The organism is Streptomyces nigra (assembly GCF_003074055.1).
Lineage (GTDB): Bacteria > Actinomycetota > Actinomycetes > Streptomycetales > Streptomycetaceae > Streptomyces > Streptomyces nigra.
In genome coordinates this window covers 2,856,861-2,972,203 of the sequence record NZ_CP029043.1, presented here as the reverse complement: position 1 = coordinate 2,972,203, position 115,343 = coordinate 2,856,861, and the positions used below count along the sequence as shown (strand labels likewise).

Sequence of the window (115,343 nt, the reverse complement as noted above, 5' to 3'; positions counted from 1 at the left end):
CCGCCACTCCCTCATCGACGGCATCAACCGCGCCACCGACGTCCTCATCGGCGGCAAGACCGCCGTCGTCTGCGGCTACGGCGACGTCGGCAAGGGCTGCGCGGAGTCCCTGCGCGGCCAGGGCGCCCGGGTGATCGTCACCGAGATCGACCCGATCTGCGCCCTGCAGGCGGCGATGGACGGCTACCAGGTCACGACCCTCGACGAGGTCATCGACAAGGCCGACATCTTCATCACCACGACCGGCAACAAGGACATCATCATGGCCTCGGACATGGCCAAGATGAAGCACCAGGCGATCGTCGGCAACATCGGCCACTTCGACAACGAGATCGACATGGCCGGCCTCGCCAAGGTCCCCGGCATCGTCAAGGACGAGGTCAAGCCGCAGGTCCACACCTGGACCTTCCCGGACGGCAAGGTGATCATCGTGCTGTCCGAGGGCCGCCTGCTGAACCTGGGCAACGCCACCGGTCACCCGTCCTTCGTGATGTCCAACTCGTTCGCGGACCAGACCCTGGCCCAGATCGAGCTGTTCACCAAGCCCGACGAGTACCCGACCGGCGTCTACACGCTGCCCAAGCACCTGGACGAGAAGGTCGCCCGTCTCCACCTGGACGCGCTCGGCGTGAAGCTCACCAAGCTCCGCCCCGAGCAGGCCGCCTACATCGGCGTCGAGGTCGAGGGCCCCTTCAAGCCGGACCACTACCGCTACTGAGCCGAGCGCCCCGCGCTCCCTCGGCAGCAGCAGCCGCGTTCCATCGAGGCAGGCCCCCGCACCCCCGTGCCGGGGGCCTGCCCCTTTGGCCCGTACGTCCCCTCGCGCGTACGGGCCTCGGCCCGCGCGGCCGGACCAGCCCGTCACGACCGGACCGCTCGCGAGACCGGACCGCCCGTCAAGCCCCAGGACCCCGATGCCCCGCGGCCGCTATTCGCTCCTCGATCCGCACGATCACACCCCCTTCGCCCACGAACACTTCCAGTGCGCCCCCGGCCCCTCCGGCTGGCGCTACGTCGCCCGGCGCACCACCCCCGCCGGCGACGACACCGGCTCCGTCGACCTCACCCTCGACGCCCTCGGCCGCCCCCTCCGCCTGGAACTCCACGCCGGGGGCTGGCAGGTGCGCGGCGCCGCCCTCGACGGCGTCACCTGGGTCCGCACCGACCCCACGGGGGCCGAGGCCACCGAAGGCAATGTGCCGACCCACGCCTTCACCGGGACGTCCCCCGCGTTCCTCGTCGCCACCACCCGTCTGCTGCGCCTCACCCCTTCCGCCTCCGCGACCCGCGTACGCCTGGTGGCCCTCACGGACCCGGTCCTCGCCCCCCGCACCGTGGACCAGTCCTGGGCACTGGTGAACAGCGAAACACACGCCACTGACAACGGGCCCCTGACCGTGGACGAGTACCAGGTCACCGCCCTGGACACGGGCGAGCAGCACACGGTGCACATCGCCGGAGACGTGGTCCTCGCGGCCCCCGGCATCGAGCTCGAGGACCTGGACTCACCCCCGTCGACGTTCAGTTGACCGAGTGGGACCAGCCGGACCGGGCGGACTAGGCGGGCGGCACGAAGCCGGTGGACGGCCGCGAGCCGGACCGATCCTCGACGGGCGGCGGGTCCTGCGGCTCCGGGTGATAGGCCTCCGGGCGGTACGGCTCCGAGGGCTCGGGGCGATAGGGCGCGGCCCCCTGGGGCATGGGCGCGGGCATCGCGCCGGGAGCGGTGCTCGGACGGTCGCCGGCCGGAGGCGCCGCGGCGAAGGCACGGCGAGCCTCCCGCGTCTGCCGCTCGTGCAGGACCGCCGCGAGATACGGCGCGGGCGGGACCCCCGGCGGCACCGGCGCACCCGTCCGGGCCGCCAGCTCCGCCGCGAGCCGCTGCGCCATGCCCCAGCCCACCTGCGGATCCAACGACCGCATCCGCGTGAGGTACTGCCGGATTTCCAGCCACAGCCCGTCCGGCACCGCCGACAGATCCAGCGCCGAGAACCGCCCCGCCAGCCACGGCGGCGGAGGCGGCACGAACCCCGTCCGCCCCTCCGGCACCCGCTCCCGTACGACGAGCGTCCCGGCGAACACATCACCGAGCCGTCGCCCGCGCGCGGAGACGAGCGAGGCGATGACGGCGACCACGCCCAGCGTCAGCAGGATCTCGATCACCCCGATGAGCCCCCGCACCAGGGCGTGCCGGAACCGGATCGGCCCCCCGTCGTCCCGCACCACCCGCAACCCGCAGGCCAGCTTCCCCAGCGAACGCCCATGACTGAGCGTCTCGACCGCGATCGGCCCGCCGACCAGCAGCAACACGAACAATGCCACCGACAGAGCGGCCTGCGCCGCCTCGTCCAGAGACGCCGTCGCCGCCACCACGGCGATCGTCACGACGATGTACGCCACCACCGCCACCGCCAGATCGAGCAGCACGGCCAGGGCCCTGCTGGGCAGCTTCGCGGGACGCAGCTCCAGCGCCACCGCCTCGCCCGTCACGAGCTCACTCACGCCGACCGTCCTTCCCTGACCTGCCCCTTGAGTGGCCAGTCTGCCAAGCTGAGGGCGCGTCGCGCCGCAGTACGACAAGCTGACGTCCACCAGGAACCGCCGACGAACAGCCGGGGAGCAGAAAAGCAGATGGACCTCGACGTCTTCGTCACCGCCCACCGCGCGGAGTGGGACCGCCTCGACACCCTGCTCGGCCGGCAACGCCGCCTCACGGGTGCCGAAGCCGACGAACTCGTCGTCCTCTACCAGCGCGCGGCCACCCATCTGTCCCTGATCCAGTCCAGCGCCCCCGACCCCCAGCTCACCGGACGCCTCAGCCAGCTCGTGGCCCGCGCGCGCAGCGCGGTGACCGGCACCCGGCGCGCGTCATGGCGCGACGTGACCCGCTTCTTCGCCCACAGCTTCCCCGCCGCGGTCTACCGCTCCCGCCACTGGTGGATGCCGACCGCGCTCCTGTCCACGCTGGTGGCGGCCCTCCTGGGCTGGTGGATCGGCACCCACCCGGAAGTGCAGGCCACCATCGCGGCGCCCAGCGAACTGCGCGAGCTCACCCGCCCCGGCGGCCAGTACGAGACGTACTACTCCAGCCACCCGGCGGCGTCGTTCGCGGCCCAGGTATGGACGAACAACGCGTGGGCGGCCGCGCTCTGCCTGATCCTCGGTGTCTTCCTCGGCCTGCCCGTCCTTTGGATCCTCTTCCAGAACATGCTCAACCTCGGCGTCGGCATCGGCCTGATGTCATCGGCGGGACGCCTGGACACCTTCCTCGGCCTGGTCCTGCCGCACGGCCTGCTCGAACTGACGGCGGTCTTCGTGGCCGCCGGCACCGGCCTCCGCCTCGGCTGGACCCTGATCGACCCGGGCCCCCGCACCCGACGCTCCGCCCTGGCGGAGGAGGGCCGCGCCGCGCTCGGCATGGCGATAGGACTGGCGCTGGTCCTTTTCGTGTCCGGCGCCATCGAAGGCTTCGTGACCCCTTCGGGCCTGCCCACCTGGGCCCGCATCATCATCGGCGTCCTCGCCGAACTGGTCTTCCTCGTCTACGTCTATGTCGTCGGCGGACGCGCCGCGCGTGAAGGCGAGACGGGTGATGTCGAGCAGGCCGAGCGCAGCGCGTCCGTGCCGACGGCCGCTTGATGTGCGTACGGGCCTGTTGAGCTGCTAGTCTCCTCTTCGCCCCGCAAGAGCCGTTGACACGGCGCGAGCGGGGAGGTAGATTCGAACAGTTGCCTGGAGGCGGACGCAGTCCGACCGGGCAGGTGAGAACCTATCTGCTTCAGTGGAACATCGATTCCCGAGAAGCCTCTCCCGATGAATCGGAAAAGAGCGGCCGGTCAGTTCGGCCCAAAACTTCTGATAAAGTCGGAACCGCCGGAAAGGGAAACGCGGAAGCGGGAACCTGGAAAGCACCGAGGAAATCGGATCGGAAAGATCTGATAGAGTCGGAAACGCAAGACCGAAGGGAAGCGCCCGGAGGAAAGCCCGAGAGGGTGAGTACAAAGGAAGCGTCCGTTCCTTGAGAACTCAACAGCGTGCCAAAAGTCAACGCCAGATATGTTGATACCCCGTCTCCAGCATCTGCTGGGGCGAGGTTCCTTTGAAAAAACACAGCGAGGACGCTGTGAACGTCGGGATTATTCCTCCCGATGTTCCGCTCTCGTGATGTGTGCACCCGATCACGGGTAAACATTCACGGAGAGTTTGATCCTGGCTCAGGACGAACGCTGGCGGCGTGCTTAACACATGCAAGTCGAACGATGAACCACTTCGGTGGGGATTAGTGGCGAACGGGTGAGTAACACGTGGGCAATCTGCCCTGCACTCTGGGACAAGCCCTGGAAACGGGGTCTAATACCGGATACTGAGCCACTTGGGCATCCAAGTGGTTCGAAAGCTCCGGCGGTGCAGGATGAGCCCGCGGCCTATCAGCTTGTTGGTGAGGTAATGGCTCACCAAGGCGACGACGGGTAGCCGGCCTGAGAGGGCGACCGGCCACACTGGGACTGAGACACGGCCCAGACTCCTACGGGAGGCAGCAGTGGGGAATATTGCACAATGGGCGAAAGCCTGATGCAGCGACGCCGCGTGAGGGATGACGGCCTTCGGGTTGTAAACCTCTTTCAGCAGGGAAGAAGCGAAAGTGACGGTACCTGCAGAAGAAGCGCCGGCTAACTACGTGCCAGCAGCCGCGGTAATACGTAGGGCGCAAGCGTTGTCCGGAATTATTGGGCGTAAAGAGCTCGTAGGCGGCTTGTCACGTCGGTTGTGAAAGCCCGGGGCTTAACCCCGGGTCTGCAGTCGATACGGGCAGGCTAGAGTTCGGTAGGGGAGATCGGAATTCCTGGTGTAGCGGTGAAATGCGCAGATATCAGGAGGAACACCGGTGGCGAAGGCGGATCTCTGGGCCGATACTGACGCTGAGGAGCGAAAGCGTGGGGAGCGAACAGGATTAGATACCCTGGTAGTCCACGCCGTAAACGGTGGGCACTAGGTGTGGGCAACATTCCACGTTGTCCGTGCCGCAGCTAACGCATTAAGTGCCCCGCCTGGGGAGTACGGCCGCAAGGCTAAAACTCAAAGGAATTGACGGGGGCCCGCACAAGCGGCGGAGCATGTGGCTTAATTCGACGCAACGCGAAGAACCTTACCAAGGCTTGACATACACCGGAAACGTCCAGAGATGGGCGCCCCCTTGTGGTCGGTGTACAGGTGGTGCATGGCTGTCGTCAGCTCGTGTCGTGAGATGTTGGGTTAAGTCCCGCAACGAGCGCAACCCTTGTCCCGTGTTGCCAGCAGGCCCTTGTGGTGCTGGGGACTCACGGGAGACCGCCGGGGTCAACTCGGAGGAAGGTGGGGACGACGTCAAGTCATCATGCCCCTTATGTCTTGGGCTGCACACGTGCTACAATGGCCGGTACAATGAGCTGCGATACCGCGAGGTGGAGCGAATCTCAAAAAGCCGGTCTCAGTTCGGATTGGGGTCTGCAACTCGACCCCATGAAGTCGGAGTCGCTAGTAATCGCAGATCAGCATTGCTGCGGTGAATACGTTCCCGGGCCTTGTACACACCGCCCGTCACGTCACGAAAGTCGGTAACACCCGAAGCCGGTGGCCCAACCCCTTGTGGGAGGGAGCTGTCGAAGGTGGGACTGGCGATTGGGACGAAGTCGTAACAAGGTAGCCGTACCGGAAGGTGCGGCTGGATCACCTCCTTTCTAAGGAGCACTTCTAAGCCAGGCTTGCCTGGTTCAGAGGCCAGTACATCAGCGAATGTCTGATGCTGGTTGCTCATGGGTGGAACGTTGACTACTCGGCACGGTCCAGGATGGACCAGGCGCTAGTACTGCTCTTCGGGGCGTGGAACGCTGATCTGGTCAACTGACTGTGTCGGGCACGCTGTTGGGTGTCTGAAGGTACGGCCGTATGGTCGCTTTCAGTGCCGGCCCCAGTGCACTCGAGCCGTAAGGCTTGGGGTGATGGGTGGTTGGTCGTTGTTTGAGAACTGCACAGTGGACGCGAGCATCTGTGGCCAAGTTTTTAAGGGCGCACGGTGGATGCCTTGGCACCAGGAACCGATGAAGGACGTGGGAGGCCACGATAGTCCCCGGGGAGTCGTCAACCAGGCTTTGATCCGGGGGTTTCCGAATGGGGAAACCCGGCAGTCGTCATGGGCTGTCACCCGCTGCTGAACACATAGGCAGTGTGGAGGGAACGCGGGGAAGTGAAACATCTCAGTACCCGCAGGAAGAGAAAACAACCGTGATTCCGGGAGTAGTGGCGAGCGAAACCGGATGAGGCCAAACCGTATGCGTGTGAGACCCGGCAGGGGTTGCGCATTCGGGGTTGTGGGATCTCTCTTTCATGGTCTGCCGGCCATGAGACGAGTCAGAAACCGTTGATGTAGGCGAAGGACATGCGAAAGGTCCGGCGTAGAGGGTAAGACCCCCGTAGTCGAAACGTCAGCGGCTCGTTTGAGAGACACCCAAGTAGCACGGGGCCCGAGAAATCCCGTGTGAATCTGGCGGGACCACCCGCTAAGCCTAAATATTCCCTGGTGACCGATAGCGGATAGTACCGTGAGGGAATGGTGAAAAGTACCGCGGGAGCGGAGTGAAATAGTACCTGAAACCGTGTGCCTACAAGCCGTGGGAGCGTCGGGCGAGCACTTGTGCTTGCCTCGTGACTGCGTGCCTTTTGAAGAATGAGCCTGCGAGTTTGCGGTGTGTTGCGAGGTTAACCCGTGTGGGGAAGCCGTAGCGAAAGCGAGTCCGAATAGGGCGATTCAGTAGCGCGCTCAAGACCCGAAGCGGAGTGATCTAGCCATGGGCAGGTTGAAGCGGAGGTAAGACTTCGTGGAGGACCGAACCCACCAGGGTTGAAAACCTGGGGGATGACCTGTGGTTAGGGGTGAAAGGCCAATCAAACTCCGTGATAGCTGGTTCTCCCCGAAATGCATTTAGGTGCAGCGTCGTGTGTTTCTTGCCGGAGGTAGAGCACTGGATAGGCGATGGGCCCTACCGGGTTACTGACCTTAGCCAAACTCCGAATGCCGGTAAGTGAGAGCGCGGCAGTGAGACTGTGGGGGATAAGCTCCATGGTCGAGAGGGAAACAGCCCAGAGCATCGACTAAGGCCCCTAAGCGTACGCTAAGTGGGAAAGGATGTGGAGTCGCAGAGACAACCAGGAGGTTGGCTTAGAAGCAGCCACCCTTGAAAGAGTGCGTAATAGCTCACTGGTCTAGTGATTCCGCGCCGACAATGTAGCGGGGCTCAAGCGTACCGCCGAAGTCGTGTCATTGCGATATGTACCCCCAACGGGGATCGTGATGGGTAGGGGAGCGTCGTGTGCCGGGTGAAGCAGCACCGGAAGGTAGTTGTGGACGGTTCACGAGTGAGAATGCAGGCATGAGTAGCGATACAAACGTGAGAAACGTTTGCGCCGATTGACTAAGGGTTCCTGGGTCAAGCTGATCTGCCCAGGGTAAGTCGGGACCTAAGGCGAGGCCGACAGGCGTAGTCGATGGATAACCGGTTGATATTCCGGTACCCGCTGTGAAGCGTCAAACATCGAATCCAGTGATGCTAAGCCCGTGAAGCCGCCGGCTGAGTCTTCGGACGAGGTCGGAGTGGTGGAGCCGGTGACCCGAGCTGGTAGTAGGTGAGTGATGGGGTGACGCAGGAAGGTAGTCCATCCCGGGCGGTGGTTGTCCCGGGGTAAGGGTGTAGGACGGTGTGTAGGCAAATCCGCACACCATTGAGTCTGAGACCTGATGCCGAGCCGATTGTGGTGAAGTGGATGATCCTATGCTGTCGAGAAAAGCCTCTAGCGAGTTTCATGGCGGCCCGTACCCTAAACCGACTCAGGTGGTCAGGTAGAGAATACCGAGGCGTTCGGGTGAACTATGGTTAAGGAACTCGGCAAAATGCCCCCGTAACTTCGGGAGAAGGGGGGCCACATCCGGTGAGAGGACTTGCTCCTCGAGCTGGGGGTGGCCGCAGAGACCAGCGAGAAGCGACTGTTTACTAAAAACACAGGTCCGTGCGAAGCCGTAAGGCGATGTATACGGACTGACGCCTGCCCGGTGCTGGAACGTTAAGGGGACCGGTTAGTCCGATTTCGGTCGGGCGAAGCTGAGAACTTAAGCGCCAGTAAACGGCGGTGGTAACTATAACCATCCTAAGGTAGCGAAATTCCTTGTCGGGTAAGTTCCGACCTGCACGAATGGCGTAACGACTTCTCGACTGTCTCAACCATAGGCCCGGTGAAATTGCACTACGAGTAAAGATGCTCGTTTCGCGCAGCAGGACGGAAAGACCCCGGGACCTTTACTACAGTTTGATATTGGTGTTCGGTTCGGCTTGTGTAGGATAGCTGGGAGACTGTGAAGCTTGGACGCCAGTTCAGGTGGAGTCGTCGTTGAAATACCAGTCTGGTCGTGCTGGATGTCTAACCTGGGTCCGTGATCCGGATCAGGGACAGTGTCTGATGGGTAGTTTAACTGGGGCGGTTGCCTCCTAAAGAGTAACGGAGGCGCCCAAAGGTTCCCTCAGCCTGGTTGGCAATCAGGTGTTGAGTGTAAGTGCACAAGGGAGCTTGACTGTGAGACCGACGGGTCGAGCAGGGACGAAAGTCGGGACTAGTGATCCGGCGGTGGCTTGTGGAAGCGCCGTCGCTCAACGGATAAAAGGTACCCCGGGGATAACAGGCTGATCTTCCCCAAGAGTCCATATCGACGGGATGGTTTGGCACCTCGATGTCGGCTCGTCGCATCCTGGGGCTGGAGTCGGTCCCAAGGGTTGGGCTGTTCGCCCATTAAAGCGGTACGCGAGCTGGGTTTAGAACGTCGTGAGACAGTTCGGTCCCTATCCGCTGTGCGCGTAGGAGTCTTGAGAAGGGCTGTCCCTAGTACGAGAGGACCGGGACGGACGAACCTCTGGTGTGCCAGTTGTCCTGCCAAGGGCATGGCTGGTTGGCTACGTTCGGGAGGGATAACCGCTGAAAGCATCTAAGCGGGAAGCCTGCTTCGAGATGAGGACTCCCACCCACTTGATGGGGTAAGGCTCCCAGTAGACGACTGGGTTGATAGGCCGGATCTGGAAGCACGGTAACGTGTGGAGGTGACCGGTACTAATAGGCCGAGGGCTTGTCCTCAGTTGCTCGCGTCCACTGTGTTGGTTCTGAAACCACGAACAACCCCATGTGCCACACATGGTGCGGTTGAACAGTTTCATAGTGTTTCGGTGGTCATAGCGTGAGGGAAACGCCCGGTTACATTCCGAACCCGGAAGCTAAGCCTTACAGCGCCGATGGTACTGCAGGGGGGACCCTGTGGGAGAGTAGGACACCGCCGAACAATTTTTGGGAAAGGGCTCACACCTTATGGTGTGGGCCCTTTCCGCATTTCCGGTTCCTTGTTTTGGTAGGCCCTTTCTGGTGACAGAAGGGGCCTTTTTTTGTTTTCCGTCGTCAGAGGCGGCCGGCTGTTTTGAGGGCCAGGTAGGCGTCGGCCAGGGCGGGGGCGAGGTCGTCCGGGGCGGCGTCCACGACCGTGACGCCGTGGCGGCGCAGTTGTTCCGCCGTACGGTGGCGTTCGGCCTGAGCCTGGGCCGCCGACGCGGCCTCGTAGACCGCGTCCGTGTGGCCGCGGGCCTTGGCCATGCTCGCGATGTGCGGGTCGGCCACGGAGGCCAGAAGGACCGTGTGGCGCCGGGTGAGTTGAGGCAGGACCGGGAGCAGGCCCTCCTCGATCGGGGCTGCGTCGAGTGCCGTGAGCAGGACGATCAGGGAGTGGCGGGGGGCCGTACGCAGGGTTGTGGAGGTGAGGCCTCGGGCGTCGGTCTCGAGGAGTTCGGGTTCCAGCGTGGCCATCGCGTCGACCAGGGAGGGGAGGACGTCTCTGGCCGTGCGGCCCTGGACCAGGGCGCGGACCCGGCGGTCGTAGGCGAGGAGGTCGACGCGGTCGCCGGCGCGGGAGGCCAGGGCTGCCAGGAGGAGGGCCGCGTCCATGGAGGCGTCCAGGCGCGGGGCGTCGCCGACGCGGCCGGCCGAGGTACGGCCGGTGTCCAGGACGAGCAGGATGTGGCGGTCGCGTTCGGGGCGCCAGGTGCGGACGGCGACCGTGGAGTGCCGGGCGGTGGCGCGCCAGTCGATGGAGCGGGTGTCGTCGCCGGGGACGTACTCGCGCAGGCTGTCGAACTCGGTGCCCTCGCCGCGGGTGATCAGGCTGGTGCGGCCGTCGAGTTCGCGCAGGCGCGCCAGCTTGGACGGCAGGTGCTTGCGGCTTGTGAACGGCGGGAGGACCCGTACGGTCCAGGGGACCTTGTGGGTGGCCTGGCGGGCGAAGAGTCCGAGGGGGCCGTAGGAGCGGATCGTGACGCGGTCGGCCTGGCGGTCGCCTCGGCGGGTGGGGCGGAGGCGGGTGGTGAGGCGTCGGCGTTCGCCCGCGGGGATGTTCACGCGGTGACGGGAGGCCTCGACCTCGGTGCCGGGCTGCCAGCTGCTCGGCGGCCAGGCGTCGCGCAGGTGGGCGCGGAGTGGGCGGCCCGACGGGTTGGTGACCGTCAGGGTGACGTCGGCCGTGTCGCCCAGGCGTACCGAGGTGTCGCCCGAGCGGGTGAGGCGCAGGCGTCGTACGGGGGCGGCCAGGGCGAAGTCGCAGGCGCAGGCGGCGGCCAGGGGCGCGTTGACGGCGAGGATGCCCGTCCAACTGGGGTCCCAGATGCCGACGGGGAGGGAGCCCAGGGCCGCGAGGAGTGCGGCGCGTCCGGTGAAGGCCATCAGCGCGGGACGGGGACGTGGGCGAGGATCGCGTTGATGACGGAGTCGGCGGTGACGCCCTCCATCTCGGCCTCGGGGCGGAGCTGGACGCGGTGGCGCAGCGTCGGCAGGGCGAGGGCCTTGACGTCGTCGGGGATGACGTAGTCGCGGCCGGTGAGCCAGGCCCAGGCGCGGGCGGTGGCCAGCAGGGCCGTGGCGCCGCGCGGGGAGACGCCGAGGGACAGGGAGGGCGATTCGCGGGTGGCGCGGCAGATGTCGACGACGTAGGCCGTGATCTCGGGGGAGATCGCCGTCTTGGCTACGGCGGCGCGTGCGGCTTCGAGGTCGGCGGGGCCCGCCACGGGGCGTACGCCGGCGGCGTGCAGGTCGCGCGGGTTGAAGCCCTCGGCGTGGCGGGTGAGGACGTCGATCTCGTCCTGGCGGGAAGGCAGCGGGATCGTCAGCTTGAGGAGGAAACGGTCCAACTGGGCTTCGGGGAGGGGGTAGGTGCCCTCGTACTCGACGGGGTTCTGTGTCGCGGCGACGAGGAAGGGCTCCGGGAGGGGGCGGGGGGTGCCGTCGACGGTGACCTGGCGTTCCTCCATGGCCTCCAGGAGGGAGGACTGGGTCTTCGGCGGGGTCCGGTTGATCTCGTCGGCGAGCAGGAGGTTGGTGAAGACCGGGCCGGGCTGGAAGGAGAACTCGGCGGTGCGGGTGTCGTAGACGAGGGAGCCGGTGACGTCGCTCGGCATGAGGTCGGGGGTGAACTGGACGCGCTTGGTGTCGAGTTCGAGGGCCGAGGCGAGGGTGCGGACGAGCAGTGTCTTGGCGACGCCGGGGACGCCTTCGAGGAGGACGTGTCCGCGGCACAGGAGGGCGACGACGAGGCCGGTGACTGCGGGGTCCTGGCCGACCACGGCTTTGGCGATCTCGGCGCGCAGGGCCTCCAGGGAGGCGCGGGCGGCGCCCTGGTCCCCGGTGTTCCCGGCGTTGTCAGTGGTCGGGTCCATCATGGACGGCGTACCTCTCTTTCGAGGGCGTCGAGTTGGTCGGTGAGGGAGACGAGTGCCGCGTCGTCGCCGGGCGGCGGGCCGAAGAGGAGGGTGTGCAGGCTCTGTCCGTCTCCGTGCCGGTGGAGGTGGGCGGAGAGCGCGGGGAGCAGGGCCTCGGGCGTGTGCGCCTGGGTGAGGGGGACACCTACGAGGGGGGCGAGGCGAATGCGTGTGGTGGAGCGAAGAGCGGTGGCCGCGCGGTCGCGGGCGTTGGCTTTGCGGTAGAGGCGGGCGCGGCCTTCGACGGTCTCGGAGGCGCGGATCGCCACGGGGAGTTTTTCGGGCACCAGGGGGCCGAGCCGGCGTGCCCGCCACAGGGCGGCGACGGCCGCGGCGATGAAGAGCTGCAGCGTGCCCCAGAGCCAGCCCGAGGGGAGCAGGTCGAAGAAGCCGCGCTGGTCGTCCTCGTCGGCGGCCGCGGTGTCGGAGAGCGTGGGGAGGTACCAGACCAGATGGGGGCGGGAGCCGAGGAGCTGGAGGGCGAGCGAGGCGTTGCCCTGCTCGTCGAGGCGGTCGTTGAAGAGGATGTCGGGTGCGCCGATGACGACGGTGTCGCCGGTGCCGTCGCCGCCGGTCTCCGGGATGCGCAGGAGGGTGGCGAGGCGGTCGCTGGGGTAGCACTCGTCGGCGTCGAGGTGAGTGGTCGTGTAGCGCATGCCGCCCGTCTCGGCGGTGCCGGCGCGGCGGGCGGCGGGCAGCGCGCAGTCGGGGGAGAGCGTCGAGTCGAGGCTGTTGGCGGGGTCGGCGGTGACGCCGGGGGCGAGGCGTTCGACGGACGGGCTGCCGGGGGCGACGAGGACCGTGCGGCCCGCGGCGCCGGTGGTCGCGGTGCGCAGGGCCCGCTGTTGTCCGGGGGTGAGCAGATCGGGGGCGGCGACCAGGAGGGTGGTGTCGGCGTCGGCCGCGGCGCGTGCCTCGTCGAGGGTGGTGACGACGGTCGTGTCCACTCCGCGCTCGGCGAGGAGTTCGGCGACGGCTCTGCTGCCCTGGCGGTCGGCGGAGCGGGGGTCGAGGGTGCCGTGCCGGGCGTCGGAGCGGATCGTGGCGATCGCGACGGCCGCCGCGAGCAGGACGACGAGGGCGAGGGCGATGCCTCGCGTGCGGGTCCAGACCTGGCGGGCGCTGGGCGAGGCCGAGGTGGACGGGGGTGTGGCCTCGGTCGTCATCCGGCGGCTCCCCGGTCGTGGGGGGTGTGGGCGGCGAGCTGCGGCTTGGTGTTCTCCAGGTCGCGGTCCAGGGCCGCGAGGTGCTGGTACGTCTGCTGGGAGGCGGTCCGCCCGCCGTATGTGACGTCGTCGAAGGCGCGGGCGGCCGCCCGGAGCCGGTCGGTGTGGCCGGGCAGGGAGCGGCCGGCGTCCGCGGCGGCCTCGTCCGCGGTGCGGCCGGGGCGGACGTCGAGGAGCGCGCGTTCCTCCAGGGCGCGGACGATGGCGCGCATGCGTTCCTGGACGGCGCGGTTCCAGTGGCCCTGGGCGGCGTGGGCCTCGGCGGCCGAGCGGTGCTCGGCGGCGCTTCGGGGGCGGTCGTCGAACAGGGCGGCGGACGAGGTGGGTTCGCGGCGCGGGGTGCCCAGGCGCCACCACAGGACGCCGATCACGGCGAGGACGACCAGGATGACGACGACCAGGCCGACTGTGCCGCCGGGCGTGGCGGTCGAGGCGCTGTCGAACAGGTCCTCGACCCAGTCCCAGAAGGCGTCCAGCGCGCGCTGGAACCAGCCGGGGTCGTCCTCGTGGTACCTGCTCTTGGACAGCTCTCGCCTGGCCGCCTCCCGCGCGGGGTCGCGCGGTGTCGTGAGCGGCGGCGCGTCGTCCGAGGCCGCCACCGACGCCCGTACGGCGGTGTCACCGGCGCCCAGGAGCGCGCGGGCAGCCGTGTGCGGCAGCCCCGGTACCGCTGAAAGAACTCCCCCCGGCAAGCTCACCTATTCAGCTCCCCGGAGTGCCGGTGCCGGAGCCCTGGACGCCGGCCGCGCGGGCCAGTTCGAGGTCGAGGGCCTCGCGGCGGATGCGCTGGTCGATGTAGAGCAGCACGGTCACGCCCGCCGTGATCGGGAGCGTGATCATGGAGCCGATCACCGAGCCCACACCGCTGACGATGAGGAACGTCCAGCCGAACTCGGTGGTGCCGTTGAGGATGTTGGAGGCGCCCTCGCCGCTGACCGCGCCGGCCAGGAACGTGAAGGGGATGATGACGATCGCCGCGACGACGTTCGCGATGATCATGGCCAGCAGCTGGATGCCGAACACCCGCCACCAGGAGCCCTTGACCAGCTTCGCGGAGCGGCTCAGCGCCTTCCGGATGCCCTGCTTCTCCAGCATCAGCGCGGGGGAGGCGAGGGAGAAGCGGAACCACAGCCATACCGCGACGACGGTGGAGGCGAGCGCGCCGAGGACGGCGAGGGCGATGCCCCCGTCACCGGCTCCCGAGGCGGCCAGGACGATGCCCGGGACGGCGCCCGCTACGGCGACGCCCATGGTGATGAGCAGCAGCAGGAACAGCAGGCCGAAGAGGCGCGGCACCTGCGGGCGGGCGTCGCGCCACGCCTCGCCGGTGCTGACCGGCTTGCCGAGCACCGCGCGGCTGGTGACGGTCGTCAGCAGAGCGGTGGCGATGACCGTGCCGATCGCCGAGATCAGGAGGATGACGCCGGAGTTGAGCAGAGAGTCGCCCATGGCGCGGGTGATCTCGTCGAGGGTGGCGCTGGGGTCGTTGAGGGCGTCGGTGTCGACGCGGTCGTCCAGGAGGAAGCCCTGGACGAGGATGACGAGGATCTCCGTGACGACGGCGACGGTGAGGGAGATGCCGAGGACCGTGCGCCAGTGGGTGCGCATGGTGGAGACGGCGCCGTCGAGGATCTCGCCGACGCCGAGGGGGCGCAGCGGGATCACGCCGGGCTTGGCGGCCGGCGGGGGTCCTCCCCAGCCACCGCCCCAGCCGCCGTATCCGCCGGGGGGTCCGTAGCCCTGGGGGGCGCCGCCCCAGCCGCCGGGTGCGCCGGGGCCGGCCGGGGGCGGGGTGCCCCAGCCCGGGCCGGGCGGTGGTGGCGGGGCCTGGCCGGGGGGCTGGGTGCCCGTGGGGGCGGACCACTGGCCGGCCGGCGGCTGCTCCTTGGACCAGTTCGGGCCGGGGGCCGGCTGGTCCGCCGGTGGCTGCTGCGCGGATTCGGGGCTGTCTGCGGGCTCGGCAGGACCGGACGCACCGGGCTCCTGCCCGTCGGACGGGGCGGATCCGGGCGAGGCCCAGCCCGGAGTGTCTTTCATCGTCGCTCCTTCACGGTGCCCGTCCGCGGTCGCGGCGGCAGTTCGGCAGCCATCGTGCCATGGGGGCACCGCGGAGGTACCCGCCGAGGTATGGCCTGCTTCCCTTCAATTGTCCGACGGAGACGGGGCAGACTGACGGCATGGCTGATCAGTACGCGCATTCCGGCGAGGACGGCAAGCCCACCGATGTACCGGCGATCCGGTGGGACGAACCACCGGAGGGCCCGGTTCTGGTCCTTCTGGACCAGACGAAACTGCCCGCGGAGGAGGTCGAGCTGGTGTGCACGGACGCCTCCGCGCTGGTCGAGGCGATCCGTTCGCTGGCCGTGCGCGGGGCGCCGCTGCTCGGTATCGCCGGGGCGTACGGGGTCGCGCTCGCCGCCGCGCGGGGCTTCGACGTGGACGCCGCGGCCGACGAGCTGGCGGGCGCCCGCCCGACGGCGGTGAACCTGGCGCTGGGGGTGCGCAGGGCGCGGGACGCCTACCGGGCCGAGCTGGCCGGGAGCGGCGACGTCGGGCGGGCCGCGTCGGCGGCGCTCGGGGCGGCGCGGGCGCTGCACGTGGAGGACGCCGAGGCGAGCGGCAGGATGGCCGAGCGGGGACTGGCCCTGCTGGACGAGCTGCTGCCCGGCGGCGGCCACCGCATCCTCACGCACTGCAACACGGGGGCGCTGGTGTCCGGCGGTGAGGGCACGGCGTTCGCGGTGGCGCTCGCCGCGCACCGGGCGGGGCGGCTCAGGCGCCTGTGGGTGGACGAGACGCGGCCCCTGCTGCAGGGGGCCCGGCTGACGGCGTACGAGGCGGCGCGGACCGGGATGGCGTACACGCTGCTCACGGACAACGCGGCGGGTTCGCTGTTCGCGGCCGGTGAGGTGGACGCGGTGCTGATCGGGGCGGACCGGATCGCGGCCGACGGGTCGGTGGCGAACAAGGTCGGGAGCTATCCGCTCGCGGTGCTGGCGCGCTACCACCATGTGCCGTTCATCGTGGTGGCGCCGCTGACGACGGTGGACCCGGCGACGCCGGACGGGGCGTCCATCGAGGTGGAGCAGCGTGCGGGGTCCGAGGTGACGGAGCTCGCCGTGCCGCAGGCGTCGGCGGTGGGCGGGGGTCCGGGCACCGGGATCCCGGTCGCGCCGCTGGGGACGCAGGCGTACAACCCGGCGTTCGACGTGACGCCGCCGGAGCTGGTCACGGCGATCGTGACGGAGGGGGGTGTCGTGTCGCCTGTGACGGCTGAGGCGCTCGCCGCCCTGTGCGTGAAGGCGGGATCTTCTGCTCGGACGGCGTGATCCGGTCACCTCGACAGGGTGAGCAAAGGGGTCGAACCCCCAGAAAGGTCACGCGCTGTGTGGTGACCGAGGGCAGACAGTGCGGATGACCTACGACTAAGGTCGCTGGTCGGTGACCTATCTCACCACTGCCTTCGCCACCGTTATGAGAATGGGATGATGTCGTTTATGAAGGGACGAGTCCTTGTCGTCGACGACGACACCGCACTGGCCGAGATGCTCGGCATTGTGCTGCGTGGTGAAGGTTTTGAGCCGTCTTTCGTAGCCGACGGCGACAAGGCGCTGGCCGCTTTTCGCGAGACCAAGCCGGATCTGGTGCTGCTCGACCTGATGCTGCCCGGAAGGGACGGCATCGAGGTGTGCCGCCTGATCCGCGCCGAGTCGGGCGTGCCGATCGTGATGCTGACGGCGAAGAGCGACACCGTCGACGTCGTCGTCGGACTGGAGTCCGGCGCCGACGACTACATCGTGAAGCCGTTCAAGCCGAAGGAGCTCGTGGCCCGTATCCGGGCGCGGCTGCGGAGGTCTGAGGAGCCGGCGCCGGAGCAGCTCGCCATCGGCGACCTGGTCATCGATGTGGCGGGGCACTCCGTGAAGCGGGACGGGCAGTCCATCGCGCTGACGCCGCTGGAGTTCGACCTGCTGGTGGCGCTGGCCCGTAAGCCGTGGCAGGTGTTCACGCGCGAGGTGCTGCTCGAGCAGGTCTGGGGCTACCGGCACGCGGCCGACACCCGGCTGGTCAACGTGCATGTCCAGCGACTGCGCTCCAAGGTCGAGAAGGACCCCGAGCGCCCCGAGATCGTGGTGACCGTCCGCGGCGTCGGATACAAGGCAGGGCCGAGCTGACATGTCCCAGGACAGTGCCGCTACGGCCCCCGGTCGGACCGGGACCCGTCGGGAGCGGCCTGTCGGCCGGAAGACGGCGGGTTCCCGCTGGGGGCGGTTTCTGGAAGGCGGGCTGCTGCAAGGAGGGGTCCAGGGAAGCCCGGTCCTCCGTCTGCTGCTGCGCTGGGTGCGCCGGCCGTTGCTGCCGGTCATGCGGCTGTGGCGGCGCAACATCCAGCTCAGGGTCGTCGTCTCGACCCTGGTGATGTCGCTGGGCGTGGTCCTGCTGCTGGGCTTCGTCGTCATCGGGCAGGTCCGCAACGGCCTGCTCGACGCGAAGGTGAAGGCGTCGCAGAGCCAGGCGACCGGCGGGTTCGCGGCGGCCAAGCAGCGGGCGGACGAGTCCGCGGCCGGCCCCGCGGACGACGGGGCCGCGGCGGACGACCGGTCCCGGCAGAACGTCATCCAGTGGATGAGCGACACCGTCTCGTCGCTGTCCAGCGGTGGTCAGGGCGCCTTCGAGGTCGTGACGCTCCCCGCGTCGTCGGGCAGTGAGACCGGTGGGCGCGGACGGCGTGCGTCCGGTGGGGTCGACCCGACCGCGAGCGTCCCCGAGGCGCTGCGGGAGCGGATCGACGACGCCACCGGCGTGTTCCAGAGCTACACCCGGATCGTCTACCAGCCCAGCGCCCACAAGGAGCCCCAGCCGGGCCTGGTGATCGGCAAGCAGGTCACCGACCCCAACGGCGACTTCTACCAGCTCTACTACCTCTTCCCGCTCACACAGGAGGAGAAGTCGCTGAGCCTGGTCAAGACGACCCTCGCGACCGCCGGGCTGTTCGTCGTCGTCCTCCTGGGCGCGATCGCGTGGCTCGTGGTGCGCCAGGTCGTCACCCCCGTACGCATGGCGGCGGGGATCGCCGAACGGCTCTCGGCCGGGCGGCTCCAGGAACGGATGAAGGTCACCGGCGAGGACGACATCGCCCGTCTGGGCGAGGCCTTCAACAAGATGGCGCAGAACCTCCAAGTGAAGATCCAGCAGCTGGAGGACCTGTCGCGGATGCAGCGGCGCTTCGTGTCCGACGTGTCGCACGAGCTGCGGACGCCGCTGACGACCGTCCGGATGGCAGCCGACGTCATCCACGAGGCGCGCGAGGACTTCGATCCGGTGACCGCGCGGTCGGCGGAGCTGCTGGCGGACCAGCTGGACCGGTTCGAGTCGCTGCTCGCCGACCTGCTGGAGATCAGCCGCTTCGACGCCGGGGCCGCCGCGCTGGAGGCCGAACCGATCGACCTGCGCGAGGTAGTGCGGCGTGTCGTCAGCGGCGCCGAGCCGCTCGCCGAGCGCAAGGGCACCCATATACGGGTCCTCGGCGACCAGCAGCCCGTCGTCGCCGAGGCGGACGCCCGCCGGGTCGAGCGCGTGCTGCGCAACCTCGTGGTCAACGCCGTCGAGCACGGCGAGGGCCGGGACGTCGTGGTCAAGCTGGCCTCGGCCGGCGGAGCGGTCGCGGTCGCGGTGCGCGACTACGGCGTCGGGCTCAAGCCCGGCGAGGCGACCCGCGTGTTCAGCCGGTTCTGGCGGGCCGACCCGGCCCGCGCCCGGACCACCGGCGGCACGGGCCTCGGCCTGTCCATCGCGCTGGAGGACGCGCGGCTGCACGGCGGCTGGCTCCAGGCGTGGGGCGAGCCGGGGGGCGGTTCGCAGTTCCGGCTGACGCTGCCGCGCACGGCCGACGAGCCGCTGCGGGGCTCGCCGATACCGCTGGAACCGAAGGACTCGCGGCGCAACCGCGGCCTCGACGACGCCGGACTGCCCTCCGGGGGCAAGTCCGCGACCGTACCGGCCCAGACCCAGGGCGAGCAGGGGGTGCGGCCCGTGCGCGACCCGATCGCGCCGCGGTCGAGTGCGGCGCCGAAGGCCGACCCGACGGCGTTGCCCGGCAACGGCGCCCGGGTGGTGCCCCGGCCCGCTTCGGGGGGACGGCGGCTGGAGGACACCGTCGTCGAGCGGTCCGGTGAGAAGGACGTGCCGGGCGAGGGGGCCGGGCGGACCGAGGAGTCGAGCAGGCAGGGGGAGACATCTCGTGGGCGCTGACCGCAAGCGGGGGACCCGGCGGCACGGACCGGGGCGCGCGGCGGCCTACGCGGCCTGCGGCGCCGTACTGCTGGCCGGGTGCGCCTCGATGCCCGACAGCGGCGATCTGCGCGGGGTGGAGTCCACACCGCGGCAGAACGCGCAGGTTCGGGTCTTCGCGGTGCCGCCGCACGAGGACGCGTCGTACTCCGAGATCGTCACGGGCTTCCTGGAGGCGCTGACCAGCGACGATCCGGACTACGAGATAGCCCGCAAGTACCTCACCCCGCAGGCGTCGGAGAAGTGGCACCCGCTGCGCTCCACGACCGTGCTCGCAGACGGACCGGGCGCCCAGCCCGACCGGGTGAGCCGCGAGGAGCGGGACAGCCTGTCGTACACGCTGACCGGCACCCGGGTCGCCACGGTCGACGCGGAGCAGTCGTACGCGCCCGCCGACGGCGACTACCGCGAGACGATGCACCTCGTCCGGGACAAGAAGACCCGCCAGTGGCGCATCGACGTACCGCCGCGCGGCGTCGTCATGGGCCGCTCGGACTTCCAGCGCAACTACCAGTCCGTCGACCGGTACTACTTCGCCACGGGCACCGGTCCCGGCACCACCCCGCACACGGCGGCCGTCGCCGACCCCGTCTATGTGCGCAGGAACGTCGACCCGGTGACCGAGGCGGTGCGCTCCCTGCTGCGGGGGCCCACGCGCTGGCTCGACCCGGTGGTCCGCTCGAGCTTCCCCACCGGTACGGCACTGCCGGACGGCCAGGTGTCGCTGACCCCGGACGACCAGAACAAGCTGACGGTGCCGCTGAACGGCAAGGCGGCGCGGGTCGGCGTGAACAAGTGCCGGGAGATGGCGGCCCAGCTGCTGTTCACCCTCCAGAACCTCACCCCCACCATGGACGAGGTCGAACTGCGCGCGGGCGGCAAGCAGCTGTGCCACCTCACCACGGAGGACGCCGAGGACGTCGCCGTGCGGGGATCGGCGAAGCGCGCCGACTATCTGTACTTCCTCGACGAGAAGCACCACCTGGTGCGGCTGGCGGCGGCGACCGACGAGACCGTGCCCGCCCCGGTGCCGGGGGCCCTCGGGGAGGACATGCAGCTGGGGTCGGCGGCCGTCTCGCGCGACGAGGACATGGCCGCCGGGATCGGACTCGACGGCAAGAACCTGTACGTCGGGGCGCTCGTGTCGGGCGGCCCGCTCGGCGAGCCCGAGCTGACCAGCTCGGGTCCGTCCGTCGGGAAGCGGCTGTCCGCGCCCAGCTGGGACGCCCAGGGCGACCTGTGGGTGGCCGACCGCGATCCCGGCAAGCCGCGGCTGCTCCTGCTGAAGAAGGGCGTCGACGACCCCATTGAGGTGAAGACCCCGCCGGGCCTCGAGGGCCGGATCGAGTCGGTACGCGTGGCCGCCGACGGGGTGCGCATCGCGCTCGTCGTGAAGTCCGGCGAGAAGTCCTCGCTGCTCATCGGCCGTATCGAGCGCGGCGAGGACGGCGGGACCGGCGACGGGTCGAGTGTCTCGGTGCACGAACTGCGCTCCGCCACTCCCGAGTTGGAGGAGGTCACGGCCATGTCGTGGGCCGGGGACAGCCGGCTCGTCGTGGTCGGCCGCGAGAAGGACGGCGTGCAGACCATGCGCTACGTGCAGGTCGATGGCTCCACTCCGGAGGTGCCGGCGCCGGCGTCCCTCAGCGGCGTCAAGGAGATCACCGCGTCCGAGGACGCGCGGCTTCCCCTGGTGGGGTACTCGGAGGACGGGATCGTCCGGCTGCCGGCCGGGGAGCAGTGGCAGAAGGTGGTCACGGACGGGACGGCGCCGGTCTATCCGGGCTGAGCCGTCCGCGTCCGCGGGTTTCCGGTGAGTTTTCGCCGTTCGCCGTTCGGAATGAGCGCTTTCGCGCCCCGAACGGTTTCCGTACGGCTGCCTTGCGGCTCCGTACGGCCTCATGGGATCGGCCGGTTTTCGCGGGTGGGTCTTCGGGGGTTTCTCTCGTCGGCATTCGGGAGGGGCGCGTCCGTTTACCGGCCAGCTGGCCTGTTCGCGGTCGCCGGGCCCTTTTGGATTCCGGTGCGAACTGAACTGAATTCAGGATTGGACCGGTTGGGAACTGGGTTTCGCGCGCGCGTGGCGGCGCGCTCCGACTTATCCACAGGCGGTTGTCCACAGGGGTGGCCGGGCCGTGCCGCTTTCGGCAGAGTGGAGGCCATGCGGGGGTGGTGGCAGGACCTCACCGATCTGGTGCTGCCGGCCGAGTGCGGAGGCTGTGGGAGGCCCCGTACGGTGCTCTGCCCGGAGTGCCGTGCGGTCCTGACCGGGACTGCGCCGAGCCGGGTGCGACCGGTGCCGGAGCCGCCCGGGCTGCCGGCGGTGAACGCGGCGGCCCGGTACACGGACGAGGTGCGGGCCGTGCTGCTGGCCCACAAGGAGCGCGGAGCGCTGGCTTTGGCGGCTCCACTGGGGGAGGCCCTGGCGGAGGCTGTGCGGGCGGGGCTCCGCGAGGGCGGCACGGCTGGCGAGCCGTGGGCGGACGACGGTACGGCCGGCGGGGACGGCTCCGTGGTGCTCGTGCCCGTCCCGTCGGCGCGGGCGGCGGTGCGGGCTCGGGGGCACGATCCCGCCCGGCGGATCGCGCTCGCGGCGGCGGGTGCGCTGCGGCGGTCCGGGACACCGGCGCGGGTGGCCGCCGTGCTGCGGCAGACGCGCTGGGTGGCCGACCAGTCGGGGCTCGGGTCCCGGCAGCGGCTGGTCAATCTTGCGGGCGCCCTGGCGGTCGTCCCCGGCGGTGGGCGGCTGCTCGCCGGGGGTGGGGCCGTGGTGCTGGTGGACGACCTGATGACGACGGGGGCGTCCTTGGCGGAGGCGGCCCGTGCGGTGCGTGAGGCGTCGGCGCGCGAGGCCTCGGCGGCGGGCCGGCGGGGCGACGGCCTCGGACGGCACCGGGCCGACGGACGGTTCGGCCGAACGCAGGAGGGCTCGTGCGCGTATGGAGGGACGAACGAGGGGAACGGGGAGTTCGGTGACACGACAACGGCCGTGTATCGCGTGGGAAGTCGGGAAGGCAGAGGGGGAGAGAGTGCTGGATCGACGGAGGACGCAGTGCGGCGAACACGAGGCACGCCGGGAATCGACGGCCGTGGATGGGCCGGTTCCACGATCCGAGCGGCCGTGGTCGCCGCAGCCCCCGATTCTTTCGAAATAAACCGGAACTGACTGGGAAGTTGCATCGTTGCAGGTGGCGAGAGGATCAATTCACCTGAACGGAGGTACACCGCAGTAGAGGGTGACGACATCCCTCCGGGCGAGATATGTTCGGTTGTGAGGGAAAGGCGCAGGCCATCCCCGCAGTATCCGAATGCCGTGCCGTGGGTTTTCAAGCATCACCCTCGGCCATGGGGTGGAGATCTTGCCCATGGGGGAGGAGGAGGTGGAAGTCGCCGAGTCCGAGGTTCCGGGGGTCACCGGAGCCTGGTGCAAAAGGGAGATGCTCCGCCGCTGGAGCGGAGCGATCCGGGAACGGAGTTCTGCGTGGACATCGTCGTCAAGGGCCGCAAGACCGAGGTGCCCGAGCGGTTCCGCAAGCACGTGGCCGAGAAGCTGAAGCTGGAGAAGATCCAGAGGCTCGATGCCAAGGTGATCAGCCTCGACGTCGAGGTGTCCAAGGAGCCCAACCCGCGACAGGCCGACCGCTGCGACCGGGTGGAGATCACCCTGCGTTCCCGCGGTCCGGTGATCCGGGCGGAAGCCGCGGCCAGCGACCCGTACGCGGCGCTCGACCTCGCGGCGGAGAAGCTGGACGCACGGCTGCGCAAGCAGCACGACAAGCGCTTCTCGCGCCGGGGCGCACGCCGCCTCACGGCGGCCGAGGTCCCGGACCACGTCCCCGGTGCCGCGACGCTGAACGGCAACGGGCAGACCTTCGAGAACGAAGAGCCGGACGCGATTCCCACCAAGAAGATCGGTTCGCTCGAGGTGAAGGGCGAAGGCCCCCTCGTCGTGCGCGAGAAGACGCACGTCGCCTCACCGATGACCCTCGACCAGGCCCTCTACGAGATGGAGCTGGTCGGGCACGACTTCTACCTGTTCGTCGACTCCGAGACGAAGGAGCCGAGCGTCGTCTACCGACGTCACGCCTACGACTACGGCGTCATCCATCTGAGCACGGACCCGATGGTCACCGAGGCGCAAGCACCAGCGGCCGGTGGCACGCTGGGCGGCTGACCCACCCGGCCGACGGCTGAGCGGTGCCCCTGGAGCGCGTGTGCGCCCCCAGGGGCACCGGTGTGCGACCACTTCGCGCCCCGCGCGTCACCGCACTGTCGGCCAGGCATGGAATCATGACCGGACGGCCCAACCGATGGGCCACTGCCTTGGGTTGGCGATGGCATGCGACCAGCCACAGCCTCAGGGGGAGGAACCATGACGGACAGCTTCGGACCGATGCGGGACGAGGATGCCGACGGTGCTGTCGTCGGCGTGGGCCCGGACGCGGGCTCTCCGCGCAAGGAGCCGATCAGAGTCCTCGTCGTGGACGACCACGCCCTGTTCCGCCGTGGACTGGAGATCGTGCTTGCCGCCGAGGAGGACATCCAGGTGGTCGGGGAGGCGGGGGACGGTGCCGAGGCCGTCGACAAGGCCGCCGACCTGTTGCCCGACATCGTGCTGATGGACGTCCGGATGCCCCGGCGGGGCGGCATCGAGGCCTGCACCTCCATCAAGGAGGTGGCCCCCAGCGCGAAGATCATCATGCTGACGATCAGCGACGAGGAGGCCGACCTCTACGACGCCATCAAGGCGGGCGCGACCGGCTATCTCCTCAAGGAGATCTCCACGGACGAGGTCGCCACCGCCATCCGTGCCGTGGCCGACGGGCAGTCGCAGATCAGCCCGTCCATGGCGTCGAAGCTGCTCACCGAGTTCAAGTCGATGATCCAGCGGACGGACGAGCGCCGGCTCGTGCCCGCGCCGCGGCTGACGGACCGGGAGCTGGAGGTCCTCAAGCTCGTCGCCACCGGGATGAACAACCGGGACATCGCCAAGGAGTTGTTCATCTCGGAGAACACCGTGAAGAACCACGTGCGCAACATCCTGGAGAAGCTGCAGCTGCACTCCCGGATGGAGGCCGTGGTGTACGCGATGCGGGAGAAGATCCTCGAGATCCGCTGAGCCCGCACCGCCGCTGAGCCCTGCTGTCCCCTACCGCCCGGGGACAGCCCCGGACTCAGGCCATCAGGCGCGCGAGCTCCACGGCCAGCGGCTCGCGCAGCTCCGGGGCGTCCACGCGCTCCACCCGCGCGTCCGTGCAGTCGACCCAGGTCGCCGCCTCGGCAAGCGCCTGCGCCACCGCCGGTACCGCCTTCGGACCGGCCAGCGACACCTGCTTGGCCACCAGCGTGCGGCCCTCCCGGGCCGGATCGACCCGGCCGACCAGTCGCCCGCCGGCCAGGACCGGCATGGCGAAGTACCCGTGGATCCGCTTCTGCCGGGGGACGTACGCCTCCAGACGGTGCGTGAAGCCGAAGATCCGCTCCGTGCGCGCCCGCTCCCAGATCAGGGAGTCGAACGGCGACAGCAGCGTCGTACGGTGGCGGCCGCGGGGCGGCGTGGCGAGCGCCTCGGGGTCGGCCCAGGCCGGCTTGGCCCAGCCCTCCACCGTGACCGGCACCAGCCCCGAGTCGGCGATCACGGCGTCGACCTGCTCGCCCTTGAGGCGGTGGTAGTCGGCGATGTCCGTGCGCGTGCCGACCCCGAGCGCCTGACCGGCGAGGCCGACGAGGCGGCGCAGGCACTCGGCGTCGTCCAGCTCGTCGTGCAGCAGGGAGGCGGGGATGGCGCGCTCGGCCAGGTCGTACAGGCGCTTCCAGCCGCGGCGCTCGACGCAGACCACCTCGCCGTACATCAGGGCGCGCTCGACGGCGACCTTCGCGCCCGACCAGTCCCACCACTCGCTGGTCCGCTTGGCGCCGCCCAGCTCGGTCGCGGTCAGCGGGCCCTCCGCGCGGAGCTGCTTGATCACCTGGTCGTAGGCGCCCTCGGGGAGGTCGTGGTGCCAGTGCGGGCGGCTGCGGTAGGCGCGGCGGCGGAACGCGAAGTGCGGCCACTCCTCCACGGGCAGGATGCACGCGGCGTGCGACCAGTACTCGAAGGCGTGGGTGTCCGTCCAGTAGGCCGCCTCGACCGTCCTGCGGCCGACCGCGCCCAGCCGGGCGTACGGGACGAGCTCATGGCTGCGGGCCAGCACGGAGATGGTGTCCAGCTGGACCGCGCCCAGGTGCCGCAGGACGCCGCGGACGCCGCCCCGGCGATCGGGGGCGCCGAGGAAGCCCTGCGCGCGGAGGACGATACGACGGGCCTCGTCGGCCGAGAGGTGGAGGGTGGGACGCGGGGTCGTCATGGTCCGCACCTTAGGGCGTGGCACTGACACTCGGGCCTGAGCTGGGACTTCGCTCTGGACAGCGCGGGCTTACGGCGACGGCGGCCGTCGCGCCGGAAGGTAGGGGGCCGTGGACGGCAGTCCCAGGTCGGAGGGGAGCAGCGAGCCGACCCAGCAGTCGCGGCGTACGCCCTGGTGGATCAGGGCGGAGCGCAGAGTGCCCTCGACGGTGAAACCGGCGCGCTCGGCCACCGCGCGGGAGGGCCCGTTGCCCGCCTCCGCGCGCCACTCGACGCGGTCGACCAGCAGATCGGCGAAGGCCCAGCGGGACACGGCGAGGACCGCCTCGGTGACATAGCCGTGGCCGCGGTGCTCCTTGGTACCCCAGTAGCCGATCTCGGCGGAGCTCATGGAACGCATCGTGAGGCCGATCATGCCCACCAGGTCGCCGTCCCGGGGGAGGAAGAGACCCCAGGTGAACATCGAGCCGTTCCGCCAGCCGTCCGGTGCCAGTTCGTGGGTGAAGCTGTGGGCGTGCTCGCGCAGATAGGGGGAGGGGATCGTGGTCCAGCGCTGGATGTCGGGGTCCTGGGCGGCCTCGTACACGACATCGGTGTCGCCGGGGCCGACGGTGCGCAGCAGGAGGCGGCCGGTGGTGAGCGTGACGGGTTCCATCGGCCGATTCTCCTCAACGGCGCCCGCCGCGCGCCATCCGGTGTCCTGCGGACGAGCGTGAAGCCCGCCGCGGGGAGTGAGCGCGTGACCGCGTTCGGCACAATTCACGGGCGGAACGCGGCACCATCAGCCACCCCCGGCCGTTGTCCCTTTGACGGCGATCCGAAGCGGCGGAGACGCGGCGCCAGCGGCAGGCTCCCGGCGCGGCGGGGTCCTCGCATACGATGGCCGTTGCTCAGTCACGTCAGAAGGAAAACCGACCGTCCCAGGCCCGACCGGCAAGGAGACCAACCCCCGTGTCCGTCCTCTCGAAGATCATGCGTGCAGGCGAAGGCAAGATCCTGCGCAAGCTGCACCGCATCGCGGACCAGGTCAACTCCATCGAAGAGGACTTCGTCGACCTCTCCGACGCCGAGCTGCGGGCCCTCACCGATGAGTACAAGCAGCGCTACGCCGACGGCGAGACCCTGGACGACCTGCTGCCCGAGGCCTTCGCCACCGTGCGCGAGGCGGCCAAGCGCGTCCTGGGCCAGCGTCACTACGACGTGCAGATGATGGGTGGCGCGGCGCTCCACCTCGGCTATGTGGCCGAGATGAAGACCGGTGAGGGCAAGACGCTCGTCGGCACGCTCCCCGCGTACCTGAACGCGCTGTCCGGCAAGGGCGTTCACCTCATCACGGTCAACGACTACCTGGCCGAGCGCGACTCCGAGATGATGGGCCGCGTCCACAAGTTCCTGGGCCTGAGCGTCGGCTGCATCCTCGCCAACATGACGCCGGCCCAGCGCCGCGAGCAGTACGCCTGCGACATCACGTACGGCACGAACAACGAGTTCGGCTTCGACTACCTCCGCGACAACATGGCGTGGTCGAAGGACGAGCTGGTGCAGCGCGGCCACAACTTCGCCATCGTGGACGAGGTCGACTCGATCCTCATCGACGAGGCCCGTACGCCGCTGATCATCTCCGGCCCGGCCGACCAGGCCACCAAGTGGTACGGCGACTTCGCCAAGCTGGTCACGCGCCTCAAGCGCGGCGAGGCCGGCCAGCCGCTCAAGGGCATCGAGGAGACCGGCGACTACGACGTCGACGAGAAGAAGCGCACCGTCGCCATCCACGAGTCCGGCGTCGCCAAGGTCGAGGACTGGCTGGGCATCGACAACCTCTACGAGTCGGTCAACACCCCTCTGGTGGGCTACCTGAACAACGCCATCAAGGCGAAGGAGCTCTTCAAGAAGGACAAGGACTACGTCATCATCGACGACGAGGTCATGATCGTCGACGAGCACACCGGACGTATCCTCGCGGGCCGCCGTTACAACGAGGGCATGCACCAGGCCATCGAGGCCAAGGAGGGCGTGCCGATCAAGGACGAGAACCAGACGCTCGCCACGATCACCCTCCAGAACTTCTTCCGCCTGTACAAGCGGCACGACCACAACGGCAAGGAGATGCCGGGCCTGTCCGGCATGACCGGTACGGCCATGACCGAGGCCGCCGAGTTCCACCAGATCTACAAGCTCGGCGTCGTCCCGATCCCGACCAACCGGCCGATGGTCCGCAAGGACCAGTCCGACCTGATCTACCGCACCGAGGTCGCCAAGTTCGAGGCGGTCGTCGACGACATCGTCGAGAAGCACGAGAAGGGCCAGCCGATCCTCGTCGGCACGACGTCGGTCGAGAAGTCCGAGTACCTGTCGCAGCAGCTCAGCAAGCGCGGTGTGCAGCACGAGGTGCTCAACGCCAAGCAGCACGACCGTGAGGCGATCATCGTCGCCCAGGCCGGCCGCAAGGGCGCCGTGACCGTGGCCACCAACATGGCCGGCCGTGGTACCGACATCAAGCTCGGCGGCAACCCCGAGGACCTCGCCGAGGCCGAGCTGCGCCAGCGCGGCCTCGACCCCGAGGAGCACATCGAGGAGTGGGCCCACTATCTGCCGGCCGCCCTGGAGCGGGCCGAGCAGGCGGTCAAGGCCGAGAAGGAAGAGGTCGAGAAGCTCGGCGGCCTCTACGTCCTGGGCACCGAGCGGCACGAGTCGCGCCGGATCGACAACCAGCTGCGCGGCCGTTCCGGCCGTCAGGGCGACCCCGGCGAGTCCCGCTTCTACCTCTCCCTCGGCGACGACCTGATGCGCCTGTTCAAGGCCCAGATGGTCGAGCGCGTGATGTCCATGGCGAACGTCCCGGACGACGTGCCGATCGAGAACAAGATGGTCACCCGCGCGATCGCCTCCGCGCAGTCGCAGGTCGAGACGCAGAACTTCGAGACGCGTAAGAACGTCCTGAAGTACGACGAGGTCCTCAACCGCCAGCGCGAGGTCATCTACGGCGAGCGCCGCCGCGTCCTGGAGGGTGAGGACCTGCACGAGCAGGTGCACCACTTCATGGACGACACCATCGACGCCTATGTCGCCGCGGAGACCGCCGAGGGCTTCGCCGAGGAGTGGGACCTCGACCGGTTGTGGGGCGCCTTCAAGCAGCTCTACCCGGTGAAGGTCACCGTCGAGGAGCTGGAGGAGGCGGCGGGCGACCGCGCCGGGCTCACCGCGGACTTCATCGCCGAGTCCGTCAAGGACGACATCCACGAGCAGTACCAGGCCCGTGAGGACCAGCTCGGCTCCGAGATCATGCGTGAGCTGGAGCGCCGGGTCGTCCTGTCGGTCCTGGACCGCAAGTGGCGCGAGCACCTCTACGAGATGGACTACCTCCAGGAGGGCATCGGCCTGCGCGCGATGGCGCAGAAGGACCCGCTGGTCGAGTACCAGCGCGAGGGCTTCGACATGTTCACCGCCATGATGGAGGGCATCAAGGAGGAGTCCGTCGGCTACCTGTTCAACCTGGAGGTCCAGGTCGAGCAGCAGGTCGAGGAGGTCCCGGTCGAGGACGCCAAGCCCGTGGCCGACCTGGAGAAGCAGGACGCGGTTCCCGCCCAGGCGGGTGCGCGCCCGGAGATCCGCGCCAAGGGCCTGGAGGCACCGCGCCGCCCGGACCGGCTGCACTTCACCGCGCCCAAGGTGGACGGCGAGGGCGACATCGTCGAGGGCGACTTCGCCAACGGCGACGAGCCGGTGCGTTCCGAGGCCGACGGCCTCACCCGCGCGGAGCGCCGCAAGCAGGCGCGCGGCGGACGCCGGCGCAAGAAGTAGCCGGGACGCGCGCGAGCGCGTCGCAGGCCACAGCGGTCGAACAGGGCCGGGCTTCCTTCGGGGGCCCGGCCCTTCGCCGTACCCCGTCAGCCGTCCTCCCCGCGAGCCCCATGAGTCGCCCGCTGCCCTCCCAGCTCCACGGCCGTGCAGCGCCAGCGCAGGTCGGTGCCCTGTTCCAGGCGGAACGCCATGGCGCGCAGCTGGTCGCCGGCGCCGATGCGGGCGAAGACCTCGACGGCGCCCGGTCGGGGCTCGAACCAGCCGAGGTCCCGGACGACCGGACGGGCGCCCCGGGTGCGCAGGGGTCCGCGTTCGGCGAGCCGGGCGAGGTCGTCGTAGGCCCGGCCCGCGACATGGCGGAGCATCGAGTGCACGGGGCGCTGACCGCTCAGCACCAGGACCAGCCGGTCGGCGAAGACGTCCGTGGGACGGGGGAGCGGCACCCGTGCAGGGGCCGCCGAGGGGGCCGGGCGGGTGTCCGCGGGGCGGGTCCGGGACAGCCGGGACGTGCTGCCCGGGGAGCCCGGAGGGCGGCCGCCCGGGGACGTCGTACGAGAGGTGCCGCCGCTCGGTGTGCGGGGCGGGGCGCCGGCCGGACGGCGGGTGTCACGGCGGGCCGGAGGGCGGCTGCCGCCGGGGCGGTGCTGGGCCCTGGTCATGACCTTGTTCATCGAGTCCCCGTTCGGCGGGCCCGGCGTATACCGGGCGGTAACTTCGCGTTCGCTGATCTTGTACGGGGTCGCGGGGACCTGCGGCAAGGAAGCCGGAGGCCGGGTCGGAGGGGGTCGGAGATTCACCTATCAGGGTGATCAGGGGGTGCGCGGGCCCGCGCCTGCGGGGCGGCACCGGGTGAATCGCCGGACCGGAGTGGACGCGGGCGGACGGGGCGACGGGGACTCGAAAGGGGACGCCCGCACGTATCCTGTAGGCCGTCCCGGGCGGGCGCCGGACGATCGGACCGGGACCCGCGGAGCCCCTGTGCACGAGCGAGTACGAGAAAGCGGTCAGTCATGCGCGTCTACGTCCCCCTGACCCTCCCGGGCCTCGCCGAGGCGTACAAGACGGGTGATCTGGGGACCGATCTCGTCGCCTACGCGGTGACCCCGGCGCTGCGCGAGTGGTATCTCTCCGACGACATCGAGGAGCTGGAGTACGCCGCGCTGAACCGCGCCGCGGCGGCCTCGCTGCGGCTGCTCGCCGCCGACCCCGGTGCGCGCCGGCGCCGGGTCGTGGTCGCCATGGACGTGCCCGACAAGACGGCCGTCGCCGACCCGGACCGGGGCCTGGACCCGTCGGCGCTGGGCGAGGTGCGGGTGACCGGGAGCGTGCGGCTGGCCAAGGCAGCCGCCGTGCATGTGGACGCCGACGACGCCGAGGCCGATGTGACGGCCGCGGCGGAGGCGCTGGAGGCGGCGGACGGCGGGGACGACGACGCCCAGTTCGTCGTGGACGGCGCGGAGGACCACGAGCTGCTCTGGTACGCCACGCAGGAGATCCCGAACCTGGTCGGGCAGCCGGACTGACCTGGCCCTCTGCTGATTGTCGGTGGGGCCGGGTACGGTTTTCGGCATGGGGAAGCAGGCAGGGGCGCACATCGTCTGGGACTGGAACGGGACGCTGTTCCACGACAACGACGCGATCATCGGGGCGACGAACGCGGCGTTCGGTGAGCTGGGGCTGGCCCCGATCACGATGGAGCAGTACCGGGCCATGTACTGCGTGCCGGTGCCGAGGTTCTACGAGCGGCTGCTCGGCCGGCTGCCCACGGACGCCGAGTGGGAGGTCATGGACGAGACCTTCCACCGCTACTACGCCGAGCACCGGGTGGCGTGCGGGCTCACCGAGGGCGTGGCGGAGCTGCTGTCGGGCTGGCGGTCGGCGGGGCGCAGCCAGTCGATCCTCAGCATGTACGTGCACGACGAGCTGGTGCCGCTGGTGCGGCGGTTCGGGATCGAGGGGCACTTCCTGCGGGTCGACGGGCGGGTCGGGCCGTCCGGGGGCAGCAAGGCCGAGCACATGGTGCGGCATGTCGAGGCGCTGGCGGGCGTGGACCCCTCGCGCACGGTGGTGATCGGGGACGCCGCCGACGACGCGGTGGCCGCGCTGCACGTGGGCGCGCGTGCCGTGCTCTACACCGGCGGCTCGCACAGCCGGGCGAGCCTGGAGACGGTCGGCGTCCCGGTCGTGGACACGCTGGCGGAAGCCGTCGCGGAGGCGGAGCGGCTGGCCGCCTGAGGCGACCCGGTGTTCGCCCCGCCCCGGAGCGGCCGGACGCTTGAGGCGGACCCGGTGCCGGCCCCGCACCCGGAGCGGACGGACGCCTGGGGCGCACCTGGTGCCGGCCCCGCTTCCGGAGCGGCCGTCCGCCTGAGGCGGACCCGGTGTTCGCCCCGACCCCGGAGCGCCGGCCGTCTGGGGCGCACCCGCTGTCCGCTCCGCCCCGGAGCGGTGACCGGCCTCAGCTCACCGGTGCCTTCGCCCGCAGCACGGTCAGGAACTCGCGCATCCAGGCCGGGTGGTCCGGCCAGGCGCGGGACGAGACCAGGGTGCCGTCGACGACGGCCTCGGTGTCCTGGAAGGTGGCGCCCGCGGCCTGCATGTCCAGTTCCAGGGCCGGATAGGCCGTGACCCGGCGCCCGCTCAGGCTGTCGACCGCGGCCGTGAGCAGCGGGCCGTGGCAGATCTGCGCGACCGGCTTGTCGGAGTCGAAGAACGACTTGAGGATCTTGCGCAGCTCCGGGTCGTTGCGCAGATACTCGGGGGCCCGGCCGCCGGGGATCACGACGGCCGCGTAGGCGCCCGGGTCGACCTCGGAGAAGGCGAGGTCGGCCGGCCAGGTGTATCCGGGTTTCTCGGTGTACGTGTCGAAGCCCGGTTCGAAGTCGTGCACGACGAACTGCAGCTTCTTGCGGGAGGGCGCCGCGATGTGCACCTCATAGCCCTCCTCGCGCAGGCGCTGATAGGGGTAGAGGACCTCCAGCGACTCCGCGGCGTCGCCGGTGACGATGAGGATCTTCGTGGTCATCTCGGGGGCTCCTCTCCTTGCCGGGCCGTCGGCTGCGTCCGGCCGGCCTGTGGGCAACGTGCCGCCGCGCGGCGGACGTGACAAGACCGTGCGGCGAGGAGGCGACCGCTGTTTTCGGACACGGGGCGCGTACGGACGGCCTGATTCCGGTGCCGTCCCCGGCTCCGGTGCCGCCGCGTCTGCTCACCAGGCTGCCCCCGGGTGTCCCGCGCCGCCAGTTACGCCCCGCCCGCCTCGTTCGCCCCTGTGCAGAACGTCAAAGTTCACCCCCCGGTTTTGTACACATACGGCTCATGACGGGCCCCCTGTGCGGGGCGATAGCCTGGGTGGCGTGATCAGCGCGATAGCTCGCGGGGGCGACGAAGCCCCTGCCCCGCGCCCGGCGACCACGGAGGACATCCGTGACCGGGCGGCGCTCGCTGGTCTTCGCGGGCGGGAGGGGGGTGTACGGACCCCCGGGACGCGATCGGTCCCCCGGGCCCGGGTGCCGCAGAGAGCGGCGTCACACCCCTTGGGCAGCTCAAGAATGGCTCATATACCCCCGCTCATCTCACCTCTCGGCATAGCGTCGAAGCAGACCGGACACCCCGCGTCGCGGCGATGTGCCGGAGGGGAAGAGACCGTACTTCCTTCAACGTCACGCAACGGCGCGCGACAGGAGCCAGAGGACAATGCAGACCAAGCTGGACGAAGCCAAGGCCGAGCTGCTCGAACGGGCCGCCCGGGTAGCTGAGAACAGCCCGGTCGGGGGGCACCTACCGACCGGGACCAAGAGCGAGGGCGGTTCCGGCACCCCGGACCACGACACGGTGCTCTCGTTCCTCCAGCGCTACTACCTGCACACCGCCCCGGAGGACCTGCTCGACCGCGACCCGGTCGACGTCTTCGGAGCCGCTTTCTCGCACTACCGGCTGGCCGAGAACCGCCCGCAGGGCACGGCCAACGTCCGGGTCCACACGCCGACGGTCGAGGAGAACGGCTGGACCTGCAGCCACTCCGTCGTCGAGGTCGTCACCGACGACATGCCGTTCCTCGTGGACTCCGTGACCAACGAGCTCACCCGGCAGGGGCGGGGGATCCATGTGGTCATCCACCCCCAGGTCACCGTCCGCCGCGACCTGACCGGCAAGCTCATCGAGGTGCTGCCCTCGGCGCCCGCCGGAGACCTGCCGCACGACACGCACATCGAGTCCTGGATCCACGTCGAGATCGACCGGGAGACGGACCGCGGCGACCTCAAGCAGATCACCGCCGACCTGCTGCGCGTCCTGTCCGACGTCCGCGAGGCCGTCGAGGACTGGAGCAAGATGCGGGACGCGGCCCTGCGCATGGCCGACGAACTGCCCGGCGAGCCTCACTCCGACCTGCGCGAGCAGGAGATCGAGGAGGCCCGCGAGCTGCTGCGCTGGCTGGCCGACGACCACTTCACCTTCCTCGGCTACCGCGAGTACGAGCTGCGCCAGGACGACTCACTGGCCGCCGTGCCGGGCACCGGGCTGGGCATACTGCGCTCGGACCCGCACCACTCCGAGAGCGACGCCCACCCCGTCAGCCCCTCCTTCGAGCGGCTGCCCGCCGACGCCCGGGCCAAGGCGCGCGAGCACAAGCTGCTGATCCTCACCAAGGCGAACAGCCGGTCCACCGTCCACCGGCCGTCGTACCTGGACTACGTCGGCGTGAAGAAGTTCGACGAGAACGGCGAGGTCGTCGGCGAGCGCCGCTTCCTCGGCCTGTTCTCCTCGGCCGCCTACACCGAGTCCGTGCGCCGCGTCCCCGTGATCCGCCGCAAGGTCGACGAGGTGCTCAGCGGCGCCGGCTTCTCCCCGCACAGCCACGACGGACGCGACCTGCTCCAGATCCTGGAGACCTACCCGCGCGACGAGCTGTTCCAGACCCCGGTCGACGAGCTGCGGACCATCGTCACCTCGGTCCTCTACCTCCAGGAGCGCCGCCGGCTGCGGCTGTACCTGCGCCAGGACGAGTACGGCCGCTACTACTCGGCCCTCGTCTACCTGCCCCGCGACCGCTACACCACCGGTGTGCGCCTGCGGATCATCGACATCCTGAAGGAGGAGCTCGGCGGCACCAGCGTCGACTTCACCGCCTGGAACACCGAGTCGATCCTCTCCCGGCTGCACTTCGTGGTCCGCGTCCCGCAGGGCACCGAGCTGCCGCAGCTGTCCGAGGCCGACAGGGAGCGCATCGAGGCCCGGCTGGTGGAGGCCGCGCGGTCCTGGGCCGACGGCTTCGCCGACGCGCTCAACGCCGAGCTCGGCGAGGAGCACGCCGCCGAGCTGCTGCGCCGCTACGGCAACGCCTTCCCCGAGGGCTACAAGGCCGACCACGGGCCGCGCTCCGCGGTCGCCGACCTCGTCCACCTGGAACAGCTCACCGAGGAGCGGAACTTCTCGCTGAGCCTGTACGAGCCGGTCGGCGCGTCCCCCGAGGAACGCCGCTTCAAGATCTACCGCAAGGGCGCGGCCGTCTCGCTGTCCGCCGTCCTGCCGGTGCTCAGCCGGCTCGGCGTCGAGGTCGTCGACGAGCGGCCCTACGAGCTGCGCTGCTCCGACCGCAGCGTCGCCTGGATCTACGACTTCGGCCTGCGGATGCCGAGCCAGGCCGCCGCCGGCGACTACGCGGGCGACGACGCGCGCGAACGGTTCTCCGAGGCGTTCGCCGCCACCTGGACCGGCAAGGCCGAGAACGACGGCTTCAACGCCCTCGTGCTGAGCGCCGGGCTGACCTGGCGGCAGGCGATGGTGCTGCGGGCGTACGCCAAGTACCTGCGGCAGGCCGGGTCGACGTTCTCGCAGGACTACATGGAGGACACCCTCCGGCACAACGTCCACACCACCCGGCTCCTCGTCTCCCTGTTCGAGGCGCGGCTGTCGCCGGACCGCCAGCGCGCGGGCCGCGAGATCGTGGACGCGCTGCTGGAGGAGCTGGACGCGGCCCTGGACCAGGTGGCCAGCCTGGACGAGGACAGGATCCTGCGGTCCTTCCTCACCGTCATCAAGGCGACGCTGCGCACCAACTTCTTCCAGCGGTCGGCCGACGGCGAGCCGCACGACTACGTCTCCATGAAGTTCGACCCGCAGGCCATCCCGGACCTTCCGGCGCCGCGCCCGGCGTTCGAGATCTGGGTGTACTCGCCGCGTGTCGAGGGCGTGCACCTGCGCTTCGGCAAGGTCGCGCGCGGCGGTCTGCGCTGGTCCGACCGGCGTGAGGACTTCCGTACGGAGATCCTCGGCCTGGTCAAGGCGCAGATGGTCAAGAACACCGTGATCGTGCCGGTCGGCGCCAAGGGCGGCTTCGTCGCCAAGCAGCTGCCCGACCCGGCCGTGGACCGGGACGCCTGGATGGCGGAGGGCATCGCCAGCTACCGGACGTTCATCTCGGCGCTGCTCGACATCACCGACAACATGGTGGCGGGCGAGGTCGTGCCCCCGGCGGACGTCGTCCGGCACGACGAGGACGACACCTATCTCGTCGTCGCCGCCGACAAGGGCACCGCGAAGTTCTCCGACATCGCCAACGAGGTCGCCGAGTCCTACAACTTCTGGCTCGGGGACGCCTTCGCCTCCGGCGGTTCGGCCGGCTACGACCACAAGGGCATGGGCATCACCGCCCGCGGCGCCTGGGAGTCCGTCAAGCGGCACTTCCGCGAGCTGGGCGTGGACACGCAGTCCGAGGACTTCACGGTCGTCGGCATCGGCGACATGTCCGGTGACGTGTTCGGCAACGGCATGCTCCTCAGCGAGCACATCCGGCTGGTCGCCGCCTTCGACCACCGGCACATCTTCATCGACCCGAACCCGGACGCGGCGACCTCCTACGCCGAGCGCCGGCGCCTGTTCGAGCTGCCGCGCTCCAGCTGGGAGGACTACGACACCTCGCTGCTGTCGGCGGGCGGTGGCGTCTTCCCGCGCAGCGCCAAGGCCATCAGCGTCAACGCGCACATCCGCGAGGCCCTCGGCATCGAGGGCAAGGTCTCCAAGATGACCCCGGCCGAGCTGATGAAGGCCATCCTCCAGGCCCCGGTGGACCTGCTGTGGAACGGCGGCATCGGCACGTACGTCAAGGCCAGCACGGAGTCGAACGCCGACGTCGGCGACAAGGCCAACGACCCCATCCGCGTCGACGGCGCCGACCTGCGCGTCAAGGTCGTCGGCGAGGGCGGCAACCTGGGCCTGACCCAGCTCGGCCGGATCGAGTTCGCGCGCCAGGGCGGCCGGATCAACACCGACGCCATCGACAACAGCGCGGGCGTGGACACCTCCGACCACGAGGTGAACATCAAGATCCTGCTGAACGGCCTGGTCGCGGACGGCGACATGACGGTCAAGCAGCGCAACAAGCTGCTCGCCGAGATGACCGACGAGGTCGGCCGGCTGGTCCTGCGCAACAACTACGCGCAGAACACGGCGATCGCCAACGCCCTCGCCCAGTCCAGTGCCATGCTCCACGCCCAGCAGCGCTTCATGAAGCACCTGGTCAGGGAAGGCCACCTGGACCGTGCGCTGGAGTTCCTGCCCACGGACCGGCAGATCCGCGAGCGCCTGAACTCCGACCACGGTCTGACCGGCCCGGAGACGGCCGTGCTGATGGCGTACACCAAGATCACGGTCGCCGACGAGCTGCTGCACACCACGCTGCCGGACGACCCGTACCTCAGCACCCTGCTGCACGCCTACTTCCCGACGGCGCTGCGCGAGCGGTTCCCCGAGCACCTGGTCAGCCACCCGCTGCGGCGTGAGATCACCACGACCGTGCTGGTCAACGACACGGTCAACACGGGCGGTACGACGTATCTGCACCGGCTGCGGGAGGAGACCGGCGCCTCGCTGGAGGAGATCGTCCGGGCGCAGACCGTGGCCCGCGCGATCTTCCGCCAGGCGGAGGTGTGGGACGCGGTCGAGGCCCTCGACAACAAGGTCGAGGCGGCCGTCCAGACCCGGATCCGGCTGCACTCGCGGCGCCTGGTCGAGCGCGGCACGCGCTGGCTGCTGAACAACCGTCCGCAGCCGCTCGCGCTCGCCGACACCATCGACTTCTTCGCCGACCGGGTGGAGCAGGTGTGGTCGCAGCTGCCGAAGCTGCTGCGCGGCGCGGACCTCGACTGGTACCAGCAGATCCACGACGAGCTGACCGACGCCGGGGTGCCCGTCGAGCTGGCCCAGCGGGTCGCCGGGTTCTCCTCGGCCTTCCCGACGCTCGACATCGTCTCGGTGGCCGATCGCATGGGCAAGGACCCGATGGACGTCGCCGAGGTGTACTACGACCTCGCGGACCGGCTGCACATCAGCCAGCTGATGGACCGGATCATCGAGCTGCCGCGGTCCGACCGCTGGCAGTCCATGGCCCGGGCCTCCATCCGCGAGGACCTGTACGCCGCCCACGCGGCGCTGACCTCGGACGTCCTGGCCGTCGGCGACGGCACCGCGACGCCCGAGCAGCGCTTCGAGGCCTGGGAGCGCAAGAACGCCGCGATCCTGAGCCGGGCGCGCACCACGCTGGAGGAGATCCGCGGCTCGGACTCCTTCGACCTGGCGAACCTCTCGGTGGCGATGCGCACCATGCGCACGCTGCTGCGGTCGCACACCTGACCCGCCCCACCGCCTGAGGCGGACGCACACCGGAGCGCCCCGGACCCCGCCGGTCCGGGGCGCTCCCGCACACGGCCTCCCGCATACCGGGCGAAACGGGAATTACAGTGCCGATGTGAGCACGATCCGGGCCACGCCGCCGAGGGCGGCGGTCGTCGCGGGGGCCGCCGGCGCGCTGGTCCTCGCCCTGCTGCTCCTGGTGATCGTCCGGCTGCCGTGGGCCGGGGACCTCGGCATGCACGCGGCCACCGTCGAACGTCTGCGCCACAGCCTGGCCGATCCCGGCAATCCGCTGGTCGACGCGGACACGCCCAGCCCCTACTACTCGCCGTGGATGCTGGTCCTCGGCTGTGTGGCCAGGCTGACCGGGTTCTCGGTCTTCGTGGTGCTGCGGATCGGCGCCCTGGTGGGGCTGGCGCTGCTGGTCACCGGCGTCTGGCGGTACGTACGCACGCTGAGCGCCGACCGGGCGGCCCCCGCGCTCGCCCTGCTGTGCCTGGTGTTCCTGTGGGGGACGTCCCTGTTCGCGTGGAGCGGCTTCCTGGGGCTGAACTCGCTGGCGCTGACGGTGTCCTATCCGAGCGTGTTCGCCCTCGGGCTGGCCTTCCATCTGTGGGCGTGGCTGGCGCGGGCGGTGCGGGCCGGGGCCGGCTGGGGGGTGTGGCTGGGGCTCGGCGTCCTGTGGGCGGTGATCCTGCTCTGCCACCAGTTCTCCGGGGTGGTCGCCTCGCTGGGCGCGCTCGCCACGGTCGCCGCCGGACGACCGGGGCGCGCCGTGTGGCCGCGGCTTGCGGGCGGGCTCGCCGTCGGCGCGGTGGTCCTGTGGGCCTGGCCGTACTACGACTTCTTCGCGCTGTTCGGGGCGGGCGCCGACCTGGAGTCGGTGCACCGGGGCCTGTACGAGGACCTGCTCGGGCGGTACTGGCTGGTGCTGCTCGGGGTCGTGGCGCTCGTGCCGCGGTGGCGGCGGGACCGGCTCGATCCGCTGGTGCTGTTCTTCGCCTTGGGCGCGCTGGTCGTCGCGGCGGGCTGGCTGAGCGGGCACTACTCCTGGGGCCGGGCGCTCCCGGCCGCGCTGATCCCGGCGCAGCTCGCCGCCGCGCTCGCGGTGGCCGGTGCCCGGCCCGGCCCGCTGCGTACGGCCGGGGCGGTCCTGCTGACCGGGGCGCTGCTGACCGGCGCGTGGACGCAGACCGGCACCCTCGGATACGTCGTGCCGCGCACCGCCCTGCCGGACGTGGTCGCCCAGCGGTACCGGGAGCCGTGGACCGGGTACCACTGGCTGACCCCCTGGGTGCGGTACGGGGACGTCGTCATGGCCCGCACCTTGCCCGCCCGCCAGATCCCGGCGTACGGCCCGTACACCGTGGCGCCCGGCTACCCCGACTTCTTCCTGCCGGACGAGGACCGGCGGGCGGCGGCCGTCCGGACGTACTTCGCGCCGGGCACCCCACCGGAGGTACGGCAGGGGATCGTGCGCGCGTACGGGGTGCGGTGGGTCGTGGACCGGGGGAGACAGGCCGCCGAGGGTCTGCGCAGGGTGGCCGACGGCCCGGACGGGCAGGTGCTGTACGAGGTGACGACACCCCCGGCCCGCTGACCTACCGCAGCACGGTCCGCACCAGCCGGGCCGCCCGGCGCACCCTCGGCCGGTCGAGGCGCCGCACCACCGGGCGCACCAGCCGGGCCGTCACGCCCACCGGCTCCCAGCGGATCTGCAGCCGCCCCGGGCCGCGGTTCTCCGGCTCGACGGTCACCCGGTGCGGGGCCGTGCCCGAGTGGTGGGCGATGCGGGCGGTGAGGACGGGGAAGGACAGGGGGGCCAGCAGGACGGCGGAGTGGGCAAGGCCCTGGTGCTCGATACGGAGCAGGGGGTGCCGTACGCCCGCGAAGCCGTGGCGGGGGACCGGCGCCGCCGTCAGGTCCAGATGGACGCGGCCCTCGAAGACGCCGGGGCGGACCGGGGTGAGCCGGAAGGGCACCTTCAGACGGCGTCGGCCGGGCGCGACGACGAGGCTCGCCCGGAGCGGGCCCACGGGCAGCCGCAGCCCCGGGTCGTAGGTCCGGACGGCCAGGTCGATCGAGGCGCCCGGGCCGCGGGTCAGTTCGGTGATCTCGTGGCGGAGCAGGGCGCTGCGGAAAGGACGGGTGTCCAGTTCCAGGTCGGTGACGTCCAGTTCGCGGCGGGCCCGCTCGTCGGTGGGGACGGCGGCGCCCCAGTAGGTGCGTCCGTCGGCGTCCGGGACGACCTGGCGCGGCGCCACCCCGTGGCCCAGGCCGCGGGCCGCCGGCCGGGCCTCGGGGAAGCGGCGCTCACGGACCAGTTGCAGCACCACGCGCTCCGGCCGGGGCAGACGGGCGTAGGCCGCCGGGGACAGGGTGTCGAGGTAGGGGTTCACGAGGTCGGCGAACGAGGCCAGCCAGGGGTCGTCGCGGTAGGGCAGATCGCCCGCGTACATACGGAAGTCGTGCTTGAGGAACTTGTAGTCCTTGTCCTCGCGCAGGCTGCCGTGCCCGCTCTCGGTGAGGAAGCCGTCGATGAGCCGCTGGACGGCGACCCGGTCGCGGACGTTCTCCAGCCGGTCGCGCTGGTTGGAGATGGACGCCGTGTCCGCCGCCGCGAAGGGCGCGATGTGCCAGCGGTACACCGGCTCCGGGATGATCCTGAACTCCTTGGCCAGGCAGTACGCCTGGGTGGAGAACAGCTGGTCCTCGTAGTGGATGCCCTCCGGGAACCGCAGGTCGTGCCGGTCCAGGAAGGCGCGCGCGTACATCTTGCTGGTCGACAGGTGCTCGAAGAGCAGCCGGGGCTCGGACTCGATGCCGAGGACCGTGCGCCGCTCGGCGACCAGGTGCGGCATCCACCGGGTGCGGCGGCCGCTGTCCTCGCGGACCCGGACGACCGCGCCCATCGCGAAGTCGATCTCCCGTTCCCGGTGGGCCGCGAGCAGCAGCTCCACGGCGTCCTCGGTGAGTTCGTCGTCGCTGTCCAGGAACATCACGTACGGGGCGGTCGCGATGTCCAGGGCGCGGTTGCGCGGGGCACTGCACCCGCCGCTGTTCTCCGGCAGCCGCAGATGCCGGACGCGGGGGTCGCGGGCCGCGAACTCCCGAGCCACGAACGGCGTACCGTCGGTCGAGTGGTCGTCGCTGATGATGATCTCGATATTGCCGTGGGTCTGCCGGCGCACCGACTCCACGGCCCGGGGGAGACGGTCGGCGTCGTTGTAGACGATGACCGTCACCGTGACGTCCGGAGTCATACGGCCTCCCGGGGGCTCGGCGCAGGAGTGCGGTCCTCCAGCGGGACCACCGGCGGCAGGGCGTCCTCGCTCTCGCCGAGGAAGACCCGGCGCACCACCCGCTCGGCGGCGTGCCCGTCGTCGTACTCGCAGAAGCGGCGGCGGAACGCGGCCCGCGCCTTCGCGGCGCCCTCGTCCTGCCAGGCCTCGGTGGTGAGGATCTCGGTGAGTTCCCGCTGGGTGCGGGCCACCTGGCCCGGCGGCTCGGCCAGCAGGTCGAAGTAGACGCCGCGGGTGGAGCGGTACGTCTCCCAGTCGTCGGCGTACACGACGATCGGGCGGTCGAGGTTGGCGTAGTCGAACATGATCGACGAGTAGTCCGTGACCAGCGCGTCCGCGGCCAGCGCCAGGTCCTCGACCGGGTCGTAGGAGGAGACGTCGATGATCCGGCCTGTGCGGCGCAGGGCGGTCAGCGGGGACGGTGTGCCGTCGTAGAAGTAGTGGCCGCGCACCAGCAGGACCGTGTCCTCGCCCAGCTGGTCGGCCAGGGTGGCGAGGTCGAGGCGGGGGGTCCACCCGGCCTCGTAGTCGCGGTGGGTGGGGGCGTACAGGATCGCCCGGCGCTCCGGCGCGATCCCCAGGCGGTCGCGGACCGCCCGGATGTCGGCCGCCGTGGCCCGGTAGTAGACGTCGTTGCGCGGATAGCCGTGGTCGAGCGAGACGAACCGGGACGGGTAGGCGCGCTCCCACATCCGGGTGGAGTGGCTGTTCGCGGAGACGCTGAGGTCCCACTTGTCGATCCGGGACAGCAGCGCCTGGAAGTCGAGCCCCTTGGCCGCCGCCGGGAACTCCATCTGGTCGACGCCCATGCGCTTGAGAGGGGTGCCGTGGTGGGTCTGCAGATGGACGGCGTCCGGGCGCTTCACGATCGCGTTCGGGAAGTTGACGTTGTTGACCAGGTACTTGGCCGTCGCCAGCACCTCGCGGTAGCGGGGGGTGCCGGGGAGAACGTGGTCGGTGTGCGGGGGCAGCAGCGCCGCGTTCTCCGGGGTGACCACCCACACCGGGTGGATCTGCGGGGCGAGTTCGGTCAGCTTGGCCGCGATCGCCGCCGGGTTGCAGGCCACGCCCCGGTACCAGTACGCGGCGAACACCGCGAGGCCCGGGTCGACCGGCCGGGACAGGGACGCCCGGTAGCGCCGGTCGCCGAGCGCGCCCGCGACCCGGCGCCGCGTGCTCCGGACGGCCGCCCGGGTGGTGCGGCGGGCCCGGTTCGCGGCCTGGAAGGCCCGGTATCTGCCGTACGCGTTCTCCTCCAGCAGGGTGCGGCGCATGCCCTCCGGGCCGGAGGGGCGGCGGTACTCGGGCGGCCGGTACCGCACGGCCGCGTCGGCGGCGCGGCGGAAGAACTCCCGGGCCACGGGGTCCGGCAGCGCGGTGCGGGCGAAGGTCCGCAGACAGGTGCGGACCATGACGTCGTACAGCACCGCGTACGGCACCTGGGCCGCCGCTTCGGGCCGGGTGGCGGCGCGCTCGCGCGCGAGGTCCAGAAGTGCCGTGTACCGCTCGACGAGGGCGTAGTGGTCCTCCGGGGTGGCCGGGGGCAGGCTCTCCGGGCGCAGTACGTGATGCCGGTACGCCACCTGGTCCCAGGCCGCGATCCGGTCGGCGAGCAGCAGCGCGGCGCAGGCCGCGAACGGTTCGTCGGAGGCGGTGAGCCGCTGCTCGTGGGCCCGCCAGAAGGAGGCGCGCAGGACACGGTTGCCCAGCAGTGGGGTGACGCGCAGCGCGCTGCGGGCGACGTCGTCCAGGAGGCGGGGGGAACGGCCCGTGCGGGCGAGCAGGCGCCCGTCGGAGGAGGGCAGACCGGTGGTCTCCCAGGTGGAGCGGATGTGGTCGAGGAGGAGGACGTCCACCTCGTCCGGCAGTTGCGCGACCCGTTCGGCGACCAGGCGGGGGGCGCCCGCGGGCAGGCCGTCCACGGAGTGCGTGAAGTGCAGCCAGCGGCCGGAGGCACGGGCCGCCCCCGCCGCGCGGGCCGCCGCGTCGCCGGTGCCCTCCGGCAGCGGCACCACCAGCAGGTCCGCGGCGTGCCGCCCGGCCGTCTCCTGCGCCCAGGGGCCGACGGCGGCGACGACCACCTCCACGTCGCCGTGGGGGTGGCCCGCGAGGGAGTCCAGGAGCCCGGTCAGCCGGTCCTGCGTGTTCGGCCCGTGGACGACGACGCTGAGCTCGGGCATGCGACGACTCCTTCACCTTCGTCAGCGCTGTGGGCGACCCTGCTCGGCCATAGTGGCACTTATAGGACGAAAGGGTGAGCCCATGCTGCGCCTCACGAGGGAACCGGGGCCGCCGTCCGGGGCTTCGGCTCCGGCCTGGGGGGCTTGGCCGCCTTCGCGGTCTTGTCGCTCTTGTCGCCGGTGAACGCCTCGTACTCCTTCAGCACCTCGCCGGTCGGCCCGTCCATGCGCAGCTCGCCCCGCTCCAGCCACAGCACGCGCTCGCAGGTGTCGCGGATCGACTTGTTGTTGTGGCTGACCAGGAACACCGTGCCGGCGTGCCGGCGCAGCTCGCGGATACGGGCCTCGGAGCGCTTCTGGAAGGAGCGGTCGCCGGTCGCCAGTGCCTCGTCGATCAGCAGCACGTCGTGGTCCTTGGCGGCGGCGATGGAGAACCGCAGCCGGGCCGCCATGCCCGAGGAGTAGGTGCGCATGGGCAGCGTGATGAAGTCGCCCTTCTCGTTGATGCCGGAGAAGTCGACGATCTCCTGGTAGCGCTCCTTGATCTGCTCGCGGGACATGCCCATCGCGAGTCCGCCGAGGTGGACGTTGCGCTCCCCGGTCAGGTCGTTCATCAGGGCCGCGTTGACGCCCAGGAGGGAGGGCTGGCCGTCGGTGTAGATACGGCCGTTCTCCACCGGGAGCAGCCCGGCGACGGCCTTGAGCAGGGTGGACTTGCCCGAGCCGTTGGTGCCGATGAGGCCGATGGCCTCGCCCCGGTACGCGGCGAAGGAAACGTTCCGCACGGCGTGCACCGTACGCACGCCCGCCGCCTTCTCGGCCCGGCCGCGGCGCAGGATGCGGTTGAGCGCGGCGGTGGCCGAACCGCGGCCCGCGCCCGTGCCGTTGACCCGGTAGACGATGTCGACGCCGTCGGCGACGACGGTGGGGATCTTCTCGCTGTGCTCAGCCACGTCCGTACGTCTCCTCGGCCTTCCAGAAGTAGATGAAACCGCCGACGCCGGCGAGCAGGGCCCAGCCGGCCGCGATCGCCCAGACGTGCGGCGGGAGCTGGCTCCCCCGGAAGCTGTCGATCAGGGCGAAGCGCATCAGGTCGATGTAGACGGCGGCCGGGTTGGCCTGCAGGACGGAGGTCAGCCAGGAGGGCGCGTCCGTGTGCTTGCTCATGATGTGGCTGATGCTGAACATCACGCCGGACGCGTACATCCACGTCCGCAGCACGAACGGCATCAACTGGGCGAGGTCCGGGGTCTTGGCGCCGAGCCGGGCGACGATCAGGGAGACACCGGCGTTGAAGGCGAACTGCAGCACCAGCGCCGGGACGGCCAGCAGCCAGGAGGCGGCGACCGGGACGCCGAAGCAGAGCAGGATCACGACCAGTGCCGCCATCGAGAACAGCAGCTGCTGGAGCTGCTGGAGGCAGAACGAGATCGGCAGCGCGGCCCGGGGGAAGTGCAGGGCGCGGACGAGGCCCAGGTTGCCGGATATCGCGCGGGTGCCCGCCATGATCGAGCTCTGGGTGAACGTCCACACGAACACCCCCGTGACCAGGAAGGGTACGAAGTCCGGCACGCCCCGGCTGGTGCCCATCAGCTTGCCGAAGATCAGGTAGTACACCGCCGCGTTCAGCAGTGGCGTCAGCACCTGCCAGACCTGTCCCAGCTTCGCCTGGCTGTACTGGGCGGTGAGCTTGGCGGTGGAGAACGCCGCGATGAAGTGCCGGCGCGCCCACAACTGGCGGACGTACCGCGGCAGCGAGGGGCGGGCGCCGCTCACGGACAGCCCGTGCCGGGCGGCCAGGGCCGCGAGGTCGGCCTCGGGCGGCGCCTCGGGCGTCCGGGGCGGTGTGTGCAGGGCTTGAGTCACATCCGCTGCTTTCACTGGGGTTCCTGGGGCGAATCGCGTGAGAGTCACGTCGGGACGAGAGCGTCGGACGAGACGTCGGGACGGGACCGTATCGTCGCAACGGGAGCGTACGGCGATTCGACGTCGGAACGCAACCGTCCCGTCGTGACGCCCTATGCTGGTCCGTATGAGCACCGACGCCGATCAGTCCTCGACGCCGCCGCGCCGCCGGGCCCCCGCGGGGGCGGCCGTGCTCCGGGAGGACGTGACCGAGGCGATCCGGGCGGCCGTCTTCGAGGAACTCGCGGCCGTCGGCTACGCCCGTATGTCGATCGAGGGCATCGCGCGCCGCGCCGGCGTCGGCAAGACGGCCGTCTACCGGCGCTGGCGTTCCAAGCTGCACCTGGTGCTCGACGTGGTGTCGGCGGTCGCGGTGATGGGCCTGCCGGTCCCGGACACCGGGAGCCTGGAGGGCGATCTGCGGCTGCTCTACGAGGTGACCGCGCGGGCGCTGCGGCATCCGCTGGCCTCGCAGATCCTCCCCGATCTGCAGGCCGAGGCGGCCCGCAGTCCGGAGATCGCCGAGGCCGTGCAGAAGGCGCTGCGCGACGGCCAGGCGAGCGTCGCCAGCACGATCGTGCGCGCCGCCGAACAGCGCGGGGAGGTCCGGGCGGGCCTCGACCAGGAGCTGGCCCTCGATCTGATCTCCGGGCCCCTGTACTGGCGCTCGGTGGTCGTGCGCAGCCCGAAGCTGCCGAAGGGCCACCTCGACGCCCTGTCACGGGCGACCGCGGCGGCCCTCAAGGCCCTCTGACCGTCCGACCGCGCGCGCTCAGTCGCGGGCGGCCCCGGGGTGCGTGCGCACCCAGCCCTCCCAGGCCGACGTGACCATGTCCCGGACGTCGTACTTCGCCTTCCAGCCCAGCTCGGTGGCGATGCGGTCGGCGGAGGCGACCACGCGGGCCGGGTCGCCGGGGCGGCGCGGGGTGACCGTCGGAGGACGGTCGTAGCCGGTGACGGCGTTGATGAGGTCGATCATCTCGCGCACCGACACACCCTCGCCCCGGCCGATGTCGAGGGTGAGGGAGTGGCCGGGCGAGGACTGGAGCGCGCGGGCGGCGGCGACATGGGCCTCCGCGAGGTCGACCACATGGATGTAGTCGCGGACGCAGGTGCCGTCCGGGGTCGGGTAGTCGTCGCCGAAGATGCGCGGGGCCTCGCCCTGCGTCAGCTTCTCGAACACCATCGGGACGATGTTGAAGACGCCGGTGTCGGCGAGTTCCGGCGCGGCCGCGCCCGCCACGTTGAAGTACCGCAGCGACGCGGTGGACAGGCCCGTGGCCCGGCCCGTCGCCCGGACCAGCCACTCGCCCGCCAGCTTGGTCTCGCCGTACGGCGAGATCGGCGCGCACGGCGTCTCCTCGGTCACCAGGTCGACGTCCGGCATGCCGTAGACGGCCGCCGAGGAGGAGAAGACGAAGGAGCGCACATGGGAGGTGGCCGTGACCGCCTCCAGGAGGACGCGCAGCCCCTCGACGTTCTCCCGGTAGTACAGCAGCGGCCGGTCGACCGACTCGCCGACCTGCTTCTTCGCCGCCAGATGGACCACGCCGGTGATCCGGTGGGCGGCGAGGGCGCGGGCGACGCGCTCGCGGTCCAGGGTGGAGCCGACGACCAGCGGGACGCCGTCGGGCACCCGGTCGGCGATGCCGGTGGACAGGTCGTCGTACACCACGGCACGCTCGCCCGCCCGGGTCATCGCCCGAACCACGTGTGCTCCGATGTAACCGGCGCCGCCGGTGATCAGCCAGGTCATGTACGGCCGTCCCCTCATCAGTGGCCAGTGCTCGTGCTCGGTCGGTGTCACTGTCAGTGAAGCAGGCGCCGGAGCCTGCCGCGTACCACGGACAGGACTCCGCGCGGTCCCGGGGCGACGCGGACGGCGAGCGCCCCGGAGTGGGTGGCGTAGGGCTGGACGAGGACCAGGCCGTGCCCGGCGCCGAGGACCGCGCGGCGGCGCAGCGCCCCGGTGCCGGTGACGGCGTGCGCGGTGACCTCGCGCTCGGCGCCCTCCCGGAAGCGGAGGCGCACCCGCAGGTCCCAGGTGCCGGTGCCGAACGCGCCCCAGCGCACCGGGATCGCGGCCCGCCAGGACTCCCCGTCCGGCTCCGGCGGTACCACCGTGGGCGCTCCCGCCGTGCGCCCCGTCTCCCGGCACCGCCACTCCACCTCCAGCGACTCGGGCCCGGCCCGCGCCAGCCGCCCGTACATCTCGTGCAGGAGCAGCCGCAGGACGGCGGTACGGGCGCGGGTGCGCAGCTCCGCGTCCACGGCGAGCGGGAGGACGTGGACGGGCCGGGTCAGCAGCGGTTCCAGGGTGACCTGGGGCAGCCCGGCCGACCAGACGGGGGTGCCGTCGGCGGCCCGGGCGTACGGCGGCAGCAACCGGGCGGGACGGGAGGCGAGGTCGCGCAGGCGGGGCAGGTCGAGCGGCTCGGGGGAGGCCAGGACGATCCGCCCGATGAGGCGTCCGGGCGCGGTCGGGTTGTGCGCCCAGTCCGAGGCGTCGTACTCCGCGAGGTACGCCCGCGTGTGCGCCCACCAGTCGCGCCGGTAGCGGGCGTCGCGCAGGACCAGTTCACGGGCGTACATCCGCAGCTCGTGGTCGAGGAACTTGGCGCGGGCTGCCCGGGCCAGCTCCTTCTGCCCGGAGCCGAGCAGGATCTCGTGGGCGAGCCGGCTCGCCTCGGTGCGGGCCCGCCAGTTGGAGACGTCCGCGCGGTCCAGGGAGATCGACAGCCGGCCCGCCGCCCGGCGCACATGCCAGACGTAGACCCGGTCGGGGACGACGGCGACACGGGGGCGGGCGGCGAGGACGCGCGCGGTGAAGACGAAGTCCTCGTAGGGGAAGCGGCCCTCGGGGAAGCGGATGCCGTGGGCGCGCAGGAAGTCGGTGCGGTAGAGCTTGTTCACGCAGAGGGTGTCGTGGACCAGACGGGGGCGCTGCGCGGGGCGCTCGAACACGGCGTGCGCGGCGTACAGCGACGGCTCCCAGGGCACCTCACGCCCCTCGGGCAGCTCCCGGCGGACGCAGAGGCCGCCCGCGACCTGGGCATCGGCGCTCGTGGCCGCCGCGAGCAGGGCGTCGGCGGCGCCGGGCGGGAGGACGTCGTCGCTGTCCAGGAACATCACATACGGCGCGGTCACCCGGTCCAGGCCGGTGTTGCGGGGGCTGCCGCAGCCGCCGCTGTTGACCCGGCGCCGCACCACCTCCAGCCGTGGCTCGGCCGCGGCGAGCGCGGCGAGCCGGGCCGGGCTGTCGTCGGTCGAGCAGTCGTCGACCGCGACGACCTCCCGCACGACGGGACCCTGGGCCAGCGCCGAGCGGACGGCGGTCGTCACATGGGCGGCGTCGTCGTAGCCGATGACGACCACGGCGACCTGCGGGTCGGGCGCGGGGGGCGGGGGCGCTGGGTGCATGGGGCCACGGTCCGGGTCGGAGGGATGGTCGGCAGATCCCGTGGGGCGGGAGGTGCGGGCCCGTGGCGGAAGACGGTGACGACCGCGGGCCGGTTCACTGCTCGTCACCGCGGATCGTAGGACGGACAAAGGGTATGCGGACGGAGATACGCCGCATACCCATGATGAATGTCAGCTAATAGTACGAATATGGCCCACTGGGGGCGGGAGGGGTCACGCCTCCCGTGCCGCCGTGTCCAGCGCGGAGGTGAGCTGGTCGAGGCGCTCCCGCAGGTCGCGGATCTCCTCCACGTCGAACCCGGTGGCCGCGGCGATCCGGCGCGGCACCTCGAGCGCCCGCTCGCGCAGGGCCTCGCCCTCCTCCGTCAGCCGCACCTCCACCGACCGCTCGTCGCGGGCGCTGCGCTCCCGGCGCACGAGACCGGCCGCCTCCAGCCGCTTGAGCAGCGGCGACAGGGTGCCGGAGTCCAGGCGCAGATGCTCGCCGAGCCGCTTCACGGGCAGTTCGCCCTGCTCCCACAGCACCAGCATCACCAGGTACTGCGGATAGGTGAGGCCCAGGTCCTTGAGCACCACGCGGTAGACGCCGCCGAAGGCGCGCGAGGCCGCGTTCAGGGAGAAGCAGATCTGCTGGTTGAGGCGGAGCCAGTCGGCCGTGGGCGTGGTCGTCATGCCTCCAGGGTAGCTCCCCTGTGCGTCATTCAGTTGCACGCAATTCAATTGCGTGCTCTACTTATGGGCATGCGGCGGCCCCGGGACGGAACGGGGCGGACCGCTCAGTCACGGACGCCCCGGCGTCCGTCACGACCTACGAGAGGGATGGTTCTCCATGGACGCGCTCTACACCGCAGTCGCCACCGCCACCCACGGCCGCGACGGTCGCGCCGTCTCCAACGACGGCCGTATCGACGTCAAGCTGGCCCCGCCGGTGGAGCTGGGCGGCAACGGCGAGGGCACCAACCCGGAGCAGCTGTTCGCCGCCGGGTACGCGGCCTGCTTCGGCAGCGCGCTCGGCCTCGTCGGCCGTCAGGCCAAGGTCGACGTCTCCGAGGCCGCCGTCACCGCCGAGGTCGGCATCGGCAAGCAGGGCGAGGGCTTCGGCCTCAAGGTCACCCTGCGCGTCGAGCTGCCCGACACCCTCGACGAGGCGACCGGCCGCAAGCTGGTCGACCAGGCCCACCAGGTCTGCCCCTACTCCAACGCCACCCGCGGCAACATCGACGTCGACCTCGTCATCGAGTAACCCCCTCCCGGGCGCCGATCCGCGCCAGCACCTCCCCCGTCTCCCGGCTCCAGGCCACCACGACCGCCTCCTCCGGGACCTTCTTCCAGCGCGTCAGCAGCAGCCAACGCGCGTGGTAGCGCCGGGCGATCGCCGTGCGCCGGGCGCCGGTCGAGTCGGGGGAGAGGTACGCGCGGACGTCGGCGAGCCGGCGCTCCCGCTCCCGCTCGTCCAGCGCGGGGTCGGGCCACACCGGCGCGGCGAGGTTCGCCCCGTACCCCGGGAGGGAGCGCGGGGCGAAGTGCCCGTCGGAGACGACCACCTCGCCCTTCGCCACATGCCGCGCCACCCAGGCGTACGACGGCCAGCGCGACGGCTGCTCCAGGCCCAGCGGATCCAGGGCCGTGGGCAGCACCGCCCCGCCCTGCACGGTGAGGAACCCGGCGCAGGCACCGGCCGCCGCGGTCAGCCCCAGCGCCCGGCGCGCCCGGCTCCACGGCCGGGGCGCCGCCAGCTCCACCGCGAGGGCGAACTGCAGCGGCACCAGGGTGAGCCCGAGGATCCTGCCGTACGTGTAGCGCCCGCCGACCCAGCCGTACGCCACCAGCAGGCAGTCCAGGGCGAACAGCAGCACCAGCGGATCCCGCCAGGACGAGCGGCGCCCGCGCAGCCACAGCGCGGGCAGGCCCAGCAGCGCCAGCCAGAACTGCCCGAAGAGGTGCTCGTACAGCTGCCGGTGCATGGCGTCCACGCTGCCGTCCCCGGCCAGCGCGAACACGTCGTAGTACGGCCAGGACCCGGCGACGAGCACCGCGACGCCCGCCGTCACGGCCCAGCGGGCGACGACGGCCCCGTGCCACGGGCGCTGCCATCCGGCGACGAACGCCACCGCCCCCAGGGCCGCCGCCACCGCCGTGATCGGATGGATCAGCAGGATCAGCCCGTACAGCGCGCCGAGCCCCGCGTACCCGGCCCAGCCGGGCAGACCGCTCGGGCCGACGTACCGGACCGCCCGCCCGCCGCGGGCGCGCGCCCCGGTCAGCGCCCAGGCCCAGAAGGTGAGCCCGATGGCGAACGCCGAGGGGTACCCCAGGTTCCCCGTCATCGACATCAGGTTCAGATAGCCGCTCCACCACGCCCGCTCCGTGCCCCACAGCAGCGTCATCGCGCCCAGCGCGAGCACCGGCGCCCACGGCCGCGGTGTCAGCACCCGGGTCAGCCGGCCGATGCCGGTCAGCAGGACCAGCAGGTTCAGCACCCCGGCCAGCCGCACCACCTCCCAGCCGCCCAGCCCGGTCAGCAACGCGAACACCGCCTCGGCGACCGCGTACGGCGAGTAGTACGGGCTGCCCGCGCCCGGCAGGTCCGCCATCGGATGGCGGGGGTGGAACAGATCCGCCCGCAGCCGTTCGACGACCGCCGCGTGCTGCCCCGCGTCGCAGCACAGCGGCACCGCCCAGTACGCCAGCAGCATCACCAGGCAGAACAGGAACCCGACGGCCTGGTACGGCGTCGGACGAGGGCCGCGACCGCCGCGCAGCGCGCTCGCGCCGCGCACGGCCCTCCGGACGAGGGTGCCCGCGGGGGCGCCCGCGGCTCCGGTCGGGGAGGGGGTGGGGGTTCGGGGCATCTGCCGAGTCTCCCCGCTCGGGTCAACGGCTTTGATGCTCGTCACCTCTTCGGGTGAGTTCCCTGCTGCGGATGCCGGTGCGGACGCCGGTGCCGATGCCGGTCAGCGCGCGACCGGCAGCGACCGGGGGTCCGCCGGAGCCGGCACCCGGCCCGTCCCCGCCGCCCGTCCCGGCATCGGCTCGCCCAGCATCAGCGTCCGTACGACCCGCTCGGCGGCCAGCCCGTCGTCGAACTCGCAGAACCGCTCCCGGAAACGCCGCCGCAGCCGCGCCGACTCCCCGTCCCGCCAGGCCCCGGACGCGAACAGCTCCGCCAACTCCCCGTAGGAGCGCGTCACATGACCCGGCGCCTCGGCCATCAGGTCGAGGTAGGCGCCCCGGCTCGCCGTGAACGCCCCCCAGTCGTCCGCGTGGACGACCAGCGGCCGGTCCAGCAGGGCGTAGTCGAACATCAGGGACGAGTAGTCCGTGACCAGGGCGTCCGCCGCGAGCAGCACGTCCTCGGCCCGCGGCACGTCCGTCGCGTCGACCAGCCCGCCCCGGCGGTGCAGCTCCGCCAGGCCCATGCCGCGCGCGACACCCTGCGCGAGCGACGGGTGCAGCCGGACGACGAGCGTGCACCCGTCGCCGAGGTCACGGGCGAACCGCGCCAGGTCGATCCGGTCGACGTGCCCGCCCTTGCGGTAGTCCCGGCGGGTCGGCGCGTACAGCACGACGGTGTTCCCGGCCGGCACCCCGAGCCGCGCCCGGGCCGCCGCGACCGTCTCCGGGCCCGCCGTCACCAGCACGTCGTTGCGCGGGCTGCCCGTCCTGACCGAGGTGAAGTGGCACGGGTAGGCCCGCTCCCAGGCGAGCTCCGCGTGCCGGCTCGCCACCAGGCTGTAGTCCCAGCGGTCCGCCCGCCACAGCATCCTCGGCACGTCGACGCCGTACCGGGCACCGGGCTTGTCCAGCAGATCGGCGCCCATGTACTTCAGCGGGGTGCCCCGGTGGGTCTGGATGTGCACACTGCCCGGCCGTTTCGCGAGCGTGCCCGGCCAGTTGACGTTGTTCACCCAGTACGTGGCCCGCGCCATGACCTCGTGGAAGCGCCGCGAACCGGGCGTCACGAAGTCCGTGCCGGGCGGCAGCCCCGGCACCGCGTCCTCCCGGACCACCCACACCCCCCGCAGCCGCGGGGCGAGCTCGCGGGCCTTGGCGTGGATCGCCGCCGGATCCCCGAGGACCCCCTGGTGCGAGAACGCCGAGTACACCGCGAGATCCGGATCCAGCGGACGCCGGGAACAGGCCACGTACCAGGCGCGGTGCGCCCGTCGCGACACCTCCCGTGTCACCTTCCGGCCGCCGCCCCCGGCCACCCGGCGCAGCTCCCGCAGCCCACGGGCCGCCGCGTACGACGCGTAGGGCGCCGCCGCCAGCAGTCGCGTCTCCGTGCCCCGCCACCCCTGCGGCGGGACGAAGCCCGCGGGGAGGTGCCGGGCGTGGAAGGCGCGGATCTCCCGGTAGAAGTCCGGCCGGTCCGCCGGGCGCACCCGGTCCACCCGGGCGAGCACGAACAGCATGTGGTCCAGCGCGCGTTCGAACAGCGGGGGCCGCGCCCACGCCAGCTCCGGGCGCCCCTCCAGGAAGGCGAACAGCCCGTCGTACTGGGGGAAGATGTCGAAGTGCCGGCGCCCCGGCGTCCGGGTGATCGCGCCCTGCCGGCGCTGCCGGTACTCGACGCCGATCCGCTCCAGGCACACGATCCGGTCGGCCAGCACCATCGAGCGGTAGGTGACCGGCGCGTCCTCGTAGGGGCCCGGCGCGTACCGCAGCCCGTGCTCCAGGAAGAAGTCCCTGCGGTACGCCTTGTTCCAGGCGACGAGGAACAGCCGCAGATACTGGGGACTCTCCCGGACGTTCACGACGTCGGTCCCGGCCGCCGCCAGCAGGTCGGCCGCCTCGCTGCGGCCCCCGCGGCCCCACCAGTGGGTGCGCACATGGTCGAAGACCAGCATGTCCGGCTCGTCGGCCGCCGTCAGCCGGGCGTCGACCGCCTCCAGCAGACCCGGGGTGTAGCGGTCGTCGCTGTCCAGGAACAGCACATAGTCGCCGCTCGCCTCCGCCAGACCCGCGTTGCGGGCCCGGCCGAGCCCCACGTTCTCCGGCAGGTGCAGCACCCGCACCCGGGCGTCGCGCTCGGCGTAGCCGTCCAGGATCGCGGGGCAGCCGTCGGGGGAGCGGTCGTCGACCGCGATGACCTCCAGATCGGTGTACGACTGCCCGAGCACCGAGTCCAGGCACTCCCGCAGGAAGCCCTGCACCTTGAAGACGGGCACGATGACGCTGAAGCGGGGCACGTCAGCTCCTTGTGAGGGTCGTCGCGGCGGGCGCGGGGGCGGGGACGCGCTCGGCGAGCGGGACCACCGGGGGCAGCGCCTCGGGCGGTTCGCCCAGCAGCACCCGGCGCACCACGCGCTCGGCGGCCCGCCCGTCGTCGAACTGGCAGAAGCGCTCCCGGAACGCGGCCCGCAGCGCCCGGGACTCCGTGTCCGCGTACGAGCCGTCCCGCAGCAGCGCCGCCAGCTCGCCGGGGGTGCGCGCCACCCGGCCCGGCGGGGACTGCATCAGGTCGAAGTAGACGCCCCGGACCTCCCGGTAGACGTCCCAGTCGTCGGCGTACACGACGATCGGCCGGTCGAGGTTGGCGTAGTCGAACATGATGGAGGAGTAGTCGGTGATCAGCGCGTCCGCGGCGAGGCAGACCTCCTCCGAGGACAGATGCCCGGTGACGTCGACGATCCGGCCGGAGCCCCGCGCGTCCCCCCGGTCGTAGAAGTAGTGGGCGCGCAGCAGCACCACGTACTCGTCGCCGATCTCCTCGCACAGTGCCGCGAGGTCGAGACCCGGCTCGAAGCCGGACGCGTGGTCGCGGTGCGTCGGCGCGTACAACAGGGCTTTCCTGCCCTCGGGGACGCCGAGTTCGCGCCGGATCCGCGCCACGTCCTCGGCGGTCGCCGTGTAGTAGGCGTCGTTGCGCGGATAGCCGTACTCCAGCGTCTCGTGGGCGGCGGGGTAGGCGCTCTCCCACATCTCCGTGGAGTGCCGGTTGGAGGTGACGTTGTAGTCCCAGCGGTCCACGCGGGCCAGCAGCCGGGCGAAGCTGCCGGTCGCGGCGGCCACCACCGGGTACATCGCCTGGTCGGCGCCCATCTTCTTCAGCGGGGTGCCGTGCTGGGTGGACAGGTGCACGCTGCCGGGGCGCTTGACGACCGCGTCCGCGAAGTTGGCGTTGTTGATCAGGTACTTGGCGCGTGCCAGCACGTCCCAGGAGAGGCGGCTGCCGATGACGGCGTACTCCACGCCCTCGGGCAGAGTGGTCTCCTGGCCGGGCTCCACCAGGAACACCGAGCGCAGATGCGGGGCCAGTTCGCGGGCCTTGGCGTGGAGGGCGGCCGGGTTGCAGAGGTAGCCGCGGCCCCAGTACGCGCAGTACACCGCGAGGTTCGGGTCCAGGGGGCGGCGGAGCTGAAGCCGGTACCGCAGCCGGGTGCGCAGCCCGCGGGGGCGGGGCAGCCGCGCGAGTACGCCGGTCAGCGCCCGGTTGGCCGCGCGCAGCGCATGGAACGCCGGGTACGCCCCGCTCGCCAGCAGCCGGTGCTGTACGCCCAGACTGCCGCCCGGCGGACGGAACCCGGCCGGGCGGTGCCGCCGGTACAGCACACCGGCCCGCCGGAAGAACGCGGCCCGGCCGTGCGGCAGCCGCCGTGGATGGGCGGCCGTCTTCAGTACGGCGGCGAACAGCTGCTCGAACAGCGGTCCGTACCGGCGGGCCGGCAACCCCTGCTGGGCGGCCCGTGTCAGCACCAGCTCCACCTGGTCCAGCAGCTCGGAGTGGTGCGTGCCCGGCCGGTTCAGCCTGCTGCCCTGCCGCCGCACCCGATGCCGTACGACGACCCGGCGCAGCACCGCCATCCGCCCGGCGGCGAGCGTCACCAGCCCGCCGAAGGCGACGTCGGTGAAGTGGCCACCGGGGAAGACCAGTTCGTGCTCGACCAGGAAATCCCGCCGGTAGGCCGCGCTCCACGCGGGCAGTCCCACCCCGGTCAGCCGGGGGGCCCGCTCGGGCGTGAACGCCCCGTCCGGGGCGCGGGCCAGCAGCGGCGCCGCCGGGGTGGCCGGCTCGCCCGTCCACCAGGGGACCCGCTCGTGCCCGGTGTACAGGACGTCCGGCTCGCCGGTCTCCCGCAGCCGCGCGTCGAGGGCGGCCAGCGCGCCCGGCGCCAGCTCGTCGTCGCCGTCCAGGAACAGCACCCAGTCACCGGTCGCGGAGCGCAGGCCCGCGTTGCGCGCCCCGGCCACCCCCTCCGTCGGGGGCGCGTGCACCGGTACCACCCTGCGGTCCCGCCCCGCGTACCGGCCGGCGACGTCCGCCGCCGGGCAGTCGGGGGCGTCACAGACCGGGATCAGCTCGACGTCGCCGAAGGACTGGGTCAGGACCGAGTCCAGCGCCCGGGACAGCCGGCCCGCGACACCATGGGACGGAACGATGACGCTGAAGTGGGGCATACTGCTCTTTCTGTCGAGGGACGGGGCGCCCGCGCCGACGGCGGGACCGGTCAGCGGGCCCGGCACCGGCCCGGCCGCCCGGCGGGGCGCCAGGCCGGCGGCCGGCTCGGCGTGGGCCGGGACGGACTGGAGGGCATGTGGACTCCTCTCGGGACAACGGCGTTCAGCGGCGCTCGGTGACGGCCCGGGGCGAGGCCGGGCGCGGCACCACACCCAGCGGGGCGCGCGGACGTGACACGGCCGGGGACGGCACCGGGCGGCGCCCGCCGAACGGCACCCCGGCCGGAGCGGCGGCCTCGCCCAGCACCACATGCCGTACGACCCGCTCGGCGGCCCGGCCGTCGTCGTGCGGGCAGAAGCGGCGGCGGAACGCGGTCCGCAGCTCCGCCGAGCGGGAACCGCGCCAGTGCCCGGAGACGAAGATGTCGATCAGGTCGTACTCGCCGCGCGCCACCGCGCCCGGCGGGAAGGCCCGCAGATCGACATAGGTGCCCCGGACCGCCTCATGGGCCTCCCAGTCGTCGGTGAGGAGCACCACCGGCCGGTCCAGGCAGACGTAGTCGACCATGATCGACGAGTAGTCGGTGACCAGCGCGTCCGAGGCCAGGCACAGTGCCTCGACGCTCGGGTGGCCGCTCACGTCGAGCACCCGGTCCGACGCGGTGACGAACGGGCCGTCGTGACCGTGCGGGGCGCGGGCCAGCACGATGTGGCGCGGGCCGAGGCGGCGCACCACGCGCTCCAGGTCGACGGGGGTACGGCGGTAGGCGCGGCGGGTCGGGGCGTAGAGGATCACGACCGCGTCCTCGGGGACGCCGAGCTCCCGGCGGATCCGGCTGGTGTCCGCCGGGGTGGCCCGCTGGAACACGTCCGCGCGCGGGCTGCCGTACTCCAGGACCGTGTACGCGCCCGGGAAAGCCCGCTCCCAGGTGAGGGTCGCGTGCCGGCTGGGGGACACCAGGTAGTCCCAGGTGTCGACGTCCGCCAGGAGTGCGTCGACGTCCGGGTCCGCCCCCGGGCGCCCGCGCAGGTCGAGACCCGTGCGCTTGAGCGGGGTGCCGCGCCGGGTCTGCACCAGCACCTGGCCGGGCCGCTTGACCAGCCGCCGGTCGAAGGCCGTGTTGTGCACCAGGTACCGGGAGCGGGCGAGGGCCGTCCAGTAGGCCGCGGTGTCCGGGCGCAGCGGGCGCACCCCGGACGGCAGCGCGTCCTGCTCCCCGGCGGCGGTGACCCAGGCGGTGCGCACCTGCGGGGCGTGGGTGCGGAACGCCCGCTCCAGGGCGCCGGGGTGGCAGCCGTGGCCGGGCACGCCGTCGGCGGCGAACACGGCACGGTCGGCGCGCACCGGCAGACAGCGCTGCACGCGGTAGTGCAGGCGGAGAGCACCCGCCCGCAGGGCCCGGCGCAGCCGCACGGCCGTCCGCGCGGTCCGGCGCAGCACGGCCGCAGTGCACCGCAGTGCGTGATAGGTGCGGTGCAGGCCCATCCGGACCAGGGCGTGGTGCAGCCGCACACGCGGCGGCAGGGGGCCGACGGGGCAGTGGTAACGCCGGTAGTAGGCGCGGGCCTTGCGCAGGAACTCGGCGCGGCTGCGGCGCGGCAGGCGGTCCCGGCGGGCGAACACCACGACGAGGTGGTCCACCATCCGCCGGAACAGCAGCGGGCGCCAGCGGGCGAGTTCGGGGTGCTTGTCGACGTAGGCGAAGACCCGGTCGTACTGCTCGAAGACGTCGAAGTGGCGGGGGCTGACCGTGCCGAGGATGCCGCCGCGGCGGCGCTGGCGGTAGTGCACGCACACCCGGTCCAGGGTCGCGATCGACCCCGCCCGCATCAGGACCGGGTACGTCCAGGGCGTGTCCTCGTAGTAGCCGGTGGGGAAGGCCAGCTCCTCGGCCTCGACGAACTCCCGGCGGTACGCCTTGTTCCAGGCGACCATCAGCAGCCGCAGCAGACCGGGCCGGTCCGTCAGCCGGAACGGCGCCCGGCCGTCCTCGCGGAGGTGGGCCGCGGCCTGGTTGCGTACCGTCTCACCGGTCCAGAAGGCGCGCGCGTAGTCGTAGACCAGCACGTCGGGGTCGCCGGTCTCCTTCAGCCGGGCGGCGACGGCCTCCAGGGCGTCAGGGGTGAGGGTGTCGTCGCTGTCGAGGAAGACCAGGTAGTCGCCGGTGGCCTCGGCCATGCCGGCGTTGCGTGCGGGGCCCAGACCGCGGTTGCGCGGCAGATGCACCGCGCGCACCCGCGGGTCGCGGGCCGCGAACTCGTCGATGATCGCGCCGCTCGCGTCCGGTGAGCAGTCGTCGACCGCGATCAGTTCGAGGTCCGGGTACGACTGGGTGAGCACCGATTCCAGGCACTCGTGCAGATACGCCTGCACCTTGTACACGGGGACGATGACACTGAACCTGGGCAAGGCACATCCACTCGGTCGGCCGGGGACGACGGGCGCTGTCGCCGTGCCGGGGAACGGCCGATGGAGTGACTTGGTTACGCGATCCGAGGCATACGAGGGACCCGTCCGGTGAACGACGGGGCGCGGGCCGGTGCCGGCCCGCCCCCGCCGAAACGCGGTGTCGCGGCGCCTACTTGACGGCGCCCGCCATCACGCCGGACACGAACTGCCGCTGGAACGCGAAGAACACGACCAGCGGGATCACCATGGAGATGAACGCGCCGGGCGCCAGGACGTCGACGTTGCTGCCGAACTGCCGTACCTGGGTCTGCAGCGCGACCGTGATCGGCTGGCTGTCGGCGTCCGTGAAGATCAGCGCGACCAGCATGTCGTTCCACACCCACAGGAACTGGAAGATGCCGAGCGCGGCGATCGCCGGACCGCCGAGCGGCATCACGACCCGGAAGAACAGGCGCAGTTCGCCCGCGCCGTCCAGCCTGGCCGCCTCCAGCAGTTCCCGGGGGATCTCCGCGAAGAAGTTCCGCAGCAGGAACACCGCGAACGGCAGCCCGAACCCGACGTGGAAGAGGATCACGCCGATCAGGGAACCGAAGATGCCGATGTTGCCGAAGAGTTCGGCGATCGGGATCAGCGCCACCTGCACGGGCACCACCAGCAGCCCGACCACGCCCAGGAACCACCAGTCGCGGCCCGGGAACTCCATCCACGCGAACGCGTAGCCGGCGAGCGCGCCGATCACGACGACCAGGACCGTCGCCGGGACCGTGATCAGCACGGTGTTGAGGATCGAGTCCGTGATGTCGCTGTTGCCGAGGAGCTTGTCGTAGCTGTCGAAGGTGAGCTGGGAGGGCTTGCTGAAGACCTCCCACCAGCCGCTCGCCGTCATCTCGTCGGGCGGCCGCAGCGACGACAGCAGCAGCCCGATCGTCGGGACCAGCCAGAACAGGCCCACGAGGATCAGGAAGACCCGCACCATCCCGCCGCTGACGAAGGAGACGAGCCGGGCGCCGAGGGAACGCCCGCCCTCGACGGCGGTGAGCGGCTCGGGCGCCGCCTCGGTCAGCCTGCCGGCGTCCGCACTCATCGCCGCACCTCCCGCCTGAGCCGACGGACGTTGAACCACATCACCGGGATCACCAGCAGCAGCAGGAACACCGAGATGGCGCTCGCGACCCCGGGCTGGTCCTCGGAGAAGCCCTTGCGGTACAGCTCCAGCGCGAGGACGTTCGCGTCGTCCTGCGAGGAGCCCGGCGCGATGATGAAGACCAGGTCGAACACCTTGAGCACGTTGATCATCAGGGTGACGGTGACGACCGCGAGGACGGGCGCCAGCAGCGGCACCGTGATCCGGCGGAACACCTGCCACTCGTTGGCGCCGTCCACCCGGGCCGCCTCCAGCAGGTCACGGGGGATGCCCGCGAGGCCCGCCGCGATCAGCACCATGGCGAAACCGGCCCACATCCAGATGTACGAGCCGATGATGGCCGGGGTGACCAGGGACGGGCCGAGCCAGTCCACGCCGTTGTACGGCTCCTTGAAGTTGTCGGCCGGGAGCCGCAGCCGGGCCCCGTCCGCCGCGGCCGGCAGGGTGAACGTGCCGTCGTCGGCGGCCGTCGTGGACGCCACGACCTCGCCGCCCTTGACCGCCTCGATCTTCATCCCGGCGTAGCCGAGTTCGGCCGGGTCGATACCGCCGAGGGTGCCGACGCCTTTGCCACGGGTGAAGTCCTGCCAGGTCGTGCCGGTGACCTGGTCCGGGTCCGCCGTCGCCTGCCCGGCCTTCGCGGCGCTGTCCGGCATCTTGTCGGGGGCCACGCCGACGAGCGGCACGGACACCGGGGTGCCGGCCCGGACGGGGTCCTTGGTGAGATAGCCGCCGCCGGGCGCCGCCCGGAGCGGCGACTCCCGGCCCGGGTGGGCCTTGGGGAACGCGGACGACTGCGCGAACGTGTCGTGGACGCCCACCCACACCGCGTTCGCCACGCCCTTGTCCGGGTCCTGGTCGTACACCAGCCGGAAGATGATGCCCGCCGCCAGCATGGAGATCGCCATCGGCATGAAGACGACCAGCTTGAACGCGGTGCCCCAGCTGACCCGCTCGGTGAGCACCGCGAAGATCAGGCCCAGCGCGGTCGCCACGGTCGGGGCGAACACCACCCACAGGACGTTGTTCTTCAGGGCGGTGCGGATGCCGTCGTCCGTGAACAGCGCCTGGTAGTTGTCGAACCCGGCGAAGGAGTCACCGGACTGGTCGTAGAAGCTGCGGAAGACCGAGTACCCGATCGGGTACACCACGAGCGCGCCGAGCAGCACCAGGGCGGGCAGCAGGAACAGCACCGCCACGGTTCTGCGCGTACCGGTCACGCTCCTGCGCGACTTGGGCGCGGCGGGGGCCGGACCGGCCCCCGCCGTCTGCGCCGACGCCATCGCGTCAGTTTCCGTACGCCGCGGCCGCGTCGGCCTCCAGCTTCCGCTGGGTGCCCGCGACGTCCGACGGGTTCTTCAGGAAGTCCTGCAGCGCCTTCCACTCGCCCTTGCCGGGTGTGCCGCCGAACGCCTGGGGCGCCTGGTCGGACATGTCGAAGCGGAAGTCGTCGCCGGCGTCGATGAGCGCCTTCGCCATCCGGCGCTGCACCTCGTTGGGGTACGCCGCGTCGTCCACGCTCTTGTTCGGCGACAGATAGCCGCCGAGCTTCGCCTGGATCGTCGCCGCGTCCGGGAGGCGAGGAAGGTGGCCAGCGCCTGCGCCGCCTTCGAGTCCTCCAGGACGACGGCCGCGTCGCCGCCGGAGACGACCGGCGCGGTGTCACCGACCGTCGGGAACGGGAACACCTTGGCGTCCGTGCCGACGTCCGCCTTCGCCTGGGTGATGTTGACCTGCGCGAAGTCGCCCTCGTAGACCATGGCGGCCTTCGGCTGGTCGCCGCCCGTGAAGGTCTGGGTGACCGAGGTCGGGAAGTCCGTCTGCAGCGCGCCCTTGGCGCCGCCCGCCACATAGTCCTTCTTGCCCCACACCTGGGCCAGCGCGGTCAGCGCCTCCTTGACGGACGGGTCCGTCCACTTGATCTCGTGCTTCGCCAGCTGGTCGTACTTCTCGGGGCCGGCCTGGGAGAGATAGATGTTCTCGAACCAGTCCGTGAGCGTCCAGCCGTCCGCGCCGCCGACCGAGAACGGGGTGACACCGGAGTCGTACACCGTCTGGGCGGTCGTCAGCAGCTCGTCCCATGTCTTGGGCTCGGCGGCCCCCGCGTTCTCGAACGCCTTCGCGTTGTACCAGATCAGGGACTTGTTGGCGGCCTTGTAGTAGACGCCGTACTGCTTGCCGTCGACCTTGCCGATGTCCTGCCAGCCCTGCGAGTAGTTCTCCTGCAGCTCCTTGAGCGCCTCGGCGCCCAGCGGCTTCGCCCACTTCTTGTCCACGGCCTGCTTGATGGCGCCGGGCTGGGGCAGCATCGCGATGTCCGGCGGCCGGCCGCCCGCGACCTTGGATCCGAGGAAGTTGATGATGGGGTCCTGGGCGGGCACGAACTTGACCGTCGCGCCGGTGCGCTTCTCGAACTCCGCCAGGACCTTCTTGAAGTTGGCCTGCTCGGTGCCCGTCCAGACGGCCGCGACCTCCAGGGTCTCGCCGTCGAGCTTCGGCAGGGTGACGGTGGAGGCGGACTCCTTGCCGGATCCGCCGTCCTCCTTGCCGCCGTCCTTGTCGTCGCCGCCGCAGGCGGTGAGGGAGAGGGCGAGGGCGCCGGCGAAGACGGCCGCCGCGGCCCTGGCGGCCCTGTGTGTCCGGTTCCTGCTGCTCGTGCTGTGCATCACTGCCCCGTTCTTCGTGCCTCGTCGAACGTTCGAGCGCTGTCCCGTGGGTCTGGTCTACGCCCTGCCCCAGGGGTCGGCAAGACCGCGTCCTCTGTCAACTCGGGGATCGTGACCGCCTCGTGACCGGGGATCAGCCATCGGCACGAATCAGCCGCGTCACAGCAGCGAGGGCACCCCGGGGGCCGAGACCTCGCGGGCCGCCCGCTCCAACGCGCTGGCCAGCAGGGCCAGGTCGGTCGGGCCGTTGCCGAGCTCGCGGACCGGGCGCCGGGCCGGGGGGTCGCCCATACGGTGCCACTCCAGGGGGACGACCGTGGGCCGCAGGGTCGCGGTGCGGGGGATGCGGCCGGTGACGCGGCCGCCCTGGAAGGGCACCGCCCGTCCGTCCGGCCTGAGCAGCCGGCCGCGGCCGGGCGCCGGGGCGTCCGGGCCGGTCGTCACGGCGTCCAGAGCCACCCGCAGGGTCGCCCGGCGGGCCGGCTCCGACTCCGCGGCCCGGCCGCCGGGCCCGGTCGCGGCGACCAGATGTACGCCGAGCCGCTCGCCGTCCCGGGCGACCGCCTCCAGTGCCCTTATCACCGACCCGGCGGCGGGCCGGCCCGGCGATCCGAGGGCGGGGTGGACCAGGGCGTCCAGGTCGTCCACGACCACCACGAGCCGGGGCAGCGGCGGCACGGCGTCCGCCTGCCGGCGGGCGGCGCCGGGCCGCAGCCGGATCGTCGCGCTGGGCGGCGACTCCAGATCGCCGTCACCGGCCACGACCGCGCGCTGCGCGACCATCCGGCCCGACAGCTCCCGTCCGGTGTGCCACTCGGTGAAGTCGGAGCGCCCGAGCAGCTCGGCGCGCCGCTTCAGCTCGGCGCTCAGCGACTGGGCGAACTCCCGCATGCGGACCGGGTCGTTGGCGGTGAGATGCGTGGTGACATGCGGGACGTCCGTGCACACGCCGAGGCCTTCGCCGTGGCCGCCGCCCGCGCCGGTGGTGTCGCGGCCGTCGATCAGCACGATGCCCAGCCGGTCCGGCCGCTCGGCCGCGGCGAGCGACGCGACGACGGCCCGCAGCAGCTCGGTGCGCCCGGCGGTGGGCGGCCCCTCCACCAGCAGATGCGGCCCCTCGGCGCCGAGGTCCACGCCGACCGGCCCGTGCGGACCGGCTCCGAGCACCGCGCACACCCGGCCGCCCAGGGCCTGGGTGTCGTCGGCCGCGTCGGCCCAACGCGCCATCAGGGACGCCGGGGTGGCCCGCGCCAGACCCAGCTCGTCCAGCAGCCGGGCCGACTGGGGCAGCGGCACGGACACCCGCACCTGGCCCTCCCCGGCCGCCCGGTCGGTGCGCAGCGGCGCCAGCGCCCGCGCGAAGCGCTCCGCCCAGGCGGCGGACACGGCGTCCACGGTGGCGACCGTGCCGTGCCCGACCGGGCCGCGTACGCCGGGCGCCGCGCCCTCGTGGCCCGCCTCGGCCCCGTCGGGCGCACCGCCGTCGGGCGCGACCCGCATCAGCCGCAGGGCCGTCGCCACATCGCCGCTGAGCAGCGCGACGGCGCCGCACGCGCGGAACGCCGGCGCCACCGCGCAGGCCGCCTCATAGGTGTCCGTGACCGGAGAGGCGGGCGAGGCCGCCGCCGTCTCGGCGAGACACACCACATGGATGCCGGCCCGCGGGCCCTCCAGGGCGAGGCGGGCCACCGCCTCGCGCAGATCCGCGCCGCCGGGGTCGCCGTCCACGACGAGCACGGAGTACGGGCCCGTGAACTCCGGTGTGCCGGCGGCCGGTTCGCCGTCCCGCGCCCAGGAGGGACGGTGCCCGGCGGCGCGCGGCGCGGAAACCCGGCCGTCCGGGGCCCGCTCGCCCTCGTCGCGCGCCGTCAGGTCCTCCAGGCGGCGCAGCAGCTCGTCCACGCGCGCGGCGGCCTGCTCACGGTCGTAGGCGAGCAGGAGCCGGCAGTCCTGGCCGTGGCCGGGGCGGACATGCGGCAGCCAGCCCAGCCACGCCCACTCGGCGGTGCGCTCCGGCACCGGGCGGGCCCGGTCCGCGCTGACGAGCACGATCTCCAGGGTGTCCGGCGAGTGCAGCGCGGCGAGCTGGGCGAGCACCGCGCGGGTCAGCCCGGTGAGGCGCTCGCGCGGACCGGCCAGCCCCAGTGCACCGGCCTCGCGCAGATCTGCGGTCACCGGCACGGCGGGCAGCAGCCCCGAGCCGTCGGGCGCCGCGCGGTCGGCGGTGCCGAGGCGCACGGTGAGAGCCTCGGGATGGCCGGGGGCGCGCTCCCAGAGCCGGGGGCCCGGGCCGAGGGCCGTCAGCAGCAGGGACGCCGGGTCCGGCCAGGTCTCCGGCAGCATCGAGCCGCGCCCGGCCGAGGTGGGACCGGACGGCTCGGCCGGCTCGTCGTCGTGGTACTCCCCGTCCGGGGCGGGGCCGGGCTCGCCGCGTCCGCCGGCCAGCCGCCGCGCCCAGGCCGACAGACCGCCGCGCCTGCGTGACCCCGAAGGGGCGTCGGTGCCGCGGTCGCGGCCGGCGCCCGGCACGGGCCGGGGTCCGTCGAGCGGGCCGACCTCGAAGCCGGTGACGTGGGTGTCGCCGTCGCGCGGGTGCGGGACGGCGCCGTGCGGGCCGGTGCGCTCGGCCCGGGGCGCCCCGCCCTGCGCGGGGACGACGGGCGAGCCCGGCTCGGGGTGGTCCGGGGCGTGGGCGGCCGGGGTGCCGTCCGTCGCGCGCGCGTGGGTTGCCGGGGTGGCGCCGGGCCCTTCGCCGCCCTGCGGGCACACGCGCACATGCCCCTCGCCGTCCGGCTCCGTGGGCACCCGCGCCCCCGGGCCGCCGGCCGGGGCCAGCCGCAGCGTGGACTCCCCCAGGCGCAGCAGGGCCCCGGGGACGAACCGCACCGGGCGGGTGGTCAGCCGGGTGCCGTCGAGCGTCGTGCCGTTCGTCGAGCCGAGGTCGGCGACCGCGACGCGGCCGTCCGCGCCGACCGTGACCGCGCAGTGCAGCCGGGAGACGTCGGGATCGTCGAGCGGGACGTCGGCGTCGGCGGAGCGGCCGATGCGGATCTCGCCGCCGTGCAGCAGATGGACACCGCCCGCGTCCGGGCCCGCCACGACGTGCAGCTGGGTCGGGGCCTCGTCCAGCTCGGGGTGGGGCTCCGGGGCCGCCGGGGCGCCCAGGGACAGCACCGCGCCGTCGGTCAGCGGGGGCTCGCCGAGGGTGCTGCGCCGGTCGTCCAGCCGCTCGGTGCCGGCGTAGAGCACGACCGGGCCGCCGCCGCGCTCGCCCTCGCCGCCGCGGGCGGAGCCGCTCTCCCCGGACACCGCGGAGGCCAGGGCCGACGCCACCGCCGACAGGGCCGTGCCCGCGGGCGCCGTGACCAGCACGTCGCGGCTCGCGGTGGCGCCGCGCGCCACGGAGGGCGGGGCCGACGGGTCTACGACGGTCAGCCGGATCTGCATCGGCGTCAGCGGTCCCTTCTGCGCGCGGGCGCGGGCACGGAACCACCCCACCCCACACGAGCACATCGGCCAGTACTCCCCGCATCCTCGCACCTGCCACCGACAACCCGCCCCCCGCCCGAAGGCAAGTGATCTTGATTGGTCGGCTCTGCCCGTAAAAGTGCCGGACAACGGCCCAGGCGGTGATCACTTGAGATCGCTCACGTCCGTTCACGGCAACCACGGGACTGAGCCGAGCGTCTTTCCTTCGAACATGTACGGGAGGCCGTACGTAAGACGCACAGAATGACGACCGCCGGTGCCGAGGGGCACGGCACTACAGTGGGTCGGAACGTAGGCAAGCAGCAGGGAGCGCGACGTGCGGCCGGTAGGCAGCAAGTACATCCTCGAGGAGCCGCTGGGTCGCGGCGCCACGGGGACCGTCTGGCGAGCCCGCCAGCGGGAGACCGCGGGCGCCGAGGCGGCCGTGCCGGGACAGCCCGGCGAGACGGTCGCGATCAAGGTCCTCAAGGAGGAGCTCGCCGGCGACGCGGACATCGTCATGCGCTTCCTGCGCGAACGGTCCGTGCTGCTGCGCCTGACCCACCCCAATATCGTCCGGGTCCGCGACCTGGTCGTCGAGGGCGAGCTGCTGGCCCTCGTCATGGACCTCGTCGAAGGTCCCGACCTGCACCGCTACCTGCGCGAGAACGGCCCCTTCACCCCGGTCGCGGCGTCCCTGCTCACCGCCCAGATCGCCGACGCGCTCGCCGCCAGCCACGCCGACGGCGTCGTCCACCGCGACCTCAAGCCCGCCAACGTGCTGCTGCGCCAGCAGGGCGGCGAGATGCACCCGCTGCTCACCGACTTCGGCATCGCCCGTCTCGCTGACTCCCCGGGTCTGACCCGCACCCACGAGTTCGTCGGGACGCCCGCCTACGTCGCGCCCGAGTCCGCCGAGGGCCGCCCGCAGACCTCCGCCGTCGACATCTACGGCGCCGGCATCCTCCTGTACGAGCTGGTCACCGGACGCCCGCCGTTCGGCGGCGGCTCCGCCCTGGAGGTCCTGCACCAGCACCTCAGCGCCGAGCCGCGCCGGCCCTCCACGGTCCCCGACCCGCTGTGGACCGTCATCGAGCGCTGCCTGAGCAAGAACCCCGACGACCGGCCCAGCGCCGAGAACCTCGCCCGTGGCCTGCGCGTGGTCGCCGCCGGTATCGGCGTGCACGCGAACTCCGCGCAGATCGCCGCCGCCGAGGGTGTCGGCGCCCTCCTCGCCCCGGACCCCGCACCGGCCACCGTGCCGGGCTCGGCCGACCCCACCCAGGTGCTCCCGCACGGCGCCGGGTCCTTCGACCCGAACGCCGCGACCAGCGTCCTGCCGCACAACGGCGCCCCCGGCGCCGCCGACCCCACCGCCGTCCTGCCGAACTCGGGCGGGCGCGGCGCGGCCGACCCGACGGCCGTGATGCCCCCGGTGCCGCAGGGACCGCCCGGCGGACCCGGCCCCGAGGACCCGCACCCCTGGCAGAACCAGCTGCGGGCCGCCCGCGACCGCAACGAACAGACGCAGGTCCAGTACCTCGACCCCAACCAGGACCCGCTGCGCCGGCGCCCGCAGCGCCAGGTGGCCCGGCCCCAGCGGCAGCCGCAGCAGCCCCCGCCGCCCCAGCAGCAGCGCCCGCCGCAGCGCGGCCGCCAGGGCGGCTACGCCCAGCCGCAGCAGCACCAGCCGCAGCCCTACGCCCCGCCGCGCCAGGCGCAGCAGCCCCCGCAGCGCTACGCGCCCGAGCCGCAGCGCCCGCAGCGCGAGCCGAGGGAGCCCCGCCGCCGCGGCGGCAACCCGATGCGCATCCCCGGTCTGGGCTGCCTGAAGGGGTGCCTGTTCACGATCGTCATCCTCTTCGTCGCCGGCTGGCTGGTGTGGGAGCTGAGCCCGCTGCAGGGGTGGATCGGCACCGGCAAGGGCTACTGGGAGCAGCTCAGCAGCTGGTTCGGCGCGGTCACCGACTGGATCGGCGACCTCGGCGGAGACTCCGGCACCGGCGGCGGCACCGGCACGGGCACCGGCTGACCCCACCCCGCACCCGCGACCCTCACGGCCGTACGACCCCACCGGGGACCGTACGGCCGTGGTGCGTCCGGCGTGCTGTGTCTGGGGATTTGTCGACACCCGGCGGGTGATTTCCGCCTCCGCGGTGAAGGCGGGGCGCACGACCGCGTAGTTTTGTCGACCGGGGGTTCCCAGGTCTGTCGGCTGGGGGTCCGGGGGTCGGCCCCGGGAGGACGCAGCGGCGGCACAACGCGTCGGTAGGAGCAGTCTTGGCACGGAAGATCGGCAGCCGGTACACCGCCAACCAGATCCTGGGGCGGGGCAGCGCCGGCACGGTGTGGCTGGGCGAGGGGCCGGAGGGACCCGTCGCCGTCAAGCTGCTGCGCGAGGACCTCGCCTCCGACCAGGAGCTCGTCGGGCGCTTCGTGCAGGAGCGCACGGCCCTGCTCGGCCTGGAGCACCCCCATGTCGTCTCCGTCCGCGACCTGGTGGTCGACGGCAACGACCTCGCGCTCGTCATGGACCTGGTCCGCGGCACCGATCTGCGCACCCGGCTCGACCGGGACCGCAGGCTCGCGCCCGAGGCGGCCGTCGCGATCGTCGCGGACGTCGCCGACGGCCTCGCCGCGGCCCACGCGGCCGGTGTCGTCCACCGGGACGTGAAGCCGGAGAACATCCTGCTGGACATGCAGGGCCCGCTCGGCCCCGGCGGCGCCCACCCGGCCCTGCTGACCGACTTCGGTGTGGCCAAGCTCATCGACTCCCCGCGTCGCACCCGCGCCACGAAGATCATCGGCACCCCGGACTACCTCGCGCCGGAGATCGTCGAGGGCCTGCCGCCCCGCGCGGCGGTGGACATCTACGCCCTCGCCACCGTCCTCTACGAGTTGCTGGCCGGCTTCACCCCGTTCGGCGGCGGCCACCCCGGCGCGGTGCTGCGCCGGCACGTCACCGAGACGGTGGCGCCGCTGCCCGGCATCCCGGACGAGCTGTGGCAGCTGATCGTCCAGTGCCTGGCCAAGGCCCCCGCCTCCCGGCTGCGCGCCTCGGAGCTCGGGGCGCGGCTGCGCGAGCTGCTGCCGCTGGTCGCCGGGATGCCCCCGCTCGACGTGGACGAGCCCGACGGGGAGCCGGAGGAGGACGAGGCCTCCCCCGCCGAGGCGGCCGTCCCGGCGGGGGAGCGGGTACGGCGGCGCGGCGCGGTGCCGCTGGTGCCGGGAGCCCGGCCCGCCGACTCCAACCGGGACACCCACACCTCGATGCGGGTCCCGGCTCCGGACGAGCTGGCCGGCGGCGCCCGCGGCACGGCCCGGGTGCCGCGCGCGGCGGGCGCCCCGCGCCCCGGCGCGGCCCGGCACCGCGCCGCGACCCGGCGGCGCCGGCTGGCGCTGGGCGGCGCCGCGGTGGTCCTGGTGGCCGCCGCGGGCGTGGGCACCTGGCTGGCGGTCTCGGACGACGACGCCGGGGCGACCCCGAACGACACCCGCACGACGGCCCCCGCGACCCCCTGACGCGTCCCCGGGCGGGCGGGGGGCCCGGGAAGGGCGGCACCCGGAGCTCGCCGCCCTGCGGAGCCGTTACGCTGGAGGCGTGGCAGTCGTCGATGTATCCGAAGAGCTCAAGTCCCTCTCCTCGACCATGGAGTCGATCGAGGCCGTTCTGGACCTCGACAAGCTGAGGGCAGACATCGCCGTGCTCGAGGAGCAGGCGGCCGCGCCGTCCCTGTGGGACAACCCGGACGAAGCGCAGAAGATCACCAGCAAGCTCTCCCACCTCCAGGCGGAGGTGCGGAAGGCCGAGGCCCTGCGCGGGCGGATCGACGATCTCGCCGTGCTGTTCGAGATGGCCGAGGAGGAGGACGACCCGGACACCCGTGCCGAGGCCGAGTCCGAGCTCACCGCCGTCCGCAAGGCGCTGGACGAGATGGAGGTCCGCACGCTCCTGAGCGGTGAGTACGACGCCCGTGAGGCGCTCGTCAACATCCGCGCGGAGGCCGGGGGCGTCGACGCCGCCGACTTCGCGGAGCGGTTGCAGCGCATGTACCTGCGCTGGGCCGAGCAGCACGGCTACAAGACCGAGATCTACGAGACGTCGTACGCGGAGGAGGCCGGCATCAAGTCGACCACCTTCGCCGTGCAGGTGCCGTACGCCTACGGCACCCTCTCGGTCGAGCAGGGCACGCACCGCCTGGTGCGCATCTCGCCGTTCGACAACCAGGGCCGCCGCCAGACGTCGTTCGCCGGTGTCGAGGTGCTGCCCGTGGTGGAGCAGACCGACCACATCGAGATCGACGAGTCCGAGCTGCGCGTCGACGTGTACCGGTCCTCGGGCCCCGGCGGACAGGGTGTCAACACCACCGACTCCGCCGTGCGGCTGACGCACATCCCGACCGGCATCGTCGTCTCCTGCCAGAACGAGCGGTCGCAGATCCAGAACAAGGCCACCGCGATGAACGTCCTCCAGGCCAAGCTGCTGGAGCGGCGCCGCCAGGAGGAGCAGGCCAAGATGGACGCCCTCAAGGGCGACGGCGGCAACTCCTGGGGCAACCAGATGCGGTCGTACGTGCTGCACCCGTACCAGATGGTCAAGGACCTGCGCACCGAATACGAGGTCGGCAACCCCGAGGCCGTGTTCAACGGTGAGATCGACGGCTTCCTGGAGGCCGGGATTCGCTGGCGCAAGCAGCAGGAGAAGTAAGAGAAACCATTTGTCGACAAGGCAACTGCCGCCCACCCGGCGGCAGTTGCCTTTTGTGTACCTGCATGTCTGGGTTTTACATCACACTCACAGCTTCCAACCCCTGTCAAAGCCCTCGTAGTTGGACATCGCGCGCGCAACGGCCTTGACGTGCTCTTGAAAAATGGGAAGGGTGAAGCGTGGCATGCGTATTTCTGGGGCGCATGTGAACCGGGGGGCTCGAGTTGCGTTACCTCCGTCGATCACGGCCGGCCCCTGAACGCCGCCTCTCTGACGATTCAGCTACTGGGGGTAGCAACCAGATGACCAAGAAGACGCGGATCCGTATCGCGCGCCTCGCCGCCGGTGCCGTGATCGCGGCCGGCGCCTCGCTGACCGCAGCCGGCGCCGCCTCCGCCGCGGAGACCGAGGACTGCATCCTCGGAATCTGCCTCGGTGACGAGGACCCGACCACTCCGCCGCCCACCGAGGAGCCGACGGACCCGCCGACCGAAGTCCCGACGGAGCCGCCGACCGAAGAGCCGACGATCCCGACGGAGCCCACCGAGGAGCCGACGGAGCCGCAGGAGCCGACCGACCCGGCCGAGCCCACCGACGAGCCGTCCAACCCGGGCAACGGGAACGGCAACGGCGGCGGTAACGGCAACGGTGGCGGCAACAACGCCGACCCCGACGGTGGCACGTCCACCCAGGAGGAGGGCTCCTCCTCGCTGACCGACACCGGTTCGTCCGCGACCGGCACCAGCACCTCCGCCCAGGGCGGCGGCGCCGAGCTGGCCGACACGGGTGCCGAGCAGACCACGTTCCTGCTGGTCGGCGCGGCCACGATGATCGCCGGCGGCATCGGCTTCCGCGTCCTTCCGCGTCTCGCGGGCGGCCGTGGCGGCGCTGCTGCCTGACGGTAGCCGGCACGCCTACGGCGCGTGACCGACGACTGCACAGGCGAGGGGCCCGGAGCGAATCGCTCCGGGCCCCTCGTCATGTCGGTTCGTGGGAGAGGCGGTGCCTCACACCGTCTGGTGGGCCAGCAGGGCCACCGCCGCGATCAGCACCACGAGCAGGGCGGCCAGCGCCATGGGGTTGAGGCCCGCGAACGGGTTCTCCTGCTGGAGCCGCTGGCGGTTCGCCCGGCAGACGGGGCAGCGGCCCTCGCTCACGGGTGCGGCGCAGTTCGCGCACACCAACCGGTCGTACGTCATGCGCCACCCTCCTCGCGCTGTCCTCCGAAGGGTTCAACGGGTCCGGCACCGGATCCGTTCCCCTTCTCCTCTACTGTGCCAGGTTCCCGGGCAAAGGGCGCGGGCGCTCTCTCAGGGCGTAGTCGCCACCGGTACAAATGCGCACAACCCTTTACACAACCCCTACGGTGCCTGCGCTCCCCGGCCCGGTTCGCGTATGGTCACGCACACCTACCCCCGGCGACCCGTGGTGCATCCGTGATCCGATTCGACAACGTCTCCAAGGTCTACCCCAAGCAGACCCGCCCCGCACTCAGGGATGTGTCCCTGGAAGTGGAGAAGGGCGAGTTCGTCTTCCTCGTGGGGTCCTCCGGCTCCGGAAAGTCCACCTTCCTGCGGCTCATCCTCCGCGAGGAGCGGTGCAGCCACGGCCAGGTGCACGTCCTGGGCAAGGACCTCGCGCGCGTCTCCAACTGGAAGGTGCCGCAGATCCGCCGCCAGCTGGGCACCGTGTTCCAGGACTTCCGCCTGCTGCCCAACAAGACCGTCGGCGAGAACGTCGCCTTCGCGCAGGAGGTCATCGGCAAGTCCCGCGGCGAGATCCGCAAGTCCGTGCCGCAGGTGCTCGACCTCGTCGGGCTCGGCGGCAAGGAGGACCGGATGCCGGGCGAGCTCTCGGGTGGTGAGCAGCAGCGCGTGGCCATCGCCCGCGCCTTCGTGAACCGCCCCAAGCTGCTCATCTGCGACGAGCCCACCGGCAACCTCGACCCGCAGACCTCCGTCGGCATCATGAAGCTGCTGGACCGGATCAACCGGACCGGCACGACGGTCGTGATGGCCACGCACGATCAGAACATCGTGGACCAGATGCGCAAGCGCGTCATCGAGCTGGAGAAGGGCCGCCTCGTCCGCGACCAGGCACGCGGCGTCTACGGCTACCAGCACTGACCCGGACCAGTCCACGGAAAGGCCTGAAAGAGACGCCATGCGCGCCCAGTTCGTACTCTCCGAGATCGGTGTCGGTCTCCGCCGCAACCTGACGATGACGTTCGCCGTCATCGTCTCCGTCGCCCTGTCCCTCGCCCTGTTCGGCGGGTCGCTCCTGATGAGCGACCAGGTCAACACGATGAAGGGCTACTGGTACGACAAGGTCAACGTCTCCGTCTTCCTCTGCAACAAGAGCGACGCGGAGTCCGACCCCAACTGCGCCAAGGGCGCCGTCACCGAGGACCAGAAGAAGCAGATCGAGGCCGATCTGAACGACATGACGGTCGTCGACAAGGTGACGTACGAGTCCCAGGACCAGGCGTACAAGCACTACAAGGAGCAGTTCGGCGACTCCCCGCTGGCCGCCTCGCTCACGCCGGACCAGATGCAGGAGTCGTACCGGATCAAGCTGAAGGACCCCGAGAAGTACGAGGTCGTCGCCACCGCCTTCGACGGGCGGGACGGCGTGCAGTCCGTGCAGGACCAGAAGGGCATCCTGGACAACCTCTTCGGGCTCCTCAACGGCATGAACTGGGCCGCGCGGGCGGTGATGGCGCTGATGCTCGTCGTCGCGCTCATGCTGATCGTCAACACGGTGCGGGTCTCCGCGTTCAGCCGGCGCCGCGAGACCGGCATCATGCGCCTGGTCGGCGCCTCCGGCTTCTACATCCAGGCGCCGTTCATCATGGAGGCCGCCGTCGCCGGGCTCATCGGCGGCACGGTCGCCTGCGGCTTCCTGGTGATCGCGCGGTACTTCATCATCGACCACGGCCTGGCCCTGTCGGAGAAGCTGAACCTCATCAACTTCATCGGCTGGGACGCGGTGTTGACCAAGCTGCCGCTCATCCTCGCGACGAGCCTGCTGATGCCGGCGCTGGCGGCGTTCTTCGCGTTGCGCAAGTACCTCAAGGTGTGACCAACGCCAAGGGGGCCGTACGGGGATCGGACCGTGCGGCCCCTTCGCGTTGTCCTAGACTCACCGGCATGTCAGGCCGTGACCTGTTCTGTCAGCCCCGCCGCTTCGGCCGCGGGGCCGCCCTGACATTGGTGTTCGCGAGCGTGCTCGTCGCCGGTGCGGCGACCGGCTCCCTGCCCGGACCCGAGCGGAAGTCCCCGGCGGGCGCAGCCCGTTCGGCGGCCCCCGGGCCCCGGCACGAGGACGTCGCCGCGGCCGCCGCCGACGCCATGGCGGCCGGCACGTCCCCCGTGGAGGCCGCCGAACGGGCGGTCAGCCGCAGCGGGGACCGCTGGGGCGCCATCTACTCCGAGGGCGAGTACGAGGAGTTCGAGGAGGCCCTCGACGGCCGCTACACCGGCGTCGGGCTGTGGGCCGGGCGCCGGGGGGACGGCGTCGAGGTGACCAAGGTGCGGCCGGGCTCGCCCGCCGCCGAGGCCGGCATCCGGGCCGGCGACCGGCTGCGCAGCGTCGACGGCGAGACCACCGACGGCCGCCCGGTCAGCGAGGTCGTCGCGGCACTGCGGGGCGACGCCGAGGACGCGGCCGCCGGCACCTCCGTCGTGGTCGGCCTGCAGCGCGGCGAGCGCTCCTGGGAGCTCACCCTGCGCCGGGCCAGGCTCTCCACCGACCCGGTCACCGTGCGGGAGGCCGGCGACGGCGTCACCGTCATCCGCATCGCCTCCTTCACCAAGGGCAGCGGCAAGGCCGTCCGCGCCGCCCTGCGCCGGGCCTCCGCCGCCGGGGTCGTCCTCGACCTGCGCGGCAACCCCGGCGGCCTGGTCACCGAGGCCGTCACCGCCGCCTCCGCCTTCCTCGACGGCGGGCTCGTCGCCACCTACGACGTCGACGGCGACCAGCGCGCCCTGCACGCCGAGCCGGGCGGCGACACCGACCGGCCCCTCGTCGCCCTGGTCGACGGCGGCACGATGAGCGCCGCCGAACTGCTCACCGGCGCCCTCCAGGACCGCGGCCGGGCCGTCGTCGTGGGCAGCCGCACCTTCGGCAAGGGCTCCGTGCAGATGCCGAGCCGGCTGCCCGACGGGTCCGTCGCCGAGCTGACCGTCGGCCACTACCGCACTCCGTCCGGGCGGACCGTCGACGGGCGGGGCATCGCCCCCGACCTGGAGGCGGACCAGCAGGTCCTGCGCCGGGCCGAGACGGTCCTCAGCGGCCTCGGCGACTCGTAAAACGGGTTCCCGGGGACCCCGTCCGTAGTGCGAAAATGGACGGCACTATGAGCAAGGGAATGTACGTACCGAAGGAGTCCCAGCCCAAGCAGGGCGGGGGGACCGCCGCGAAGGCCAGGGACGGCGAGAAGGGCGGCCGGAAGAAGATCGTCGCCCAGAACAAGAAGGCCCGGCACGACTACGCGATCATCGACACCTACGAGGCCGGTCTGGTGCTCATGGGCACCGAGGTCAAGTCGCTGCGCGAGGGCCGGACGTCGCTGGCCGACGGCTTCGTCCAGATCGACGGGGGCGAGGCGTGGCTGCACAACGCCCACATCCCGGAGTACCACCAGGGCAGCTGGACCAACCACTCCGCGCGCCGCAAGCGCAAGCTGCTGCTGCACCGCGAGGAGATCGACAAGCTGGAGGCGAAGGCCCAGGAGACGGGTCACACCATCGTGCCTCTCGCCCTGTACTTCAAGGACGGGCGGGCCAAGGCCGAGATCGCGCTCGCGCGCGGCAAGAAGGAGTACGACAAGCGCCAGACCCTGCGGGAGAAGCAGGACCGGCGGGAGTCGGACCGGGCGATCGCGGCGGCCAAGCGCCGGCAGCGGGGCCACTGACGCACCGCACCGGCGGACGGGACCGACGGACGGGAATGCAGTGGCATCGTCCGGCGTTGGTCACGTACGATGGCATCGCACCTCGCTGAGGGTGCGGCTTTTGAAAACACCACATGGGGATGATCGGTTTCGACAGCGGCTGTTGAGACAGGGGAAGCGTGTCGAGGAAGCGGCAATGATCTCGTAAACCATATGTCGCAAAAAATAATCGCCAACACCAAGCGCGATTCCTTCGCCCTCGCTGCCTAAGTAGCGACTTGCGAAGTGTCAGCCCGGGGCTGTTCCCGACCCGGATCCTGGCATCAGCTAGGGAACTAAACCTTGATCCCGGTCACGGGGTGAAAAGGGAAATCAAACAGTGACTGGGCCCGTCGGCGACTTGTTCGCGTGATCGCCGGGGCCGAGAAAATCGCAGCGAACTGCACACGGAGAAGCCCTGTTTTTGCACCGTTGGACGCGGGTTCGATTCCCGCCATCTCCACGATCGAGAAGGCTCCGGCCCTCTCAGCCCATGTCGGCCCAGGCCCCGTCGCTTCCGAGCGGCGGGGCCCGCGTCGTTTGTGACACCGCTGTGACGGCTGATGTGGGGTGCGTCACAGATCGAGAAAGCGGTTCCTGGTGGGGTGGGCGGATGCCGAGACTCCCGCGTGCCGTACCCCCTGTCCTGGCCGGCCTCCTGCTACTGACCGCGTGCGGCTCGCACGACAGCCCACCGGGCGCCGGCGGTGACGGGCGGGTCCGCGCCCAGGCGCTGTGCCCCTCGGACTACACGCAGTACGGCGCCACACCGTCGCCGCGCCGGCCGACGGCCTCCGCCTCCGGCACCCCCACCTCGCTGCCCCTGCCGTCCCCCGCGCCGGAGGAGAACGGCGTGCGGATCACGAAGCTGTACGCCTGGGGTCCGGGCAGCGGATGCCTGGACGTCGACCACAGCGCGGAGTTCGAGGTCGTCAACAAGACCGACGAGGCCGTCACCTACACGGTGACCCTCGCGTTCAGCTCGTCGTCCGGAGGTGTGGCCGGCACCGCGGACCATGTCGTCGAGGCCGTCGGACCCGGCCGGACCGGCAAGGGTGCCGCTGCCATGCACGCGACGCAGTTGGGCGATGCCGAGGTGACGGGCGTGAAGGTGCTCAAGGTGCGCAGCGTCCCCGTCGCCGAGGCGTCGTCGGCGTCGGGACCGTGCCCGAAGGCGGGGGTGCGGGTGTACGCCGACCGGGGGGACGCGGCCATGGGGCTGCGGGTCGTGGGCCTGCACCTGGTCAACTGCGGGACCCGGCCGTACGAGCTCGGCGGCTATCCACGCCTGGAGCTCCAGGACGAGGAGCACGCCCGCGTGGACGGCGTCGAGATCCTGCGGGGAACCCAGGAGATCGGCACCGGGATCGGTGGACAGGACGCGCCGCAGCCGCTGACGCTGCAGCCGGGGGAGGCCGCGGCGACCACGCTGGCCTGGCGGAACACCACCCAGGCCGGGACCCCGGTGAACGCGCCCTACGCGCGCGTGTGGGCGAAACCCGGGGCCGACCCGGTGACGGTCGTCCCCGAACTCGACCTTGGCACGACGGGCCGGCTCGGTGTCGGGCCGTGGCGGCGGGACGAGGCCTACCGGGACCCGGAGGCCGGCGCCCGCCCGTGAGCCTGTTCCTCGTCGTCCTCGCCGGGGCGGCCGCGCTGTTCCTGTTCGGCCTGTCGCGGGTGCCGCCCGGGATCAAGGTGACCGTCCTGACCGCGCCCCCGGTGGCGGCGGTGATGTGGCTGCTGGACGTGGTGTTCGGGCGGCGGGCCGTCGCGGTGGCCGTGGGCGCGGTGTTCCTCGTCGTCCTGGTCGCGCTGAACGGGCTCCTGGCGCATCCCCGGCTGCCGCCGTGGGCGAAGCCCGTCGTGTTCGGGACGGTGCCGGGGGCCGCGCTGGCCTGGCTGCTGGTCGTCACCGCTGACGACACCCTCAAGGACCCCGGCGAGGATCCGTGTTCGATGTACCACGGCGGCACCGGTGTCTCCGAGGTCTTCCCGCCCCGCGCGTACTGCCGCTTCGGGCACGGCGGGACCCTCGACCTCGCGCCGGGCACCCAGGTCGTGTTCTGGGTGTGCTTCACCGTCAGCGTGGTGCTGCTCGCGCTCGGGCTGGCGTGGGCCGTACGGGATCCACGGGCCGTGGTCCGCCGGTTCCACCGGGCCGGTCGCGGCTGAACCCCCATGTGGGGAGCGGCCGTTGTGGTGTCCGGCCCCATATCGGAGTCCCGGCGGCGCTTCTACGGTCCCTCCGCATGACACCGACCAGAGCCGCACGTCCTCGACTCGCCGTCCTGGTGACCCTGCTGGTCGCCCTGACCGCCGCCGTCCTCACACCCGGCCGGGCCGCCGCCGCATCGCTCCAGGAGGTCACCGGGTTCGGGTCCAACCCCGGTGCGCTGCGCATGTTCCGGTACGTCCCCGACGGGCTGCCCGCCGGGCGGCCGGTGGTCGTCGCGCTGCACGGGTGCACCCAGAACGCCGCCGGCTACGGCAGCGGCAGCGGATGGCTCCAGCTCGCCGACCGCTGGAAGTTCTCCGTCGTGCTGCCGCAGCAGCAGAGCGCCAACAACCTCTCGTCCTGCTTCAACTGGTTCCAGACCGGGGACATCGCGCGCGGCCAGGGCGAGGCCGCCTCGATCGCGCAGATGGTGGACCGCCAGCTCGCCGACACCTCCGGCGACGCGTCCCGGGTCCAGGTGACCGGCCTGTCCGCCGGGGGCGGTATGACGGCCGTGATGATGGCGGCCTACCCGGAGAAGTTCGCGGCCGGCGGGATCGTGGCCGGGCTGCCGTACGGATGCGCGCAGGCCGCCGGGTCGCCGTACGTCTGCATGTACGTGGGCGCCACCCAGAGTGCCCGGCAGTGGGGTGACCGGGTGCGGGCGGCGCGGCCCGGGTACACCGGGCCGTGGCCGACGCTGGTCGCCTTCCAGGGGACGGCCGACTACACGGTGAAGCCGGTCAACATGACCGATCTGACGCGGCAGTGGACCGACGCGCACGGCACCGACCAGACCGCCGACGTCAGCGACACGGTCGCCGGGTTCCCGCACCAGGTGTACCGGGACTCCTCCGGGCGGGCGGTCGTGGAGACGTACAGCCTCACCGGGATGGGCCACGGGCAGCCCGTCGACCCCGGCACCGGAGCCGAGCAGTGCGGGACCGCCGGGGCGTATCTGCTCGACGTGAACCTGTGCGCCGCCCACCGGATGGGGCGGGCCTGGGGGCTCGGCTAAGGGCTGTCCCGTCATTCCCGGCGGGCGCGCGACGCCGGCTACGGCACCTCGCCGCGTTGTCGGGTCGTCCGCGTACATCCCGTATGCGGACGGCCCTCCGCCTTGCGATGCACCGCATCCGACGCCGCGCGCCGATCCACCGGGAATGACGGGACAGCCCTCAGGTCGTGTCCGCAAAGTTCCGCTGGCGCCCGACGCCCGGGCACGGCCTGGGCGAGGCGGTCTGTCGCCGGGGGCCGTCGTCCGGGATGCTCCTGAGGCATGAGCAGACCCGTGAACCGTCGTGGGACAGACAGTGCCTCCCGTGCCCGCGGGTGGCGATGGCCGGTGGCACTGGCCCTGGTCGCCGCCTTCCTCGGGCCCGGGGCGCAGGCCGGCGCGGACTCCGACCGCTCCGGTCTGCCGGAGGCCGTCGACGCCGTGCTCGGGGACCCGCGGATGGAGGGCGGGACGGCGAGCGTGGTCGTCGCGGACGCGGCCACCGGCGAACTCCTGTACCAGCACCTCCCGTCGTCCCGTCTGATGCCCGCCTCCAACGCCAAGCTCGCCACGTCGGCCGCCGCGATGGACGTCCTCGGCCCCGATCACCGCTTCACCACCGAGGTGCTGACCACCGGGCGGCGTCACGGTCCCGTGCTCAAGGGGGACCTGTATCTGCGGGGCACCGGGGACCCGACCCTCCTCGCCGGGGACCTCGACGCCCTCGCCGCCCGGCTGGCCGCCTCCGGGGTGCGGCGCGTCGAGGGAAGGCTCGTCGCCGACGACACCCGGTTCGACGACCAGCGGCTCGGCCGCTCCTGGGCCGCCGACGACGAGTCCGCCTACTACTCGGCGCAGATCAGCGCCCTGAGCCTGGCACCGGACACCGACTACGACACCGGGACCGTGATCGTCACCGTGCGGCCGGGGGCGGCGGCGGGCGACGAGCCCGTCGTCACCGTCACCCCGGACACCGGGTACGTCGACGTCGAGGTGGAGGCCCGGACGGTCGCCGCCGGCGGGGCGCAGTCGCTGACCGTCGAGCGGGAGCACGGCACCAACACCCTCGTGGTCACCGGCACCACCCCGGTCGGGGGCACCGGCGCCAAGGAGTGGATCAGCGTCTGGGAGCCCACCGGCTACGCCGCCGCCGTCTTCCGGGAGGCGCTCGCGGACCACGGGATCACGGTCGGCGGGCCCACCCGGCTCGGCCGGCCGACCCCGGAGGGCGCCCGGCGGCTCGCCGCGCACGACTCCATGCCGCTGAAGGACCTGCTGGTGCCCTTCATGAAGCTGTCCAACAACATGCACGCCGAGATCCTGACCAAGGCCATGGGGTACGCGGTGTCGGAGAAGGGCACCTGGGACGCCGGGCTCGCGGCGATCGGCGGCTATCTGCGGAAGGCCGGCGTCGACACCGGCCGGCTCCGGCAGGTCGACGGCTCGGGGCTGTCGCGGATGGACAACTTCCCGGCGGACCAGTTCGTACGGCTGCTGCGGGGCGTGCGCGCCGAGCCCTGGTACGCCGACTGGCTCCGCTCGCTGCCTGTCGCCTGCCATCCCGACCGGTTCACGGGCGGCACGCTGCGCTCGCGGATGTGCGGGACGCCGGCCGCGCTCAACGCCCGCGCCAAGACCGGGTCGTTGACGGGGGCGTCGGCGCTGTCGGGCTATGTCACCGACGCCGGCGGACGGGAGCTGGTCTTCGCCGTGATCCTCAACAACTACCTCGCCTCGTCGGTGAAGGCGCTGGAGGACGCGATCGTGGTGACCCTGGCCGGGTCGCGGGAGGAGGCCGCGGTGCCGGCTCCGGCGCTCAGGAGCGGCGGGAGCGGCGGCGGCCTCGAGTGCGCGTGGCGCAAGCCCGCCCTGTGCTGAGCGGGTGATGGCCCGCCCCGGACCCGTACGGGGGATTTCCGGATCCGGGGCGGTGCCGGTGCCGCGGCCGTCATGGGGGCGGGGCCGCGGCTGATCGGGGCGCCGGCGCCGGGGGAGGACGCCGGCGCGGCCCTCAGGGGACGGGGGTCACGCGAAGGCGGGCGCGTTGCGCTGCGCCCAGCCCGCGAACGAGCCCGCGGGACGGCCCAGGAGGCGCTCGACGTCGGGGCTGACGCGCTGCTCGGCGGGCAGCGGCTCACCCAGGATGTCGAGCGTGCCGTCGATGACCGGCTCCGGCATGAACCGCGCCATGTGCTCGCGCGCCTGCTCGCGGGTCAGCTCCACGAAGCCGACCTCCTCGCCGATGGCCTCGGCGAGCGCGGCGGCCTGCTCGCGCGGGGTGACGGCGGCCGGGCCGGTCAGCTCGTACGTCCGCCCGGCGTGGCCGTCCTCCCGCAGCACCACGGCCGCCACCGCCGAGATGTCCGCCGGGTCCACGACGGGCAGGGCCACGTCGGCGAACGGGGCGATCACCGCGCGCTGGGTGCGGACGCTCTCGATCCAGGCGTAGGCGTTGGAGGCGAAGCCGCCCGGGCGCAGGATCGTCCAGTCCAGGCCCGAGCCGCGCACGGCCTCCTCGTACTCGCGCAGCCGGCCGTGCGAGAGGGCGTCCGGGCGGGTGGCGTTGATCTGCGAGGAGAGCAGGACGACGCGCCGCACCCCGGCCTCGCGGGCCGCCGCAAGCACCTCGACGGCGGGGGCGCCGCCGCCCAGCAGATCACCGGCGAGCAGCAGGAACAGCGCCTCGGCGCCCTCCAGGGCGGGGCCGAGCGTCGAGGGATCGGCGAGGTCGGCGCGGACATGCCGCGCTCCCTCCGGCAGGTCGTGGGAGAGGGGATTGCGGGAGACGGCCGTGACCTTCTCGCCCGCGGCGGCGAGCGCCTCGACGAGCGGACGGCCGACGTTCCCGGAGGCTCCGGTGACAACGATCATGAGAACTCCCAAATACGGGTGGAAAAGGGTGAGTTGGTGCCAAGTGGTGCGATGTCTTCGACGTTAGCATCCTCGGTATAGTAGGTACCTAGAGGAAAGTGACTAGGGAGTCGTCGCGTCCTCCCGTTCCTCGTAGCGGGCCCGCAGGGCGCGCCCCAGCCGGGCCAGATGGGCGCGGGCCGCGGGCGGCCCCACCACCTCCACCCGGTCGGCGAGCCCCGCCAGCTGTGCCGCGAGCACCTCCAGGGACGGCCCGGCCGCCTCGATCTCCCGGCGGCCGTCGCCGAGCAGTCGCCCGATCCGCAGCCGCCCGCCGAACAGCCGCTGCAGCACGGGCAGGGCGTCCGGGTCGGCGTGGGCCGTCACGGCCGCCGCGAGCAGCCGGTCCTCCAGCCGCCCGGCCAGTGAGCGCCAGGCCGCCGCCAGATCGAAACCGGCGGGCCGCCGCACCGGCTCCCCGGTCGGCTCCACCGAGGCGATCCGGCCCAGCCGGTAGGAGCGCAGGCCGTCCCCGCTGCCGGCGACCAGATACCAATGGCCCGCCTTGTGGACGAGGCCGTGCGGATCCACGGTCCGCTCGGCCGGCTCCTCGCCGGGGCGGGCGTACCCGAGCCGGACCCGTACGCCGTCCAGCACCGCCCGCTCCAGCTCGGCCAGATGCGGGTCGGCCGCCGTCACGGCCGTGCCCGACCAGTCCAGCTCGTCGACGATCCGCGCGCGGGACGCCGCCTCCGCGTCCGGCCGCAGCGGCTCCGGCACCGCGCGCAGCAGCTTCCGTAAGGCCGCGCGCAGTTCCGGGGAGGCGCCCGACGATCCGGCCGCCAGGAACAGCGCCCGCACCTCGGGCGAGGTCAGCCCGGTCAGATCCGTGCGCGCCCCGCCGACCAGCCGCCAGCCGCCGCCCCGGCCGCGCTGCGCGTACACGGGGACACCGGACGCGGTCAGCGCCTCCAGGTCGCGGCGCGCGGTCCGCTCGGAGACCTCCAGCTCGGCGGCGAGCTCCGCCGCCGTGACCCGGCCGCGCGCCTGGAGGAACAGCAGGGCCGCCACCAGCCGGTCAGCGCGCATCGCCGCTCACCCTTTCGGGAAAAGAGGCCGGAGGGTGGCCCATTTCGCCGGAAGACTCGACGGCATGACGAATCCCGTGAACACCTCCGCCACCCCGCCGCTCGCCGACCCCCGCGACGGTCTGTTCAAGGCCGTCGACCTGGCCGGTGACGTGCTCGCGTCCGTGCGGCCCGAGGACTACGACGGCACCACGCCCTGTCCGGACTACTCGGTGCGCCAACTGTCCCTTCACCTCGTCTCCGTGCTCCGCCGTGTCGCCGTGATCGGCGCCGGTGGTCAGTTCTTCGCCGTCCCGCACTTCGCCGAGGACGTCGCCGACGGTGCCTGGGCCGAGGCCTGGGCCGCCGGGACGAAGGAGCTGCGGTCGGTCTGGTCGGATCCGGCGGTCCTGGGCCGGGAGATCGGGCTGCCCTGGGGGCCCGTCCCCGGCGCCGCCGCCGCGGTCATCTACACCAATGAGTTCGTGCTGCACACCTGGGACCTGGCCAGGGCGACCGGGCAGACGCCCGCCTGGGACGACGCCGTGCTGGCGGCGCCGCTGGCCGTGATGCACCGGGCGGTGCCCCGTGAACCGCGCGGCGGCCAGGTGCCGTTCGGCCCCGTCGTGGACGTCCCCGAGGACGCTCCCGCCATCGACCGCCTCGTCGGCTGGTACGGCCGCCGGCCCTGACCCCGCCCGGTCCCCGCGGGTGCCCGGAGGGGAGGGCACCCGCGGGGCGGACGGCCGTCGGGCGCTCAGGCGCCTATGGACTGCGGGAAGCGGAAGAACCGGTGCGGGTCGTACGTGTTCTTGATCCGGGCCAGCCGCGGGTAGTTCTCCGCGTAGTACGACTGTCTCCAGTCGGTCAGCGACGGGTCCATCCAGTTCTGGTAGCTCTCCCCGTTCGACAGCGGGTCGATCGTGGCGAACCCCCGGTCCACCCAGGTGTTCGCGACCGCCTTCGCCTCGTCGGTCACCTGGGCCGGGTCGTTGATGAGGACCCGGTAGTTGACCGAGAAGAGCGAGTCGCGGTGCACATACGCGGTCGCCGTGCGCGACAGCTCGTTGGCCGCGCCGCCGAAGAAGTGGAAGTCCAGGTAGCGGGCCTGGCCGGCCCTGCGGTCCGCGTCGAACGCCGTCATCACGTCCGCCCAGCCGCTCGCCGCGTACGGCGTGCTGCCCAGCCGTGTGCGCTCCAGGCCGTAGGCGGGCCGGGACAGTGTGCCGGAGGGCGTCTTCTCGGAGCGCTGGCACTGGTCCTCGGTGAGCGTGGCGCAGCCGAAGATCATCATCATGAGCTGCTGGTACGTCATCACGCCGTCCTGGCGCTGCACGGGCGGACCGGTCAGGGCGAGCAACCGGGCGGTCTCGGCGGTCAGTTCGGCCGGGGTGCCGCGGGAGGCGAGGAAGACGTTGGCCTGCGGCACCGTGCCCGGGGCCGCGTCGGGCTGCACGACGTAGGCGCCGCCGCCGATCGAGTGCGGGGCGTCCACCAGCCAGCGGGCCACCCCGTCGAGGACGTCGGCCATCCGGTCGTACGGGAAGACCAGGTTGCTGATCGCCATCTGGTCGCCGGTGTGCGGGGTCACCGTGAAGCGGGTGACGACGCCGAAGTTGCCGCCGCCGCCCCCGCGGATCGCCCAGAACAGGTCCGGGTTCTGCTTCGCCGAGGTGGTCACCACCCGCCCGTCGGCCAGCACCACCTGCGCGGCCGTCACCGCGTCGCAGGCCATGCCGGTCGGCCGGGTCAGGAAGCCGAAGCCGCCGCCCTGGAGGAAGCCGCCCGCGCACACGGTCGGGCAGCCGCCCTCGCTGACCACCAGATGGTGCGGGGCCAGCGCGTTGAGGATGGTGACGTTCTTCGCGCCCGGTCCGATGTCCACCGACGAAGGGCTCTTGACGGTCACGGCGTCGAGCTGGGAGACGTCGATGATCAGGCCCGGTGTGGTGGACCAGCCGCCGTAGTTGTGGCCGCCGCTGCGGACGGCCGTGCGCACGCCGTGGTCCTGGGCGAAGCGCACACAGACCGAGACGTCCGCCGCGCTGCGGCAGTAGGCGACGGCCTGCGGGTTCACCGTGTCGAACTGCCCGAGCTCCAGCTGCCGGGCGACGGTGTAGTAGGGGTCGGAGGGCAGCACGAGCCGGCCCGAGAGGCGGCTCGCGAGCCGGGCGTACGGCACACCGCCGCCTTCGGCGGCCACCGGAACGGCGGGTACGAGAGCGAGACCGGCGGCTGCGGAGCCGGCGCCGAGCAGGGTTCTACGACTGATCACACGGTGTCCCAGAGTCGATACGGGTGACGGACGGTCGGGGAGCGGCCCGCACAGGGCCTCGCGCTCGGGGGTGACGCCACGCCCTGTGCGGACCGGATCGGGGGCGGCGGTCAGGAGACCTTCTTGCCGCGCAGGGCGGACTTCGCGACGCCCTTGAGCATCGAGCGGCCCAGGTCGCGCATCTCCTTGGGGCCGTTGGTGCTGGCCCACCACATGAACTTGATCATCGTGGGGGTGGTGGCCCGGTAGAAGCGGTGGTCCTCGCCGTCCTTCCAGCCGAACGGCGTGTTGACCGACTCGCAGTCGTTGATGGCCTGGAAGACGATGTCGGCGGCCTTGTCGCCGTCGATCTCGCCGGCCTCGTACTTCATGCAGGTCTCGTGGGTGACGTCCAGCAGGTGCTTGAAGGCGTGGCTGTCCGGCCACCACAGACCCGGGTAGGGCGCCTTCTCCATGTTCCGGAAGTGCCGGTCGTCGCCCGTGAGTTCGTACTCCTGACGGGCCTGGATCTGCCGCATGGTCGCGGGCGTGGTGAAGCAGGCCCAGACCCGGAAGACCGCGTTCCAGAGCCGGAAGTGGGAGAACGCGATGTACGAGCTGTCGACGATCATGTCGTTGTACGTCAGCAGCCCCTGCTCCAGACGCTCCACGTACGCGAAGCGCTCGGCGGAGAAGTCGCCGTCGCGCAGCGCGTCCAGGACGCGGTAGCAGAGCGCGTCCACCACCTCGAAGGTGTTGGACAGACCGCGCGAGTACAGCGGGTCCACGAAGCCGGCGGCGTGCGACATCAGGCACCAACGGTCGCCCACGGTCCGCTTCGAGGAGTACTGGATGCGGTCCGGTGTGGAGATCCACTCGCGCACCCGGCGCGCACCCTCGAACTGCCGCTTCACCGCCGGGTACATGTCGAGGTAGTGCTGGAACTCCTCGTCCGGCGTCTTGTCCTTGGGCTGCGGGTACAGCCGCTCGTCGAAGGTCAGCCCGACGCTGCACACCGGGTTGCGGGAGTCCTTGTAGTTGTCGAACGGGATGATCCAGAACCAGCCGCGCTCGATCAGATGGTGCAGGGTGCCGCCGTGGAAGGGGGACTCGGCGGGCGGGCGCAGGGCTTCGGGGTAGCCGCACACGTCGTCGTAGGGCTTGATGCCGACGTAGTGCGTGAACATGGAGCGGGCGTGGTGCCGGATCCGCGTCGGCTTGTCGCGCAGGTCGAACTTCTGGGCGAGCGGGGAGCGGAAGCCGCTGGCGTCGATCAGGTACTTCGCGCGGAAGACCTCGCCGTTCTGGCCGGTGACCGTGACGCCCTCGTCGTCGAAGTCCAGGTCGGTGGCGCGCCAGTTCTGGCGCAGCGTGCAGCCGTACTTGGCGGCGACGTTGAAGTAGTAGGTGTCGGTGTCCTGGCGGAACATGTGCGACGCCTCGGTGAGCATCTTCGGGATGACGAACATCGTCGCCTCGCGCGGGTCCGGCTCCCGGTCCGGGACGTGCCGCACGAAACCGAAGCTCTGCTTCCTGCCGTGGTGGGCGCCGATGTGCTTGGTGACGGCCTTGATGTCGAGCAGGTGCTTGAGCTCGGGCACGTCGTAGCGCACGGCGAGGATGTGCAGCCACTCCACGAGCTGCGGGTTCTGCGACTCGCCGACCGCGAACCGCGGGTGCTGGCCGGCGTCGACGAGCACCACGTCGGCGCCCTGCCGGGCCAGGATCGCGCCGGTGATCGATCCGCCGATCCCGGCGCCCAGGATGATGACGTCGCACTCGGTCCACTCGCCGGGCTGCGGTGGTGTCTTCTGCGTCTCGGCCTTGCCGGTCAACTCGGGACTCCTCTTCTGACGGGCGGGGGCTCAGCCGGCGGCGGGGGCGCCGAACCAGCGCTGCAGGGCGGTGGCCAGACCGTCGGCGGTGCCGTCCGTCCCCACCCAGGCGATGTAGCCGTCGGGCCGCACCAGCAGGTCGGCGGAGGGCGCCTCGGGGTCGGGCCGGGAGGCGGCGACGACGTCCACGCGGTCGGCCCAGCCGGCGGCGGCCGCGGTCAGCGCCTCGCCGCCGCGCAGGTTCAGCAGCAGCGGACGGCCACGCGTGAGCAGCGCGTACGTGGTGGTCTTCTCGTCGCCGACCAGCAGGTCCTGGTCGGGCAGCCGGCGGCCGAGCAGCGGGTGGCCGCCCTCGCCCATGTCGTAGGCGATGTCCAGGCCGGTGACCAGGCCGACCAGGTGCCTGCGGACCGCCTCGATGCCGACGAGCTCGCCGAACAGCTCGCGCAGCGGCTGCATCTCGGGGCCGCCGAGGTAGAGGGAGCGCTGCACCAGGGTGTTGGCGACGATCCGGCCGCCGACCGGGTGGCGCTCGGAGTGGTAGGTGTCCAGCAGGCCCTCGGGGGCGTGGCCCTTGAGCGCCGCGGCGAGCTTCCAGCCGAGGTTCACCACGTCGCCGACGCCGGCGCTGATGCCCTGCGCGCCGATCGGGAGGTGGATGTGGGCGGCGTCGCCGGCCAGGAAGACCCGGCCCTCGCGGTACTCGGCGGCGTGCCGGCTGGCGTCGGTGAAGTAGCTGGTCCACAGCGGCCGGTGGCCGGTGATGTCCTCGCCGGTGACGCGCTGGAAGGCGGCGGCGACCTCGGGGAAGGTGGGCGGTTCCGTCGTCGGGCGGACCCCGGCGCCGCGCTCGAAGACGACCACACGGGTGGCCTTCGGGCCGAGGGGCAGCACCACGACCATGCCGGACTCGCCGACCTCGCCGGTCGGACGGATGCGCAGCTCGTTGGTGGCGACGTCGGCCATCAGCATCTCGATGGTGGCGCTGGTGCCGGGGAAGTCGATGCCGGCCAGGCGCCGCACGGTGGAACGGGCGCCGTCACAGCCGACCAGATAGGCGGCGCGCAGCGTCTCGGTGCCGTCCGGGCCCGTGACCTCGACGGTGACGCCGTCGTCGTCCTGCGTCATGCCGACGACCTCGCGCCCGCGGCGGACCTCGGCGCCCAGGCCGGTGGCCCAGGTGTGCAGGATCGCCTCGGTCTTCGACTGCGGAACTCCCCGGACACCGAAATTGCCGCCCTCGACGATTCGATAGTCGATGGGCAGTCCGCCGAAATGGCCGAAAGGTATCGTCTCGAGTTCGCCGAATTCTTCGAGAAGTCCGCGCTGCCCGAACTCCTCGATGGTGCGCGCGGAAAATCCGAGGGCACGGGACTGCTGCATGGGCGCGGCCAGCCGGTCGAGCACCAGTACCTCATGCCCGGCCAGGCGGAGTTCACCGGCGAGCATGAGTCCGGACGGGCCGGCCCCGGCGACAATGACGTCGGCATGAAAACGGTTCATGTTTCCTCTCCCAGTGGATTTTTCACCAGTATTCCGGGGGAGCCGGGGAAGCTGAACGGCCGTAAAGTCAGGTCTCTGACAAGTTTCGTCAGAGCTTCTTCAGCAGGGTCAGGCGGTGGAAATGCGCCGAGGGCGCCGGCGGTTTCGCGCCCGGCGCCCTCGGCTGGTGTGCGGCCCGCTCACAGCAGGCCCAGCACCCGGTCCACGTCGATCTCGATCACGACCAGGCCCGGCGGCTCCGGCGGCGACGACCAGTACCGCTTGGCGTACCGCCGGACACCCTCCTGGACCCGGGCCGGGTCGTCGTGCACGGTGGCCGTGCCCTCCAGGGTGATCCAGCGGGGCCCGGCCGTCTGGCACAGGGAGACCCGGCCGCCGGGCGCTGCCAGCACGTTGCGGGCCTTGCGCCGGGTCACCGCGGTCATCACCCGGGCCAGTCCCGCCTCACCGTCCCAGGTGAAGCGCACGGGCGTCACATGGGGCGAGCCGTCGGGGCGGAGCGTGGTGAAGGTGCACAGCTGGTTCTCGGCGAGGAAGTCCTCGGCCGCGGAGGACAGACGCGGTGACGTCGGCATGGCTGGGCTTCCGTTCTCAGGCGTGGGGGGCGGCCGGCTGGTCCGCGGCCCGGGTGAAGGGCAGCAGGAGCAGCGTGAGGACCAGGCCGGCCGCGGCGAAGCAGGCACCGGCGAGGAAGGCGTCGTGGAAGACCTCGGTGCGCGCCTGGATCACCCGCTCGGGCACCCCGTCCGCCCACTCGGTCAGCTGCTCGACCTGGCGGAAGGCGTAGGTGGCGGCCACGGCGAGGCCGAGGGCGCCGCCGACCTCCTGCGCGGTGTTGATGAGACCGGCGGACAGTCCGGACTCGTCCTCCTCGGTGCCCGTGAACGCGGCCACCTGCACCGGCACGAACGACAGGCCGAGGCCCAGGCCGGAGATCAGGAAGGCGGGCAGCAGGTCGACCACGTAGGAGGCGTCGGACGGGGCCCGCCACAGGAGGAACATGCCCACGCTGGTCAGCGTCAGACCGACCATCAGCACCGGCTTGGGGGCGACCTTCGTGACCAGCTGGGAGGCGATGCCCGCGCCGACCGCGACGATCACGGCGAGCGGGACGTAGGCCAGACCGGTCTTCAGCGCCGACCAGTTCAGGACCTGCTGCATGAACAGGCTGGCGAAGAAGAACAGGGTGACGCAGGTACCGAGCAGCAGGACCGCGACGACGTTGGAGGCGCGCAGCGACTTGCGCTTGAAGATGCCGAGCGGGATCAGCGGCGCCTGGGCGCGGCGCTCGATCAGCAGGAACGTGATGAGCAGGACCGCGGAGAGGGCGAAGCCGCCGTAGACACGGGCCATCGGGACGTCGGAGTCGTCGACGGTCTGGCCCAGGCTGAAGATGAGCAGCACCAGACCGGCGGTCAGGGTGACGGCGCCGGCGACGTCGAAGGAGCTGCTGCGCTCGGCGGCCCGGCTCTCGGCGACGACCCTCGGGGCGAGCAGGGCGAGGACGAGGCCGATCGGCACGTTGATGAAGAAGATCCAGCGCCAGCCCGGGCCGTCCGTCAGCAGACCGCCGAGGGTGACGCCGGCGACGGCGGCGATACCGCTGAGCGCTCCCCAGGCACCGAGCGCCTTGTTGCGCTCCGCGCCCTCCTCGAAGTTGTTGGCGAGCAGGGACAGCGCGGCGGTCGCGATGAACGCGGCGCCGAGGCCCTGGGCGCCGCGCGCCACGATCAGCATGGCCGCGTTCTGCCCGAACCCGGCGAGCAGCGAGGACGCGGCGAACAGCAGCAGGCCGGTCTGGAGCATCCGGCGGCGGCCGAAGGCGTCGGCGAGCCGGCCGGTCAGCAGCAGGAAACCGCCGAGCAGCATGCCGTAGGTGGTGACGATGTACTGCAACGACGTCTGGGAGATGTGCAGTTCGTCCTCGATCGTCGGCAGGGCCACGTTGACGATCGACACGTCGAGGAAGGTCATGAACCCGGCCAGGCAGAGGAACGCCAGGATGAGGCCCGGGCGCTTCGGCGGGGCCGACGCGTCGGTGGAGTGGGGAAGGCGCAGCGACTCTTGGGTCGACATGTCGCTCCTAGTGGGAGGTGAACGGAAGGGTTCCGTAGGGACGGGACAAGGAGGGAAAGGACATGGCGCGGGGCCGGGAGCGGGAACGCTCACCGCCTTCCGGGAAGCTAGCATCCTGGGTAAAGTAGGTACCTAGAGGAAAGTGGCTTCCTGGGAGGATCCGCATGGACGGCACGGGCACCATGGGCGGCGCCGCGAAGCACGGCGCAGGGGTCGACTCGGAGCTGGCGTGTCCGGTCTCCCCGGTGGTCGACATCGTCTTCAGCCGCTGGACGACACCGATCCTGTGGACGCTGAACGAGTTCGGCCGGCAGCGCTTCGTCGAGCTGCAGCGCAACATCCGCACCATCACGCCGAAGGTGCTCACCCAGCGGCTGCGCCAGATGGAGCGCGACGGCCTGGTGGTGCGCACGTACCACCCGGAGGTGCCGCCCCGGGTCGAGTACGAGATCAGCGAGCTCGGCCGCAGCCTGGCGCCGATCTTCGCCCATCTCGCCGACTGGTCCGCGGAGAACCTGCGCAAGGTCGAGCGGGCCAGGCGGGAGTACGACGAGGCCGACCTGCCGGCCGGGGTGGCCCGCTGACGGCTCAACCCCGCGCCTGGGCCGTGGTGTTGAGCACGCGCATCGCGCCCTTGTAGAAGACGAGCGGATCGGCCTCCTCCTCGGACGTGCCGAGCGCGGTGACCTCGCCGACCAGGATGGCGTGGTCGCCGCCGTCGTACTCCTCGGCGAGACGGCACTCCAGGAACGCCAGCGCCTCGGTGAGGACCGGCAGCCCACCGGCCGAGCGGTGGTGCGGGACCTCCGCCAGCCGCGCCGACTCACGGCCCGCGAACTTCCACGCGAGCCCCTCCTGACTGTGGGTCAGGAAGTTCACCACGAAGCCCCGGGAGCGCTGGAGCACCGGTCGCAGCCGGGACTGCCGGTGCAGGCAGAACAGCACCAGCGGCGGCTCCAGCGACACGGACGTGAACGAGTTCACCGTGGTCGCGGCGCCGTCCTCCGGTCCGCCGGTGGTGATCACGGTGACGCCGGTGGCGAAACTGCCGCACACCGAGCGCAGCGCGCGGCCGTCGACCGGTGGCCGCGGCTGCCGGTCGTGCGGGGACAACGACTGGACGGGTATCACGGGAAACCCCCTCGTCAGGTGCGCGGCGCGGTCGCGTCCGCGACGGGTGTGCGGGTGGTGGGGAGGGCGCCGGCCGTGAGGTGCTCGCGCCGGGACAGCAGCGGGGCCGCCATCGCCGTCGTCACGAGGGCCATGATCACCAGCATGGTGAACATCCGCCCGTCGAGCACACCGAGGCTCACGGCGGCGTTGAGGATGATGAGTTCGGTCAGGCCCCGGGTGTTCATCAGCACGCCCAGGTCCTTCGCCTCACGCCAGGACAGCCCGGACAGCCGGGCCGGGGCGATCGCGCCCAGCAGCTTGCCCGCGCAGGCCACGGCGACGACCAGGGCCAGCGCCAGGCAGTCGGCCGCCGTCAGCGCGCCGAGGTCGACACCGAGTCCGGTGACGATGAAGAAGACCGGCAGCAGGATCACGCTGACGTCGTCCAGCGGCCGGCGCAGATGCGCCGCGAGGACCCGCCGGGGCTCGCGCGGCATCACGAAGCCGAACAGGAACGCGCCGAAGATCTGGTGGATGCCGATCCACGACGTCAGCCACGACGAGGCGAACACGCCCGCGCACAGCACCGCGAGCAGCGCCGGCCAGCGCTCCATGGCCGCCCACCGCCACACCAGCCGCGAGATCAGCGGCCGTACGACGACGAGCATCACCGCCACGTACACCACGCTCAGCGCGCCGATCCGGGCCAGGTCCGCGTAGTCGCCGTCCGAGCTGACCAGCGCCGAGACATAGGCCAGCAGACACCAGGCGAGGACGTCGTCGATCGCGGCGCTCGCCAGCGACAGGGCGCCCACCCGGGTGTCCATCAGCTTGTTCTCGGCCAGGATCCGGGCCAGCACGGGGAACGCGGTGACGGACATCGCGGTGCCCATGAAGGTGGCGAACGCCAGGAACGAGATGTGTTTGCCGGCCACCGTGTCGTGGTGCGGGTACAGCACGACGGCCGCGGCCACCCCGAGCCCGAAGGCCAGCACGATCGACGACAGCGAGACGCCGGCCGCGAGCCGAGCGTGCGGCCGGATCAGCCGTCGTTCGAACTCCCAGCCCACCACGAACATGAACAGCACCAGGCCGACCTGCGACACCGCCGACAGCAACGGCCGTACGTCGGACGGGAAAAGCCGCTCCGTGAGGTTGCCGGGGAAGAGGCCCAGCAGGCTCGGGCCGAGCACGATGCCGGCCGTGATCTCCCCGATCACCTTCGGCTGGCCCACCTTGCGGGCGAGCGCGCCCAGACCGGCCCCGACCAGCAGGATCACCCCGATGCCCAGCAGCATCGCGGCGATCTGGTCCTCCTGCGCACCGGCCGCCAGGGCCCTCATCGGGCGCCCGCCGGACGGGGCGGACTGCCCGTCGACCACACCAGATGGAACGACAGCTCCGTCAGCCGCCAGCCAGCGCCGGTGCGCCGGGCGGCGCCCCGCACCAGCGTGCCGGAGACGAACAGCGGATCGCCGGGGGTGTCCGGGTGGTGCACGTGCGTCGAGACCAGGTTGGCCCGCAGCACCGCCCGCTCGTCGCCGGTGAGGTCCACGACCGCCGGCGAGTTGAGGTGCTGGGTGCCGGCGAAGGCGTCCAGCGCACGGCGGTGCCAGTCGGCCAGTCCGCCGACGCCCTCGTGCCGGGCCATCGGGAACTCCACACGGGCGTCGTCGGTGAACAGCGCGCGCGCCCAGTCGTCGTCGAGCTTTTCGTCGTCGAGACCTATGAGATATCGGTCGAGCAGCCCGCCGATTTCGGCTTTCGCAGTGACGGAATTCATCACCCGAGCATCGCGCGAGGGCCGGCGGGCACCCAAAGCACTTGTCGAAGACCTGACGTAGCCGCAGAAGATCTGACCCTGCTGGGAAAGACCTGACAAACCGCGCGGAGTCCTGAACAGCACGCCCTTCACGGGGAGATGACGCCTTGTCATGCTGATCGGGAAGCACCGATCACCATTCGAGTTCCGCTTCCTTTCACCCACTGCCGACCGGAAGAGAAGAGAGAATGCCGAAGATCGCCGCCGATGGTAAGAACCTGACCGTCCTCAACCTGTTCTCCACCGACTCCGCGGAGAAGCAGGACAGCCTGCTCGCCGCGATGCGGGAAATCGTCGACTCCGCCGCCTACGAGGGCTGGCGCTCCAGCACCGTGCACAGCGGCCAGACCAAGTTCGGCACCGCCAACTTCATCCAGTGGCGCTCCACCGAGGACCTCGAGGCCCGGTACGCCGGCGAGGAGTTCAAGCACCGCACGCTCCCGCTGTTCGGCGAGATCACCACCGCCATCCGGCTGCTGCAGAACGAGGTGGTCTTCACCCAGCAGAAGCCCGGCGCCGGCGAGACCGAGATCTCCCCGGACCGCGACGACTACACGGTCATCGACCTGTACGGCGTCACCGAGAAGCACCAGGACGACCTGGTCGAGACGCTCGGCGCGTCCCAGGACTGGCTGCAGAAGGTCCCCGGGTACCGCAGCCACACCGTGCTGCGCGGACTGCGCGGCCGCAACATCGAGGGCAGGTGGGTCGTCGTCTACTCGCAGTGGGACAGCAAGGAGGCGTACGACGCCTTCCGCGAGCAGCCGGCCGCTCAGCGCTCGGCGGAGCGGCAGAAGGTCGACGCCGCGGTGGACGCGCTGGCCACCTGGCGCGACTCCAACACCTACCGCGTGGTGCACACCCGGTCGGCCGGCGAGTGAGGGCAGGGGGTGCCGGCCGGGCGGGGCGACCCGCCCGGGCGTGACGGGCCCCCGGTGGAGTCCAGATGCGTGTACTCGTGATCGACCCGGACGACGGGTCCGCCGAACCCCTGGTCTGCCGCCTGGTGCGCAACGGGCACCAGGTCCGGCGGGCCCGCACCGGCCGGGCGGGACTGCGGGCGTGGGAGCAGGCCGAGGTCGTCCTGCTCGACCTCGACCTGCCGGACCTCGACGGTCTGCAGGTGTGCGCCGAGATCAGGGCGCGCGGCAGCACACCGCTGATCACCTTCACCGGCCGGGACTCCGAGCTGGACCGGGTGCTCAGCCTGCGCTCCGGCGCCGACGACTGCCTCGTCAAGCCCTACGGCTTCCGGGAACTGGCCGCCCGGATGGACGCCGTCACCCGCCGCGTCGTCACCGGCGGCGGACCTGCCGGGGTGTCCTTCGGGGCGCTGCGGCTGGACCCCGGCACCCGCGAGGCCTGGCTGGGGGAGCGGCCGCTGGAGCTGACCCGCAAGGAGTTCGACATCCTGCTGCTGCTCGCCTCCGCGCCGGAGACCGTGGTCTCCCGCCGGAATCTGATCGCAGGGGTCTGGGCGGACGAGTGGGCCATCTCCACCCGGACCGTGGACACCCATGTCAGCGCGTTGCGCGCCAAGCTCGGCGAGGGCTGGATCACCACGGTGCGCGGCGTCGGCTACCGGCTGGAGGACGCCGCCCGCACCGGCCGCCAGGCCCTGTCGGACAGCCCTTAGGCGGCGTCGCCCTCGCCGTCCTCGGCCTCCTCCGCCTCCAGCGCGGCGTCGCGCGAGGCGAGGAGGGCGACGGCCCGCTCCGGGGTGAGCTCCAGCGTCGGCAGGATCTGCGGCATCGCCACGCTCGGCAGCAGATGCCGGAACATCGCGATGACCCGGCGCGTCAGATCCCGGCGCTGGCACAGCACCTGCGACGTCCACTGGATGCCGGTGAAGGCCCCGGACAGCAGCTCCGCCGTCTCCGCCGGATCCACGTGCGGCAGCAGCTCACCGCGCTTGCGCGCCTCGACGAGCAGCTCGGTCAGCCGGTCCGCCCACTCCTGGAACGGGCGGCCGTGGAACGGGTTGCCGCCCTCCCCGTTCTCCCCGCTCTCGCTCCACTGGTCCATGGCGAGCCCGACACTGGCCCGGGTGAGCGGATCGTGCTGCAGCTGATGGGCGAACAGCAGCCCCTGGTCGGTGAGTTCCTGCAGCTTCGTGCGCTGCGCGGGCAGCGGCCCCAGCTCCAGCTGCGCCGCTATCACCCCGAGGGCCAGGTCCTCCTTGGACGAGAAGTGGAAGTACAGCGCCCCCTTCGTCACGCCGGCCCGCGCGATGATCTCCGTGATGGTCGCCGTGCTGTAGCCGCGCTCGTCGAACACCTCCGCCGCGGCCAGCAGGATCGACGTGCGGGTCTGGATCGCTCGCGCTTGACGTGCCATGCCCCCGTGCCTGTTTCTATGTCAGAGCTTGGTCAGGTTCCCCCGCAAAGAGAACCGGACTGCCAGTCTTTTGTCGAGAGGGGAACTATTCCCGCATCACTCGACTCAGGGGGCACTCCATGGCTGATCCCGCTATATCCGTAGTCGACAGGTTCGTCGGGTCCCGTCCGCATCTGAACCCGGCGCAGGAACGATCCGACACCGCCTCGGTGGCCTCGACGGCCCGTCCGGGCCGCCCGCACGCCGAGCCCACCCCGGCGAACCGCTCCGAACAGACCCTCGTTCGCCTCGCATACCAGACCGACTCCCCGGTTCTGATTGCCGATGGACGGGCCACCGGGGAGTTCTGCCACCGCCTCGACCCCGCCGACCGCTTCCCGGTCGACTGGCTGCGGCTGTCCGAGCACCGCTATCTCGTCAGCGTCGACTGGCCCGCCGCGCACCGCTTCTTCGCGCCGCTGCCCGGCGGACGGCAGGACCCGATGCTGGTCGCCGAGACCACCCGGCAGGCCACGATGATGCTGGCGCACGCCGAGTACGGCGTCCCCGTCGGCGACCAGTTCGTGATGCAGGAGCTCGGCTATCGTCTGCTGACCCCCGAGTTCACCGTGCTCGCCGCGTCCGGCCCGATCGACGTGGTCGTCGAGTGCTCCGACGTCCAGCTGCGCGCCGGACGCCTGGTCGGGATGCGGGTCGACCTGCGCTTCCAGCGGCTCGGCCGGGTGCTCGCCACCAGCATGGGCGTCCTGTACTGCACCTCCGCCCGGGTCTACCGCAGGCTGCGCGGCGCGAGCATGGGCGCCGACGGCCGCTCGGTGCCGCTGCTGCCCGCCGTCCCCGCCCACGAGACCGGCCGCACCGACCCCGCCGACGTCGTCCTCGCGCCTTCCAAGCACCGCCCCGGCTGGCGGCTGCGGCTGAACGTCGCGCACCCGACGCTCTTCGCCCGCCCCAACGACCACGTCCCCGGCATGGTGCTGCTGGAGGCCGCCCGGCAGGCGGCCACCGCGCTGACCCCCGGGCACGACTTCCACCCGGCCTCGATGCGGGTCGCCTTCCACAAGTACTGCGAACTGGCCGACCCCTGCTGGATCCTGGCCGGCCACGAGACCGACCCCGAGCTCGGCGCGGTGGTCCGGGTGCGGGGCCTGCAGCGGGAGGAGCCCGTGTTCACCGCGACGCTCTCCGCCGCCGTACGGGACGACGGGTGACCCGGCACCTTCTGGTGACCGGGTCCGGTGGGTTCGTCGGCGGCCATGTGGTCGCCGCGGCCGGCGCCGCGGGGGGCGTACGGCTGCGGCTGCTGGTCCGCACGGTCCCACCGCCCGGCCCCGGCCCGGCGGCCGGCCTCCCGGTCACGTACGTACGCGGCGACCTCACCGAACCCGCCTCGCTCACGGGTGTCTGCGACGGCGTCGACGCCGTCGTGCACTGCGCGTCCCGCGTCGGCGGCGACCCCGAGGCGCTGCGGCGCACCAACGACCTCGGCACCCGGGCCCTGGTCGAGGAGGCACGGCGGGCCGGCGTCGGCCGGTTCGTGTGTCTGAGCACTGCGGCGGTGCACGGCCGAGGGCCCTTCCGCCGGGCCCGGCCGGACGGGCTCCCGGTCGCGCCCGGGTCGGACACCAGCCGGACGCGGGCGGCGGCCGAGGCCCATGTGCGCGCGGCGGGCGGCACGGTCCTGCGGCCCCACCTCGTGTACGGCGCGGGCGACCGCTGGGTGGTGCCCGGTGTGCTGACGCTGCTGCGGACGCTCGGCGCCCTGCCCGAAGGGCCGCTCGGACGGCAGTCGGCGGTCGACGCCGCGGCCCTGGGGAGGGCACTGCTTTCGGCCGCGCTCACCCCGTTGGAACGTGTGGGCGGTGTCCGGTTCGTCGCCCATCCCCGGCCGGTACGGGGCGAGGAGCTGATCGCCGCGGTCGCCGAAACGTACGGTCTAATTCCGGGGGCCCTCCCCACGCTGCCCCTCGACGAGGCACGCGCCCGGCTGCGCGGGCATCCGGTGGCCCGGCACCATCTCGACCTGCTCGCCGTGGACCACTGGTTCGACGGCACGCCGGTCTGGGACGTCCTCGGCTGTTCCCCCGGGCCGGAGTTCGCCGAGGGCCTCGACCGGTACGCGGACCGGTACCGGAATACGGAGCCCGCCCCGGAGCGGGGGCCCGGCCGGGCTCAGCCCACGCCGGAAGCCGTCCGCTCCGGGCCCACGGTCTCGTCCGGGGCGAAGGGCAGGTAGCGGGAGGCGGCCACCGCGTACTCCACCACCTCGTCGGTCCCGCCGGGGTTCAGCCGGCCGAGCAGCTCAGGTACGGCGAGCCCCGGCAGGAAGCCCTGCCAGAACCCGGTGAAGGCGAGCCGCGTCCGCTCCACCTCACCCCCCTTGATCAGCACCCCTATCCCCGTCGTCGCGGCGACGATCGCGCAGGTCACCGCCTGGAGGTGGACCTGCTTCGCCAGGCTGCCGTCCTGCTGCGCCCGTTCGAGCAGCCGCCGTACGGCCGCGTGCCAGCCGTGCAGGAACCGCTCCCGCCCGCGCCGGGACCGGTCGTTGTCCAGCCGCAGCCCGGCCCGCGACACGACGTCCCAGGACAGCAGCTGGCTGAGTGTGTGGGAGACGTCGGTGAGCGCCTGGAGCGGCTCGGGGGTGCGCTCGTACGCGCTGCGGGCCGCGAGCCAGAGGGTGCCGCGGGCCTCGCTCACGACGGCCTGTGCCAGCTCCTCCTTGTTCGCGAAGTGGAAGTGCAGCGCGCCGGTGCTCATGTTGGCCCGCGCGCTGATGTCGGAGAGTCTGGCCGAGGCGTAGTCCTCACGGTCGAAGACCTCGGCCGCCGACTTGAGCATCAGCCGCCGGGTGCGGATCGCCCTCTCCTGTTGTAGTCCCACCTGCGTGCATCCTCTCATCCCGCCCGTCCCGAAACGGACTTGAAGGTCTGTTTAGCGAGGCGCGAGTGCCCACCCCAGGGGAGCGTCGATGTGGTCGGCGGCCCTCAACGTTGTCGACACTCCGTCAGTACTGCCCAGAAGATCACACTTTCCCACCTCAGGACCAGGGTGAGGGCGAAGTGGAAGCAGGGAATCAGCCGACCGAGAACGTTCTGGACGGTATACCACCGCGTTCGATGGAGCGGAACACGTGCGGCATCACCGCCTTCCGCCTCTACCTGCGCTCCTGCGCCGGCGGTCAGGAGCCGCAAGAACAAACCGCAGCCGCCGTCAGTGGCTGTTCACTCTTGGTTCACGGTCGAAATTTACTCGCGAAGCGAAGTGAAGATCACTAAGGCGATGACGCTGCGCAGCGGAATTGATCCTTCATGTCGCGCCAACTCCGGCGAAAGCCGCATTCGTTGTGACAGATAGTAAGTTTACCTAGTCTTTTTTTGACAAACCGAGAGGTACGTTTTTAGGCTCGTCCAGCGAAGTGCTCGAGCGGGAACTACGTGTTCAGGGGGAGAGCAGTGAGTCAACGCGCCACGAGCAGCACTCTGGAGATCCGACAGCCCGTCCCGGCCCAGATCCGCAAGTCCACGACCAATTGGCGGGTCCTGGTCGTCGAGAACAACACCGGCGACAGGGAGGCGCTGGCCGCCGGACTCCGGCGGCACGGTCACCATGTCGAAGGGGTCGCCACGGGGAACGCGGCCCTGCAGTCGTACCAACTCTCGGACATCGTCCTGCTCGACCTCGAACTGCCCGACGTGGACGGCCTGGAGGTGTGCCGCTCCATCCGCGCGCTCAGCGACGTACCGCTCATCGCCGTGACCGGATGGGGCACGGAACTGGACCGCGTCCTCGGCCTCCAGGCCGGCGCCGACGACTACCTCGTCAAGCCGTACGGCTTCCGGGAGCTGATGGCCCGGATGGACGCGGTCATGCGCCGCTCCCGCCCGCAGATCCAGGCCGAACAGGTCGTGCTGCGGGGACCGTTACGCATCGACGCCGCCTCTCGCGAGGTCAGTCTGCACGGCCGGGTCGTCGAACTGACCCGCAAGGAGTTCGACCTGCTGCATCTGCTGGCCTCCCACCCGGAGACCGTGATCTCGCGCAAGCGGATCATGCAGCAGGTCTGGGGCGGTTCCTGGTCCCGGCGCACCGTCGACACCCATGTCAGCAGCCTGCGCGGCAAGTTGGGCGGCAGCGACTGGATCGTCACCGTGCGCGGGGTCGGTTTCCGCTTCGGCAGCGGTTGACGGCACCACCCGGCGGGAGGCGACACACACGCCACCCGCCGGCCGGACGAAGGGCGGGCTCCGCACGACGGGAGCCCGCCCTTTCCGCTGCCCGGACACCTTTTCCGGATTCCGCGCATCCGCATTTTCCGGCGCGTGTGAACTCCCGCCCGCCGCACGCCCCGACGGCTCTGCCTGACGCTTTTCTGACATTCGCCTTGCCCTGCGCCAACAAAGCGGTAGCGGGCCTGTCGATCTGGTCCGAAGGCTTAATGGGCGACGGTTGAACAGTGCCCTCTCCCGCGCCGACGATGGACAGGTATTCGGGCGCCGCCCAGGAAGTCGAAATACCCCGGGCGCGCTCGGTCATCCCAGAATTCCTGCCGAGCGAGGAGAGGGCCGTCGTGCGCAAGGTGCTCATCGCCAACCGTGGCGAAATCGCTGTCCGCGTGGCCCGGGCCTGCCGGGATGCCGGTATCGCCAGCGTGGCCGTCTATGCGGAGCCGGACCGGGACGCTCTGCATGTCCGCGCCGCGGATGAGGCGTTCGCCCTGGGCGGTGACACCCCGGCCACCAGCTATCTGGACATCGACAAGGTCCTGACCGCCGCCCGCGAATCGGGGGCGGACGCCATCCACCCGGGCTACGGCTTCCTGTCGGAGAACGCCGACTTCGCCCAGGCCGTCCTGGACGCCGGTCTGATCTGGATCGGCCCGCCGCCGCAGGCGATCCGCGACCTCGGCGACAAGGTCGCCGCCCGCCACATCGCCCAGCGCGCCGGCGCCCCCCTCGTCGCCGGCACCCCCGACCCGGTGAGCGGCGCCGACGAGGTCGTCGCGTTCGCCGAGGAGCACGGCCTGCCGATCGCGATCAAGGCGGCGTTCGGCGGCGGCGGCCGCGGTCTGAAGGTCGCCCGCACCCTCGAAGAGGTCCCCGAGCTCTACGACTCCGCCGTCCGCGAGGCCGTCGCCGCGTTCGGCCGCGGGGAGTGCTTCGTCGAGCGCTACCTCGACAAGCCCCGCCACGTGGAGACCCAGTGCCTGGCGGACACCCACGGCAACGTGGTCGTGGTCTCCACGCGTGACTGCTCGCTGCAGCGCCGCCACCAGAAGCTGGTGGAGGAGGCTCCCGCGCCGTTCCTGTCCGACGCGCAGATCGAGGAGCTGTACGCGTCGTCGAAGGCGATCCTGAAGGAGGCCGGCTACGTCGGCGCCGGCACGGTGGAGTTCCTCGTCGGCGCGGACGGCACGATCTCCTTCCTGGAGGTCAACACCCGTCTGCAGGTCGAGCACCCGGTCACCGAGGAGGTCGCCGGCATCGACCTGGTCCGCGAGATGTTCCGCATCGCCGACGGCGAGGCCCTCGGCTACGGCGACCCGGTCCTGCGCGGGCACTCCTTCGAGTTCCGTATCAACGGCGAGGACCCCGGCCGGGGCTTCCTGCCCGCCCCCGGCACCGTCACCACCTTCGCCCCGCCCTCGGGCCCGGGCGTGCGCCTGGACGCGGGCGTGGAGTCCGGCAGCGTGATCGGCCCGGCCTGGGACTCCCTGCTGGCCAAGCTGATCGTCACCGGCGCCACCCGCGAACAGGCCCTCCAGCGCGCCGCCCGCGCCCTGGAGGAGTTCAAGGTCGAGGGCATGGCCACCGCCATCCCCTTCCACCGCGCGGTCGTCGAGGACCCGGCCTTCGCCCCCGAACTCACCGGCAGCGCAGACCCCTTCACGGTCCACACCCGCTGGATCGAGACCGAGTTCGTCAACGACATCAAGCCCTTCACCTCCCCCACCGACACCGACACCGACGAGGAGAGCGGCCGCGAGACGGTCGTCGTCGAGGTGGGCGGCAAGCGCCTGGAGGTGTCGCTGCCCGCGTCCCTCGGGATGGCCCTCGCCCGTACCGGCCTCGCCGCCGGGGCCCGGCCCAAGCGCCGGGCGGCGCGAAGCTCGGGTCCCGCGGTCTCCGGCGACACCCTCGCCTCGCCCATGCAGGGCACCGTCGTCAAGGTCGCCGTGGAGGAGGGCCAGCGGGTCGAGGAGGGCGACCTGGTCGTCGTCCTGGAGGCCATGAAGATGGAGCAGCCGCTGAACGCCCACAAGGCGGGCACGGTCAAGGGCCTGACCGCCGAGGTCGGCGCCTCGCTCACCTCCGGCGCCCCGATCTGCGAGATCAAGGACTGAGGACGTCCGAGGAGGCGCGAACCGTGACATACGACGACGGGCGCGAGACGCCCGACCCCCAGCCGCCGGCGTGGCTCCTGGCCGGCGAGGACGACGAGAACGAGCGCGAACAGCCGCACATCTGCCGGGGCATCGACTGACGGAAACACGCACCCCGCGTATTCCCGGCGAGCGCAGCGCCTTTCGCCCGCCTGCCCTTCGTTTCCCACGCACCCTTTCCGAGGAGAGAGTTCATGCACAGCACTTTGATCGTGGCCCGGATGGAACCGGGTTCCGCGGCCGATGTCGCCTCGTTGTTCGGCGCGTTCGACGACACCGAGATGCCGCATCTCATGGGCACCCGGCGCCGGCAGCTCTTCCAGTACCGGGGCCTGTATTTCCACCTCCAGGACTTCGACGCGGACAACGGCGGCGAGCTCATCGAGAAGGCCAAGTCCGACGAGCGTTTCGTGCGTATCAGCGAGGACCTGAAGCCCTTCATCGAGGCGTACGACCCGGCCACCTGGCGGTCCCCGGCGGACGCCATGGCCCAGCGCTTCTACTCCTGGGAGGCGTCCCGATGAGCGGTCGTCGTGTCGTCATCACCGGGATCGAGGTGCTCGCTCCCGGCGGCGTCGGCAAGGACGGCTTCTGGGACATGCTGAGCGAGGGCCGTACCGCCACCCGCGGCATCACCTTCTTCGACCCGAGCCCCTTCCGCTCCCAGGTCGCGGCGGAGATGGACTTCGACCCGGACCGGCACGGGCTCACCCCGCAGGAGGTCCGCCGGATGGACCGGGCCGCCCAGTTCGCGGTGGTCGCGGCACGCGGCGCGGTCGCGGACAGCGGGATCGACCTCGCGGCCCACGAGCCGCACCGGGTGGGCGTCACCATCGGCAGCGCGGTCGGCGCCACCACGGGCCTCGACGAGGAGTACCGGGTCGTCAGCGACGGCGGACGGCTGCATCTGGTGGACCACGCCTACGCCGTACCGCACCTCTACAACTACCTCGTGCCGAGCTCCTTCTCGGCCGAGGTCGCCTGGACGGTCGGCGCGGAGGGCCCCAACACCGTGGTGTCCACGGGCTGCACCTCCGGCATCGACTCGGTCGGCTACGCGGTCGAGCTGATCCGGGAGGGCTCGGCGGACGTGATGATCGCCGGTTCGTCGGACGCGCCGATCTCCCCGATCACCATGGCCTGCTTCGACGCCATCAAGGCGACGACCCCCCGCCGGGAGGACCCCGAGCAGGCGTCCCGGCCGTTCGACGGCACCCGCAACGGCTTCGTGCTCGGCGAGGGCTGCGCGGTCTTCGTCCTGGAGGAGCTGGAGAGCGCCCGGCGCCGCGGGGCGCACGTCTACGCCGAGATCGCGGGCTACGCCACCCGCAGCAACGCGTACCACATGACCGGTCTGCGGCCGGACGGCGCCGAGATGGCGGAGGCCATCACGGTGGCGCTGGACGAGGCCCGGATGAACGTGGACCGGATCGACTACATCAACGCGCACGGCTCCGGCACCAAGCAGAACGACCGGCACGAGACGGCCGCGTTCAAGAAGAGCCTCGGCGAGCACGCCTACCGGACCCCGGTCAGCTCCATCAAGTCGATGGTGGGCCACTCGCTCGGCGCGATCGGCTCCATCGAGATCGCCGCGTCGGCGCTGGCCATGGAGCACCACGTGGTCCCGCCGACCGCGAACCTGCACACCCCGGACCCCGAGTGCGACCTGGACTACGTCCCGGTCACCGCCCGCGAGCAGCTGACCGACGCGGTGCTGACGGTCGGCAGCGGGTTCGGCGGCTTCCAGAGCGCGATGGTGCTCGCCCGTCCCGAGAGGAGCATGGCATGAGCGCGGTGGTGGTGACGGGCCTGGGCGTCACGGCACCCAACGGCCTGGGCGTCCAGGACTACTGGGAGGCGACCCTCGCCGGGAAGAGCGGCATCGGGCGGATCACCCGCTTCGACCCCTCCCAGTACCCGGCACGGCTGGCCGGGGAGATACCCGGCTTCGCGGCCGAGGAGCATCTGCCGAGCCGGCTGCTGCCGCAGACCGACCGGATGACCCGCCTCGCGCTGGTCGCCGCCGACTGGGCGCTCGAGGACGCCGGGATACGGCCGCAGGACCTGCCCGACTCCAGCATGGGCGTGGTCACCGCCAGCTCGTCCGGCGGCTTCGAGTTCGGCCAGGGCGAGCTGCAGGCGCTGTGGAGCCGGGGCAGCCAGTACGTCAGCGCGTACCAGTCGTTCGCCTGGTTCTACGCCGTCAACAGCGGCCAGATCTCCATCCGGCACGGCATGAAGGGCCCCAGCAGCGTCGTCGTCAGCGACCAGGCCGGCGGTCTGGACGCGGTCGCGCAGGCCCGCCGGCAGATCCGCAAGGGCACGGCCGTCGTCGTCTCCGGTGCGGTGGACGCCTCCATCTGCCCGTGGGGCTGGGTCGCCCAGCTCGCCGCGCAGCGGCTGACCACCCGGGACGAGCCGGCCCAGGCGTATCTGCCGTTCGACGCGGCCGCCGACGGCTACGTCCCCGGCGAGGGCGGCGCGCTGCTCGTCCTGGAGTCCGAGGAGTCGGCGCGCTCCCGCGACGCCCGGGTCTACGGCGAGGTCGCCGGGTACGCCGCCACCTTCGACCCGGCGCCGGGCAGCGGACGCCCGCCGGGACTGCGCCGGGCGATCGAACTCGCCCTGGCCGACGCCCGGATGGACGCCGACGACATCGACGTCGTGTTCTGCGACGCCGCCGCCGACCCCGAGCTCGACCGGATCGAGTCGGAGGCGATCACCGCGGTCTTCGGCCCGTACGGCGTCCCCGTCACCGCGCCGAAGACGATGACCGGCCGCCTCTACTCGGGCGCGGCCCCCCTCGACCTGGCCACCGCGCTGCTGTCCCTGCGGGACGGGGTGATCCCGCCGACGGTGCACGTCACGCCGGCGCCGGAGCACACCCTCGACCTGGTGGCCGACCGCCCGCGCGAGACCGGACCGCGCTCGGCGCTGGTCCTGGCCCGCGGCCACGGCGGCTTCAACTCGGCGGCGATCGTCCGGGCGTCCGCCTGACCGACCCGCCACGACCCACGCGAACGAACGAGAGGAACCCCACGTGTCCACACAGCAGTTCACCCTCGACGACCTCAAGCGCATCCTCATCGAGGGCGCCGGCGCCGAGGAGACCGTCGACCTCGACGGCGACATCCTCGACGCGGACTTCGAGCACCTCGGCTACGAGTCACTGGCCCTGCTCGAGACCGGCGGCCGGATCGAGCGCGAGTACGGCATCACCCTCGACGACGACGTCCTGTCCGAGGCCAACACGCCGCGCGCCCTGATCGACGCGGTCAACGGGCAGCTGCAGGGCGGTTCGCAGGCCGCCGCCTGACCCTCCGCGACACCCGGCACCCCCTGACCCACCGCCGTCGGCGCCCCCTTCGGCCGACGGCGGCGCACCCCTCGTAGCCATGAACGCAAAGGAGTTGGAAGAGACATGCCGCAGCAGCAGACGCAGCGGGTCGCACTGATCACCGGGGCCACCAGTGGCATCGGACTGGCGGCCGCCCGGCAGCTGGGCTCCGCCGGGCACCGGGTGTTCATCGGGGCCCGCAACGCCGACAACGTGGCCGCGACGGTCAAGCAGCTCCAGGAGGAGGGCATCGAGGCCGACGGCGCCGCCGTGGACGTCCGCTCCCGGGACGCGGTCCGCGCCTTCGTGCAGGCCGCCGTCGACCGGTTCGGCGGTGTCGACGTCCTCGTCAACAACGCCGGCCGCAGCGGCGGCGGTGTCACCGCCGACCTCACGGACGAGCTGTGGGACGACGTCGTCGACACCAACCTCAACAGCGTCTTCCGGATGACCCGCGAGGTCCTCACCACCGGCGGCATGCGCGACCGGGGCTGGGGCCGGATCATCAACATCGCCTCCACGGCCGGCAAGCAGGGCGTCGTCCTCGGCGCCCCCTACTCCGCCTCCAAGCACGGCGTCGTCGGCTTCACCAAGGCCCTCGGCAACGAGCTGGCGCCCACCGGGGTCACCGTCAACGCCGTCTGCCCCGGCTATGTCGAGACCCCCATGGCCCAGCGGGTCCGCCAGGGCTACGCCGACGCCTACGGCACCAGCGAGGACGCGATTCTCGAGAAGTTCCAGGCGAAGATCCCGCTCGGCCGCTACTCCACCCCGCAGGAGGTCGCCGGGATGGTCGGCTACCTCGCCTCCGACACCGCCGCCTCCGTCACCTCCCAGGCGATCAACGTCTGCGGTGGCCTGGGCAACTTCTGACCCCCGACCACGAGAAGAGGAGGACGAGGACGTGACCACGACGAACGCGACGACCCGCGAGGTGGCGCACGAGATCACCGTCTCGGCCCCCGCCGACGCCGTCTACCGGCTGATCGCGGAGGTGGAGAACTGGCCGCGGATCTTCCCGCCCACCATCCACGTCGACCACCTGGAGAAGGGCGCCCGCGAGGAGCGCATCCGGATCTGGGCGACCGCCAACGGCGCCCCCAAGAGCTGGACCTCGCGCCGCACCCTGGACCCGGAGACCCGCCGCATCACCTTCCGCCAGGAGGTCTCCGCGCCCCCCGTCGCCGCGATGGGCGGCGCCTGGGTCATCGAGGAGCGGCCCGGCGGCGAGTCGCTGGTGCGGCTGCTGCACGACTACCGGGCCGTCGACGACGACCCGGCGGGCCTGGCCTGGATCGACGAGGCCGTCGACCGCAACTCCCGCTCCGAGCTGGCCGCCCTGAAGGAGAACGTCGAACGGGCCCACGCCACCCGCGAGCTGACGTTCTCCTTCGAGGACACCGTGCTCATCGAGGGCGCGGCCAAGGACGTCTACGACTTCATCGACCAGGCCGACCGCTGGGTCGACCGGCTGCCGCACGTGGCCCGCGTCCGCTTCGAGGAGCCCGCGCCCGGCCTCCAGGTGCTGGAGATGGACACCCGGGCCAAGGACGGCTCGACGCACACCACCAAGTCGTACCGGGTGACGTTCCCGCACCGCGCGATCGCCTACAAGCAGGTGACCCTGCCGGCCCTGATGACCCTGCACACCGGCCTGTGGACGTTCGAGGAGTACCCGCGCGGGGTCGCCGCGACCTCCCAGCACACGGTCGTGCTCAACCCGGACAACATCCAGCGGATCCTCGGGCCCGACGCGACCGTGGAGGACGCCCGCGAGTACGTCCAGGGCGCGCTGAGCACCAACAGCCGGGCCACGCTGGGTCACGCCCGGGACCACGCGGAGAAGAGCCGCTGACCATGGCCACCGACACCTCCCCGGGCAGCCGGGTCGTCGTGGTGGGGGCGGGCCCGGTCGGCCTGTTCCTCGCCGGGGAGCTCCGCCTGGGCGGCGCCGACGTCGTCGTCCTGGAACGGCTGCGCAGCCCCACCACGGAGTCCCGCGCCTCCACCCTGCACGCCCGTACGGCCGAGCTGTTCGACTGCCGGGGCCTGCTGGACGCGCTCGGCGATCCGCCACGGGAGCCGCGCGGCCACTTCGGCGGCGTCCCCATGGACCTGACCGTGCCCGGGCCGTACTCGGGGCAGTGGAAGGTGCCGCAGACCCGGACCGAGGAGCTGCTCCAGGACTGGGCCCGCGCCCTCGGCGCCGACGTCCGGCGCGGCTGGGAGGTCCGCGGACTCGACCAGTCGGACGCGCACGTGGAGCTGACGGTGGCGGCCCCGGACGGCGAACGGCGGCTGCGGGCGGCGTACGTAGTCGCCTGCGACGGCGAGGACAGCACCGTGCGCGCCCTGACCGGGGCGGCCTTCCCGGGCTCCCCGGCGGGCCGTGAGCTGCTGCGGGCCGACATCGCCGGCGTCGACATCCCGAACCGGCGCTTCGAACGCCGGGAGCACGGGCTGGCGATCGCCGCCAAGATGCCCGGCGGCACCACCCGGGTGATGGTGCACGCCTTCGGCCGGCCCGCCCGGCCGCGCACCGGACCGCCCGCGTTCACCGAGGTCGTCGACGTCTGGCGGCACGTGACCGGCGAGGACCTGGGCGCCGGGCGCCCGGTGTGGCTCAACGCGTTCGGCGACGCCAACCAGCAGCTGGAGCAGTACCGGCACGGCCGGGTGCTGTTCGCCGGGGACGCCGCCCACCGGCAGATGCCCAGCGGCGGCCAGGCGCTCAACCTCGGTCTGCAGGACGCCGCCAACCTCGGCTGGAAGCTCGCCGCCGTGGCCCGCGGCCGGGCCCCCGAGGCGCTGCTCGACACCTACCACGACGAGCGGCACGCCGTCGGACGCCGGGTGCTCGCCAACATCCGTGCCCAGGCGCTGCTGCTGCTCGGCGGGCCCGAGGTGGAACCGGCCCGCGCCCTGCTCGCCGAACTCATCGAGGCGGGCCCCACCCGGGACCACCTCGCCGCGATGATCACCGGGCTCGACATCCGCCACCCGGTGGGCGGCGGCACCCATCCGCTGCTCGGCGCCCGGCTGCCGCTCGGCACGCTCCCCGCACCGGACGGCCCGGTCGGGGTCGCCGAGGCGCTGCGGGACGGGCGCGGGCTGCTGCTGGTCGCCGACTCGGCCCGGGCGGAGCTGCGCTGGCTCGGCAAGATCTGGGCCGACCGCGTCACCCCGGTGGCCGTACGGGCCGGCGTGGACGCGCCGCTGCACGGCGCCGAGGGGCTGCTGGTCCGCCCGGACGGCCATGTCGCCTGGGCCGGCGCGGACCCGTGGGCGGCCACGGCGGCGATCCGGCACTGGTTCGGACGGCCTGACCCCGGGCTGTGATCCCACGCGAGGCCGAACACCGCAAGTCATGGCAAGTCGTACATGTTCCTATCGATTCGGGCGTGCAGAGAGGGAAGCACTGTGGACACGGATGTGATCGTCGTCGGTGCGGGGCCGACCGGCCTCATGCTGGCCGGAGAACTGCGGCTGGGCGGAGCCCGGGTCGTGGTCGTGGAGAAGCTGGCCGAGCCGACCGGGCAGTCCCGCGGACTCGGCTTCACCGCCCGCGCCATGGAGGTGTTCGACCAGCGGGGCCTGCTCCCGCGCTTCGGAACGCTGGAGAAGAGCCCGATGGGCCACTTCGGCGGCATCCAGTTCGACTACACCGTCCTGGAGGACGCCCACTTCGGCGCGCGGGGCGTCCCGCAGTCGCAGACGGAGGCCGTCCTGGAGGAGTGGGCCGGTGAGCTGGGCGCCGACGTCCGCCGCGGCTGGGAGCTGACCAAGCTGTCCGAGGACGGCCACGGCGTCGAGATCGTCGCGGCGACCCCCGACGGCGAACAGCGGCTGCGCGCCGCCTATCTGGTCGGCTGCGACGGCGGCCAGAGCGTCGTACGCCGGGCGGCCGGCTTCGACTTCCCCGGGCTGCCCGCCACCCGCCGGATGTATCTGGCCGACGTCACCGGCTGCGCCATCCGCCCCCGCTTCCTGGGCGAGCGGCTGGAACACGGCATGGTGATGGCCGCCCCGCTCGCGCCCGGCGTCGACCGCATCATCGTCTGCGAGCACGGCACCCCCGCCGGGGACCGCCCGCAGGCCGTCGAGTTCGACGAGGTCGCCGCCGCCTGGGAGCGCATCACCGGCGAGTCCCTCGCGGGCGGCGGCGCCGACTGGGTCAGCTCCTTCACGGACGCCACCCGGCAGGTCTCCGCCTACCGCAAGGGCCGTGTCCTGCTCGCCGGGGACGCCGCGCACGTCCATCTCCCGGCCGGCGGCCAGGGGCTCAGCACAGGTGTGCAGGACGCCGTCAACCTGGGCTGGAAGCTGGCCGCGGTGGCCCGCGGCCGGGCCCCCGAGGCGCTGCTCGACACCTACCACGACGAACGGCACCCGGTCGGCGCCCGCCTGCTGATGAACACCCGCGCCCAGGGCATGATCTTCCTCGGCGGCCCCGAGGCCGACCCCGCCCGAGCCGTCTTCGGCGAGCTGATGGAGCTGGAGGAGGTCCGCCGCCGCCTCGCCGGGATCGTCAGCCACCTCGACATCACCTACGACCTCGGCCCCGGCACCCACCCCCTGCTCGGCCGCCGCCTCCCCCCGCGCCCGCTGGAGCTGCCCGACGGCACCCGCACCGGCACCGCCGACCTGCTCCACCCGGCCCGCGGCGTCCTGCTCGACCTGGCCGGCGACCCCGCCCCGCGCGAGACCGCGGCCCGCTGGCCCGACACCGTCACCGTGGTCACCGCCCGCTCCGAGGACCCCGACGCCTTCGCCGGGGCCACCGCCCTCCTCGTCCGCCCCGACGGCCACGTGGCCTGGGCGGCCGGCGGCGACAGCGCGCGGGACGACGTGGCCGTCGGCATCGACCGTCTCGTCCAGTCCCTGCACCACTGGTTCGGCAGCCCGGAGGTGGCGTAACGCCATGACCACCGCGTCCCTGTCCGTCGGCCCCCGCGTACGGCGGATCACCCTGAACGCCGCCGGGCACACCCTGTCCGCCCTGCTGAGCGCCCCGGACACGCCACCGCGTGCCACCGTCGTCGCGCTGCACGGGGCCGGGATGAGCGCGGGGTACTTCGACGGCGGGGCCCAGCCCGACGCCTCCCTGTGCGCGCTCGGGGCGCATCTGGGCTTCCAGGTCCTCGCCGTCGACCGGCCCGGCTACGGCGACTCCGCCGCCGGGCTCCCCGAGGGCCTGGACCTCGCCGGGCAGGCCCGCGTCCTGCGGGCCGCGCTCGACGACTTCCGCGCCGGGTACGACACCGGCGTCGGCACCTTCCTGCTCGCGCACTCCTTCGGCGGCAAACTCGCCCTCACCCTGGCCGCCGAGACCCCGCCGCCCGGACTGCTCGGCCTGGACGTCTCCGGCTGCGGGCACCGCTACGCCCCCCGCTCCGAGGAACTGCTCACCAGCACCGACCGGGCCCGCTGGAAGCACAACTGGGGCCGGCTCGCCCTGTACCCGCCGGCCACGTTCCGGCACAGCGCCGACTTCGTCCGTCCGGTGCCCGAGCGGGAACTGCGGGCCGCGTCCGCCTGGCCCGACGTCTTCGACGCGCTCGCCCCGCGCGTCCGCGTCCCCGTACGGCTGACGTTCGCCGAGCACGAACTGTGGTGGCGGCACGACGCCGACGCCCTCGACGACCTGCGCGCCCGGCTCAGCTCCGCCCCGCGCGTGGTCGTCGACCGGCAGCCCGACGCCGGGCACAACATCAGCCTGGGCCGCACGGCCCGCGCCTACCATCTGCGCGCGCTCGCCTTCTTCGAGGAGTGCCTGCCCGAGCGGGACGGTCCATGACCGGGTCCCACGCCGGGAAACGGGGGCCGCGGGGACTGCTGGCCGCGGGGACGCGGTCGCTCGGCGTACGCAACTTCCGGCTCTTCGCCGGCGGGCAGATCGCCTCCGTCACCGGCACCTGGATGATGGTCGTCGCCCAGGACTGGCTCGTCCTCGACCTCACCGGCGACTCCGGCACCGCCCTCGCGACCGTCACCGCGCTCCAGTTCACCCCGATGCTGCTGCTCACCCTGTACGGCGGCCGGATCGCCGACCGGTACGACAAGCGGGCCCTGCTGACCGGGGCCAACATCGCCTCCGGGCTGCTCGCGCTGCTGCTCGGCCTGCTCGTCACCGGCGGCGCCGCCCGGCTGTGGCACGTGTACGCGTTCGCGCTGGCCCTCGGCGTCGCCAACGCCGTCGAGGTGCCTGCCCGGCTGTCCTTCATCGCCGAGCTCGTCGGACCGGAGCTGGTGCCCAACGCCTCCGCGCTCAGCGGCGCCTACTTCAACATCGCGCGTGTCGTGGGCCCCTCGCTCGCCGGGCTGCTGATCGAGGCCGCCGGCACCGGCACCGTGATGCTCCTCAACGCGGCGAGCTACGCGGCGACCGTCGCCGGGCTGCGCGCCATGCGGCCCGGCGAACTGCACCGGCCGCCGCGCCCCGCCGTCCACGACACCCGGGTCGTGGAGGGGCTGGCCCATCTGCGGTCCCGGCCCGACCTGGTGGCCACCCTGTCCCTGCTCGCCGCCGTCTCGCTGTTCGGCCTCAATCTGCAACTGACGCTTCCGCTCATGGCCCGGACCGTCTTCCACACCGACGCCGCCGCGTTCGGCCTGCTCACCGCCGCGCTCGCGGCCGGCTCCCTGCTGGCCGCCTTCACCAGCACCCTGCGCCGGGGCCGGCCCCCGGCCCGCCTGGTCATCGGCTGGGCCTGCGCGTTCGGCGCGCTGGCCGCGGCCACCGGCTGGGCGCCGAACCTGACCGTCGCCCTGCTCCTGCTCGTCCCGACCGGCTTCGCGTCCCTGTACTTCGCGCAGGCCGCCAACCACCGCGTCCAGCTCGGCAGCGACGCCGCCCACCGGGGCCGCGTCATGGCCCTCTACACCCTGATCCTGCAAGGCAGCGCCCCGCTCGGCGCCCTGTTCGTCGGCGCCGTCACCCACTACCTGGGCACCCGCTCCGCGCTGTGGGCGGGGGGACTGATCTCCGTGGCCGCCGCGCTCGTGGCGGCCGTCGCCGACCGCCGCGCCCCGCGCGCCGACACGACCGGGACCGAGCGGACGCCCCATCCCACCACCGGAACCGGGAGCCGCCCGTGAACCACCCCCTCGATCCGCACCCCGCCCGCGGTGCCCGGCACCTGGGCCCGTCGGACCTGCACCTGTGGCTGCTGCCCGCGCCGGCCTCACCGCGCGACGCGCCCGTCGGCGAACTCGACGAGGAGGAGCGCCGGCGCGCCGCCGCCTACCGCCGGCACGCCGACCGGCAGATGTACGTCTCCGCCCATGTGGGCCTGCGCCGGGTGCTGTCCGTCTACACCGGCGTCGCGCCCCGGCGCCTGGTCATCGGCCGGGAGTGGTGCGAGGAGTGCGGGGAACGGCACGGCCGGCCCGTCCTCGTCGACCTGCCGGGCGCCCCCGAGTTCTCCCTCTCGCACAGCCACGGCCTCGCCCTGGTCGCCGTCGCCCGCACCCGGGTCGGCGTCGACGTACAGGCGCTGCCGACGCCCGCGACCGTCGACGCCTGTCTGCCCCTGCTGCACCCGGCCGAACGGCAGGAGATCACTCGCGTCCCGGCCGAGCGCCGGCCGACCGCCTTCGCCCGGCTGTGGTCCCGCAAGGAGGCGTATCTGAAGGGCCTCGGCACCGGACTCGCCCGCGCCGCCGACCTCGATTACCTGGGCGAGGGCGCCGAGTCCTGGCGCCCGGCCGGCTGGACCGTACGCAACATCCCGCTGTGCGACGGACACGTCGGCGCCGCCGCGCTGGCCGGCGCCGGCGACCGGCGGGCCGCCCTGCACCCGGTGCCCGCCGACTGGCTGCACGCCCGCGACGCCGTGGACCGGATCCTCGCCGTCGAGCCGGGCCTGCGCACGGTGCTGCGCGCCCACGACCCGTCGTCCGTCCGCCCGCACGACCTCATCGACACCCAGAACAGGAAGGAAAGGGCCCAGGCATCATGACCGTCGTCGAATCCGAGACGCTGCTGCCCGACACCGACGCCCCCGAGGCGGACCGGTTCACCGAACTGGCGGCCATCAAGGAGCTCGCCCGCACCGGCCCCGACCCGAGGGCCACCGAACGCCAGCACGCCAAGGGCAAGCTGACCGCCCGCGAACGCATCGAACTGCTCCTGGACCCCGGTTCGTTCACCGAGGTGGAGACCCTGCGCCGGCACCGCGCCCAGGGCTTCGGACTGGAGGCCAAACGGCCGTACACGGACGGGGTGATCACCGGCTGGGGCACCGTCGAGGGCCGCACGGTCTTCGTCTACGCCCATGACTTCCGGATCTTCGGCGGCGCGCTCGGCGAGGCCCACGCGCAGAAGATCCACAAGCTGATGGACCTCGCCATCGCGGCCGGCGCCCCGCTGGTGTCGCTCAACGACGGCGCGGGCGCCCGGATCCAGGAGGGCGTCTCCGCCCTCGCCGGATACGGCGGCATCTTCCGGCGCAACACCAAGGCGTCCGGCGTCATCCCGCAGATCAGCGTGATGCTCGGCCCGTGCGCGGGCGGCGCCGCGTACAGCCCGGCGCTCACCGACTTCGTGTTCGCGGTGCGGGACATCTCGCAGATGTTCATCACCGGGCCCGACGTCGTGAAGGCGGTGACGGGGGAGGAGATCACCCAGAACGGCCTCGGCGGCGCCGACGTCCACGGCGGCACCTCCGGCGTCGCCCACTTCGTCTACGACGACGAGCGCACCTGCCTGGAGGAGGTCCGCTATCTGCTGACCCTGCTGCCCTCCAACAACCGCGAACTGCCGCCCGCCCAGCCCTCCGGCGACCCGGCGGACCGCCCCGGCGACGCCCTGCTCGACCTGGTCCCCGCCGACGGCAACCGCTCCTACGACATCCGCAAGGTCATCGAGGAGATCGTCGACGACGGCGACCACCTGGAGGTGCACGCCGCGTTCGCCACCAACCTCGTGTGCACCCTCGCCCGGATCGACGGGCACGTGGTCGGCGTCGTCGCCAACCAGCCCGCGTCCATGGCCGGCGTCCTCGACATCAGAGCCAGCGAGAAGGGCGCCCGGTTCGTCCAGTTCTGCGACGCCTTCAACATCCCGCTGGTCACCCTGGTCGACGTGCCCGGCTTCCTGCCCGGCGTCGACCAGGAGCACGAGGGCATCATCCGGCGCGGCGCGAAACTGCTGTACGCCTACTGCAACGCCACCGTGCCCCGCGTCTCCGTCGTCCTGCGCAAGGCGTACGGCGGCGCCTACATCGTCATGGACTCCCGGTCCATCGGCGCCGACATCGCCCTGGCCTGGCCCACCAACGAGATCGCCGTCATGGGCGCCGAGGGGGCCGCCAACGTCGTCTTCCGCCGCGAGATCGCCGCCGCCGACGACCCGGAGGCGATGCGCCGCCAGAAGATCGAGGAGTACCGCGGCGAACTCGTGCACCCCTACTACGCGGCCGAGCGCGGCCTCGTCGACGACGTCATCGACCCCCGCGAGACCCGCCTCGCCCTCAGCCGCGCGCTGGCGATGCTCGCCACCAAGTCCGAGTCCCTGCCCACCCGCAAGCACGGCAACCCGCCCCAGTGAGGAGGAGCACCCCATGACCACCATGACCCCGACCGACCTGCTCGCCGCCACCTCGGTACGCGTCCTGCGCGGCGCCCCGAGCCCCGAGGAACTGGCCGCCTTCACCGCGGTCCTCACCCTGCGCCTCGCCCCGGCCCTCGACCCGGCGCCGGCCCGGCCCGCCACGGCCGCCTGGTCCCGCCCCGACCGCACCCGCCCCTACACCAGCCCCCGCGCCTGGCACACCTGATCCCGCGGGCCCGCTCCAGGCGCCGGCGGGGTCCGGGCCCGGTTGCCGCGCCCGCCGACGACGAGCCGGGGGCCGGGTGACGGGGACGCGGTGGCGACCCCGCTCGGCACACGCCGTCAGGCCGGCCC

88 protein-coding genes, 3 rRNA genes, 1 other RNA gene and 1 pseudogene (2 of these 93 cut by a window edge) are annotated in these 115,343 nt (G+C 72.0%); 54 read left to right on the top strand and 39 right to left on the bottom strand.

The features are described from left to right. Positions 1-718 carry the final stretch of an adenosylhomocysteinase gene (gene ahcY, locus DC008_RS13590; RefSeq protein ID WP_108707203.1) on the top strand. It extends 740 nt beyond the left edge of the window, so 718 of the gene's 1,458 nt are visible here — the last part of the coding sequence; the start codon falls outside the window, past its left edge; the stop codon is at positions 716-718. A 196-nt stretch (positions 719-914) separates the two neighbouring features. Beyond that, entirely contained in the window at positions 915-1,529 is a 615-nt protein-coding gene (locus DC008_RS13585) for a hypothetical protein (protein WP_108707202.1), read from the top strand. A 28-nt stretch (positions 1,530-1,557) separates the two neighbouring features. On the opposite strand, the gene DC008_RS13580 is transcribed toward DC008_RS13585, so the two are convergent. After that, positions 1,558-2,502 (bottom strand): RDD family protein, encoded by a 945-nt coding sequence (locus DC008_RS13580; protein WP_108707201.1) that lies wholly within the window; start codon positions 2,500-2,502, stop codon positions 1,558-1,560. A 129-nt stretch (positions 2,503-2,631) separates the two neighbouring features. Between DC008_RS13580 and DC008_RS13575 the strand changes: the two genes are divergently transcribed. The 4 genes from DC008_RS13575 to rrf all read left to right on the top strand — a co-directional run bounded on the left by DC008_RS13575 (position 2,632) and on the right by rrf (position 9,355). Further along, entirely contained in the window at positions 2,632-3,639 is a 1,008-nt protein-coding gene (locus DC008_RS13575; RefSeq protein ID WP_108707200.1) for a stage II sporulation protein M, read from the top strand. Between the two features lie 552 nt (positions 3,640-4,191). Further along, a 16S ribosomal RNA gene (locus DC008_RS13565) occupies positions 4,192-5,717 on the top strand. Positions 5,718-6,029: 312 nt separating this feature from the next. Further along, a 23S ribosomal RNA gene (locus tag DC008_RS13560) occupies positions 6,030-9,153 on the top strand. An 85-nt stretch (positions 9,154-9,238) separates the two neighbouring features. Beyond that, positions 9,239-9,355 (top strand): 5S ribosomal RNA (rrf, locus tag DC008_RS13555). The 16S, 23S and 5S rRNA genes sit together here, the layout of an rRNA operon. 113 nt (positions 9,356-9,468) lie before the next feature. Here the strand turns inward: rrf and DC008_RS13550 are convergent. From DC008_RS13550 to DC008_RS13530, 5 genes are read right to left on the bottom strand one after another with little or no spacing between them, the layout of a single operon-like run. After that, a complete protein-coding gene (locus DC008_RS13550) occupies positions 9,469-10,779 on the bottom strand; it encodes a DUF58 domain-containing protein (RefSeq protein WP_108707198.1) in 1,311 nt (436 codons plus the stop codon). Continuing rightward, positions 10,779-11,768, bottom strand: a complete 990-nt coding sequence (locus tag DC008_RS13545; protein WP_108707197.1) for an AAA family ATPase — start codon at positions 11,766-11,768, stop codon at positions 10,779-10,781. Before DC008_RS13545 ends, DC008_RS13550 begins: the two co-directional genes overlap by 1 nt. Then, positions 11,768-12,976: a DUF4350 domain-containing protein gene (locus tag DC008_RS13540; RefSeq protein WP_108707196.1), complete on the bottom strand. Its 1,209-nt coding sequence runs from the start codon at positions 12,974-12,976 to the stop codon at positions 11,768-11,770. Before DC008_RS13540 ends, DC008_RS13545 begins: the two co-directional genes overlap by 1 nt. Next, positions 12,973-13,734 (bottom strand): DUF4129 domain-containing protein, encoded by a 762-nt coding sequence (locus DC008_RS13535; RefSeq protein WP_108707195.1) that lies wholly within the window; start codon positions 13,732-13,734, stop codon positions 12,973-12,975. The genes DC008_RS13540 and DC008_RS13535 overlap by 4 nt, the downstream gene beginning before the upstream one ends. A gap of 4 nt (positions 13,735-13,738) precedes the next feature. After that, on the bottom strand, positions 13,739-15,073 hold the full coding sequence (locus DC008_RS13530) for a DUF7847 domain-containing protein (protein WP_108707194.1): 1,335 nt from the start codon (positions 15,071-15,073) through the stop codon (positions 13,739-13,741). A 140-nt stretch (positions 15,074-15,213) separates the two neighbouring features. On the opposite strand from DC008_RS13530, the gene mtnA reads away from it, so the two are divergent. From mtnA to DC008_RS13490, 7 genes are all read left to right on the top strand, one after another. Beyond that, positions 15,214-16,365 (top strand): S-methyl-5-thioribose-1-phosphate isomerase, encoded by a 1,152-nt coding sequence (mtnA, locus tag DC008_RS13525; RefSeq protein WP_108707193.1) that lies wholly within the window; start codon positions 15,214-15,216, stop codon positions 16,363-16,365. Between the two features lie 156 nt (positions 16,366-16,521). Beyond that, the gene (gene mtrA / locus DC008_RS13520; RefSeq protein WP_015659998.1) at positions 16,522-17,211 is read left to right on the top strand and encodes a two-component system response regulator MtrA; all 690 of its coding nucleotides are present in this window, start codon (positions 16,522-16,524) and stop codon (positions 17,209-17,211) included. A 1-nt stretch (position 17,212) separates the two neighbouring features. After that, positions 17,213-19,288 (top strand): MtrAB system histidine kinase MtrB, encoded by a 2,076-nt coding sequence (gene mtrB / locus DC008_RS13515; RefSeq protein ID WP_108707192.1) that lies wholly within the window; start codon positions 17,213-17,215, stop codon positions 19,286-19,288. Beyond that, entirely contained in the window at positions 19,278-21,116 is a 1,839-nt protein-coding gene (locus DC008_RS13510) for an LpqB family beta-propeller domain-containing protein (RefSeq protein ID WP_108707191.1), read from the top strand. The genes mtrB and DC008_RS13510 overlap by 11 nt, the downstream gene beginning before the upstream one ends. Positions 21,117-21,488: 372 nt before the next feature. Next, entirely contained in the window at positions 21,489-22,493 is a 1,005-nt protein-coding gene (locus DC008_RS13505; RefSeq protein ID WP_108707190.1) for a ComF family protein, read from the top strand. A gap of 315 nt (positions 22,494-22,808) precedes the next feature. Further along, positions 22,809-23,501 (top strand): ribosome hibernation-promoting factor, HPF/YfiA family, encoded by a 693-nt coding sequence (hpf, locus tag DC008_RS13495; protein ID WP_055625044.1) that lies wholly within the window; start codon positions 22,809-22,811, stop codon positions 23,499-23,501. 198 nt (positions 23,502-23,699) lie between these two features. Further along, entirely contained in the window at positions 23,700-24,446 is a 747-nt protein-coding gene (locus DC008_RS13490) for a response regulator (RefSeq protein ID WP_055625043.1), read from the top strand. A 55-nt stretch (positions 24,447-24,501) separates the two neighbouring features. Here DC008_RS13490 and DC008_RS13485 read toward each other — a convergent pair whose 3' ends face one another. Both DC008_RS13485 and DC008_RS13480 read right to left on the bottom strand, forming a co-directional pair. Beyond that, positions 24,502-25,674: a winged helix-turn-helix domain-containing protein gene (locus tag DC008_RS13485; protein WP_108707188.1), complete on the bottom strand. Its 1,173-nt coding sequence runs from the start codon at positions 25,672-25,674 to the stop codon at positions 24,502-24,504. A 69-nt stretch (positions 25,675-25,743) separates the two neighbouring features. Further along, on the bottom strand, positions 25,744-26,328 hold the full coding sequence (locus tag DC008_RS13480) for a GNAT family N-acetyltransferase (protein WP_055625041.1): 585 nt from the start codon (positions 26,326-26,328) through the stop codon (positions 25,744-25,746). 296 nt (positions 26,329-26,624) lie between these two features. On the opposite strand from DC008_RS13480, the gene secA reads away from it, so the two are divergent. Next, on the top strand, positions 26,625-29,474 hold the full coding sequence (secA, locus tag DC008_RS13475) for a preprotein translocase subunit SecA (RefSeq protein WP_055625040.1): 2,850 nt from the start codon (positions 26,625-26,627) through the stop codon (positions 29,472-29,474). A gap of 86 nt (positions 29,475-29,560) precedes the next feature. On the opposite strand, the gene DC008_RS13470 is transcribed toward secA, so the two are convergent. Next, positions 29,561-30,145 (bottom strand): Rv3235 family protein, encoded by a 585-nt coding sequence (locus tag DC008_RS13470; RefSeq protein ID WP_108707187.1) that lies wholly within the window; start codon positions 30,143-30,145, stop codon positions 29,561-29,563. A 339-nt stretch (positions 30,146-30,484) separates the two neighbouring features. Here DC008_RS13470 and DC008_RS13465 point away from each other — a divergent pair, with 339 nt between their 5' ends. Continuing rightward, positions 30,485-30,997 carry a DUF6912 family protein gene (locus tag DC008_RS13465; RefSeq protein WP_108707186.1) on the top strand — a complete coding sequence of 171 codons (513 nt, stop codon included), beginning with the start codon at positions 30,485-30,487 and terminating at the stop codon, positions 30,995-30,997. A 46-nt stretch (positions 30,998-31,043) separates the two neighbouring features. Next, positions 31,044-31,709, top strand: coding sequence for an HAD family hydrolase (locus DC008_RS13460; RefSeq protein ID WP_108707185.1), 666 nt, complete (start codon positions 31,044-31,046; stop codon positions 31,707-31,709). A 223-nt stretch (positions 31,710-31,932) separates the two neighbouring features. Here DC008_RS13460 and DC008_RS13455 read toward each other — a convergent pair whose 3' ends face one another. Beyond that, positions 31,933-32,499, bottom strand: a complete 567-nt coding sequence (locus DC008_RS13455) for a DJ-1/PfpI family protein (protein ID WP_108707184.1) — start codon at positions 32,497-32,499, stop codon at positions 31,933-31,935. Between the two features lie 671 nt (positions 32,500-33,170). Between DC008_RS13455 and DC008_RS13450 the strand changes: the two genes are divergently transcribed. Together DC008_RS13450 and DC008_RS13445 are read left to right on the top strand one after the other, a co-directional pair. Next, on the top strand, positions 33,171-38,105 hold the full coding sequence (locus DC008_RS13450) for an NAD-glutamate dehydrogenase (protein ID WP_108707183.1): 4,935 nt from the start codon (positions 33,171-33,173) through the stop codon (positions 38,103-38,105). A gap of 115 nt (positions 38,106-38,220) precedes the next feature. Further along, positions 38,221-39,705, top strand: a complete 1,485-nt coding sequence (locus DC008_RS13445) for a hypothetical protein (RefSeq protein WP_244221354.1) — start codon at positions 38,221-38,223, stop codon at positions 39,703-39,705. Between the two features lies 1 nt (position 39,706). Here the strand turns inward: DC008_RS13445 and DC008_RS13440 are convergent, their stop codons facing one another. The 4 genes from DC008_RS13440 to DC008_RS13425 form a co-directional block, all read right to left on the bottom strand. Then, entirely contained in the window at positions 39,707-41,368 is a 1,662-nt protein-coding gene (locus tag DC008_RS13440) for a glycosyltransferase family 2 protein (protein WP_108707182.1), read from the bottom strand. Continuing rightward, on the bottom strand, positions 41,365-43,587 hold the full coding sequence (locus tag DC008_RS13435) for a CDP-glycerol glycerophosphotransferase family protein (protein ID WP_108707181.1): 2,223 nt from the start codon (positions 43,585-43,587) through the stop codon (positions 41,365-41,367). Before DC008_RS13435 ends, DC008_RS13440 begins: the two co-directional genes overlap by 4 nt. 92 nt (positions 43,588-43,679) lie before the next feature. Beyond that, positions 43,680-44,540, bottom strand: a complete 861-nt coding sequence (locus DC008_RS13430) for an ABC transporter ATP-binding protein (RefSeq protein ID WP_108707180.1) — start codon at positions 44,538-44,540, stop codon at positions 43,680-43,682. After that, positions 44,533-45,453: an ABC transporter permease gene (locus DC008_RS13425; RefSeq protein ID WP_108707179.1), complete on the bottom strand. Its 921-nt coding sequence runs from the start codon at positions 45,451-45,453 to the stop codon at positions 44,533-44,535. Before DC008_RS13425 ends, DC008_RS13430 begins: the two co-directional genes overlap by 8 nt. A gap of 154 nt (positions 45,454-45,607) precedes the next feature. Here DC008_RS13425 and DC008_RS13420 point away from each other — a divergent pair, with 154 nt between their 5' ends. After that, the gene (locus DC008_RS13420) at positions 45,608-46,246 is read left to right on the top strand and encodes a TetR/AcrR family transcriptional regulator (protein ID WP_108707178.1); all 639 of its coding nucleotides are present in this window, start codon (positions 45,608-45,610) and stop codon (positions 46,244-46,246) included. Positions 46,247-46,264: 18 nt separating this feature from the next. On the opposite strand, the gene galE is transcribed toward DC008_RS13420, so the two are convergent. From galE to DC008_RS13405, 3 genes are all read right to left on the bottom strand, one after another. Then, the gene (gene galE / locus DC008_RS13415; RefSeq protein WP_108707177.1) at positions 46,265-47,248 is read right to left on the bottom strand and encodes a UDP-glucose 4-epimerase GalE; all 984 of its coding nucleotides are present in this window, start codon (positions 47,246-47,248) and stop codon (positions 46,265-46,267) included. 53 nt (positions 47,249-47,301) lie between these two features. Next, positions 47,302-48,912, bottom strand: coding sequence for a glycosyltransferase family 2 protein (locus DC008_RS13410; RefSeq protein WP_108707176.1), 1,611 nt, complete (start codon positions 48,910-48,912; stop codon positions 47,302-47,304). A gap of 213 nt (positions 48,913-49,125) precedes the next feature. Further along, positions 49,126-49,584, bottom strand: a complete 459-nt coding sequence (locus DC008_RS13405; RefSeq protein WP_108707175.1) for a MarR family winged helix-turn-helix transcriptional regulator — start codon at positions 49,582-49,584, stop codon at positions 49,126-49,128. A 157-nt stretch (positions 49,585-49,741) separates the two neighbouring features. On the opposite strand from DC008_RS13405, the gene DC008_RS13400 reads away from it, so the two are divergent. Continuing rightward, a complete protein-coding gene (locus tag DC008_RS13400; protein ID WP_055625026.1) occupies positions 49,742-50,155 on the top strand; it encodes an organic hydroperoxide resistance protein in 414 nt (137 codons plus the stop codon). Here DC008_RS13400 and DC008_RS13395 read toward each other — a convergent pair. From DC008_RS13395 to DC008_RS13360, 8 genes and pseudogenes are all read right to left on the bottom strand, one after another. Next, the gene (locus tag DC008_RS13395; RefSeq protein ID WP_108707174.1) at positions 50,145-51,764 is read right to left on the bottom strand and encodes a hypothetical protein; all 1,620 of its coding nucleotides are present in this window, start codon (positions 51,762-51,764) and stop codon (positions 50,145-50,147) included. The two genes, DC008_RS13400 and DC008_RS13395, sit on opposite strands and share 11 nt — an antisense overlap. A 102-nt stretch (positions 51,765-51,866) precedes the next feature. Beyond that, positions 51,867-54,104 (bottom strand): bifunctional glycosyltransferase/CDP-glycerol:glycerophosphate glycerophosphotransferase, encoded by a 2,238-nt coding sequence (locus DC008_RS13390; protein WP_108707173.1) that lies wholly within the window; start codon positions 54,102-54,104, stop codon positions 51,867-51,869. A 1-nt stretch (position 54,105) separates the two neighbouring features. Next, positions 54,106-56,313, bottom strand: coding sequence for a bifunctional glycosyltransferase/CDP-glycerol:glycerophosphate glycerophosphotransferase (locus DC008_RS13385; protein ID WP_108707172.1), 2,208 nt, complete (start codon positions 56,311-56,313; stop codon positions 54,106-54,108). 163 nt (positions 56,314-56,476) lie between these two features. Then, a complete protein-coding gene (locus DC008_RS13380; RefSeq protein WP_108707171.1) occupies positions 56,477-58,723 on the bottom strand; it encodes a bifunctional glycosyltransferase/CDP-glycerol:glycerophosphate glycerophosphotransferase in 2,247 nt (748 codons plus the stop codon). 169 nt (positions 58,724-58,892) lie between these two features. Continuing rightward, on the bottom strand, positions 58,893-59,807 hold the full coding sequence (locus DC008_RS13375) for a carbohydrate ABC transporter permease (RefSeq protein ID WP_108707170.1): 915 nt from the start codon (positions 59,805-59,807) through the stop codon (positions 58,893-58,895). Beyond that, positions 59,804-61,150, bottom strand: coding sequence for a carbohydrate ABC transporter permease (locus tag DC008_RS13370; RefSeq protein ID WP_164492305.1), 1,347 nt, complete (start codon positions 61,148-61,150; stop codon positions 59,804-59,806). The genes DC008_RS13375 and DC008_RS13370 overlap by 4 nt, the downstream gene beginning before the upstream one ends. Positions 61,151-61,154: 4 nt before the next feature. Further along, a pseudogene (locus tag DC008_RS13365) lies at positions 61,155-62,533 on the bottom strand (ABC transporter substrate-binding protein). A gap of 159 nt (positions 62,534-62,692) precedes the next feature. After that, positions 62,693-65,980 carry an FHA domain-containing protein gene (locus tag DC008_RS13360; RefSeq protein ID WP_108710678.1) on the bottom strand — a complete coding sequence of 1,096 codons (3,288 nt, stop codon included), beginning with the start codon at positions 65,978-65,980 and terminating at the stop codon, positions 62,693-62,695. 358 nt (positions 65,981-66,338) lie between these two features. On the opposite strand from DC008_RS13360, the gene DC008_RS13355 reads away from it, so the two are divergent. The 4 genes from DC008_RS13355 to DC008_RS13340 all read left to right on the top strand — a co-directional run bounded on the left by DC008_RS13355 (position 66,339) and on the right by DC008_RS13340 (position 71,608). Beyond that, on the top strand, positions 66,339-68,033 hold the full coding sequence (locus DC008_RS13355; protein ID WP_108707169.1) for a serine/threonine-protein kinase: 1,695 nt from the start codon (positions 66,339-66,341) through the stop codon (positions 68,031-68,033). Between the two features lie 248 nt (positions 68,034-68,281). Beyond that, positions 68,282-69,523: a serine/threonine-protein kinase gene (locus DC008_RS13350; protein WP_108707168.1), complete on the top strand. Its 1,242-nt coding sequence runs from the start codon at positions 68,282-68,284 to the stop codon at positions 69,521-69,523. 79 nt (positions 69,524-69,602) lie between these two features. Continuing rightward, positions 69,603-70,709 (top strand): peptide chain release factor 2, encoded by a 1,107-nt coding sequence (prfB, locus tag DC008_RS13345; RefSeq protein WP_062668774.1) that lies wholly within the window; start codon positions 69,603-69,605, stop codon positions 70,707-70,709. Between the two features lie 302 nt (positions 70,710-71,011). After that, positions 71,012-71,608, top strand: a complete 597-nt coding sequence (locus DC008_RS13340) for an LPXTG cell wall anchor domain-containing protein (protein ID WP_108707167.1) — start codon at positions 71,012-71,014, stop codon at positions 71,606-71,608. Positions 71,609-71,716: 108 nt separating this feature from the next. Here the strand turns inward: DC008_RS13340 and DC008_RS13335 are convergent, their stop codons facing one another. Further along, positions 71,717-71,908, bottom strand: a complete 192-nt coding sequence (locus DC008_RS13335; RefSeq protein ID WP_055624646.1) for a hypothetical protein — start codon at positions 71,906-71,908, stop codon at positions 71,717-71,719. Between the two features lie 237 nt (positions 71,909-72,145). Between DC008_RS13335 and ftsE the strand changes: the two genes are divergently transcribed. The 9 genes from ftsE to dacB all read left to right on the top strand — a co-directional run bounded on the left by ftsE (position 72,146) and on the right by dacB (position 80,735). Further along, positions 72,146-72,835, top strand: a complete 690-nt coding sequence (ftsE, locus tag DC008_RS13330) for a cell division ATP-binding protein FtsE (RefSeq protein WP_055624645.1) — start codon at positions 72,146-72,148, stop codon at positions 72,833-72,835. A 37-nt stretch (positions 72,836-72,872) separates the two neighbouring features. Continuing rightward, positions 72,873-73,790 carry a permease-like cell division protein FtsX gene (gene ftsX / locus DC008_RS13325; protein ID WP_108707166.1) on the top strand — a complete coding sequence of 306 codons (918 nt, stop codon included), beginning with the start codon at positions 72,873-72,875 and terminating at the stop codon, positions 73,788-73,790. A 68-nt stretch (positions 73,791-73,858) separates the two neighbouring features. Further along, positions 73,859-75,019: a S41 family peptidase gene (locus DC008_RS13320; RefSeq protein ID WP_108707165.1), complete on the top strand. Its 1,161-nt coding sequence runs from the start codon at positions 73,859-73,861 to the stop codon at positions 75,017-75,019. 59 nt (positions 75,020-75,078) lie between these two features. Next, positions 75,079-75,624, top strand: a complete 546-nt coding sequence (smpB, locus tag DC008_RS13315) for an SsrA-binding protein SmpB (protein ID WP_055624642.1) — start codon at positions 75,079-75,081, stop codon at positions 75,622-75,624. A gap of 115 nt (positions 75,625-75,739) precedes the next feature. Next, positions 75,740-76,108: a transfer-messenger RNA gene (ssrA, locus tag DC008_RS13310) on the top strand. A 147-nt stretch (positions 76,109-76,255) separates the two neighbouring features. Further along, on the top strand, positions 76,256-77,263 hold the full coding sequence (locus DC008_RS13305; RefSeq protein WP_108707164.1) for a DUF4232 domain-containing protein: 1,008 nt from the start codon (positions 76,256-76,258) through the stop codon (positions 77,261-77,263). Continuing rightward, a complete protein-coding gene (locus tag DC008_RS13300) occupies positions 77,260-77,817 on the top strand; it encodes a hypothetical protein (protein ID WP_108707163.1) in 558 nt (185 codons plus the stop codon). The genes DC008_RS13305 and DC008_RS13300 overlap by 4 nt, the downstream gene beginning before the upstream one ends. A 77-nt stretch (positions 77,818-77,894) precedes the next feature. Further along, on the top strand, positions 77,895-78,878 hold the full coding sequence (locus DC008_RS13295; RefSeq protein ID WP_108707162.1) for an extracellular catalytic domain type 1 short-chain-length polyhydroxyalkanoate depolymerase: 984 nt from the start codon (positions 77,895-77,897) through the stop codon (positions 78,876-78,878). A gap of 261 nt (positions 78,879-79,139) precedes the next feature. Next, the gene (gene dacB / locus DC008_RS13290) at positions 79,140-80,735 is read left to right on the top strand and encodes a D-alanyl-D-alanine carboxypeptidase/D-alanyl-D-alanine endopeptidase (protein WP_108707161.1); all 1,596 of its coding nucleotides are present in this window, start codon (positions 79,140-79,142) and stop codon (positions 80,733-80,735) included. Positions 80,736-80,882: 147 nt separating this feature from the next. On the opposite strand, the gene DC008_RS13285 is transcribed toward dacB, so the two are convergent. Further along, positions 80,883-81,728 (bottom strand): SDR family oxidoreductase, encoded by an 846-nt coding sequence (locus DC008_RS13285; protein WP_055624639.1) that lies wholly within the window; start codon positions 81,726-81,728, stop codon positions 80,883-80,885. A 102-nt stretch (positions 81,729-81,830) separates the two neighbouring features. Then, the gene (locus DC008_RS13280; RefSeq protein ID WP_108707160.1) at positions 81,831-82,796 is read right to left on the bottom strand and encodes a helix-turn-helix transcriptional regulator; all 966 of its coding nucleotides are present in this window, start codon (positions 82,794-82,796) and stop codon (positions 81,831-81,833) included. 64 nt (positions 82,797-82,860) lie between these two features. On the opposite strand from DC008_RS13280, the gene DC008_RS13275 reads away from it, so the two are divergent. Beyond that, the gene (locus DC008_RS13275; protein ID WP_108707159.1) at positions 82,861-83,466 is read left to right on the top strand and encodes a TIGR03086 family metal-binding protein; all 606 of its coding nucleotides are present in this window, start codon (positions 82,861-82,863) and stop codon (positions 83,464-83,466) included. A gap of 65 nt (positions 83,467-83,531) precedes the next feature. Here DC008_RS13275 and DC008_RS13270 read toward each other — a convergent pair whose 3' ends face one another. The 5 genes from DC008_RS13270 to DC008_RS13250 all read right to left on the bottom strand — a co-directional run bounded on the left by DC008_RS13270 (position 83,532) and on the right by DC008_RS13250 (position 90,442). Beyond that, positions 83,532-85,049, bottom strand: a complete 1,518-nt coding sequence (locus DC008_RS13270; protein WP_108707158.1) for an FAD-binding oxidoreductase — start codon at positions 85,047-85,049, stop codon at positions 83,532-83,534. Positions 85,050-85,159: 110 nt separating this feature from the next. Beyond that, positions 85,160-86,863 (bottom strand): NAD(P)/FAD-dependent oxidoreductase, encoded by a 1,704-nt coding sequence (locus tag DC008_RS13265; protein ID WP_108707157.1) that lies wholly within the window; start codon positions 86,861-86,863, stop codon positions 85,160-85,162. Between the two features lie 30 nt (positions 86,864-86,893). Beyond that, positions 86,894-88,366, bottom strand: a complete 1,473-nt coding sequence (locus DC008_RS13260; protein ID WP_108707156.1) for an FAD-dependent monooxygenase — start codon at positions 88,364-88,366, stop codon at positions 86,894-86,896. A 179-nt stretch (positions 88,367-88,545) separates the two neighbouring features. Beyond that, a complete protein-coding gene (locus DC008_RS13255; RefSeq protein WP_108707155.1) occupies positions 88,546-88,941 on the bottom strand; it encodes a pyridoxamine 5'-phosphate oxidase family protein in 396 nt (131 codons plus the stop codon). A gap of 16 nt (positions 88,942-88,957) precedes the next feature. Beyond that, positions 88,958-90,442, bottom strand: coding sequence for an MFS transporter (locus DC008_RS13250; protein ID WP_108707154.1), 1,485 nt, complete (start codon positions 90,440-90,442; stop codon positions 88,958-88,960). A gap of 164 nt (positions 90,443-90,606) precedes the next feature. On the opposite strand from DC008_RS13250, the gene DC008_RS13245 reads away from it, so the two are divergent. Next, positions 90,607-91,026: a winged helix-turn-helix transcriptional regulator gene (locus tag DC008_RS13245; protein WP_079033861.1), complete on the top strand. Its 420-nt coding sequence runs from the start codon at positions 90,607-90,609 to the stop codon at positions 91,024-91,026. Between the two features lie 4 nt (positions 91,027-91,030). Here DC008_RS13245 and DC008_RS13240 read toward each other — a convergent pair whose 3' ends face one another. From DC008_RS13240 to DC008_RS13230, 3 genes are read right to left on the bottom strand one after another with little or no spacing between them, the layout of a single operon-like run. Continuing rightward, positions 91,031-91,573 (bottom strand): flavin reductase family protein, encoded by a 543-nt coding sequence (locus DC008_RS13240; RefSeq protein ID WP_108707153.1) that lies wholly within the window; start codon positions 91,571-91,573, stop codon positions 91,031-91,033. Between the two features lie 14 nt (positions 91,574-91,587). Then, a complete protein-coding gene (locus DC008_RS13235; RefSeq protein WP_108710677.1) occupies positions 91,588-92,898 on the bottom strand; it encodes a cation:proton antiporter in 1,311 nt (436 codons plus the stop codon). After that, positions 92,895-93,338, bottom strand: a complete 444-nt coding sequence (locus DC008_RS13230) for a nuclear transport factor 2 family protein (RefSeq protein WP_108707152.1) — start codon at positions 93,336-93,338, stop codon at positions 92,895-92,897. Before DC008_RS13230 ends, DC008_RS13235 begins: the two co-directional genes overlap by 4 nt. Positions 93,339-93,565: 227 nt before the next feature. On the opposite strand from DC008_RS13230, the gene DC008_RS13225 reads away from it, so the two are divergent. Further along, complete coding sequence (locus DC008_RS13225; protein WP_108707151.1) at positions 93,566-94,258, top strand: antibiotic biosynthesis monooxygenase family protein; 693 nt, start codon at positions 93,566-93,568, stop codon at positions 94,256-94,258. A gap of 65 nt (positions 94,259-94,323) precedes the next feature. Further along, positions 94,324-95,013: a response regulator transcription factor gene (locus DC008_RS13220; RefSeq protein WP_108707150.1), complete on the top strand. Its 690-nt coding sequence runs from the start codon at positions 94,324-94,326 to the stop codon at positions 95,011-95,013. Here DC008_RS13220 and DC008_RS13215 read toward each other — a convergent pair. Continuing rightward, a complete protein-coding gene (locus tag DC008_RS13215) occupies positions 95,010-95,714 on the bottom strand; it encodes a ScbR family autoregulator-binding transcription factor (protein WP_055624628.1) in 705 nt (234 codons plus the stop codon). The genes DC008_RS13220 and DC008_RS13215 overlap by 4 nt on opposite strands. Positions 95,715-95,833: 119 nt before the next feature. Here DC008_RS13215 and DC008_RS13210 point away from each other — a divergent pair, with 119 nt between their 5' ends. Then, the gene (locus DC008_RS13210; RefSeq protein WP_108707149.1) at positions 95,834-96,925 is read left to right on the top strand and encodes a ScbA/BarX family gamma-butyrolactone biosynthesis protein; all 1,092 of its coding nucleotides are present in this window, start codon (positions 95,834-95,836) and stop codon (positions 96,923-96,925) included. After that, positions 96,922-97,950, top strand: coding sequence for an NAD-dependent epimerase/dehydratase family protein (locus DC008_RS13205; RefSeq protein WP_108707148.1), 1,029 nt, complete (start codon positions 96,922-96,924; stop codon positions 97,948-97,950). Before DC008_RS13210 ends, DC008_RS13205 begins: the two co-directional genes overlap by 4 nt. Here the strand turns inward: DC008_RS13205 and DC008_RS13200 are convergent. After that, positions 97,887-98,597, bottom strand: coding sequence for a ScbR family autoregulator-binding transcription factor (locus tag DC008_RS13200; protein WP_164492304.1), 711 nt, complete (start codon positions 98,595-98,597; stop codon positions 97,887-97,889). The two genes, DC008_RS13205 and DC008_RS13200, sit on opposite strands and share 64 nt — an antisense overlap. A gap of 599 nt (positions 98,598-99,196) precedes the next feature. Between DC008_RS13200 and DC008_RS13195 the strand changes: the two genes are divergently transcribed. From DC008_RS13195 to DC008_RS13125, 15 genes are all read left to right on the top strand, one after another. Next, a complete protein-coding gene (locus tag DC008_RS13195) occupies positions 99,197-99,901 on the top strand; it encodes a response regulator transcription factor (protein ID WP_234350937.1) in 705 nt (234 codons plus the stop codon). Positions 99,902-100,284: 383 nt separating this feature from the next. After that, positions 100,285-102,057, top strand: a complete 1,773-nt coding sequence (locus tag DC008_RS13190) for an acetyl/propionyl/methylcrotonyl-CoA carboxylase subunit alpha (protein ID WP_108707146.1) — start codon at positions 100,285-100,287, stop codon at positions 102,055-102,057. Between the two features lie 233 nt (positions 102,058-102,290). Continuing rightward, on the top strand, positions 102,291-102,620 hold the full coding sequence (locus DC008_RS13185; RefSeq protein ID WP_055624625.1) for a TcmI family type II polyketide cyclase: 330 nt from the start codon (positions 102,291-102,293) through the stop codon (positions 102,618-102,620). Beyond that, positions 102,617-103,888 (top strand): beta-ketoacyl-[acyl-carrier-protein] synthase family protein, encoded by a 1,272-nt coding sequence (locus DC008_RS13180; protein ID WP_108707145.1) that lies wholly within the window; start codon positions 102,617-102,619, stop codon positions 103,886-103,888. Before DC008_RS13185 ends, DC008_RS13180 begins: the two co-directional genes overlap by 4 nt. Further along, positions 103,885-105,096 (top strand): ketosynthase chain-length factor, encoded by a 1,212-nt coding sequence (locus DC008_RS13175; RefSeq protein ID WP_108707144.1) that lies wholly within the window; start codon positions 103,885-103,887, stop codon positions 105,094-105,096. The genes DC008_RS13180 and DC008_RS13175 overlap by 4 nt, the downstream gene beginning before the upstream one ends. 43 nt (positions 105,097-105,139) lie before the next feature. Further along, positions 105,140-105,415 (top strand): acyl carrier protein, encoded by a 276-nt coding sequence (locus DC008_RS13170; RefSeq protein WP_108707143.1) that lies wholly within the window; start codon positions 105,140-105,142, stop codon positions 105,413-105,415. A gap of 105 nt (positions 105,416-105,520) precedes the next feature. Then, positions 105,521-106,309 carry a 3-oxoacyl-ACP reductase FabG gene (gene fabG, locus DC008_RS13165; RefSeq protein ID WP_108707142.1) on the top strand — a complete coding sequence of 263 codons (789 nt, stop codon included), beginning with the start codon at positions 105,521-105,523 and terminating at the stop codon, positions 106,307-106,309. A gap of 31 nt (positions 106,310-106,340) precedes the next feature. Beyond that, a complete protein-coding gene (locus DC008_RS13160; RefSeq protein WP_108707141.1) occupies positions 106,341-107,291 on the top strand; it encodes an aromatase/cyclase in 951 nt (316 codons plus the stop codon). 2 nt (positions 107,292-107,293) lie between these two features. Beyond that, positions 107,294-108,775 carry an FAD-dependent monooxygenase gene (locus DC008_RS13155; protein ID WP_108707140.1) on the top strand — a complete coding sequence of 494 codons (1,482 nt, stop codon included), beginning with the start codon at positions 107,294-107,296 and terminating at the stop codon, positions 108,773-108,775. A gap of 81 nt (positions 108,776-108,856) precedes the next feature. Continuing rightward, positions 108,857-110,353, top strand: coding sequence for an FAD-dependent monooxygenase (locus DC008_RS13150; RefSeq protein WP_108707139.1), 1,497 nt, complete (start codon positions 108,857-108,859; stop codon positions 110,351-110,353). 4 nt (positions 110,354-110,357) lie between these two features. Beyond that, a complete protein-coding gene (locus DC008_RS13145) occupies positions 110,358-111,233 on the top strand; it encodes an alpha/beta hydrolase (protein WP_055624617.1) in 876 nt (291 codons plus the stop codon). Then, the gene (locus DC008_RS13140; RefSeq protein WP_108707138.1) at positions 111,230-112,534 is read left to right on the top strand and encodes an MFS transporter; all 1,305 of its coding nucleotides are present in this window, start codon (positions 111,230-111,232) and stop codon (positions 112,532-112,534) included. Before DC008_RS13145 ends, DC008_RS13140 begins: the two co-directional genes overlap by 4 nt. Next, positions 112,531-113,397 (top strand): 4'-phosphopantetheinyl transferase family protein, encoded by an 867-nt coding sequence (locus DC008_RS13135; protein ID WP_244221353.1) that lies wholly within the window; start codon positions 112,531-112,533, stop codon positions 113,395-113,397. The genes DC008_RS13140 and DC008_RS13135 overlap by 4 nt, the downstream gene beginning before the upstream one ends. Next, entirely contained in the window at positions 113,394-114,986 is a 1,593-nt protein-coding gene (locus tag DC008_RS13130; RefSeq protein WP_208645857.1) for an acyl-CoA carboxylase subunit beta, read from the top strand. The genes DC008_RS13135 and DC008_RS13130 overlap by 4 nt, the downstream gene beginning before the upstream one ends. A gap of 13 nt (positions 114,987-114,999) precedes the next feature. Then, entirely contained in the window at positions 115,000-115,215 is a 216-nt protein-coding gene (locus DC008_RS13125) for an acyl-CoA carboxylase subunit epsilon (protein WP_108707137.1), read from the top strand. Between the two features lie 116 nt (positions 115,216-115,331). Here the strand turns inward: DC008_RS13125 and DC008_RS13120 are convergent, their stop codons facing one another. Continuing rightward, on the bottom strand, positions 115,332-115,343 hold the final stretch of the coding sequence (locus tag DC008_RS13120; RefSeq protein WP_244221352.1) for an MFS transporter. Its footprint extends 1,269 nt past the window's final position; only the last 12 of its 1,281 coding nucleotides appear in the window; its start codon lies off the right edge, out of view — the gene reads right to left on this strand; it ends in the stop codon at positions 115,332-115,334.

Coding starts and splice junctions, on each gene's coding strand:
- DC008_RS13585 (WP_108707202.1), top strand. CDS start 915: ATGCCCCGCGGCCGCTATTCGCTCCTCGATCCGCACGATCACACCCCC.
- DC008_RS13575 (WP_108707200.1), top strand. CDS start 2,632: ATGGACCTCGACGTCTTCGTCACCGCCCACCGCGCGGAGTGGGACCGC.
- DC008_RS13550 (WP_108707198.1), bottom strand. CDS start 10,779: ATGGCCTTCACCGGACGCGCCGCACTCCTCGCGGCCCTGGGCTCCCTC.
- DC008_RS13545 (WP_108707197.1), bottom strand. CDS start 11,768: ATGGACCCGACCACTGACAACGCCGGGAACACCGGGGACCAGGGCGCC.
- DC008_RS13540 (WP_108707196.1), bottom strand. CDS start 12,976: ATGACGACCGAGGCCACACCCCCGTCCACCTCGGCCTCGCCCAGCGCC.
- DC008_RS13530 (WP_108707194.1), bottom strand. CDS start 15,073: ATGAAAGACACTCCGGGCTGGGCCTCGCCCGGATCCGCCCCGTCCGAC.
- mtnA (WP_108707193.1), top strand. CDS start 15,214: ATGGCTGATCAGTACGCGCATTCCGGCGAGGACGGCAAGCCCACCGAT.
- mtrA (WP_015659998.1), top strand. CDS start 16,522: ATGATGTCGTTTATGAAGGGACGAGTCCTTGTCGTCGACGACGACACC.
- mtrB (WP_108707192.1), top strand. CDS start 17,213: ATGTCCCAGGACAGTGCCGCTACGGCCCCCGGTCGGACCGGGACCCGT.
- DC008_RS13505 (WP_108707190.1), top strand. CDS start 21,489: ATGCGGGGGTGGTGGCAGGACCTCACCGATCTGGTGCTGCCGGCCGAG.
- DC008_RS13490 (WP_055625043.1), top strand. CDS start 23,700: ATGACGGACAGCTTCGGACCGATGCGGGACGAGGATGCCGACGGTGCT.
- DC008_RS13485 (WP_108707188.1), bottom strand. CDS start 25,674: ATGACGACCCCGCGTCCCACCCTCCACCTCTCGGCCGACGAGGCCCGT.
- DC008_RS13480 (WP_055625041.1), bottom strand. CDS start 26,328: ATGGAACCCGTCACGCTCACCACCGGCCGCCTCCTGCTGCGCACCGTC.
- DC008_RS13470 (WP_108707187.1), bottom strand. CDS start 30,145: ATGAACAAGGTCATGACCAGGGCCCAGCACCGCCCCGGCGGCAGCCGC.
- DC008_RS13465 (WP_108707186.1), top strand. CDS start 30,485: ATGCGCGTCTACGTCCCCCTGACCCTCCCGGGCCTCGCCGAGGCGTAC.
- DC008_RS13460 (WP_108707185.1), top strand. CDS start 31,044: ATGGGGAAGCAGGCAGGGGCGCACATCGTCTGGGACTGGAACGGGACG.
- DC008_RS13455 (WP_108707184.1), bottom strand. CDS start 32,499: ATGACCACGAAGATCCTCATCGTCACCGGCGACGCCGCGGAGTCGCTG.
- DC008_RS13450 (WP_108707183.1), top strand. CDS start 33,171: ATGCAGACCAAGCTGGACGAAGCCAAGGCCGAGCTGCTCGAACGGGCC.
- DC008_RS13440 (WP_108707182.1), bottom strand. CDS start 41,368: ATGACTCCGGACGTCACGGTGACGGTCATCGTCTACAACGACGCCGAC.
- DC008_RS13435 (WP_108707181.1), bottom strand. CDS start 43,587: ATGCCCGAGCTCAGCGTCGTCGTCCACGGGCCGAACACGCAGGACCGG.
- DC008_RS13420 (WP_108707178.1), top strand. CDS start 45,608: ATGCTGGTCCGTATGAGCACCGACGCCGATCAGTCCTCGACGCCGCCG.
- galE (WP_108707177.1), bottom strand. CDS start 47,248: ATGACCTGGCTGATCACCGGCGGCGCCGGTTACATCGGAGCACACGTG.
- DC008_RS13410 (WP_108707176.1), bottom strand. CDS start 48,912: ATGCACCCAGCGCCCCCGCCCCCCGCGCCCGACCCGCAGGTCGCCGTG.
- DC008_RS13405 (WP_108707175.1), bottom strand. CDS start 49,584: ATGACGACCACGCCCACGGCCGACTGGCTCCGCCTCAACCAGCAGATC.
- DC008_RS13400 (WP_055625026.1), top strand. CDS start 49,742: ATGGACGCGCTCTACACCGCAGTCGCCACCGCCACCCACGGCCGCGAC.
- DC008_RS13395 (WP_108707174.1), bottom strand. CDS start 51,764: ATGCCCCGAACCCCCACCCCCTCCCCGACCGGAGCCGCGGGCGCCCCC.
- DC008_RS13385 (WP_108707172.1), bottom strand. CDS start 56,313: ATGCCCCACTTCAGCGTCATCGTTCCGTCCCATGGTGTCGCGGGCCGG.
- DC008_RS13375 (WP_108707170.1), bottom strand. CDS start 59,807: ATGAGTGCGGACGCCGGCAGGCTGACCGAGGCGGCGCCCGAGCCGCTC.
- DC008_RS13370 (WP_164492305.1), bottom strand. CDS start 61,150: ATGGCGTCGGCGCAGACGGCGGGGGCCGGTCCGGCCCCCGCCGCGCCC.
- DC008_RS13360 (WP_108710678.1), bottom strand. CDS start 65,980: ATGCAGATCCGGCTGACCGTCGTAGACCCGTCGGCCCCGCCCTCCGTG.
- DC008_RS13340 (WP_108707167.1), top strand. CDS start 71,012: ATGACCAAGAAGACGCGGATCCGTATCGCGCGCCTCGCCGCCGGTGCC.
- DC008_RS13335 (WP_055624646.1), bottom strand. CDS start 71,908: ATGACGTACGACCGGTTGGTGTGCGCGAACTGCGCCGCACCCGTGAGC.
- ftsX (WP_108707166.1), top strand. CDS start 72,873: ATGCGCGCCCAGTTCGTACTCTCCGAGATCGGTGTCGGTCTCCGCCGC.
- DC008_RS13320 (WP_108707165.1), top strand. CDS start 73,859: ATGTCAGGCCGTGACCTGTTCTGTCAGCCCCGCCGCTTCGGCCGCGGG.
- smpB (WP_055624642.1), top strand. CDS start 75,079: ATGTACGTACCGAAGGAGTCCCAGCCCAAGCAGGGCGGGGGGACCGCC.
- DC008_RS13305 (WP_108707164.1), top strand. CDS start 76,256: ATGCCGAGACTCCCGCGTGCCGTACCCCCTGTCCTGGCCGGCCTCCTG.
- DC008_RS13295 (WP_108707162.1), top strand. CDS start 77,895: ATGACACCGACCAGAGCCGCACGTCCTCGACTCGCCGTCCTGGTGACC.
- dacB (WP_108707161.1), top strand. CDS start 79,140: ATGAGCAGACCCGTGAACCGTCGTGGGACAGACAGTGCCTCCCGTGCC.
- DC008_RS13285 (WP_055624639.1), bottom strand. CDS start 81,728: ATGATCGTTGTCACCGGAGCCTCCGGGAACGTCGGCCGTCCGCTCGTC.
- DC008_RS13280 (WP_108707160.1), bottom strand. CDS start 82,796: ATGCGCGCTGACCGGCTGGTGGCGGCCCTGCTGTTCCTCCAGGCGCGC.
- DC008_RS13275 (WP_108707159.1), top strand. CDS start 82,861: ATGACGAATCCCGTGAACACCTCCGCCACCCCGCCGCTCGCCGACCCC.
- DC008_RS13260 (WP_108707156.1), bottom strand. CDS start 88,366: ATGAACCGTTTTCATGCCGACGTCATTGTCGCCGGGGCCGGCCCGTCC.
- DC008_RS13255 (WP_108707155.1), bottom strand. CDS start 88,941: ATGCCGACGTCACCGCGTCTGTCCTCCGCGGCCGAGGACTTCCTCGCC.
- DC008_RS13250 (WP_108707154.1), bottom strand. CDS start 90,442: ATGTCGACCCAAGAGTCGCTGCGCCTTCCCCACTCCACCGACGCGTCG.
- DC008_RS13245 (WP_079033861.1), top strand. CDS start 90,607: ATGGACGGCACGGGCACCATGGGCGGCGCCGCGAAGCACGGCGCAGGG.
- DC008_RS13235 (WP_108710677.1), bottom strand. CDS start 92,898: ATGAGGGCCCTGGCGGCCGGTGCGCAGGAGGACCAGATCGCCGCGATG.
- DC008_RS13230 (WP_108707152.1), bottom strand. CDS start 93,338: ATGAATTCCGTCACTGCGAAAGCCGAAATCGGCGGGCTGCTCGACCGA.
- DC008_RS13225 (WP_108707151.1), top strand. CDS start 93,566: ATGCCGAAGATCGCCGCCGATGGTAAGAACCTGACCGTCCTCAACCTG.
- DC008_RS13220 (WP_108707150.1), top strand. CDS start 94,324: ATGCGTGTACTCGTGATCGACCCGGACGACGGGTCCGCCGAACCCCTG.
- DC008_RS13215 (WP_055624628.1), bottom strand. CDS start 95,714: ATGGCACGTCAAGCGCGAGCGATCCAGACCCGCACGTCGATCCTGCTG.
- DC008_RS13210 (WP_108707149.1), top strand. CDS start 95,834: ATGGCTGATCCCGCTATATCCGTAGTCGACAGGTTCGTCGGGTCCCGT.
- DC008_RS13185 (WP_055624625.1), top strand. CDS start 102,291: ATGCACAGCACTTTGATCGTGGCCCGGATGGAACCGGGTTCCGCGGCC.
- DC008_RS13180 (WP_108707145.1), top strand. CDS start 102,617: ATGAGCGGTCGTCGTGTCGTCATCACCGGGATCGAGGTGCTCGCTCCC.
- DC008_RS13175 (WP_108707144.1), top strand. CDS start 103,885: ATGAGCGCGGTGGTGGTGACGGGCCTGGGCGTCACGGCACCCAACGGC.
- fabG (WP_108707142.1), top strand. CDS start 105,521: ATGCCGCAGCAGCAGACGCAGCGGGTCGCACTGATCACCGGGGCCACC.
- DC008_RS13155 (WP_108707140.1), top strand. CDS start 107,294: ATGGCCACCGACACCTCCCCGGGCAGCCGGGTCGTCGTGGTGGGGGCG.
- DC008_RS13145 (WP_055624617.1), top strand. CDS start 110,358: ATGACCACCGCGTCCCTGTCCGTCGGCCCCCGCGTACGGCGGATCACC.
- DC008_RS13140 (WP_108707138.1), top strand. CDS start 111,230: ATGACCGGGTCCCACGCCGGGAAACGGGGGCCGCGGGGACTGCTGGCC.
- DC008_RS13130 (WP_208645857.1), top strand. CDS start 113,394: ATGACCGTCGTCGAATCCGAGACGCTGCTGCCCGACACCGACGCCCCC.
- DC008_RS13125 (WP_108707137.1), top strand. CDS start 115,000: ATGACCACCATGACCCCGACCGACCTGCTCGCCGCCACCTCGGTACGC.